The 92303-nt window shown below is 72.2% G+C and carries 75 protein-coding genes, 11 tRNA genes, 1 other RNA gene, 3 pseudogenes and 1 riboswitch (1 of these 91 running past the window's edge); of the genes and pseudogenes, 45 read left to right on the plus strand and 45 right to left on the minus strand.

Annotated features, from left to right (window positions below):
• From ACF07S_RS15510 to ACF07S_RS15535, 6 genes and pseudogenes are all read left to right on the plus strand, one after another.
• Positions 1 to 587: the 3' portion of a DUF2797 domain-containing protein gene (locus ACF07S_RS15510; protein ID WP_391974364.1), read on the plus strand. Its footprint begins 286 nt before the window's first position; only the last 587 of its 873 coding nucleotides appear in the window; the start codon falls outside the window, past its left edge; it ends in the stop codon at positions 585 to 587.
• Positions 588 to 725: 138 nt separating this feature from the next.
• Complete coding sequence (locus ACF07S_RS15515) at positions 726 to 1625, plus strand: amidohydrolase family protein (protein ID WP_391974365.1); 900 nt, start codon at positions 726 to 728, stop codon at positions 1623 to 1625.
• Positions 1626 to 1736: 111 nt separating this feature from the next.
• The gene (locus ACF07S_RS15520; protein WP_391962536.1) at positions 1737 to 2474 is read left to right on the plus strand and encodes a response regulator transcription factor; all 738 of its coding nucleotides are present in this window, start codon (positions 1737 to 1739) and stop codon (positions 2472 to 2474) included.
• A gap of 119 nt (positions 2475 to 2593) precedes the next feature.
• Positions 2594 to 2820, plus strand: a pseudogene (locus ACF07S_RS15525) (glycosyl transferase); the annotation flags it as partial.
• A gap of 130 nt (positions 2821 to 2950) precedes the next feature.
• Complete coding sequence (locus ACF07S_RS15530; RefSeq protein WP_391974366.1) at positions 2951 to 4528, plus strand: MFS transporter; 1578 nt, start codon at positions 2951 to 2953, stop codon at positions 4526 to 4528.
• Between the two features lie 93 nt (positions 4529 to 4621).
• Positions 4622 to 5395: a TetR/AcrR family transcriptional regulator gene (locus ACF07S_RS15535; RefSeq protein ID WP_391974367.1), complete on the plus strand. Its 774-nt coding sequence runs from the start codon at positions 4622 to 4624 to the stop codon at positions 5393 to 5395.
• Between the two features lie 40 nt (positions 5396 to 5435).
• Here the strand turns inward: ACF07S_RS15535 and ACF07S_RS15540 are convergent, their stop codons facing one another.
• The gene (locus ACF07S_RS15540; protein WP_391962533.1) at positions 5436 to 5906 is read right to left on the minus strand and encodes a PPOX class F420-dependent oxidoreductase; all 471 of its coding nucleotides are present in this window, start codon (positions 5904 to 5906) and stop codon (positions 5436 to 5438) included.
• Between the two features lie 9 nt (positions 5907 to 5915).
• A complete protein-coding gene (locus ACF07S_RS15545) occupies positions 5916 to 6281 on the minus strand; it encodes an STAS domain-containing protein (RefSeq protein ID WP_391962532.1) in 366 nt (121 codons plus the stop codon).
• A gap of 227 nt (positions 6282 to 6508) precedes the next feature.
• Between ACF07S_RS15545 and ACF07S_RS15550 the strand changes: the two genes are divergently transcribed.
• Complete coding sequence (locus ACF07S_RS15550; RefSeq protein ID WP_391974368.1) at positions 6509 to 7168, plus strand: GAF and ANTAR domain-containing protein; 660 nt, start codon at positions 6509 to 6511, stop codon at positions 7166 to 7168.
• A 42-nt stretch (positions 7169 to 7210) separates the two neighbouring features.
• Here ACF07S_RS15550 and ACF07S_RS15555 read toward each other — a convergent pair whose 3' ends face one another.
• From ACF07S_RS15555 to ACF07S_RS15565, 3 genes are all read right to left on the minus strand, one after another.
• Positions 7211 to 8032 (minus strand): YceI family protein, encoded by an 822-nt coding sequence (locus tag ACF07S_RS15555; protein ID WP_391974369.1) that lies wholly within the window; start codon positions 8030 to 8032, stop codon positions 7211 to 7213.
• 109 nt (positions 8033 to 8141) lie between these two features.
• On the minus strand, positions 8142 to 10649 hold the full coding sequence (locus ACF07S_RS15560) for an MFS transporter (protein WP_391974370.1): 2508 nt from the start codon (positions 10647 to 10649) through the stop codon (positions 8142 to 8144).
• Between the two features lie 13 nt (positions 10650 to 10662).
• On the minus strand, positions 10663 to 11154 hold the full coding sequence (locus tag ACF07S_RS15565; RefSeq protein WP_391962528.1) for a MarR family winged helix-turn-helix transcriptional regulator: 492 nt from the start codon (positions 11152 to 11154) through the stop codon (positions 10663 to 10665).
• Between the two features lie 187 nt (positions 11155 to 11341).
• Here ACF07S_RS15565 and ACF07S_RS15570 point away from each other — a divergent pair, with 187 nt between their 5' ends.
• Complete coding sequence (locus ACF07S_RS15570) at positions 11342 to 11536, plus strand: hypothetical protein (protein WP_391962527.1); 195 nt, start codon at positions 11342 to 11344, stop codon at positions 11534 to 11536.
• Between the two features lie 105 nt (positions 11537 to 11641).
• Here the strand turns inward: ACF07S_RS15570 and ACF07S_RS15575 are convergent, their stop codons facing one another.
• The 8 genes from ACF07S_RS15575 to ACF07S_RS15610 form a co-directional block, all read right to left on the minus strand.
• A complete protein-coding gene (locus ACF07S_RS15575) occupies positions 11642 to 12544 on the minus strand; it encodes an RNA polymerase sigma factor SigF (protein WP_391962526.1) in 903 nt (300 codons plus the stop codon).
• Between the two features lie 261 nt (positions 12545 to 12805).
• Complete coding sequence (locus ACF07S_RS15580) at positions 12806 to 13714, minus strand: RNA polymerase sigma factor SigF (RefSeq protein WP_391974371.1); 909 nt, start codon at positions 13712 to 13714, stop codon at positions 12806 to 12808.
• A gap of 165 nt (positions 13715 to 13879) precedes the next feature.
• A complete protein-coding gene (locus tag ACF07S_RS15585) occupies positions 13880 to 14173 on the minus strand; it encodes a Dabb family protein (protein WP_391974372.1) in 294 nt (97 codons plus the stop codon).
• The gene (locus ACF07S_RS15590; protein ID WP_391962523.1) at positions 14173 to 14349 is read right to left on the minus strand and encodes a hypothetical protein; all 177 of its coding nucleotides are present in this window, start codon (positions 14347 to 14349) and stop codon (positions 14173 to 14175) included. The genes ACF07S_RS15585 and ACF07S_RS15590 overlap by 1 nt, the downstream gene beginning before the upstream one ends.
• 364 nt (positions 14350 to 14713) lie before the next feature.
• Positions 14714 to 14798, minus strand: a tRNA-Ser gene (locus ACF07S_RS15595).
• A 45-nt stretch (positions 14799 to 14843) separates the two neighbouring features.
• A complete protein-coding gene (gene tadA, locus ACF07S_RS15600) occupies positions 14844 to 15275 on the minus strand; it encodes a tRNA adenosine(34) deaminase TadA (protein WP_391963038.1) in 432 nt (143 codons plus the stop codon).
• Between the two features lie 62 nt (positions 15276 to 15337).
• On the minus strand, positions 15338 to 15883 hold the full coding sequence (locus ACF07S_RS15605; protein WP_391963037.1) for a hypothetical protein: 546 nt from the start codon (positions 15881 to 15883) through the stop codon (positions 15338 to 15340).
• A 335-nt stretch (positions 15884 to 16218) separates the two neighbouring features.
• Positions 16219 to 16431 (minus strand): hypothetical protein, encoded by a 213-nt coding sequence (locus ACF07S_RS15610; protein ID WP_391963036.1) that lies wholly within the window; start codon positions 16429 to 16431, stop codon positions 16219 to 16221.
• Positions 16432 to 16570: 139 nt separating this feature from the next.
• Here ACF07S_RS15610 and upp point away from each other — a divergent pair, with 139 nt between their 5' ends.
• Positions 16571 to 17206: a uracil phosphoribosyltransferase gene (gene upp / locus ACF07S_RS15615; RefSeq protein WP_391962522.1), complete on the plus strand. Its 636-nt coding sequence runs from the start codon at positions 16571 to 16573 to the stop codon at positions 17204 to 17206.
• A 19-nt stretch (positions 17207 to 17225) separates the two neighbouring features.
• On the opposite strand, the gene ACF07S_RS15620 is transcribed toward upp, so the two are convergent.
• From ACF07S_RS15620 to ACF07S_RS15630, 3 genes are all read right to left on the minus strand, one after another.
• Positions 17226 to 17834 carry a LytR C-terminal domain-containing protein gene (locus tag ACF07S_RS15620; protein ID WP_391963035.1) on the minus strand — a complete coding sequence of 203 codons (609 nt, stop codon included), beginning with the start codon at positions 17832 to 17834 and terminating at the stop codon, positions 17226 to 17228.
• 135 nt (positions 17835 to 17969) lie between these two features.
• Positions 17970 to 18266 (minus strand): type II toxin-antitoxin system VapB family antitoxin, encoded by a 297-nt coding sequence (locus ACF07S_RS15625; protein WP_003986294.1) that lies wholly within the window; start codon positions 18264 to 18266, stop codon positions 17970 to 17972.
• Positions 18267 to 18673: 407 nt separating this feature from the next.
• Positions 18674 to 19396 (minus strand): siderophore-interacting protein, encoded by a 723-nt coding sequence (locus tag ACF07S_RS15630; protein ID WP_391974395.1) that lies wholly within the window; start codon positions 19394 to 19396, stop codon positions 18674 to 18676.
• Positions 19397 to 19476: 80 nt separating this feature from the next.
• Here ACF07S_RS15630 and ACF07S_RS15635 point away from each other — a divergent pair, with 80 nt between their 5' ends.
• From ACF07S_RS15635 to ACF07S_RS15665, 7 genes are all read left to right on the plus strand, one after another.
• Positions 19477 to 22647 (plus strand): GNAT family N-acetyltransferase, encoded by a 3171-nt coding sequence (locus ACF07S_RS15635; RefSeq protein WP_391974373.1) that lies wholly within the window; start codon positions 19477 to 19479, stop codon positions 22645 to 22647.
• Complete coding sequence (locus tag ACF07S_RS15640) at positions 22644 to 23123, plus strand: cupin domain-containing protein (protein WP_391962520.1); 480 nt, start codon at positions 22644 to 22646, stop codon at positions 23121 to 23123. Before ACF07S_RS15635 ends, ACF07S_RS15640 begins: the two co-directional genes overlap by 4 nt.
• Positions 23120 to 23890 carry an SDR family NAD(P)-dependent oxidoreductase gene (locus ACF07S_RS15645; RefSeq protein WP_391962519.1) on the plus strand — a complete coding sequence of 257 codons (771 nt, stop codon included), beginning with the start codon at positions 23120 to 23122 and terminating at the stop codon, positions 23888 to 23890. Before ACF07S_RS15640 ends, ACF07S_RS15645 begins: the two co-directional genes overlap by 4 nt.
• A 272-nt stretch (positions 23891 to 24162) precedes the next feature.
• The gene (locus ACF07S_RS15650; protein ID WP_391974396.1) at positions 24163 to 25950 is read left to right on the plus strand and encodes a copper resistance CopC/CopD family protein; all 1788 of its coding nucleotides are present in this window, start codon (positions 24163 to 24165) and stop codon (positions 25948 to 25950) included.
• Positions 25951 to 26006: 56 nt separating this feature from the next.
• Positions 26007 to 26342: an ArsR/SmtB family transcription factor gene (locus tag ACF07S_RS15655; RefSeq protein WP_391974374.1), complete on the plus strand. Its 336-nt coding sequence runs from the start codon at positions 26007 to 26009 to the stop codon at positions 26340 to 26342.
• A 2-nt stretch (positions 26343 to 26344) separates the two neighbouring features.
• A complete protein-coding gene (locus ACF07S_RS15660; RefSeq protein ID WP_391974375.1) occupies positions 26345 to 27070 on the plus strand; it encodes a cation transporter in 726 nt (241 codons plus the stop codon).
• 115 nt (positions 27071 to 27185) lie between these two features.
• Positions 27186 to 28469, plus strand: coding sequence for a serine hydrolase domain-containing protein (locus ACF07S_RS15665; RefSeq protein WP_391974376.1), 1284 nt, complete (start codon positions 27186 to 27188; stop codon positions 28467 to 28469).
• A 569-nt stretch (positions 28470 to 29038) separates the two neighbouring features.
• On the opposite strand, the gene ACF07S_RS15670 is transcribed toward ACF07S_RS15665, so the two are convergent.
• From ACF07S_RS15670 to ACF07S_RS15685, 4 genes and pseudogenes are all read right to left on the minus strand, one after another.
• Positions 29039 to 29575 (minus strand): hypothetical protein, encoded by a 537-nt coding sequence (locus ACF07S_RS15670; protein ID WP_391974377.1) that lies wholly within the window; start codon positions 29573 to 29575, stop codon positions 29039 to 29041.
• A gap of 14 nt (positions 29576 to 29589) precedes the next feature.
• A pseudogene (locus ACF07S_RS15675) lies at positions 29590 to 31413 on the minus strand (alpha/beta hydrolase).
• 9 nt (positions 31414 to 31422) lie between these two features.
• Positions 31423 to 31890, minus strand: a complete 468-nt coding sequence (locus tag ACF07S_RS15680) for a hypothetical protein (RefSeq protein WP_391974378.1) — start codon at positions 31888 to 31890, stop codon at positions 31423 to 31425.
• A gap of 563 nt (positions 31891 to 32453) precedes the next feature.
• Positions 32454 to 32541: transfer RNA gene (locus ACF07S_RS15685), tRNA-Ser, on the minus strand.
• A 72-nt stretch (positions 32542 to 32613) separates the two neighbouring features.
• On the opposite strand from ACF07S_RS15685, the gene ffs reads away from it, so the two are divergent.
• From ffs to ACF07S_RS15715, 6 genes are all read left to right on the plus strand, one after another.
• An RNA gene (gene ffs, locus ACF07S_RS15690) (signal recognition particle sRNA small type) lies at positions 32614 to 32712 on the plus strand.
• Between the two features lie 101 nt (positions 32713 to 32813).
• Complete coding sequence (locus tag ACF07S_RS15695; protein ID WP_391974379.1) at positions 32814 to 35090, plus strand: DNA polymerase III subunit gamma and tau; 2277 nt, start codon at positions 32814 to 32816, stop codon at positions 35088 to 35090.
• A gap of 238 nt (positions 35091 to 35328) precedes the next feature.
• The gene (gene purD, locus ACF07S_RS15700) at positions 35329 to 36591 is read left to right on the plus strand and encodes a phosphoribosylamine--glycine ligase (protein ID WP_391962512.1); all 1263 of its coding nucleotides are present in this window, start codon (positions 35329 to 35331) and stop codon (positions 36589 to 36591) included.
• Positions 36592 to 36898: 307 nt separating this feature from the next.
• Positions 36899 to 38851, plus strand: a complete 1953-nt coding sequence (locus tag ACF07S_RS15705; RefSeq protein WP_391974380.1) for a hypothetical protein — start codon at positions 36899 to 36901, stop codon at positions 38849 to 38851.
• Positions 38852 to 39112: 261 nt separating this feature from the next.
• Positions 39113 to 40630: a N,N-dimethylformamidase beta subunit family domain-containing protein gene (locus ACF07S_RS15710; RefSeq protein WP_391962510.1), complete on the plus strand. Its 1518-nt coding sequence runs from the start codon at positions 39113 to 39115 to the stop codon at positions 40628 to 40630.
• A gap of 138 nt (positions 40631 to 40768) precedes the next feature.
• On the plus strand, positions 40769 to 41668 hold the full coding sequence (locus ACF07S_RS15715; RefSeq protein WP_391962509.1) for a phosphoribosylaminoimidazolesuccinocarboxamide synthase: 900 nt from the start codon (positions 40769 to 40771) through the stop codon (positions 41666 to 41668).
• A 181-nt stretch (positions 41669 to 41849) separates the two neighbouring features.
• Here ACF07S_RS15715 and ACF07S_RS15720 read toward each other — a convergent pair.
• From ACF07S_RS15720 to ACF07S_RS15755, 8 genes are all read right to left on the minus strand, one after another.
• Positions 41850 to 41922 (minus strand) — tRNA-Gly (locus ACF07S_RS15720).
• Between the two features lie 23 nt (positions 41923 to 41945).
• Positions 41946 to 42566 (minus strand): response regulator, encoded by a 621-nt coding sequence (locus tag ACF07S_RS15725; RefSeq protein ID WP_391962508.1) that lies wholly within the window; start codon positions 42564 to 42566, stop codon positions 41946 to 41948.
• Positions 42563 to 43837 (minus strand): sensor histidine kinase, encoded by a 1275-nt coding sequence (locus tag ACF07S_RS15730; RefSeq protein ID WP_391974381.1) that lies wholly within the window; start codon positions 43835 to 43837, stop codon positions 42563 to 42565. The genes ACF07S_RS15725 and ACF07S_RS15730 overlap by 4 nt, the downstream gene beginning before the upstream one ends.
• A gap of 29 nt (positions 43838 to 43866) precedes the next feature.
• Positions 43867 to 44643 carry an ABC transporter permease gene (locus tag ACF07S_RS15735; RefSeq protein WP_391962506.1) on the minus strand — a complete coding sequence of 259 codons (777 nt, stop codon included), beginning with the start codon at positions 44641 to 44643 and terminating at the stop codon, positions 43867 to 43869.
• Positions 44640 to 45602 carry an ABC transporter ATP-binding protein gene (locus ACF07S_RS15740; protein ID WP_391962505.1) on the minus strand — a complete coding sequence of 321 codons (963 nt, stop codon included), beginning with the start codon at positions 45600 to 45602 and terminating at the stop codon, positions 44640 to 44642. The genes ACF07S_RS15735 and ACF07S_RS15740 overlap by 4 nt, the downstream gene beginning before the upstream one ends.
• A 127-nt stretch (positions 45603 to 45729) precedes the next feature.
• Positions 45730 to 45802: transfer RNA gene (locus ACF07S_RS15745), tRNA-Gly, on the minus strand.
• Between the two features lie 80 nt (positions 45803 to 45882).
• A tRNA-Gly gene (locus ACF07S_RS15750) sits at positions 45883 to 45954 on the minus strand.
• A 157-nt stretch (positions 45955 to 46111) separates the two neighbouring features.
• The gene (locus ACF07S_RS15755; RefSeq protein WP_391962504.1) at positions 46112 to 46429 is read right to left on the minus strand and encodes an Lsr2 family protein; all 318 of its coding nucleotides are present in this window, start codon (positions 46427 to 46429) and stop codon (positions 46112 to 46114) included.
• Positions 46430 to 46782: 353 nt separating this feature from the next.
• On the opposite strand from ACF07S_RS15755, the gene purS reads away from it, so the two are divergent.
• From purS to purM, 8 genes are all read left to right on the plus strand, one after another.
• A complete protein-coding gene (purS, locus tag ACF07S_RS15760; RefSeq protein ID WP_006133353.1) occupies positions 46783 to 47046 on the plus strand; it encodes a phosphoribosylformylglycinamidine synthase subunit PurS in 264 nt (87 codons plus the stop codon).
• On the plus strand, positions 47043 to 47723 hold the full coding sequence (gene purQ / locus ACF07S_RS15765; protein WP_391962503.1) for a phosphoribosylformylglycinamidine synthase subunit PurQ: 681 nt from the start codon (positions 47043 to 47045) through the stop codon (positions 47721 to 47723). The genes purS and purQ overlap by 4 nt, the downstream gene beginning before the upstream one ends.
• Entirely contained in the window at positions 47720 to 49978 is a 2259-nt protein-coding gene (gene purL, locus ACF07S_RS15770) for a phosphoribosylformylglycinamidine synthase subunit PurL (protein ID WP_391962502.1), read from the plus strand. The genes purQ and purL overlap by 4 nt, the downstream gene beginning before the upstream one ends.
• A gap of 117 nt (positions 49979 to 50095) precedes the next feature.
• A complete protein-coding gene (locus ACF07S_RS15775) occupies positions 50096 to 51337 on the plus strand; it encodes a hypothetical protein (protein WP_391974382.1) in 1242 nt (413 codons plus the stop codon).
• A gap of 9 nt (positions 51338 to 51346) precedes the next feature.
• Positions 51347 to 52144, plus strand: a complete 798-nt coding sequence (locus ACF07S_RS15780; protein WP_391962500.1) for a sterol carrier family protein — start codon at positions 51347 to 51349, stop codon at positions 52142 to 52144.
• Positions 52145 to 52193: 49 nt separating this feature from the next.
• The gene (locus ACF07S_RS15785) at positions 52194 to 52976 is read left to right on the plus strand and encodes an META domain-containing protein (protein ID WP_391962499.1); all 783 of its coding nucleotides are present in this window, start codon (positions 52194 to 52196) and stop codon (positions 52974 to 52976) included.
• Between the two features lie 62 nt (positions 52977 to 53038).
• Positions 53039 to 54565 carry an amidophosphoribosyltransferase gene (purF, locus tag ACF07S_RS15790; RefSeq protein ID WP_391962498.1) on the plus strand — a complete coding sequence of 509 codons (1527 nt, stop codon included), beginning with the start codon at positions 53039 to 53041 and terminating at the stop codon, positions 54563 to 54565.
• A gap of 33 nt (positions 54566 to 54598) precedes the next feature.
• Positions 54599 to 55666, plus strand: a complete 1068-nt coding sequence (purM, locus tag ACF07S_RS15795; RefSeq protein ID WP_391962497.1) for a phosphoribosylformylglycinamidine cyclo-ligase — start codon at positions 54599 to 54601, stop codon at positions 55664 to 55666.
• 138 nt (positions 55667 to 55804) lie between these two features.
• Here purM and ACF07S_RS15800 read toward each other — a convergent pair whose 3' ends face one another.
• Positions 55805 to 56053, minus strand: coding sequence for a DUF3073 domain-containing protein (locus tag ACF07S_RS15800; RefSeq protein ID WP_391962496.1), 249 nt, complete (start codon positions 56051 to 56053; stop codon positions 55805 to 55807).
• Between the two features lie 321 nt (positions 56054 to 56374).
• Positions 56375 to 57463, minus strand: coding sequence for a Leu/Phe/Val dehydrogenase (locus tag ACF07S_RS15805; RefSeq protein ID WP_391962495.1), 1089 nt, complete (start codon positions 57461 to 57463; stop codon positions 56375 to 56377).
• A gap of 220 nt (positions 57464 to 57683) precedes the next feature.
• Between ACF07S_RS15805 and ACF07S_RS15810 the strand changes: the two genes are divergently transcribed.
• Positions 57684 to 58526 (plus strand): hypothetical protein, encoded by an 843-nt coding sequence (locus tag ACF07S_RS15810; protein WP_391962494.1) that lies wholly within the window; start codon positions 57684 to 57686, stop codon positions 58524 to 58526.
• A 539-nt stretch (positions 58527 to 59065) separates the two neighbouring features.
• The gene (bldC, locus tag ACF07S_RS15815) at positions 59066 to 59272 is read left to right on the plus strand and encodes a developmental transcriptional regulator BldC (RefSeq protein WP_003949541.1); all 207 of its coding nucleotides are present in this window, start codon (positions 59066 to 59068) and stop codon (positions 59270 to 59272) included.
• Positions 59273 to 59707: 435 nt separating this feature from the next.
• Here the strand turns inward: bldC and ACF07S_RS15820 are convergent, their stop codons facing one another.
• The 4 genes from ACF07S_RS15820 to ACF07S_RS15835 all read right to left on the minus strand — a co-directional run bounded on the left by ACF07S_RS15820 (position 59708) and on the right by ACF07S_RS15835 (position 64817).
• Positions 59708 to 59896, minus strand: a complete 189-nt coding sequence (locus ACF07S_RS15820) for a DUF6274 family protein (protein ID WP_391974383.1) — start codon at positions 59894 to 59896, stop codon at positions 59708 to 59710.
• A 261-nt stretch (positions 59897 to 60157) separates the two neighbouring features.
• A tRNA-Asp gene (locus ACF07S_RS15825) sits at positions 60158 to 60232 on the minus strand.
• Between the two features lie 93 nt (positions 60233 to 60325).
• Complete coding sequence (hrpA, locus tag ACF07S_RS15830; protein ID WP_391962492.1) at positions 60326 to 64339, minus strand: ATP-dependent RNA helicase HrpA; 4014 nt, start codon at positions 64337 to 64339, stop codon at positions 60326 to 60328.
• Between the two features lie 127 nt (positions 64340 to 64466).
• Positions 64467 to 64817, minus strand: coding sequence for a MerR family transcriptional regulator (locus ACF07S_RS15835; protein WP_391974384.1), 351 nt, complete (start codon positions 64815 to 64817; stop codon positions 64467 to 64469).
• Between the two features lie 779 nt (positions 64818 to 65596).
• Here ACF07S_RS15835 and ACF07S_RS15840 point away from each other — a divergent pair.
• A complete protein-coding gene (locus tag ACF07S_RS15840; RefSeq protein WP_391967306.1) occupies positions 65597 to 65956 on the plus strand; it encodes a hypothetical protein in 360 nt (119 codons plus the stop codon).
• Positions 65957 to 66634: 678 nt separating this feature from the next.
• On the opposite strand, the gene ACF07S_RS15845 is transcribed toward ACF07S_RS15840, so the two are convergent.
• From ACF07S_RS15845 to ACF07S_RS15860, 4 genes are all read right to left on the minus strand, one after another.
• Positions 66635 to 66838 carry a cold-shock protein gene (locus ACF07S_RS15845; protein ID WP_030342329.1) on the minus strand — a complete coding sequence of 68 codons (204 nt, stop codon included), beginning with the start codon at positions 66836 to 66838 and terminating at the stop codon, positions 66635 to 66637.
• A 572-nt stretch (positions 66839 to 67410) separates the two neighbouring features.
• Positions 67411 to 67483, minus strand: a tRNA-Lys gene (locus ACF07S_RS15850).
• A gap of 164 nt (positions 67484 to 67647) precedes the next feature.
• Positions 67648 to 69735 carry a DEAD/DEAH box helicase gene (locus tag ACF07S_RS15855; RefSeq protein WP_391974385.1) on the minus strand — a complete coding sequence of 696 codons (2088 nt, stop codon included), beginning with the start codon at positions 69733 to 69735 and terminating at the stop codon, positions 67648 to 67650.
• A gap of 923 nt (positions 69736 to 70658) precedes the next feature.
• A complete protein-coding gene (locus ACF07S_RS15860; protein WP_184764460.1) occupies positions 70659 to 71009 on the minus strand; it encodes a metallopeptidase family protein in 351 nt (116 codons plus the stop codon).
• An 84-nt stretch (positions 71010 to 71093) separates the two neighbouring features.
• Between ACF07S_RS15860 and ACF07S_RS15865 the strand changes: the two genes are divergently transcribed.
• The 4 genes from ACF07S_RS15865 to ACF07S_RS15880 all read left to right on the plus strand — a co-directional run bounded on the left by ACF07S_RS15865 (position 71094) and on the right by ACF07S_RS15880 (position 73044).
• Positions 71094 to 72680 carry a metallophosphoesterase gene (locus ACF07S_RS15865; protein ID WP_391974386.1) on the plus strand — a complete coding sequence of 529 codons (1587 nt, stop codon included), beginning with the start codon at positions 71094 to 71096 and terminating at the stop codon, positions 72678 to 72680.
• Between the two features lie 80 nt (positions 72681 to 72760).
• A tRNA-Glu gene (locus ACF07S_RS15870) sits at positions 72761 to 72833 on the plus strand.
• Between the two features lie 37 nt (positions 72834 to 72870).
• Positions 72871 to 72945: transfer RNA gene (locus ACF07S_RS15875), tRNA-Asp, on the plus strand.
• 25 nt (positions 72946 to 72970) lie between these two features.
• Positions 72971 to 73044 (plus strand) — tRNA-Phe (locus ACF07S_RS15880).
• 47 nt (positions 73045 to 73091) lie between these two features.
• On the opposite strand, the gene ACF07S_RS15885 is transcribed toward ACF07S_RS15880, so the two are convergent.
• Complete coding sequence (locus ACF07S_RS15885; protein WP_391974387.1) at positions 73092 to 73382, minus strand: DUF3040 domain-containing protein; 291 nt, start codon at positions 73380 to 73382, stop codon at positions 73092 to 73094.
• A 470-nt stretch (positions 73383 to 73852) separates the two neighbouring features.
• Here ACF07S_RS15885 and ACF07S_RS15890 point away from each other — a divergent pair.
• The 4 genes and pseudogenes from ACF07S_RS15890 to ACF07S_RS15905 all read left to right on the plus strand — a co-directional run.
• A pseudogene (locus ACF07S_RS15890) lies at positions 73853 to 74029 on the plus strand (DNA-binding response regulator); the annotation flags it as partial.
• A 139-nt stretch (positions 74030 to 74168) separates the two neighbouring features.
• On the plus strand, positions 74169 to 75302 hold the full coding sequence (locus ACF07S_RS15895; protein WP_391967311.1) for a dihydrofolate reductase family protein: 1134 nt from the start codon (positions 74169 to 74171) through the stop codon (positions 75300 to 75302).
• Positions 75303 to 75365: 63 nt separating this feature from the next.
• A tRNA-Met gene (locus ACF07S_RS15900) sits at positions 75366 to 75439 on the plus strand.
• 337 nt (positions 75440 to 75776) lie between these two features.
• Positions 75777 to 75933, plus strand: a riboswitch (cyclic di-AMP (ydaO/yuaA leader).
• A 12-nt stretch (positions 75934 to 75945) separates the two neighbouring features.
• Positions 75946 to 76965, plus strand: a complete 1020-nt coding sequence (locus ACF07S_RS15905; RefSeq protein WP_391974388.1) for a M23 family metallopeptidase — start codon at positions 75946 to 75948, stop codon at positions 76963 to 76965.
• A gap of 122 nt (positions 76966 to 77087) precedes the next feature.
• On the opposite strand, the gene ACF07S_RS15910 is transcribed toward ACF07S_RS15905, so the two are convergent.
• The 4 genes from ACF07S_RS15910 to ACF07S_RS15925 form a co-directional block, all read right to left on the minus strand.
• The gene (locus ACF07S_RS15910; RefSeq protein ID WP_391974389.1) at positions 77088 to 78563 is read right to left on the minus strand and encodes a PrsW family glutamic-type intramembrane protease; all 1476 of its coding nucleotides are present in this window, start codon (positions 78561 to 78563) and stop codon (positions 77088 to 77090) included.
• Between the two features lie 29 nt (positions 78564 to 78592).
• Entirely contained in the window at positions 78593 to 79456 is an 864-nt protein-coding gene (gene trmB / locus ACF07S_RS15915) for a tRNA (guanosine(46)-N7)-methyltransferase TrmB (protein WP_391967314.1), read from the minus strand.
• A 45-nt stretch (positions 79457 to 79501) separates the two neighbouring features.
• A complete protein-coding gene (gene lhgO, locus ACF07S_RS15920) occupies positions 79502 to 80746 on the minus strand; it encodes an L-2-hydroxyglutarate oxidase (RefSeq protein ID WP_391967315.1) in 1245 nt (414 codons plus the stop codon).
• 69 nt (positions 80747 to 80815) lie between these two features.
• On the minus strand, positions 80816 to 82240 hold the full coding sequence (locus tag ACF07S_RS15925) for an MFS transporter (protein WP_391967316.1): 1425 nt from the start codon (positions 82238 to 82240) through the stop codon (positions 80816 to 80818).
• 724 nt (positions 82241 to 82964) lie between these two features.
• Here ACF07S_RS15925 and ACF07S_RS15930 point away from each other — a divergent pair.
• Positions 82965 to 85100, plus strand: coding sequence for an asparagine synthase-related protein (locus ACF07S_RS15930; RefSeq protein ID WP_391967317.1), 2136 nt, complete (start codon positions 82965 to 82967; stop codon positions 85098 to 85100).
• 503 nt (positions 85101 to 85603) lie between these two features.
• Here ACF07S_RS15930 and ACF07S_RS15935 read toward each other — a convergent pair.
• Positions 85604 to 86353, minus strand: coding sequence for a TetR/AcrR family transcriptional regulator (locus ACF07S_RS15935; RefSeq protein WP_391967318.1), 750 nt, complete (start codon positions 86351 to 86353; stop codon positions 85604 to 85606).
• A 378-nt stretch (positions 86354 to 86731) separates the two neighbouring features.
• Between ACF07S_RS15935 and ACF07S_RS15940 the strand changes: the two genes are divergently transcribed.
• Together ACF07S_RS15940 and ACF07S_RS15945 are read left to right on the plus strand one after the other, a co-directional pair.
• Positions 86732 to 88111 (plus strand): NAD(P)/FAD-dependent oxidoreductase, encoded by a 1380-nt coding sequence (locus tag ACF07S_RS15940; RefSeq protein ID WP_391967319.1) that lies wholly within the window; start codon positions 86732 to 86734, stop codon positions 88109 to 88111.
• 171 nt (positions 88112 to 88282) lie between these two features.
• Entirely contained in the window at positions 88283 to 89932 is a 1650-nt protein-coding gene (locus ACF07S_RS15945; protein WP_391974390.1) for a SpoIIE family protein phosphatase, read from the plus strand.
• Between the two features lie 27 nt (positions 89933 to 89959).
• Here the strand turns inward: ACF07S_RS15945 and ACF07S_RS15950 are convergent, their stop codons facing one another.
• On the minus strand, positions 89960 to 91234 hold the full coding sequence (locus ACF07S_RS15950) for an MFS transporter (RefSeq protein WP_391974397.1): 1275 nt from the start codon (positions 91232 to 91234) through the stop codon (positions 89960 to 89962).
• A gap of 138 nt (positions 91235 to 91372) precedes the next feature.
• On the opposite strand from ACF07S_RS15950, the gene ACF07S_RS15955 reads away from it, so the two are divergent.
• Positions 91373 to 91921 carry a MarR family winged helix-turn-helix transcriptional regulator gene (locus ACF07S_RS15955; RefSeq protein ID WP_391967321.1) on the plus strand — a complete coding sequence of 183 codons (549 nt, stop codon included), beginning with the start codon at positions 91373 to 91375 and terminating at the stop codon, positions 91919 to 91921.
• Positions 91922 to 92303 lie beyond the last annotated feature (382 nt).

Genomic DNA, 92303 nt, shown 5'->3' on the forward strand with positions numbered 1-92303 from the left:
TGTATCTGGCGTGGTTCGGGCCCGGGATGGCCAAGGTGGGGATCACCGCGGTGGAGCGGGGTCCGGCGCGGCTGCTGGAGCAGGGGGCGGTCTGCTTCAGCCCGCTGGGGACCGGGCCGCTGATGGCGGCGCGGCGCACCGAGGAGCTGCTGCGCGCCGCGCTCGGCGTGCCCGACCGCATCCCCTACGCCGACAAGCGCGCGGCACGGACGGCCCTGCCGGACGGGGAGGGGGAACGTGCGGCCGAGATCGCCGAGTTGCACGCGCGGGCGGTCGGCCTGGGCGGATGGCCGGAGTCGCTCGCCCGTGAGCCCTTCCGGCCGGTCGATCACGTCGGGGTGTTCGGGCTGAGGGGGGCGCCGGCCGCCGTGGGGGAGGTGAGCGAGCTGGTCGCCGGGGGCGCGGTGAGCGGGGAGCTGGTGGCCGCCGCCGGTCCGGATCTGCACCTGGTGACGGGGAAGGGGGCCGTGGTGCTGGACACCCGGTTGCTGGCCGGGTGGGAGCTGGTGCCGGCCGGGGGACGGGAGTGCGCGGTGCCGGTCAGGGCGCTCAAGGGGAGGGCGGGGGCGCAGGACGGGCTGTTCTGAGCCGGGGCGCTGTGGGCCGGGACACTCCGGACGAGGTCCCTCCGAGCCGGACCTTTCCGGGCCGGGTCCTCGCGGGTGAGGCCTTTCCGGGCCGGGCCGCTCTGGACCGGCGGTGCCGTCAAGGGCGATCGTGTCGGGATGAGCGCTCACACCGGCACCCGTGCCGAAGCCGACGACGTACGGCGCTTCTGGGAAGGGCTCGGGCTGCCCGGGCTCGTCGACGTGCACACGCACTTCATGCCGGAGCGGGTACTGCACAAGGTGTGGGCCTACTTCGACGCGCTCGGGCCGCTGACCGGCGGCGTCGAGTGGCCGATCACGTACCGGAAGGAGGAGGGCGAACGGACCGCGCTGCTACGGGGGTTCGGCGTGCGGGCCTTCACCGCCATGCTCTACCCGCACAAGCCGGGCATGGCGCGCTGGCTCAACGGCTGGGCGGCCGGTTTCGCCGGCCGCACCCCCGACTGCCTCCACACCGCGACGCTGTTCCCCGAACCCGGGGTCGTGGACTACGTCCGGGAGGCCGTGACGGCGGGCGCGAGGGTCTTCAAGGCGCATGTGCAGGTCGGCGCGTACGACCCGGCCGACGAGGCGCTCGACGCCGCCTGGGGCCTGCTCGCCGAGGCGGGTGTGCCGGTGGTGATCCACTGCGGGTCCGGGCCGGCGCCCGGCAAGCACACCGGACCCGGGCCGATCGCCCGGGTGCTGGGACGCCATCCCCGGCTGCGGCTGGTGGTGGCGCACCTCGGGATGCCCGAGTACGAGGACTTCCTGGACCTCGCCGAGCGGTACGGGGAGGTGCGGCTGGACACCACCATGGCGTTCACCGACTTCAGCGAGCGGCTGGCACCCTTCCCCCGGCGGGCCCTGCCCCGGCTGGCCGCCCTCGGCGACCGGATCCTGCTCGGCTCGGACTTCCCGAACATTCCCTACCCGTACGTCCATCAGCTGCACGCGCTGGAGCGGCTGGGGCTCGGGGAGGCGTGGCTGAGAGGCGTGTGCCACGACAACGCGGCGCGGCTCTTCCGTACCGGGTGAGGGGGGCGTCCCGGCGGCAAGGACGTCGGCCGGGAGGACCCCGTGTGGTTCTCAGCGAAAACACAGGTTGCCGAAAGGCGGTTCTCACCGGCTCCGGACATCGTGTGGAGCATGACCACGATCTCGCCCCGGGGGCGCACCGAACTGCTCAGGCCGGACGGGAGCCCCGTCCGCGTGCTTGTGGTGGACGACGAGCAGTCGATCACCGAACTGCTGTCCGTGGCCCTGCGGTACGAGGGCTGGCAGATCCGCAGCGCGGGGGACGGCCAGGGCGCCCTCCGGACCGCGCGCGAGTTCCGGCCCGACGCCGTCGTCCTGGACATGATGCTGCCGGACATGGACGGACTGGCCACCCTCGGGCGGCTGCGTCGCGAGCTGCCCGAGGTGCCCGTGCTGTTCCTGACCGCCAAGGACGCGGTCGAGGACCGTATCGCCGGGCTGACCGCCGGCGGGGACGACTACGTCACCAAGCCGTTCAGCCTGGAGGAGGTCGTCGCACGGCTGCGCGGGCTGATCCGGCGTTCCGGAGCGGCCGACCGCCGGTCCGGGTCGACGCTCGTCGTCGGCGACCTCACCCTCGACGAGGACAGCCGCGAGGTCACCCGGGGCGGGGACGACATCCACCTCACCGCGACCGAGTTCGAGCTGCTGCGCTTCCTCATGCGCAACCCGCGGCGCGTGCTCAGCAAGGTCCAGATACTCGACCGGGTCTGGTCGTACGACTTCGGCGGGCAGGCCAACGTCGTCGAGCTGTACATCTCGTACCTGCGGCGGAAGATCGACGCGGGCCGGGAGCCGATGATCCACACCCGGCGCGGCGCCGGGTACATGATCAAGCCCGCGGTCTGATCGCGGGTCCGGCGGGGGCGAGCGGGGGCGGTGGCCCCGGCGGAGGCGGCGGCTTCCCCGGCGGCGGGAACCGGCAGGGCGGACAGGGGCAGGCACCCCCCGGCGCGGGCGCCGGCGGCACCGGCGGCTTCAACGGCACCGACCCGTCCCCGACGCTCGCCCGATTCCAGCAGTACGTGGCGGAAGGGAGGATCCACTACTTCGCCGTCGGCGGTGGCAGGGGCGGCGGGGGCGGTGACTCCGGCACCTCCGCGCGGATCGCGGCCTGGGGGAGGAGAACTTCAAGCAGGTGACGGCCGGTTCGGCCACCTTCTACGACCTCACCCGGAAGACCGGCGACAGCTGACGGCCACGGGGCACGACGCCGAGGGCGGTGGCATGCGCGCCACCGCCCTCACCCGTGTCCGCCCCGCGCGTCCACCGGTGCCGTACAGCGCTGTTGTACACCGTATGGGAGCCGTTCTACGGTGTACAACATGACGACATCCCCTCAGGAGCAGGCACCCGACCGGCCTCCGGCCCGGGGTGCCGCGCAGTCCCAGGGCCACCCCCGGCGCTGGCTGATCCTCGGTGTCATCTGTCTGGCCCAGCTCACCGTGCTGCTGGACAACACCGTCCTGAACGTGGCGATCCCCTCGCTCACCCGTGCGATGGACGCCTCGACCGCCGACATCCAGTGGATGATCAACGCCTACTCCCTGGTGCAGTCGGGTCTGCTGCTCACCGCGGGCAACGCCGCCGACCGCTACGGCCGCAAGCGGATGCTGATCGTGGGCCTGGTCCTGTTCGGCGTGGGGTCGCTGGTGGCCGGCCTGGCCGAGTCACCCGGCCGGCTGATCGCGGCGCGGGCCGGGATGGGGGTCGGCGGCGCGCTGCTGCTGACCACGACCCTCGCCGTCGTGATGCAGATCTTCACGCACGAGGAGCAGCCCAGGGCGATCGGCATCTGGGCCGCCGTCAACTCGCTCGGGTTCGCGGCCGGCCCGCTGGTCGGCGGGTTCCTCCTGAACCACTACTGGTGGGGCGCCGTCTTCCTGGTCAACCTGCCGGTCGTGGCCCTCGCCGTGGCCGCCGTGGCGGCCTACGTCCCCGAGTCTGGGAACCGGCTGGGCGAGCGCCCCGACCTGGTCGGTGCCGTGCTCTCCACCATCGGCATGGCGTCCCTGGTCTACGCGATCATCTCCGGCCCCGGACACGGCTGGACATCGGCCCGGGTGGCGGCCTCGGCGGCCTCGGCCGTACTGGTCCTCGGCGCCTTCGCGTACTGGGAGAGGCGGATCCCCCATCCGATGCTCGACCTGGACTTCTTCCGCAACCGCCGGTTCACGGCCTCCGTCGGCGGTCTGGTGCTGATCACCTTCGGCATGGGCGGCGCGCTCTTCCTGCTCACCCAGTACCTGCAGTTCGTCCTCGGTTACGGCCCCCTGGAGGCCGGCCTGCGTACCGCGCCGATGGCCCTGACCGTCGTCGCCCTCAACTTCACGGGCGTGGCCGCGAAGTGGTCGGCGCGGATGGGCTCCCCCCGCTCCATCGGCCTCGGCATGGCGCTGATGGCGGCCGGACTGGTGTCGATCGCCACGCTCACCGAGCACGGCTACACCGGCACGCTGCTCGGCCTGGTCCTGATCGGGGCCGGCACGGCGGTCGGCAGCCCGGTGATGTCACACGCGATCATGAGCTCCATTCCCCGTGAGAGGGCCGGAGCCGGAGCCGGGATCAACGGCACCCTCAACGAGTTCGGCGCCGGGCTCGGGGTCGCCGTACTGGGCGCGGTGCTCAACGCGCGGTTCGCGGCGCTGGTCCCGGTGGTGGCGAGCTCGCTGCCTGCGGCGCTGGCCGCCGCGGGCTCGGAGCGCGAACGGGCGCGGATCACCGGCGCGTACTCTTCCGGGCTGGAGACGAGTCTGCTGGTCGGGGCGGTGGCCGTGCTGCTCGGCGGGCTGATCGCGGCGGCGTTGCTGCACCGGGCGGACCGGGCGGACCGGGCGGACCGCGGAGACCGGGCGGGCGGGGGAGACCGGGCGGACCGGGGAGAGAGCGGGGGCAGGACCTGACGGCCGGGGCATCCGGGGAGGAACGAGCGGTGGGCGCGCCCCGGACGGGGTGCCTAGCATGAAGCCGCGTCGGCGAGTCGAGGAAGGTGCGCCATGGTGAGGGCAGCCCAGCGGTCCGAGCGCGGGCCGCGGCCCAGTGTCTGGCTGGAGGGCAGGGCCCGCCGCGGCGGGCGCGGCGGCGGACAGCCCTCGGGACTGGACCGGGAGCGGATCACCGAGGTCACCGTACGGCTGCTGGACGCCGAGGGCCTGGACAGGTTCTCCATGCGCCGGCTCGCCGCCGACCTGAACGTGACGGCGATGTCCGTCTACTGGTACGTCGACACCAAGGACGACCTCCTCGAACTCGCCCTGGACGCGGCCTTCGGCGAGCTCGCGCTGCCCGATCCGGCCGCCGACCGTGACTGGCGCGACCAGCTGCGCGCACTCGCCGGGGAGTACCGCGCCCTGCTGGTGCGCCACCCCTGGCTGTCGCCGCTGGCCGGGAGGTTCCTCAACATCGGGCCCAACGCGCTGGCGTTCTCCGGAGTGATCCAGCGGGTCATCCACAAGACGGGCCTGCCCGCGCACGGGGTGACCGGTGCCATCTCCGCCGTCTTCCAGTTCGTGTACGGCTACGGCACGATCGAGGGCCACTTCCTGGCCCGCGTCGCCACCACGGGCATGACCCCCGACGAGTACCACCGGCACGCCATGAGCGAGGTGACGCGGTCACCGGACGCCGCCGACGTCATCGGGGAGTCGGCCAGGATCATGGAGGCCCGCGGCGGCGACACGGTCCGGGAGATGATGGAGCGGGACTTCGCCTTCGCCCTGGACCTGCTGGTGGCGGGCATCGAGGCGATGGTCGCCCGCAGCCGGGACTGAGGTGCAGGGGCCGGGCGGGGCCTGCTCCGCCCGGGCGGGACTACCGCCCCTCGGCCAGGCGCGCCGGGAAGCCGCCGGTCGCCACCGGGCCCCAGCGCTCCGGGGTGATCCGGATGATCGACTTGCCCTGCTCGACCATCGCCCGCCGGTACTCGTCCCAGTCGGGATGCTCCCCGGCGATGTTCCGGTAGTACTCCACCAGCGGCTCCACGGACTCGGGCGAGTCCACGACCTCGGCCGTGCCGTCGATCTGCACCCAGGGCCCGTTCCACTCGTCGCTGAGGACGATCAGGCTCACCCGGGAGTCCCTCTTGGCGTTGCGGGTCTTGGCGCGTTCGGGGTAGGTGGAGACGACGATCCGGCCCGAGTCGTCGACCCCGCAGGTCAGCGGCGAACCCTGGGGGCCGCCGCCGGCCCGCCGGGTCAGCAGGACCGCGCGGTGCCGGGGCCGTACGAAGTCCAGCAACTCGTCGAGGGAGACACGGGTGTTCGTCGCGATGTTCGGTGCCATGGCGCCAGCCTAGGCGGCCATCGCCTCCGGGAGGTTGTCGTAGACGGGCACGTCGCGGCGCAGTCCGGTCAGTTCCAGCACCCGGCTCGCCATGCTGTCCGGCCGGGCCACCACGTACACGCGGGTTCTGCGGTGCAGCCGCCGGCGTACGTCGTTGATGAGGCGGACGCCCTGGGAGTCCATGAACCGGGTCGGGGTCAGGTCGAGGATCACGATCCCGGGCCGCCGGCCCGGACGGGGGCGGGCCTTCGACATGATCAGCGGGAGCATCCCGTCCGCGTTGGAGAAGTCGATCTCCGTCGGGAACGGAAGCACTAGGCGCTCGGACAGGGCACGCGGGTTGGAGGGATTCGGCAGGAAGGACACGGCAGTCACCTGGCAGACGTTCGTCCGTAAACCGGTAAGGCCACTTCCTGACCCGTCCGTCCATTGCACCACGGCGGAGCTGATCGGCGAAAGCGGCTAAAATTCCGTACGTCCTGTGCTCGCAGTCGGGAATGTGCTGCGGAGCTCTCCCGCGCACGGCTGTTCGGTCGTGCACGCCGAAGAGGTTCGTGGTGGCTGCGTCCCGGTTTTCTGATTTGCCCCGTTTCCCTGCCGGTATGGATCTGGCGGAGGCGCTGACGGTGGCAGCTCGTCGACTGCATGAGACGTCCACCCCGGACAGCACCCTCGACACCGCGGTCCGTCTCGCGGTGGACCTGGTGCCGGGCGCGGACCACGCGGGCATCTGCGTGCTGGAGCGGGACGACCGGCGCCGGACGCTCGCCTGGACCGACGAGGTCGTGCGCACCGCCGAGGACGGCCGCGCCGCGGCCGGGCGCCGGCCGTACTGGCAGTGCCTGTGGACCGCGCCGGTGGCCGAGGTCGAGGACAGCGAGAACCACGAGGGCGGGGACGCTCTGGCCGGCCTGGGCCTGCGTTCCGTGCTGTCGCTGCGGCTGCGCGCCGACCGCCGCCGGCTGACCGTGCTCACCGCGTACGCCCGCAAGCCGCGGGCCTTCGACGAGACCGCGCTGCGGGTGGGGCGGCTGTTCACCGCGCACGTCGGCATCGCCCTCGAGTCCGCCACCGCGCGGGAGCAGCTCACCGAGGCCATGCGCACCCGGGACCTGATCGGCCAGGCCACCGGCATCCTCATGGAACGCCTGGACATCGACGCGGCCGGCGCCTTCGACAGCCTGGTACGGGCCTCACAGCGGGAGAACGTGAAACTGCGCGACCTCGCCCGCCGCGTCGTCGACGCCCACGACGCCCCCTGACGGGACCTCGGGCGGCGGGCGGCGACGCCCCCTGACGGGACCTCAGGCGGCGGGCAGCGACGCCCCCCGCACCGCCTGGATGTCCAGCTCCACCCGCAGCGTCGTCCCGATGGCCGCGACGCCGGCCCGGAGGACCTGGTTGTAGTGCATCGCGAAGTCCTCGCGCCGCAGTTCGGCCGTGGCGCGGAAGGCCGCCCGGGTGCCGCCCCAGGGGTCCGCCCCGGTGCCGAGGTGGGCCAGGTCCAGGTCGACCGGGCGGACGACGCCGCGCATGGCCAGCTCGCCGTGGACCGTCCAGCGGTCGGGACCCGCCGCGGTCAGACCGGTGGACCGGTAAGTGATCTCGGGGTACCGCTCGACGTCCAGGAAGTCCGCGGACCGCAGATGGGTGTCGCGCGTGCCGTTGCCGGTGTCGATGGACGCCGCCCGGATCACCGCCTCCACCCGGGACGTGGCGATGTCGTCCGGCGCGACCTCCACCGTGGCCGCGAAGTCGGTGAACCGGCCGCGCACGCTGGAGATGCCCAGGTGCCGGGCGACGGCTGCCACGCTCGAGTGCGCCGGGTCGACGGTCCACGGTCCGGGCGGCGGCGGCTCCGTACCGCCCGGCCGGGCCAGTGTCACCGTCCCGGCCTCGGCCCGCCCGCTCGCGGTGACGATCGCACCGGCGGCGGCGGGCGCGTACCCGACCGCGGTGACGACGACGGTGTACGCCCCCGGCGCCAGCTCGGTGGCGTCCCGGACGGCGCCCTCGTCGTCCGCCTCGGCGCGCAGCACCTGGGTACCGCTCGCGTCGGTCACCGTGACGACCGCGTGCGTCACGGCCCATCCGTCCCGGCTGCGGATCCTCGCGGTCAATGGCATCCCGTTCTTCTCCCTGCGTACACGTACGAAACGGTCGTGAAGGGGCCGGCCCGCGGCGGGGCGCGTCCGCGCTGCGGAACGCGCCCGCCCGCCACGGGCCGGGACCCGGTCACCCGCCCGGGTGGGCGAGCTCGATGTCGTGGTCGTCGGCGCCGGTGCCGGTGACCGTCAGGGCGGTGGCCACCGGCGGGTAGCCCGAGGCGATGACGGTGTACTCGCCGCCGTCCAGGTCGGTGAAGGCGTACGCGCCGTCCGCACCGGTCGTCGCCGTGCGGACGACGTTGCCCGCCGCGTCGACCAGGGTGACCCGGGCGTCGGCCAGCGGGCCGTGCGGGGCCCGGACCACGCCCCGCACCAGGGCGCCGGTCTCCAGCTCGACCGCGATCCGGGTCACGCCGGTGCCGCCCACCTCGACGGGCAGCGCGCGCGGCCGGTACCCGGCGGCGTTCACCGCCACGGTCACCGCGCCCGGCACCAGCTCGGTGAAGGAGAACTCGCCCTGCTCACCGGTGTTCCCGGTGGCCAGCAGGTCCCCGCGCACATCGGTGACGATCACCATCGCGTCCGCCACCGGCAGTCCGCTGCCGGCGGCGCGGACCAGTCCGGTCAGTCCGCCGGTACCGCTGAGCAGGATGTCGTGGGCGACCGGTTCGCCGTTCACCACGACCGTGGACGCCTGCGGCTGGTGGCCGTCGGCGGCGGCGATCAGGACGTACGACCCGGTGCCGGGGGCGTCCACCGCGTAGGAACCGTCGGGCTGTGCCACCGACCGGCCCAGCTGGCGCCCCGCGAGGGAGATCAGCGTGACGGCCGCCCGAGGCACGGGCGTGCTGTCGGCGCCCCGCACGTGACCGCGCACCGGGATGCCGCCGCCGGTGGACTCCCGCGGGCGGGCGACGGTGGCGACGGCGGACGGGAACGGCGTGGTCGCGCCCTCCGCGGCGGCCTCCGGGCCGGGGACGCGGCCGGCGGACGCGCCGGGCGCCTCCGCGGCGGCCTGGGCCGGGGCCCCGGTCCTTTCCTGCCCCGCCTGGGCCTGCGCGCCCGAGGTCCGCAGCGGGACCTCCTTGATGAACAGGGTCACCAGGAAGGCGAGCAGGGCGATCGGGGCGACGTAGAGGAAGATGTCGGCGATGCCGTGCCCGTAGGCGCTCTCCAGCCACTCGCGGATGCCGTGGGGCAGCAGGTCCATGTCGGGGATCGCGCCGCTGCCGGAGGCCTCGGCGGCCGCCGCCCGCTCCCGCGGGCTCAGCTGCCCGATGGTGTCGGAGGCGTAGTGGCTGATCCGGGTCGACATGACCGAACCGAGCACCGAGACGCCCACCGCACCGCCGAGGGACCGGAAGAACGTCACGACCGAGGAGGCCGCGCCCAGGTCGCCCGGGGTCACCTGGTTCTGCGTGCACAGGACCAGGTTCTGCATCATCATGCCGACGCCGAGGCCCATCAGCGCCATGAAGACCGCGAGGTGCCAGTACGGGGTGTCGTGGCGCATGGTGCCGAGCAGGCCGAGGCCCGCCGTCAGCAGCACGCCGCCGGCCAGCAGCCAGCCCTTCCACCGGCCGGTCCTGGTGATGATCAGGCCGGAGGCCGTGGACGACACGAACAGGCCGCCGATCATCGGGATGGTCATGACGCCGGACATGGTCGGGGACTCGCCCCGGGCCAGCTGGAAGTACTGGCTGAAGTAGACGGTGCCCGCGAACATCGCGATCCCGACGAACAGCGAGGCGAGCGAGGCCAGCGTGATGGTGCGGTTGCGGAACAGGCGCAGCGGGATGATCGGCTCGGCGGCCCTGTTCTCGACGAACAGGAAGACCAGCGTCAGCGCGAACGCGCCGCCGACCATGGCGCCGGTCTGCCAGGACATCCAGGCGTACTTGTCGTCGGCGAAGGTGACCCAGACGAGCAGCAGGCAGACGGCCGCGGTGACGAAGAAGGCACCGGCCCAGTCGACCTTGACCCGACGCCTGACCACCGGCAGGTGCAGCGTCTTCTGCAGCACGATCAGCGCGACGAGCGCGAAGGGCACACCGACGTAGAGGCACCAGCGCCAGCCGAGCCAGCTGGTGTCGGTGATGACACCGCCGAGCAGCGGACCGCCGACGGTCGCGACGGCGAAGGTCGCGCCCAGGTAGCCGGAGTAACGCCCGCGCTCCCGCGGGGAGATCATCGCGGCCATGATGATCTGCGCCAGCGCGGACAGGCCGCCGGCCCCCAGACCCTGGATGACGCGGGCGGTGATCAGCATCTCCGGGTTCTGCGCGAGGCCGGCGACGACCGAGCCGACGACGTAGACGATCAGGCCCACCTGGACCAGGGCCTTCTTGCTGACCAGGTCCGCGAGCTTGCCCCACAGGGGGGTGGAGGCGGTCATCGCCAGCAGCGAGGCGGTGACGACCCAGGTGTAGGCGCTCTGGCCGCCGCCGAGGTCGCCCACGATCTCGGGCAGGGCGTTGGTGACGATGGTGGAGGACAGGATGGCGGCGAACATGCCGAGCAGCAGCCCGGACAGGGCCTCCATGATCTGCCGGTGCGTCATCGGAGCGTGGCTTTCCGAGGCGCCTCCCCCGTGCTTGGCATGAGCCCGCACACCGGCTGGTGTGGTCGTTGCCATGGACTTCCTTCTCTTATGTGCTTGCGGGTGTACGGGTGGTCCGTCCGGGGCCGGGAGCCGCCGGCCGGGGCAGGGACCGGGAATCGCCGAAGCTGTCCCTGAGCCGCGCCATCAGCTCGGTGAGCCGGCCGACCTCCTCGTCGGACCAGTCGGACAGGCGCTCGGCGAGCAGCCGGGTGGTCCGCCGGAACAGCTCGTCGAGCCGGGTCCGGCCGGCCGGGGTCAGGCGCAGGATGCGGGAGCGCTTGTCGGCGGGGTCGGGGGAACGCTCGATCCAGCCGCACTCGGCCAGGTGGGCGACGTGGCGGCTGGTGACCGACAGGTCCACCGACAGCAGCTCGGCGAGCTTGCTCAGGCGCATGTCGCCGTGGCGGCCGAGCAGCGTCAGCACGGCGGCGGAGCCACTCGGGCAGTCGGCCGGCATGATCCGGTTCATCTCCCGCTTGACGGCGCCGAAGGCACTGAACTGTCGTACGAGTTCCTCGTACTGCACCGGCTCGGCCATGACACCTCCCTGTTTGTTGCTTAGAGCAACCATAAAATTGATGGTTGCTACAGGCAAGAAAAAAAGGGGACGTCATGGCTCAAAAAGTTGGCAAAGGCAAGTAATAGCACCGGTAAACGCGCAGGTGGCGACGGCTTTCCCTGCCCCGCTTGGGCCGCTCGTCGGGAGTTCGCTAGGGTCTCGGGACATGGCTAACACCCAGGGCCCCCAGGGCAACCACGACCCCGCCGGCAGCACCCAGATGTTCCGCGCGTTCGTCGACGAGGCCCCGCAGGGCCGGCCGGCCGCCGCGACCGGAGGCGGTCCGCGGATCGGTCTGATCGTCGGCATCGTCGTCGCCGTGGCGGTCGTCGCGGCGGTGGCCTGGCTCGCGCTGAAGTAGGCGACAAGGCGGCGGCCGCCGTCGCGCCCGTGCGGGGCGCCCCGGCGGCCACTGACCGATACCGAGTGCGGAGCGTCCGGCCGGCGCCCCGCTGTCCGGTCTGCCTCAGTCCGAGATGAGGCCGTCCCGCAGTTGTGCGAGCGTCCGCGTGAGCAGCCGCGAGACGTGCATCTGGGAGATGCCGACCTCCTCGCCGATCTGCGACTGGGTCATGTTGGCGAAGAAGCGCAGCATGATGATCCGCCGCTCACGGGGCGGCAGCTTGGCGAGCAGCGGCTTGAGCGACTCGCGGTACTCCACGCCCTCCAGCGCCGTGTCCTCGTAGCCGAGCCGGTCGGCGAGCGAGCCCTCGCCGCCGTCGTCCTCGGGGGCGGGGGAGTCCAGTGAGGACGCCGTGTAGGCGTTGCCGACGGCGAGCCCGTCGACCACGTCCTCCTCCGACACGCCCAGCACGGCGGCGAGTTCGGTGACCGTGGGCGAGCGGTCCAGCTTCTGGGAGAGCTCGTCGCCGGCCTTCGTGAGCGCCAGGCGCAGCTCCTGCAGCCGGCGCGGCACCCGCACCGACCACGAGGTGTCGCGGAAGAACCGCTTGATCTCGCCGACCACCGTCGGCATCGCGAACGTCGGGAACTCCACGCCCCGTTCGCAGTCGAAGCGGTCGATCGCCTTGATCAGCCCGATGGTGCCGACCTGGACGATGTCCTCCATCGGCTCGTTGCGCGAGCGGAACCGCGCCGCCGCGTACCGCACCAGCGGGAGGTTGAGCTCGATCAGGGTGTCCCGGACGTAGGCGCGCTCCGGGCTGTTCTCGTCGAGCGCGGCGAGCCGCAGGAACAGGGAACGGGACAAGGTGCGGGTGTCGAGGGCCCCCGTCTCCGGGAGGTCCGGAGCGGGTGCGGCCGGGAGGGCCGGGCCTTCGTCGATGGGGCCGAGTGTGTCGAGAGCATGGGGAGCTGTTTCGCTCTCCGCGAGCGTGAGCACCTTCGAGCTGCCCTGTTCTGCGGACATGCCACCCCCTTTGGGTCGCGGGACGGTCGCGGCGGACGCTCCCGTCCGGGGAACGCAGCCTTCACCTGAATACCGGCGCCGAGGCTCCGGCAAACGCGCTTCCCGCAGAATGTCACATGTCGGCAACGCGCTGTAGTGACATGTCGACATCCGGGATGCGAATCGGCCCTGGAAACAAAGGGTCTGACGGTGTTTCGGCCCAGAAACGCACAGAACGGCACTGGTGAGCGATTCGCTCGTTCCGCCTACGCCTCGTTCCGCCTACGCCTCGATCCTGTTCGCCGACCGCAGCCGCTGGAAACTGCGGGCCAGCAGACGGGACACGTGCATCTGCGAGACGCCGAGTTCCGCGCTGATCTGGGACTGGGTGAGATTGCTGTAGTAACGCAGCAGCAGGATGCGCTGCTCCCGCTCGGGCAGCTGGACGAGCAGGTGCCGGACCAGATCGCGGTGCTCGACGCCGTCCAGGGCGGGGTCCTCGTAGCCCAGCCGGTCCAGCAGCCCGGGCATGCCGTCGCCCTCCTGGGCGGCCTCCAGCGAGGTGGCGTGGTACGACCGTCCGGCCTCGATGCAGGAGAGCACCTCCTCCTCGCTGATGCGCAGCCGTTCGGCGATCTCGGCGGTCGACGGGGAGCGTCCGAAGGCGGTCGTCAGGTCCTCGGTCGCGCTGTTGACCTGCACCCACAGCTCGTGCAGCCGGCGCGGTACGTGGACGGTGCGGACGTTGTCACGGAAGTACCGCTTGATCTCGCCGACCACCGTCGGCATCGCGAACGTCGGGAACTGCACCCCCCGGTCGGGGTCGAAGCGGTCGATGGCGTTGATGAGCCCGATGGTGCCGACCTGGACGACGTCCTCCATCGGCTCGTTGCGGGAGCGGAAGCGGGCGGCGGCGTAGCGCACCAGCGGGAGGTTGGCCTCGATGAGCGCCGCGCGCACCCGGGTGTGCTCCGGCGTGCCCGGCTCCAGTTGCTTGAGCTGTCCGAAGAGCACCTGGGTCAGGGCACGGGTGTCGGCGCCGCGCCGCTTGGCCGGGGACTGGGGGGCGGCCGGGGATGGTGGAGTGGCCGGCGACGGGGGCGTGGCGGGGGGCTGGGGCGCGTCAGGGGCCTGGAGCGCGTCGGGGGACACCTCGTCCTGGGGTGGCGCAGTACTGGCCGACACGGTCAACGCCACCTCTTTTTGATCAACCCATCCGTCAAAAGCGGTCATAGCATCACAAGACTGACTCACTGTGTGCAAGCACCGCATATTCCGTGTTGAGGGACACGTGCGTGCGTACGGCACGGGAAAGCCCCCCGCCGTCACGGCAGGGGGCGTCCGGGAGGCAGGGCGTCAGAACTCGTAGTCGGCGATCACCCACGTGGCGAACTCCCGCCACAGTCCGACCCCCGCCTGGTGCTCCGGGTGCTCCACGTACCGGCGCAGCGCCTCGGTGTCCTCGAACGCCGAGTTGATGGCGAAGTCGTGGGCGATGGGACGGTCGCTGATGTTCCAGGCGCACTCCCAGAAGCGGATCTCCGGGATCTTGCCGCCGAGCGAGCGGAAGGCCTCCACGCCCTTCACGACCCTCGGGTCGTCGCGCTCGACGCCCTCGTTCAGCTTGAAGAGCACCAGGTGGCGGATCATCACTTTCCTCCGTTGGCGAGCCAGGTCATGAAGTCGCCGACGGCCTGCGCGGCGTCGGAGATGCCCTCGAACGCTATCTGGACGTAGTCGGCCGCCTTGGCCGGGTCCGTGATGATCACATAGAGGGTGAAGACCACAAGGACGTAGACGACGACCTTCTTCGCGTTCACCGCCATCGCGGCCCTCCCCCTGTCGCTGATGTGCGCTGGTGTCACATGCGTCGGCGGGCCCATGATCGCACGAAGGGTCCCGTCCGACGACGAAACCCTTCACCAGGGGCAACGGAGGGAGGCGAACCCCCGGTGACCGGCGCCGGACGCGTTTCGGACCCGCTTCCCGCCGGTTCACGGCCTTGCCGCCCGGGAGCCCCGCCACGGCGTGTTCCCGGCGCCCGCCCCGAGGGGCTGCGGCGGGACGGACGGCCGAGGTGGCCGGGGGGACGGCCGGGGAGGTCGTGAAGGCGGCCGGAAGGCGCCGTGAAGACGGCCGTGGGACATGACGAAGGGCCCGGCTCGATGAGCCGGACCCTTCGTCCACCAGCGGTAGCGGAGGGATTTGAACCCTCGGTGACTTGCGCCACACTCGCTTTCGAGGCGAGCTCCTTCGGCCGCTCGGACACGCTACCGAGGGAGACCTTACAGCACGGTGGGGCATGCTCCGAAATCGGTTTTCACCGGTGCCGGAAGAACTCGCTGAGCAGCCGGGAGCACTCCTCGGCGAGCACGCCCTCGATCACTTCGGGCCGGTGGTTGAGCCGCCGGTCGCGGACGAGGTCCCAGAGGGAGCCGACCGCGCCCGCCTTCTCGTCCCGGGCGCCGTAGACGATCCGGTCGACCCGGGACTGCTGGATCGCGCCCGCGCACATCGTGCACGGCTCCAGCGTGACGACCAGGGTGCAACCGGCCAGCCGCCACCGGCCGAGCCCGGTGGCGGCCCGCCGGACGGCGAGCACCTCGGCGTGTGCCGTGGGGTCGCCGCCGGCCTCGCGCTCGTTGTGGGCGGAGGCCAGCACGGTCGAGCCGTCCGGGGCGAGCACGACGGCGCCGACGGGGACGTCCCCGCCCCGGACGGCCCGTTCGGCCTCGTCCAGGGCGAGTCGCATCGCCGCCCGCCACCGGTCGCGTACCGGATCCGGATCCGGCGCGGGTGGGGTGGTGGGCACGGTCAGCGGACGGTCTCCAGGACCTCCGAGGCGCCGAGGGCCTCGGCGATCTCGTTGACGGCGTCCTCGGTCAGTGCACGCAACTCCTTCTCGCTCACGCCCAGGTCGTCCAGGACCTGCGCGTCGCCGACCGGTCCGTGCGGCACGGTGTCGGCGGAGCCGGAGGGGGCGGGGACGTCGTCGGCGTCCTCGTCGTCCGGTTCACCATCCTCCGTGCCGTCGAGGTCGAGGTCGAGGGCGTCCAGGTCGGGCCCGTCGGTTTCGGGTTCGCGGCCGAGCAGCTCGTCGGTGAGCAGGATCTCGCCGTAGCTGCTGCGGGCGGCTGCGGCGGCGTCGGAGACGTAGATCCGGGGATCCTCCTCGCCGTCCACGCGGACGACTCCGAACCACCCCTCCTCCTGCTCGATCAGCACGAGCACCGTGTCCTCGTCGGGAGAGGCTTCCCGGGCCAGGTCGGCCAGATCCGACAGGGTTTCCACATCGTCGAGCTCTGTGTCGCTCGCTTCCCACCCGTCTTCGGTGCGCGCGAGCAGTGCGGCGAAGTACACCGTGACTCTCCCACTGGTCATAGGTGTGCCGGTTGGGGGTCCCCCCGGCGGAGGTGTGCGGGCGGGGACCGGTGCTCCGAGCCCCACCCATTCGGAATCGTGGCAGAAACAAGGCCGTCAGGGGACGTCTTCGGCTCCCTGTGTCCGGCACTTTCGATCGCAGTTCGCCGAGTGGGCCCAGCGAGGACCCGCCGGCGGACTCGTTGCCGCCACGTGCGGATCGTACGCGGCTTCACCCGCCTTCTCCGCACGGCCACTTCACCAGACGCCCACAAGTTCCGCGATCTTCCCGGATCCGCGGTGCCGGCCGGCGCTCCGGCAGCCGGGGCCGGTCCCTACCAGCGGAAGGTGCGCATGCGCATGACGTAACGCAGCCGGGCGGCCTTCGCGCGGCGTGGCTGGACCCTGTCGCGCAGCTCCCGGGCCTCGGCGAGCTCGCGCAGGAACCGGGCGCGGCGCCGTCGTCGCTCGGCCTCCGTCTCGGCTTCCGCCCCGGCCGGGCCGGAGGTCCGCTGCGTCGACGGATCGTCTCGTTCCCGCTCAGGCAATTGATTCACCACCCCAGTCCGTCCCTCCCACCTTCCCCCGGACGGGCGGTTCGACGCCAGCGAAAGAGCGGCGGTGGCCCGGGAGGCCTGTCGCACACGGGGGCGCCGGGGCCCATCGGGCCCGGTTAATGTTGGGGACATGCGTCTCCACGTCGTCGACCACCCCCTGGTCGCCCACAAGCTCACCACGCTGCGCGACCAGCGCACCGACTCCGCGACCTTCCGCCGTCTCGCCGACGAGCTGGTCACCCTGCTCGCCTACGAGGCCACGCGCGACGTGCGCACCGAACAGGTCGACATCCGGACGCCGGTCGAGGCGACCACGGGCGTCAAGCTCTCCCACCCGCGTCCGCTGGTGGTGCCGATCCTGCGGGCCGGTCTCGGCATGCTGGACGGCATGGTCCGGCTGCTGCCGACCGCCGAGGTGGGCTTCCTCGGCATGATCCGCAACGAGGAGACGCTGCAGGCCTCGACGTACGCCACGCGGATGCCGGAGGACCTCTCCGGGCGTCAGGTGTACGTCCTGGACCCGATGCTCGCCACCGGCGGCACGCTGGTCGCGGCGATCCAGGAGCTGATCAAGCGCGGCGCGGACGATGTGACCGCCGTGGTGCTGCTGGCCGCGCCGGAGGGCGTGGAGATCATGGAGCGAGAGCTGGCCGGTACGCCGGTGACGGTCGTGACCGCGTCGGTCGACGAGCGCCTCAACGAGCACGGCTACATCGTGCCGGGCCTCGGTGACGCGGGGGACCGTATGTACGGGGCGGCCGAGTAGGCCCGCGGGCCCCGCGTCCTCAGCAGTTCTTCCTCGAGGCGGGCACCGGCTCGGGCGCGGCCAGTGCGGTCAGGGCCCGGTCGGCGTCCGCCTTCTCCGTCAGCCGCTGGAAGGCGTCGCCGATGACGAGATCGACCTCGGCGCCCTTGCGGGCGGGGTCGGTGAGGCGTTCGGCGTCGGCGAGCTGGGTGCCGAGCACCCGCAGCGAGGTGTCCAGGGCGGTGGCGGGCCCGAGCAGGACACCGGTGCCCTTGACCTTCTTGTCGTACTCCTTGGTCGCGTTGGCGACCTCGCCGATCGTGAATCCGCGCTTCTTCAGTTCGTCGGCGGTCTTCTGGGCGAGGCCGCCGCGGGTCGTGGCGTTGAGGACGTTGACCGTGATCGCCCGGGGCTCGGGGAGCGGTTTCGGAGCGGCCGCGGGGCTCGCGCCCGTGGCGCAGGCCGCCTTGATGCGGGCCGCCGGGGCGGAGTGGCCGCCGGTGAACACGTCGATGAGCTGCAGCGTGCCCCAGCCGCCCACACCGAGCACGGTGACGGAGGCGACGGTCAGGACCACGAGCCTGCCGCGCCGCCGGGGCCGGCGCATCCGCGGGTACCTGTCACCCGTGATCCGGTACTGGCCGCCCATGCCGGGAGGTGTGAGCATGCTCATGGGCGCAGCGTAGTGCGCCCGGGCGGCTGTGCCTACTAGATGATCATTCGACGGTGCACAGTCCAACCCGAAAGGGCCAAACCCGCCCGTGGCAGGGACGCCGGAGGGACGTCAGCCCAGTTCGAGGACGCGGGCGTGGAGCACCTGGCGCTGCTGGAGCGCCGCCCGCACCGCGCGGTGCAGTCCGTCCTCCAGGTACAGGTCGCCCTGCCACTTCACGACGTGCGCGAAGAGGTCGCCGTAGAAGGTCGAGTCCTCGGCGAGGAGGGTCTCGAGGTCGAGTTGCTGCTTGGTCGTCACGAGCTGATCGAGGCGGACCGGGCGCGGTGCGACGTCCGCCCACTGCCGGGTGCTCTCCCGGCCGTGGTCGGGGTACGGCCGGCCGTTTCCGATGCGCTTGAAGATCACACGGAAAGCCTACCGGCCAAGACGTTCCGGGCGCAGCCATGGCGACGCGGTGCGACGCTCGAAAAGGTGCCGGAAAACGGGGCGAAGCGGGAACGGGTGTCCGAGACGAACGATCGCGGGACCACGTCGCCGGCCACCGCTCCCGATGCGCCCGGCAGCGCCCCGCGGTCCCCGCGGAAGCCCTGGGGACCGCCTCCGGTCACACCTCCACCGGGCCCGCGCTCGACCTGGGCGTCCTGGTGGGGGACGGGCCGTGCCGCCCTCGAAGGCCTGCTCCGTCGGGATCCGCCGGTCCAGCGGCAGCCGGTCGGCGGCGGCGAGCGGGCCGCGGCCGAGCGGCGCGCCGGCGCCGGGGCCTGAGCGAGGTGAGCAGCGACGTCCGTGCCCCGGTGGGCGCGCCGCGCGGCTCAGCTCGCGCGCCAGTACCCCAGCGCGTGCGTCCGCTGCCTGGGGACCCCCAGCTCCTTGCGCACGAACGCCGAGAGCGCCCGGGTGGTCGCGGTGTCGCAGGCGATCCACACGTACGGGTTCCCGCCGGCCCGCAGCAGCTCGGGCAGATCGGCCCGCACCCGTTCGAGCAGCGCCGCCCCGCCCTCCCGCCGGGGCACCTCGCGCACCTCGTGCCGGCCCGGTTCGGCCCGGCAGGGCAGCCCGTCGAGGCTGCCCTCGAACCAGACGGTCGCGGGCGCCGGACCCAGCGCTCCGAGCAGGGAGTTGAGGGCCGGCAGGGAGGCCGGGTCGCCGATCGCGAAGACGTGCGAGGGGGCGGGGCTGGGCTCCTCGAAACCCGTGCCCTGCACCGTCGCCTCGATGGTGTCCCCGGGCTTCGCCGCCCTGGCCCAGTCGCTGGCACGCCCCTCGTGCAGTGCGAACTCGAGGCTGAAGGTGCCGTCCTCCGGGTCCGGGTCGACCAGGGTGTACGCCCGCTGGTGCGGCCTGCCGGCGTTGTCGAACCACAGCCGCACCCACATCGTCGGGTGGACGCCGGTCGTCGCCAGCATTCCGCCGTCGGTGAAGCGCACCCGGCGGTAGTCCGCGGTGACGTCCTCGGCCGCCGTCACGGTGAAGGAGAAGTCCCTCGCCCGCAGCAGCTTGAGGACCGCGCCCTCCCAACCCCGCCCCTGCCCCATCACGTCCTCACCCTTCGCGTACGATTTCGCCACGGCCAAGCTACTTAGGGCAGCCTAACCTAAAGTGAAACGAGGGCGCAGTGAACGGCGAGATCTTCCGGGACCCCTGGGGCATCCCGCATCTGCGCGCGGACGACGCGAACGCACTCGCGCGCGTCCAGGGCCGGGTCACCGCCCTCGACCGGGCCTGGCAGCTGGAGGTCGAACGGCACCGCGCCCAGGGCACCTCGGCCGCCTTCCTCGGCCCCGACGCCCTGCCCTGGGACCGCTTCGTCCGCCGCGCACGCCTGGCCGACACGGCACGCCGTTGTTTCGCGGCGCTGGAACGGCGGGACCCGGAGACGGCGCGGTGGGTACGGGCGTACGTGGACGGAGTCAACGAGGGGCTGGCGTCCGCCGGGGAGGCGGTCGCGCGGCAACCGTCCGCGGACCCCGCACCACGGTCGGGCGCACCCGCCGGCCATGCGGCCGGGCCGGCCGAGAACCGCCCGGCTGTCCCGGCCCACGGCCCCGCCGGTGCCGCGCCGCCCGCCCCTGGTGCCGCCGGCGCCGCGACCCGCGCCGACGGTCCCGGCGACCCAGCCGGTCCCACAGGTCCCACAAATCCCACAGGTCCCACAGGTCCCGCCGTTTCCGCCGGTTTCCCCGACCCGGCGGACAGCGACACCGGCGGCGCGGCCGCCCCGGCCGTCGACACCGCCCCCGAGTTCGTCCGGGCCGGCCTCGCTCCCGGTCGTTGGGAACCCTGGACCCCGCTCGCGGTGTGGCTCGCCACCCACATCCTCTTCGCTGGCTTCCCCGCCAAGCTCTGGCGCGAGCACGTCAGCACCCACCTCGGCGCGGACGCCGTCGCCCTGTTCGCCACCGACGGCCCCGGCACCGCGGGCAGCAACGGCTGGCTGGTCACCGGGGAACGCACCGTCACCGGGCACGCGATCATCGCCGGGGACCCGCACCGTTTCATCGAGGACCCCGGCGTCTACCAGCAGATCCGCCTCTCCTGCCCCGAGTTCGACGTCGTCGGCCTCGCCGTGCCCGGCGTCCCCGGCATCGCCCACTTCGGCCACACCGGCACGGTCGCCTGGGCCATCACCAACGCCATGGCCGACTATCAGGACCTCTACCGCGAGCGGCTGCGGCGCACCGGCGCGGGCGTGGAGGCGCTCGGCCCGGACGGGGTGTGGCGCCGGGCCGCCCGGCACACCGAGACGATCGAGGTGGCGGGCGAGGAGCCGGTCGAGGTCGAGGTCATCGAGACCGACCGGGGCCCCGTCGTCATCGGCGGTCCCGAGGGCCTCGACGACGGCGTGCCCGAGCCCGGCGAGCCCCCGGTCGCCATCGCCCTGCGCCACCCGCCCCGCGTCACCGGCGACCTCGGTTTCGGCGCCCTGCTGCCGCTGCTGCGCGCCCGCCGGGCCGCCGACGTCGACGCGGCCGTCGAACGGTGGGCCGAACCGGTCAACGTGGTCCTCGCCGCCGACACCGAGGGCGGCACCCTGCACCGGGTGGCCGGCCGGGTCCCGGTGCGCTCCACGGCCAACCGCACCCGCCTGGTGCCCGCGTGGGAGCCCGGTCACGAGTGGCGGGGCTGGCACGAGCCGCCGCGCGCCGGACTGACCGACGGGATCGCCGTGATGGCGAACCAGCGCGGCCCGGCCACCCCCCTCGGCGTCGAGTTCGCCCCGCCGCACCGCGCCGACCGCATCGCCGCGCTGCTCACCGTGCGGCACTCCTGGTCCGCCACCGACATGTCGGCCGTCCACACCGACACCCACCTCGCCTCCGCCGCCGCCCTGCTGGACCACCTCGCCGCGCTCGACGGCCTGAGCGCCCCGGCCGCCGCCCTGCGCGACCGCCTGCTGCGCTGGAACCGCCACATGGACGCGGACAGCGCCGACGCGGCGGCCTACGCGGCGGTGCGCGGCGCGGTCGTACGGCGGCTGGCCGCGCACCCGGCGTTCGCCGCGCTGCGCACGCCGCCCGCGTACCCGGCGGTGTTCCTGCCCTGGCTCGCCCTGGTCCCGCGCGTCGGCTTCGCCCTCGAACACCTCCTGCGCGCGCCGCGGCTGTACGGCGTCGACCGCCCGGCGGAGGTACGCGCCGCGCTGGAGGAGGTGGCCGCCCGGCCGCCCGCCGGCACCTGGGGCGACACCCACCGCCTGGCGCCCTGGCGTGCCCTGCCGCCCGCCACGCCGTACGACGAACCCGGCCTGTCCGGCGACCACGACTGCGTGCTGTGCACCTCCCCCGTGCCCGGCCTCACCGACCTCGCCGCGCGCGGCCCCGCCGCCCGCTACGTCTGGGACCTGGCCCGCCGCGAGGACAGCCGCTGGGTGGTGCCGCTGGGCACCTCGGGCGTCCCCGGCTCCCCCCACCACCGCGACCAGCAGCCCCTGTGGGCCGCGGGCGACCTCGCCCCGGTCGTCACCGACTGGGACCGGCTGCACAGGCAGGCCGACGCGCCCCGGCGTACCACCGCTGCACCCCGCCCGGCCCCCGAGCCCACCACCGGGACCGGCGGCGACCGCCCGGCCCCCGGTCCCACCCAACGCCCGGCCCCCGGGACCGACGGCGGACGCCCGGCTCCCGAGACCGGCGAACCGCCGAGGCGCGGTACCCGTGAACGACCGACGAGGAGAGCGATGTCCGACCCGTACGCCGCCCGCACGGCCGTTCACGAGCAGCACGTCGACGGCTTCGGCTCCGTACGCGTGCTGCCGCTGGACCCGACCGCCGACGCGCCCCTCCTGCACCACTGGGTGAGCGGGGAACGCGCCGCCTTCTGGGGCATGAACGGGCTCACCGAACCGCAGGTCGCCGAGATCTACGCCCACCTGGACACCCTCGACACCCACCACGCCTACCTCGTCCTCAAGGACGGCGAACCGGCCGCGCTGTTCCAGACCTACGAACCCGCGGCCGACCGCGTCGGCGAGTGCTATCCCGTCGAGCCCGGCGACATCGGCGTCCACCTGCTGCTCGCCCCGGCCGGGCCGGACGGGGCGCGTTCCGGCTGGACGAGGGGGCTGCTGGCCGCCCTCACCTCGTTCGTCCTGCTGGGCCTGGACCGCCGGCGGGTCGTGGTCGACCCGGACGTCGCCAACGAGAAGGCGATCGCCCGCTTCCTGCGGCAGGGCTTCACCGTGGGCCCCGCGGTCGACCTGCCGGAGGTCGACCTGCCCGACGTGTACCTCCCGCAAAAGAAAGCCCAACTCGCTTTCCTCACAAGGGATGTAGCCTTCGGCGGGTGACCCCTGACGAGATCGTTGCCCATTACGGACTGGAGCCGATCCCCCGCGAGGGCGGACGGTTCCGGCAGACCTGGGCGGGACCCGAACGGCCGGACGGCGCGCCCGAGGGCACCGCCATCGTCGTCCTGCTCACCGACGCCCCCGGCGACTACTCCGCCCTGCACCGTCTGCCCACCGACGAGATCTGGCACTTCTACCTCGGCGACCCGCTCGAGTTCCTCCTCCTCGCCCCGGACGGCACCTCCCGCACACCCGTGCTGGGTCCGGACATCCTCGGCGGCCAGCACGTCCAGCTCACCATCCCCGCCGGCACCTGGATGGCGGCGCGGGTGACGGCCGGCGGCTCCTGGACGCTCTTCGGCTGCACCATGGCGCCCGGCTTCACCTACGAGGGCTACGAACACGGCGACCCGGCGGAACTGGCCGCGCGTTACCCGGACCGGGCGGCGCTGATCGCGGAACTGGGCCGCCCGTGAGCGGGCAGGGTCTGCTCCGGGGGCAGGTCGCCCTCGTCACCGGCGCGGGCGGCGGCATCGGCCGGGGCATCGCGGAGCGGTTCGCCGAGGAGGGCGCGGCCGTCGCGCTGCACTGCCGCACGTCGGTGGAGTCCGCGCAGGGCACCGCCGACCGCATCCGCGCGGCGGGCGGTGAGGCCGTCGTCCTGCGCGCCGACCTCACCGACGAGGACGCCTGCCACCGCCTGGTGGCCGAGGCCGCCGAGTGGGGCGGGGGCCGGCTGACCGCGCTCGTCAACAACGCGGGCGTCCAGCCCGTCCGGGAACTCGCCGACATGACCGCGGCCGAGTGGCGCACGGTCGTGGACACCAACCTCACCGGCGTCTTCGCCTGCACCCAGGCGGCGGCGCGGCTCATGCGGGACGGGGGCGGCGGCTCCGTCACCCACATCGCCTCGGTCGAGGCGCACAGCCCCGCGCACGCCCACGCCCACTACTGCGCCTCCAAGGCGGCGGTGGTGATGCACGCCCGCTCGGCGGCCCTGGAGTACGGCCCGTGGGGCGTGCGCGTCAACACGGTCTCGCCCGGCCTGATCGACCGGGAGGGCCTGGCCGACGCCTGGCCGGAGGGCGTGCACCGCTGGCGGCAGGCGTCCGCCGTGGGCCGGCTCGGCCGCGCGGAGGACGTCGGCGACGCCTGCGTCTTCCTGGCCTCCCGGATGGCGTCCTGGGTGACGGGCCACGACCTGGTGGTGGACGGAGGGGTCTCGGCCCGGCCCACCTGGTGATCCCGGCGCCGGGGCCGGCCGGGTCCCCCCGACTTCCACCCGGCGGTGAGCACGCCCGGTCCGCCGTCCGTACGTAACCCGTAGCCGGACGGCCGGGAGGCGGGTACGACGTGGAGCGGCGGCACAGCGGGGCGGCGGGCGACCGCGGAGGCGGTCCCGGTCGTGGCCGGGTCCGGGAGCGCGGCGACGGCCGTGGACCCGGGCGTGATCGCGGCCGGGAGCGCGGTGACGGTCGGGAGCGCGGTCGCGGGAGGCGGCGGCTCCGGGGACTGCTGTCGCTGGGCGCCACCCTGGTGCTGCTCCTCCTCGGCGGCGCGGCCCCGGCGAGCGCCCACGCCGCCCTGCGCGGCACGGACCCCGAGGACAAGAGCGTCGTCGAGTCCGCGCCCCGGCACATCACCCTGACCTTCACGGAGTCCGTCGGCCTGCTCGAGGACTCCTTCCGTATCTACGGCCCCGACAACCGCCGGGTCCCCCTGGGCGGGCCGCAGCACGCGGACGGCGCCTCCGACACCGCCCGCACCGAACTGCCCGGCGGCCTCGCCGACGGCACCTACACGGTGGCCTGGCGGGTGGTCTCCGCCGACAGCCACCCGGTCTCCGGCGCCTTCACCTTCTCCGTCGGCGAACCCTCGCCCACTCCGCCCGCGGTGCCCGCGACCCCCGACGAGCACCCGGTCACCGCGAGCCTCTACGACACCGGCCGCTATCTGGCGTACATCGCCGCCGCGCTGCTGATCGGCACGGCGGCGTTCGCGGGGCTGTGCCGTCCACCGGACACCGCCCCGCTGCGGGCGGCGCTGCTCACCGGCTGGTGGACCCTGCTGACGGCCACGGTCGCCCTGCTCGTGCTGCGCGCCCCCTACGAGACCGGTACGGCGCCGGGCACCGCCCTCGACCCCTCCGCCGCAGCCCGCACCCTCACCGGCCGCCCCGGCCTCGCCCTGCTGGTCCGGCTGGTCCTGCTCCTGCCGGCGGCGGCGGTCCTGTCACGGTCGGCCCGGTACCGCGCACCGGACGGCCGTACGCCCCCGGCCCGTCTGGCGGCGGGCGCCGCCCTGGCCGTCGCCCTGGCCCTGACCTGGGCGGCGGCCGAACACGCCTCCGCCGGGATCCAGGTACCGGTGGCGATGGCCTCGTCCGTCCTCCACCTGCTGGCGACGGCGTGCTGGCTCGGCGGCCTGACGGCCCTGCTCCTCACCCTCTGCCGCGCGAAGACCCCGCCGCCGGTGGCCACGGTCACCCGCTTCTCCCGCCTGGCCCTCTGCTCGGTGACCGTCCTCGTCGTCACCGGCCTCTACCAGTCCTGGCGCGGCCTGGGCTCCTGGAGCGCGCTCACCGACTCGTCGTACGGCCGCGTCCTCACGGTGAAGCTCGCCGCGACGGTCCTCCTGCTGTCGGCGGCGGCCCTGTCACGCCGCTGGACGACCGCCCTGGCGACGGCCAGGACACCGGTGGAGGCGGAGGCGGAGGTCCGGACACGGGCCCTGGAACCGGCGGGAGCGCCCGGCCCGGCACCACAGCCGGACCCGTCCGGCCCCGGCACCCACTCGCCGGACCCGGACCTCCGTCGCCGGGCCCTGCGCCGGTCCGTCCTGGCCGAAGCGGCCGTGGCCGTCGTCGTCCTGCTGATCACCACGGTGCTGACCGGCACCCTCCCCGCCCGCGCGGAGTCCGAGGCGGCGAAGGCCCCCCGCCCGCAGGTGGCCGGGCTCCCCGGGGCGTCGGCGTTCACGATCCCCTACGACATCGGCACGCCCGGCGGCCGGGGGACGGTCCAGATCGCCATGGACCCGGGCCGGGTGGGCGAGAACGGCCTCCAGGCGGTGGTCTTCGGCCCCGACGGCGGACTGACCTTCGTGCCGGAACTCCGCCTCTCCTTCACCCTCGCCGCCAAGGACATCGGACCCATCGACGCGAAGATCACCGACCGCGGTGGCTACTGGGCCGCCAACGACCTCAACCTCCCCCTCGAGGGCACCTGGACGATGAAGCTGACGATCAGGGTCTCCGAACTGGACCAGGTGAGCGAGACCCGAGAGGTGCGCATCACCCGCTGACGTGAGCCTGTCCATTCAGATTTTCTTGAATTCACAATTTCCTGTACTGTCGTGGCATGCCGACCACTGTCCCGGACATCGAGGTGCTGGTCCGGTTCGGGCGCGCGCTCGCCGATCCGATCCGCTGCCGCATCCTGCTCGCGCTGCGGGAGGCTCCCGCCTACCCGGCCGATCTCGCCGACACCCTCGGCGTCTCGCGCACCCGGCTGTCGAACCACCTGGCGTGTCTGCGCGACTGCGGCCTCGTCGTCACCGTCCCCGACGGGCGCCGCACGCGCTACGAACTCGCCGACGCCCGCCTCGGTCACGCGCTCGACGACCTGCGCACCGCCGTGGTCGCCGTCGAGACCGGCCGGACCTGCCCGGACGCCGACGCGCAGGGGTGCTGCTGACCATGGCCGCGGAGATCTCCCCGGCGCCCGGCGGCGGTCCGGCCCGCCGGGACGTGCTGACCCGCCGGATACGGCTGCTGGTCGCCGCGACCATCACCTACAACGTCGTCGAGGCGACCGCAGCCCTCACCGCCGGCACCCTCGCCTCCTCCACCGCCCTGATCGGTTTCGGCCTGGACTCCGTGATCGAGGTGTCCTCGGCCGCCGCGGTCGCCTGGCAGTTCTCGGCGCGTGACGACGCCGTACGGCAGGCGCGCGAGAAGATCACGCTACGGATCATCGCCGTCTCCTTCCACACCCTGGCCGCCTACGTCGCCATCGACGCCGTACGGGCGCTGGCCGGGCCCGGTGACGCCGAAGGCTCCGTACCCGGCATCGTCCTCGCGGCGCTCTCCCTGGCCGTGATGCCGTTCCTGTCCGCCGCCCAGCGCCGTGCCGGACGCGAACTCGGCTCGGCGAGCGCGGTCGCCGACTCCCGGCAGACCCTGCTGTGCACGTACCTCTCCGCCGTCCTGCTGGCCGGGCTGGTCCTCAACGCCGCCCTGGGCTGGTCCTGGGCCGACCCGATCGCCGCCCTGGCCATCGCCGGCATCGCGGTGAAGGAGGGCCGCGACGCCTGGCGGGGCGAGGGCTGCTGCGCGGTTCCCGGCGCACCGGCCTCCCCGCCCGGTGCCGAGGCCGGTGCCGAGGGCTGCGGCTGCCGCCCCGGGGCCGACTGCTGCGCCTGAGTCAAGACCCCCGGTGTCGCCGGCCTCACGGGCCCGGGCCGGGAGGTATCCCCACCCCGGCTCCGGAGGCTGCCTCCATGGGCGTGGCCGCTCCGCCCCGGCAGAGTGGGAGCGCATGAAGGCAACAGTGAAGACCTCGCGGGCCCGGCTCGCCACCGCCGCCGTGCTCGCTGTCGCCGTCGCGTCCACGGCCCTCGCGCCGGGTGCCGCGGCAGCCTCCCACCCGGCCCCAGCGGCCCCCGAGGCCCACCCGGCCCCAGCGGCCTCCGCAGCCGGCCGGCTCACCTCACGGCAGCTCCAACGCGAGACGGCCCGCGTCCTTCGGGAGGGCGGGTTCGTCGGCATCACGGTGCGGGTGCGCGACGGCGCCCGCACGGTGCACGCCCGGGCGGGCGAGGCCGAGCTGCACACCGGCCGCCCCGTGCCGCCCGGGGCGGAGTTCAGGATCGGCAGCGTCACCAAGACGTTCGTGGCCACCGTGGTGCTGCAACTCGTCGCCGAGGGCCGCCTGTCCCTGGACGACACCGTCGAGCACTGGCTGCCGGGGGTGGTGAGCGGCAACGGCAACGACGGCAGCCGCGTCACCGTCAGGAACCTGCTGCAGCACACCAGCGGCATCCACGACTACGGCCCCGAGGAGGACACCGGGAACACCGCGGCCGACTTCGAGCGGACGAGATACGACCACGTGAGCCCCGAGCAGATGGTCGCCGGCGCGATGCGTCACCGGCCGGACTTCCCGCCCTCACCGGCCGACGACCCCGAGCCCGACTGGAACTACTCCAACCCGGGATACGTCCTCGCCGGCATGATCGTCGAGAAGGTGACCGGGCGGCCCTGGACCGAGGAGGTACGCGACCGCATCATCCGCCCGCTCGGCCTGACCGGCACCTACGCCCCGGGCGACGACCCGCACCTGAAGCCGCCGCACGCGCACACCTACCACCGGTTCCCCGGCTCGGCCGCCTGGACGGACACCACGGACAGGAACGTCTCCTGGGCGGACGCGGGCGCTTCCCTCGTCGGCACCGAACGCGACGTGGACCGCTTCTTCGCCGCCCTGCTCGGCGGGCGCCTGCTGCCCCCCGCCCAGCTCGAGGAGATGCGCGGGACCGTGCCCGTCGGCAAGGACCTCGCCGTGGGGTTTCCCGGCCTGCGGTACGGCCTGGGACTGATGCGGCAACCGCTGACCTGCGGCGACAGCACCTGGGGCCATGGCGGGGACCTGGAGGGGTTCACGGTGCGCACCGGCTTCACCGCGGACGGGCGCCGCTCGGTCGTCGTCGTCGCCAACGGCACCGGCAGCGACCACGAGCGGCTGCTCGCGGCCGAGCGTGCCGTCCGCGGACTCGTGGACCGCACCCTGTGCACCGGCCCGCAGGCACACGCGCCGCACTGAGCCGGACAGCGCCGAAGGGTCCCACCGCGAACGGCGGGACCCTTCGGCATCGTTGATCAGAGGTACCCCGACCCGCGGCGGAGCGGGGCCGGGAGCAGGCGGTGGACGGCGCTGAACGGCTTGAGCGCGGACGGGGCCGTGACGGAAGGGTCTGCGAGCGGTGCCGATCCATTCATTGGCCTGAGGTGCAGTCACCCGACGGACTCTCCGTACCGTAGGCAAAATCGGTGTCTGAAGGTGACCGCGCCAACCGCAAGAGAGCGCGGCGAGAGGAAGCTACCACCCGGTAATCGCGGCTGTGCAGGGACGGCCGCGACATCGGGTCGCACTCATGTCGACCTGGGAAGGCTTTCTCGCTTCTCGGAGTGGATGTCGGCACACACCCTTCGGCACGAGGCAGCGCTTCACCCTGGTTCTTGCCCGCGCGCTCCGTGACGCAAGACCGGCGTCGGACGCCTTCGAGCGTGCCCGGGAGAAGCCGAGTCCGACCAGGACGCCAACCTGCCCCACGCCGACCAGGTAACTGCCCTGGAGGGGAAGCCTCCGCGCTCAGCTTCCGGACCCCTGCGTCAGCTTGAGAGAGGTGCGGCGCTCGACCAGAACGTGGACTTCACGTTCGGCGCCGGCAACTCCTGCTTCGAGTAGTCGGGGCCGTTCGGCTTGCTCGTCGGCTGAGAAACCTCGGACTCCTCCACACACGGGGTGGTAACGCTCAGATGGGCTTGGCCGTTGGGCCCGATCAGGACTTCGAGCTGGAAGCCGTCCTGTGTCTTGAAGTGGGCCACGAGCCCGTTCGGACTCGTGGCGACGAGCTTGTAACCCTTGCTCTTCCAGTGGCGCTCCAGCACGCCGAGGAAGCTGCCACGCCGCTCGGCAGAGATGATCGTCATGACGGCACGATCACGGTCTACATAGCAGTCACCCGGCATGGAGTACCGATGTGTCCACTCAACGGGAGGCTTGATGGCCGCAAACGCCTCGTCCAGGATCCTGTCCGCCCTGTCGGCGGCCTCTTGCAGGTTCATCTTCGATTGGTTTTCCTTGCTTGAGGACGTGGAACCCGTCGTGCCACATCCGGCAAGAAGCAGTGCCAGTACTGCGGCCACTGCAACCCTTTCCCTCATCGTGGCGTCCCCCTTATGACGTATTCCGGGTACCCCGCGACAATGGCAGCGATGTTTTGCGCGGAGACCTTGTCCTTCCCTTCTTCCGGAGAGAAGTAATTGCTGTGGGCTTCGATGTCCAGCTTCGAATTCAAAATGTCGGGGAAGGACGGCTGGACAAGTTCCGGCCCGGGCAGGGTCTCGAATCTGTTGGCGCCGAACGCTTTGCTCGCCGGATCCTTGCCGAACCAGATGTCGTCGTCACCCTGGTCAGCGACCTCTCCTCCGAGGTACGCGCCAAGCGGCCCTCCCCCGAAGAATCCCATGGTTCCTGCCGCAGCTTCCTTCGACGAAGGGAGCTTGGTGACGATGTCGTTCTCCGCCGCGCCCACCCACACGTGATCCTTTCCCACACCCAGGTCCTCCGCCTTGTCGACGCCGACGCCGGGACTTCCGACGAGGATGATGTCGTCAGCGCCAGGAATACCTCCCGCCTCCTGCGTGGCGCCCCCCACCAGCCGAGAACCGTAGGAATGTCCGATGGCGGTGATGTGAGGATCGGAATTCTCGTTGGTTGCCGAAATTCCCCCCATGAAGCTGTTGTAAGCGGGGGCACCGCGCTCGGCGTCGTCCACAGTCATCACATCGATCGACTGAGGTGCATCGTAGCCGAGCCATACGATCGAAGATGAGGATGCATCGAACTTCTGGGCTTCCACAGCCGTATAGAAGGCGCGTTTCACCGTGCCATCGGCAAATTAGGAATCGAGTTTGGTGCCCAAGCCGGGCGCATAAGCCGAGACGTTCTTCGAGGTGTCAGGATTTCCGTAGGCGACGATCGCCCTCCCGTTCCCCTCGAGACCGACACCCAGGAGAAACATGGGTGGCTGACTTCCCGCGTTGAGCTTGTTCTGAATGCCTTTCAGTCCTTCGAGCTTTTCTTTGGACGCCTCGTCGTGCTGGCCCTCCAGCTGCGCGATGAGGAGGTGGATGTTCTCCCGGTTCGCCTCGTCCCGGACCGTCGACGGGATGCCGTCCAAGTTGCCGATGACCTCCGGGAAGGCCGTCTTGTACTCCTCGCGCTCCTCATCGCTGAGGTTGTCCCACCACTCTTTGCGGTCAGCCGGTGACTTGTCCAGCGGGATATGATCCTGGAGGTATCCACTGGCCGCTGATTTCACAGCATCGACATCGGATGCTACGTCCGCCCATGTCTTGGTGCCGACGTCCAGCCCCGGCGCTGCCTTGAGCTTGTTCAGCGCCTTGCCGTACCGATCGTCGATCTCCTGTGCTTCCCGTACGGCGTGGGCGATGCGGTCGGCGATGTCCACGGCTCTGGCATGGTGCGGGTTCGGGTTCTTGAACCGGGGATTGTTCGGCACCAGCCCCGGTGATTGAAAGCCTGTGTCGTTGCCGGTGATCAGGCCGTTGTTGCCCAGGACTGTGCCGCCGGGGATCGGCTCACCAGTGAGCTCGTTCTTACCGCCGGCGGGATACGTGATGGTGCCGTCCTCGTTGACGGTGTATGCGAGCGCTGCCGCATCGTCCAGTGCCTCAGTCAGACGCCGCTTAGGAGCGGTGATCTCGGACGAGAAGCCATCGAGAGCTCCAGTGATCAGGCCGCACTCGACCTGGGTGTAGTGGAAATTCTCCGACAGTTTCCGCAGCTGCTTGAGTGCCGCGTCCGCGGCCTCGCCCTCGTTGGCCTTCTGCATGGCCGTGGTGATCTGCTTGTCGATGCGGTCCATGGCCGCGTTGGCCATGCCGCTGACCGCGCGATACCCGTCCGCTGCCTCCGCGTACTCGGTCGGCTTGAGGGCCTTGAGCGTCAGGTGGTCCATGTCTGCGGGTCACCGCCCCTTGGCCTGGCCACCGGCGGGCGTGTCCTCGTAGTACTCGGTCCTCAGCTTGGCGATCTCGGCCTTGACGGCCTCGTCGGTCCGTAGCTGGTCGTTGCCCGCCTTCTCCAGTACGCCGGCAAGCCCGTCGCACACCTCGCTCATGTCCTTGACATAGCGCTTCCAGGAGTCATAGACGTCCTGCTGGGCCACCGCGGTCAGGCACCCGGATCCCTTCCCGAGCCCCGTCTGGCCCAACTCCGCCTTCACCCACGCCCTGCCAAGGCCCTCCCGTAACGACTTGACGCCTTCCCCCGCCTTGGTCCACGCCGCCCTGTCGGACCTCAGATTGAGGACGCCGCCGCCACTGCCACCGGAGCCGGTGCTGCCTTGGTCGGCGGGCAGTTGGTCGAGCTGCATCTGCGTGGTGTGCCGCTCGGCCGCTGCGACCTTGAGCTGCTCCCATTCCTCCCACGCCATGCGTGGTCCCTCCCCGTGTCCTGATCGTGCGTCGTCGAGTGGATGTGAACTTGTGACCGCAGCGCTGTGGTGGCCGAGACGTACCGTAACGCGCATGCATCACGTGCCCCTCCGTATTGGCCACCATGGCGTCTGAGCGTCTGTACTCAGACGGAACCCGGTCCTCGACCGGTCGGTGTGACGCTGTCCGATGTGCCCGGGGGCGAGCACGAGGGCGGCGTGGAACTCGTTGGTATATGGGGGAATCGACCGGTTGCGGTCGCGGAGTTCGGGAGTGCAGCCGCTGGTGCCCGACGCCTGCATACGACGGCGGAAACCGCGATCGCGGCTCCGAGCAGTCCGACGGCGCCGCATCTTCGCCGACGAGGAGCCGGGCGTCCTCGACCTGCTCCGGAACGGGGAACCGTGCGCGTCCTTCCAGGTGTGAAGGGCCTCACCCGGATCCGAGTGAGACCGAGCGGTGCCCGCGATCGACGGCAACGGCAACCAGAATTGCAACCACGCATGTCGAAGGGCCCCACCGCAAGCGGTGGGGCCCTTCGACATCGTGCCCGGTGAGGCACTGGCGGAGGATACGAGATTCGAACTCGTGAGGGGTTGCCCCCAACACGCTTTCCAAGCGTGCGCCCTAGGCCTCTAGGCGAATCCTCCGGTGGGAACATTACATGACCGAGAGGAGTGCTCGCGAACTCGTTCCCCGCCCGCGACATGGGGTAGCCTCTGCGTAGCCCCTCACGCGGCGCTATCTGACTGAACTCCCCCAGGGCCGGAAGGCAGCAAGGGTAGGTCGGCTCTGGCGGGTGCGTGGGGGGCGCTTGCGTTTCCCGGCGGGACGGCGCGGGTGTCATGCCCCGCCCGGCGTCCGCCCGGGCCCCTCCGGTGCGCGGGGCCGGTTGTCGGTGGGCGCCTATAACCTCGTATGCGTGTCGTCTCTCGCGCTGTACCGCCGCTATCGCCCGGAGTCGTTCGCCGAGGTCATCGGGCAGGAGCATGTCACCGACCCGTTGCAGCAGGCGCTGCGGAACAACCGGGTCAATCACGCGTACCTGTTCAGCGGTCCGCGCGGATGCGGCAAGACGACCAGCGCGCGCATCCTGGCGCGGTGCCTGAACTGTGAGAAGGGGCCCACGCCGACGCCGTGCGGGGAGTGCCAGTCCTGCCAGGACCTCGCGCGCAACGGACCCGGTTCGATCGACGTGATCGAGATCGACGCCGCTTCCCACGGTGGTGTGGACGACGCCCGTGACCTGCGCGAGAAGGCTTTCTTCGGGCCCGCCTCCAGCCGCTACAAGATCTACATCATCGACGAGGCCCACATGGTCTCCCCGCAGGGCTTCAACGCCCTGCTCAAGGTCGTCGAGGAGCCCCCGGAGCATCTGAAGTTCATCTTCGCGACCACCGAGCCCGAGAAGGTCATCGGGACGATCCGGTCGCGTACGCACCACTACCCGTTCCGGCTGGTGCCGCCCGGCACCCTGCGGGACTACCTCGGCCAGGTGTGCCAGAAGGAGGACATCCCCGTCGAGGACGGCGTGCTGCCGCTCGTGGTGCGGGCCGGCGCCGGGTCCGTGCGTGACTCGATGTCCGTCATGGACCAGCTGCTCGCCAGTGCCGGCGCGGACGGCGTGACGTACGCCATGGCCACCTCCCTGCTCGGGTACACGGACGGCTCGCTGCTCGACTCCGTCGTCGAGGCCTTCGCGACCGGTGACGGCGCCGCCGCCTTCGAGGTCGTCGACCGGGTGATCGAGGGCGGCAACGATCCGCGCAGGTTCGTCGCGGACCTGCTGGAGCGGCTGCGGGACCTGGTGATCCTCGCCGCCGTACCGGACGCCGCCGAGAAGGGGCTCATCGACGTCCCCGCCGACGTCATCGAGCGGATGCAGGCCCAGGCCGGCACCTTCGGGGCCGCGGAGCTCAGCCGCGCCGCCGACCTCGTCAACGAGGGGCTCACCGAGATGCGCGGTGCCACAGCGCCCCGCCTCCAGCTGGAGCTGATCTGCGCGCGCGTGCTGCTCCCCGCCGCCTACGGCGACGAGCGCTCGGTCATGGCCCGCCTGGACCGGATCGAGCGCGGCGTGCACTTCTCCGCGGGCGCCGGCGCCGCCGGTATGCCCGCCGTGGGGTACGTACCCGGGCCGGAGACCCACGGGGGAGCACCGGCAGGGCACGGTCAGGGGCTGGGCTCCGTGCCGCAGGGAGGCGGTGCCGCCGCCGCGCGGGCCGCGGTACGGCCCCCGGGTCCGGCAGCCGCCCCGGCACCCTCCACGCCCGCTTCCCCTCCCTCGCCCGCTCCTGCGCCTGCTCCCTCACCCGCTCCTGCTCCTGCTCAGCCGGCGGCGGCCGTCCCGGCCCCGCCCGAGGTTCCGGCCGCGCCCACCGCTCCCGGTGCCTGGCCCACCGCCGCCTCCGCCGGTGGTGGTGGCGGCCGCCGACCGGGCGGCTGGCCCACGGCCGCCCCGGCGGGTGGCGGACAGCCGCCGGCCGCGTCCGCACCTTCCGCGCCGGCCGTGCCCCAGGCTGCCCCGGCGCCTGCGCCGTCGGCTCCCACGCACGCGCCCCCGCCCCCGGGTGGCGCCGGTGGTCTCGACCCCCGCACGCTCTGGCCGAACATCCTGGAGTCGGTCAAGAACCGTCGCCGGTTCACCTGGATCCTGCTCAGCCAGAACGCCCAGGTGACCGGCTTCGACGGAGCCACCCTCCAGATCGGCTTCGTGAACGCGGGCGCGCGGGACAACTTCGTCAGCAGCGGCAGCGAGGACGTACTTCGGCAGGCGCTGGCCGAGCAGTTCAACGTGCAGTGGAAGATCGAGGCGGTCGTCGATCCCTCCGGTGGTGGTGCGACGGCATCCGCCCCGGCCGGACCGCCCGGCGGCCGCAACGGCGGCGGCGGTGGAGGCTACGGCGGTGGAGGCTACGGCGGTGGAGGTTATGGCGGTGGCGGTGGCCAGCGTCCTTCCGCGCCCCAGGCGCCGGCCGCGCCCGCTCCGTCCGCCCTCGCGCAGCCGGCGGGCGGCACTGCGGCGGCTCCCGCCCCGGCACCCCGCCCGTCCGCTCCCGAGCCGCCGCCACCCGTCTCCCCCGAGGACGACATCCCCGAGGACGACGACCCCGACCTGGACGAGTCCGCCCTCTCCGGGCAGGAACTGCTCGTCCGTGAGCTGGGCGCGACGGTCGTCGAGGAGTTCCAGAACGACTAGGCCGGGAAGCCTGCCGCCGGAGGCGGCGACCCGCGCCTTCGTCCCTCGCGCCTCCTCGCGCCTTCGTTCCTTCGCACCCCACCCCTACGGACCTCACACCCCTACGGACCCCACCCCATCGCCCCCGGCCCCCTCCGTGCCTCCCCCTCCGTATCCGGAGGAACGTACGAACGCTGCGGTCTCACTCCTTCGGAGGCCCGCACAAAGCGAAGCCGGCGTCTCCCGCTAGGCTGACCCCGTGAAGGTCCTCGTCATCGGCAGCGGCGCCCGCGAACACGCCCTGTGCCACTCCCTGTCCCTCGACCCCGATGTCTCCGCGCTGTACTGCGCCCCCGGCAACGCCGGCATCGCCGAGGTCGCCGAGCTGCACCTGGTCGACGCCCTCGACGGCGCGGCCGTGTCCGAGCTGGCCACGCGGCTCGGCGCGGACCTCGTCGTGGTCGGCCCGGAGGCGCCCCTCGTGGCCGGTGTCGCCGACGCCGTGCGCGACGCGGGCATCCCGGTCTTCGGCCCCTCCAAGGAGGCCGCACGGCTCGAGGGCTCCAAGGCCTTCGCCAAGGACGTCATGGCGGGGGCCGGGGTGCCCACCGCCCGCAGTTACGTCTGCACGACGTCCGAGGAGGTCGACGCGGCGCTCAGCGCGTTCGGCGCACCGTATGTCGTCAAGGACGACGGACTCGCCGCCGGCAAGGGCGTCGTCGTCACCGGCGACATCGAGGCGGCCCGGGCGCACGCCGGCGCCTGTGAGCGCGTGGTCATCGAGGAGTTCCTCGACGGGCCCGAGGTCTCCCTCTTCGCGATCACCGACGGCGAGACGGTCGTGCCGCTCCAGCCCGCCCAGGACTTCAAGCGCGCGCTGGACGGCGACGAGGGCCCGAACACCGGCGGCATGGGGGCGTACTCCCCGCTGCCCTGGGCCGACCCCAAACTGGTCGACGAGGTCATGGAGACCGTGCTCCAGCCGACCGTGGACGAGATGCGGCGCCGCGGCACGCCGTTCTCCGGCCTGCTCTACGCCGGTCTCGCGATCACCTCGCGCGGTGTCCGCGTGATCGAGTTCAACGCACGCTTCGGCGACCCCGAGACCCAGGTGGTCCTGGCGCGGCTGAAGACCCCGCTGGCCGGCGTGCTGATGGCCGCCGCCACCGGCAACCTCGCCCACCTGGAGCCGATGCGCTGGAGCGACGAGGCCGCGGTCACCGTGGTCGTCGCCTCGCACAACTACCCCGGCACCCCGCGCACCGGAGACCCGATCACCGGCCTGGACGAGGTCGCCGACCGGGACGCCCCGCACGCGTACGTCCTGCACGCCGGGACGAAGCGCGACGGCGACGTGATCGTCAGCGCGGGCGGACGCGTGCTGTCCGTCACGGCGACCGGCAAGGACCTCACCGAGGCCCGCGAGCGCGCCTACCGCGCGGTCACCCGCATCGGCCTCGACGGCTCCCGGCACCGGACCGACATCGCGGCGAAGGCGGCGACGGAAGCGCGGGACGCGTAGCCGGCCGGAGCACCGGCCCCTCCGGCGCCCGGCCCCTCCGGCGCCGATGAACCCCGCAGGCCCCGGATCCGTCTCAGGATCCGGGGCCTGACCCTTGCCGTACGTCATCCACCTTTCCCCAAAGCCATTCCATCGAGTGAGCGATGCGCTATCCGGCTGACGAGGGCCGGAGCCCCAACTAGGGTGCCGCGCAAGCGTTCCGGCACTTGGCCCATCGGCATTGCGATGTCGGCGGCGGGTGCCACAGTGGGGGAGTGAGCAACGCCAGGACAGCGTCGGGACCGCCGTGAGGGGGTGAGGTCGGGCCATGAGCGGAAGCGGAATGGGAGTGGAGTCGGGCGCGCAGGCCGCGCGGTCGCGCGCGCTGGCCGTGCTGCGGATCCGCGGCCGGGCACTGGCCGTCGCGCTGCTGCCGGCCGCCGGCGCCGTGATCCTGCTCGTCGGCGGCTCCACCGGCCATCTGCCGGGCGCCGGCTGGGACCTGGCCCGGAGCCTTCTCACCCCGGTCGCGGCGCTCGTGCTGCTCGTCGCCGCCGGTGTCTCCCTGCTCGTCGCCCGGGCCAGGCCCGCGATGAGCCCGACGGTGCCGATCGCCGAGGAAGCGGCGCCCGACCTGTACCGGATGGTGCGCGACCTCGCCGAGCGGCTCGACGTTCCCGCCCCTTCCGCGATAGCGCTCACACCCGACTGCGACAGCTGGCTGGAGGACCGCACCCACCCGGCCCACGGCCGCCCCCCGCCCCCCGAGGAGCACGACGACATAGCGGGCGCGGGACAGCCCCCGCGCGTCGGGGCCGCCGCGCCCGTGCTGGTGATCGGCTCCCCGTTCCTGTGGTGGATGCGGGTGGGCGAGCTGCGCGCGGTGCTCGCCCCGGTCGTCGCCGGTACGGGACCGTCGGCGCACCCGGACATAGCCGCCGCCCGGCGTTTCGTGCGGGGCCTGGACGCCGCGGTGGCCGTGACCTCGGCGCCCCGACGCGGGCCGCTGTCCAGGGGGGTGTTCGCGGGCGTCGGCTGGGTCGCCCGTCTGCTGCTGCGCGGGTGCCGGGGGCACGCCGCCGAGATGGAGCGCGGGGTCGCCGCGGCGGCGGCCGAGCGTGCACAGGCTGTGGATTACGGGGTGCGGATCGTCGCCCAGGAGCAGGTGGGCCTGGCGTACGCGGGCTGGGACCGGCTGCTCACCCGGGTGGCGCTGCCCGCCTGGCGGATGGGCCGCTGGCCCTCGCGGCTCAATGCCGGAGTGGTGGCGGCGCTCACCGAGCTGTCCCGCAGGGACCGGCTGGCGGAGGGCTTCGCCTCCCGCCTCGGCGAGCGTCCCGCCTGTGACCTGCTCGAGGAGCCCGGTGCGATGGACGAGGCCACCTCCCTCCTCGCCGCCCGCCTCTTCCACGGCGGCCCCGCGGAGACCGGCCCCGACTGGTCGCCGGTGCACTGGGACGACTACCCGGAGGAGGTCGTCGACCGCAAGTGGCGCACCGACGCCGCCCGCCTCCACCGCGTCCTGGACGCTCTGCAGGAGCCCCCCACCGCCGGTGAGCCCCCGGCCCCCGACGCCCCGACCCTCACCCGCGTCCTCGCTCACCTGACCACCCGACGGGCCCCCGCGCGAACACCGCAGCCAACGGCGCTCGCGGAGGCACCGGCGCCCAGGGAGACACCGGCACTCGTGAAGCCGGCGGCGGCCCACGCCGAACCACCGGCACCCGCGGCACCGGTCCCGCCCACGAAGCCCACCTCACTCACCCCGTCGGCCCCGCCCGCAGCGGCCTCCGCACTCCCCGCGGCCGCCGTGCCCCCCGTGGCTCCCGCGTCCCCGGTGCCTCCCGCCCCGGACGACGAGGACCTGACGGGCACCACCGCCCGCAGTGCCGCCCTGGCCGGCCGCCTGAGTGCCGAGCTGGCCCGCGAGGAGGCGGCGGCCGCCGCCTCCCCCCACCCGGAAGGCGCCGGCACTCCCGGCCCGGCCGTCCCCGGGGACGACCACGCGCTCCCCCTCTTCCCTCTCCAGCCCCCGCGCACCGCCCGTGAGCTGCTCGCCGACCACATCACCGCGATGGTCTGCTGCGCGGCGATGGACACCGCGGGAGCCGTCCCCGGGCTCGACTGGCTCGACGGCCCGACCCTCCTCCTCGGCGGTGCCCGAGTCACCGACCTGTCCCCCCAGGTCCTGATCCTGGTCGAGGACGGCGATGCCGCGGCCCTCCGCCTGTGGCTGACCCGGCAGGGCATACGCCCCGAGAAGCCGGTACGGCTCGTCTGAGCCGACGCCCCTCACCCTCACCCTCACCCGCTCGGAGCTCCCCCTTCCGCTTTCGGTCAATTCCAGACGAACGGTGACGGACCGCGTGCGTTATGTGATGTGCTTGGACCGTTCGCGCTCGCTGGCACAAGCGCGCGACATACGACAAGCACATAACTGGCGGTCGGCATCACCCGTCAGGCGACTGCCGAACAGCACCACGCACCGCACCGCAACGGGGGGCAGACGGGGCAGACGGGGGCGAGAGGGAGGGGAGCGGTCATGGGTTCGGAGCAGATCCGCCGCTGGGAGTCGGGAGCGCTGGCGCACGCCGTGAACGATCCTTTCGGGCAGGGCCCCCTGCCGTGGCTGCGCGGCAGCGAGACCTACTTCGGGGAGACCGGCCAGGTCGTCCCGTGGTACGTGGACCCGGATCCGTACGCGCGCCCGGGACGGGCCGCCGCCGGCCCGTCGAAACCCGGCGGCCCCGCGATCCCGGCGCCCCGCACGTCGGGCGGACCCCGCGCCGTCGACGACGTGCGCCGCCAGATCAAGGGTTTCACCTCCACCGGCGGTGTCGCGCCCGGCGAGGCCATCGACTTCCACGTCACCGTCGACCCGCCCCAGGAGTTCGGCGTCGACGTCTACCGCATCGGCCACTACGGCGGCCACGGCGCCACCCACATCACCTCCAGCCCCCGCCTCTCCGGCCTCGTCCAGCCCCCGCCGCTCACCGCCGACCGCACCGTCTCCTGCCACCACTGGTGGCTGTCCTGGCGGCTGCCGATCCCCTCGTACTGGAGTGTCGGCGCGTACGTCGCCGTCCTCACCACGGCCGACGGCCACCGCTCGCACATCCCGTTCACCGTCCGCGACGTCCGTCCGGCGGACCTCCTCCTCGTCCTGCCCGACGTCACCTGGCAGGCGTACAACCTCTACCCGGAGGACGGCCGCACCGGCGCGAGCCTCTACCACGCCTGGGACGAGGAGGGCAGGCTGCTCGGCGAGGCCGACGCCGCCACGACCGTCTCCTTCGACCGCCCGTACGCGGGCGCCGGCCTCCCGCTGCACGTCGGCCACGCCTACGACGTCATCCGCTGGGCCGAGCGCTACGGCTACGACCTCGCCTACGCGGACGCGCGCGACCTGCACGCCGGTCGCGTCGACCCCGCCCGCTACCGGGGCCTGATCTTCCCCGGCCACGACGAGTACTGGTCGCGGCCCATGCGCGCCGCCGTGGAAGACGCCCGCGAGCACGGCACGTCCCTGGTCTTCCTCTCCGCCAACACCCTGTACTGGCAGGTCGAGCTCGCCCCTTCCCCGTCCGGCCCCGACCGCCTGCTGACCTGCCGCAAACGCCGCGGCCCGGGCAGACCCGTGCTGTGGCGGGAGATCGACCGCGCGGAGCAGCAGCTGCTGGGCATCCAGTACGCCGGCAACGTGCCGGAGCCGCACCCGCTGATCGTCCGCAACGCCGGCCACTGGATGTGGGAGGCGACCGGCGCCCACGAGGGGGACGGCATAGCGGGCATGGTCGCGGGCGAGGCCGACCGCTACTACCCGCGCACCCCGCTGCCCCGGCACGAGGAGCGCGTCCTGCTCGCGCACTCCCCCTACACCGACCGCTCCGGCGCCCGGCGCCACCAGGAGACGTCCCTGTACCGGGCGCCCTCCGGGGCGTGGGTCTTCGCGTCGGGCACCTTCGCCTGGTCACCGGCGCTGGACCGCCCGGGCCACACCGACCCGCGGATCCAGCGCGCCACCGCCAACCTCCTGGACCGCATCTGCAAGCGCGACTGACCCCGTACCCGCACACGCGATCCACCCCGGCGGCCCACCCGTACCACCCGAGCGGCCCATCCGTACCCACCCCCGCCCCGGACCGTTCGCCCCGTACGGGAGAATCGAGTCAGTTGGACAGAACCACGGGGAGGAACCGTGTCCGGATTCGTCGAAAAGCCCGAGCCAGTCCAGGTTCCGGGTCTGGTGCATCTGCACACCGGGAAGGTGCGCGAGCTGTACCGGAACGAGGCGGGGGACCTCGTGATGGTCGCCAGCGACCGCATCTCCGCCTACGACTGGGTGCTGCCGACCGAGATCCCCGACAAGGGCCGCGTCCTCACCCGGCTCTCCCTGTGGTGGTTCGACCAGCTCGCCGATCTGCTGCCGCACCACGTCCTGAGCACCGAACTCCCGGCCGGCGCCCCCGCCGGCTGGGCGGGCCGCACCCTCGTCTGCAAGTCCCTGAACATGGTTCCGGTGGAGTGCGTGGCCCGCGGCTACCTCACCGGTTCCGGGCTGGCCGAGTACGACGAGTCCCGCACGGTCTGCGGCCTCGCCCTCCCGGAGGGCCTGGTGGACGGCTCGGAACTGCCCGCCCCGATCTTCACGCCGGCCACCAAGGCCGCCGTCGGCGAACACGACGAGAACGTCTCCTACGAGGAGGTCGCCCGCCAGGTCGGCGCGGAGACCGCGGCCCAGCTGCGCCAGGCGACCCTCGCCGCCTACTCCCGGGCCCGGGACGTCGCCCGCGACCGGGGCATCATCCTCGCCGACACCAAGTTCGAGTTCGGTTTCGACGGCGAGACCCTGGTCATCGCGGACGAGGTGCTCACCCCGGACTCCTCCCGGTTCTGGCCGGCGGAGCAGTGGGAGCCGGGCCGGCCGCAGCCGTCGTACGACAAGCAGTTCGTGCGGGACTGGCTGACCTCGGCCGAGTCGGGCTGGGACCGCAGGAGCGAGCAGCCCCCGCCGCCGCTGCCGCAGCGGGTGGTGGACGCGACCCGGGCCAAGTACGTCGAGGCGTACGAGCGTCTGACCGGCACCACCTGGAGCTGAACGGCGACCACCGGGCCCGGGCCGCGGCTCCGGGCCCGGGTCGCGGCTCCGGGCCCGGGCCGCGGCTCCGGGCCCGGCCGCCGCGCGGCCACCGCCCCCGGCCGCGGCCCCCGGGCCCGACCGCACGACATGCCGGGCCCACGACAAAGGCCCCGGTCGATGACCGGGGCCCTGATCCCTGAGCGGACGACGAGGCTCGAACTCGCGACCTCAACCTTGGCAAGGTTGCGCTCTACCAACTGAGCTACGTCCGCGTTGCGCCGTGGCGCGAGGCCAACTATACCCAACCTCGCTCGCGCGCGAGGCGCACCGCCGTATGACGGTTCTCCGCCCCGAGCTTCGAGACGGCCGAGGAGAGGTAGTTCCGCACGGTCCCCTGGGTCAGTGCCGCCCGTTCCGCGATCTCCGCCACGGGCGCCCCGTCCGCCGCGAGCTCCAGCACCTCGGCCTCGCGCGCGGTCAGCGGGGAGTCACCGGCGGCGATCGCGTCGGCCGCCAACTCGGGATCCACGTAACGGTTTCCCGCGTGCACCGTGCGGATGATCTCCGCGAGGTGCTGGGCGCTGACCGTCTTGGGGACGAACCCGCGCGCACCTGCCGCGAGCGCCCGCTTCAGATGCCCGGGCCGCCCGTGACTGGTCACGATCAGCACCCGGCAGCCGGGCAGCTCGGCCCGCAGGGTTGTGGCGACCTTCACACCGTCCGCGCCGGGCATCTGCAGATCCAGTACGGCGACGTCGGGGGCGTGCGCCCGTGCCATCGCCAGCGCCTCCGGCCCGGAGGCCGCCTCGGCGACGACCGTCAGATCGTCCTCGAGCGAGAGCAGCGCGGCGAGCGCGCCCCTGATCAGATGCTCGTCGTCGGCCAGCAGCAGCCGAACGGGCCCGGGTGTCGTCATGGGGTGGCCTCGCTCACGGGTCGCGGGGTGTGGACGGCGGCGAACGCCGCGGGGGGAGCCTCGCCGGAATGCGCGGGCAGCGGCACCTCGACGGTCAGCAGGAAGACCCCGTCGCCGGCGGGGCCGGCCCGCAGCGTGCCCCCGATCTCCGCCAGCCGCTCGCGCAGCCCGACGAGTCCCGAGCCCCGGCCCGGACCGCCGGTGCCCGGGGCCCCGTCGTTCTCCACCGTCAGCACCACGCGCCCCTCCCCCACCCGCAGCGCCATGGTGCAGTGCCGTGCGTCGCCGTGCCGCAGGACGTTCGTGGCGGCCTCCCGCACCACCCAGCCGAGCGCGGACTGCACCGGTGCGGGGAGCCCGGCCGAGGGGCCGGTGACGGTGCAGTCGATGCCGGCGGCGGTCAGCACGCCCTGGGCGCCCGCGAGTTCACCGGAGAGGTCGGCCTCGCGGTAGCCGCGCACCACCTCCCGCACCTCCCGCTGTGCCTCGTGCGCGAGGCGCTGCACCTCGATCATCTCGGTCACGGCCTCCGGCCGCTCCCGCTGGGCGAGCTGGACGGCCAGCTCGCTCTTCAGCGCGATCACGGCGAGGTTGCGCCCCATGACGTCGTGCAGGTCGCGTCCGAACCTGAGACGTTCCTCCGCGACGGCGAGCCGGGCGCGGGTCTCGCGGGCCTCGTCCAGTTCGTAGACGGCGTTGAGCAGCCAGGCGGAGAAGAGGGAGGTGGAGGCGAAGAACCCGCCGCAGGCCAGCACGACCAGGGTGATGACCGCGGTGACGAGCCCGGGCAGACCGAGGAGGAGGGACACGGCTCCCGTGCCCAGCGCGAAGCCCGCCACGGTGGTGAACATCTGCCGTCGGCCGCGGACTCCCAGGGCGACCACGCCGCTGCCGAAGGCCGTCACGATCGTGAGGAGCGCACCGGCCGCGCCGTCGGCCTCCTTGCCGGCCGGCCCGAACTCGGTGACGGCGAGCGCGACGACGGCCACCACCGCGGTGCAGGCACTGAACGTCCACAGGGTCCGGACGGGCTGCTCGCGCTGCCCGCGCAGCCAGTCCAGGGCGTGCGAGGCGGTCACGGCGAAGAACACGCTGTGCGCCGCCCCCAGGAACAGCAGCAGCGCGGTCAGCCGCGGCCCCACCTGCCCGATCACCGGCCCGCAGACCGTCATCATCTCGATCAGCGCGAGCAGGTGGAACGACCCCCGCGTGTACGTCTCGAACTTGGCCGGAGTGCTCTTGCGCCCCCACCAGCCGTCCTGCCCGCTCATCGTCCCGTCTCCCCCTGCTCCCACGTGGGTCAGTGCCTCGGCTCCCAGCGGAACCACCGCCGTACAGCAAACACCGCCACCAGGATCCAGGCCACCGCCGTCGCCACGGCGCCCAGTGCCTCGAATGCCGACAGGTCACCGGTCCAGCCGCCGCGCACCAGGGTGACGACCGGGGTCAGCGGCAGCAGTTCGCAGACGGAGGCCAGCCGGTCGGGGAGCAGCTCCAGGGGGACGAACATGCCGGAGCCGAGCATCGAGACGATCATCAGGGGCATCGGGGTGACCTGCGCGCTCTCCCCGGTGCGGGTGAAACTCGCGGTGACCGCCGCGAGCGCGGCGCACAGCACGAGTCCCGACAGCAGACCGAGGACGGCCAGATGCGGCGCGGACGGCGCGGACAGGTCGAGGAGCACGGAGCAGCCCGCCGCCAGCAGCAGGCACTGCGCCAGTCCGGTGAGGACGGACGGCAGCGCGGATCCGCCGAGGATCTCGCCGTCCCGCAGCTCGCCCGTGCGCAGCCGCTTGAGCACGAGCTCCTCGCGCCGGACGACGAAGACGCCCACCAGGGCCGAGTACACGGCGAAGAGCAGGGAGAACCCGACGGCGGCGGGCAGGACGACGGTGCCGGGGGTCAGTCCGGCCCCGGCGAGGTCCATCTGCTCGGTCGCCGAGCGCACACTGAGCGGCAGTACCAGCGGCACGAAGACCGCGGCGACGAGGGTGCCCCTGCTCCGCCCCAGCAGCGTCAGTTCGGCACGGGCGAGCGCGGTCATCCGGCTCGTCGGTGTGGTCACGCCGGTGCTCATGCCGCGTACTCCTTCGTGGTGGTGGTCGCGCCCGACGCTTCCTTGGCGATGCCGAGGAACGCCTCCTCGAGGGACGCCGACCGCACGTCCAGCCGGCGCAGTTCCACCTGGGCGTGCTGCGCCCACACCAGCAGTCCGGTGGCGGCCCGTTGCAGGTCCCGGGTCCGCAGCCGGACCGTGCGCCCGTCCACCTCGTGGGCGCTCACGCCCAGTTCACCGAGCGGCGGCAGATCGCCCACGAAGTAGCCCCGGGGCAGTTCGAAGGTGATGCGGGACGGTTCGGTGGCGGTCACCTCGGCCGGGGTGCCGGTGACGGCGATGCGGCCCTCGTGCATGATCGCGAGCCGGTCGGCGAGGTTCTCGGCCTCCTCCAGGTAGTGCGTGGTGAGGAGCACGGTCGTCCCGGCGTCGCGCAGCGCGCCCACCAACTCCCAGGTGTCCCGGCGTCCTTCGGCGTCGAGGCCGGTGGTGGGTTCGTCGAGGAAGAGGACCTCGGGATCGCCGAGCAGGGCGAGCGCCAGGTCCAGGCGGCGGCGCTGGCCCCCGGACAGCTGCTTCACGCGGACGCCGGTCCTGGTCTCCAGCCCGACCAGCGCGAGTACCTCCCGCTCCGGCCGGGCCCCGCTGACGCACCCCGCCCACATCCGCGCGGTCTCGGCGACGGTGAGCTCGGAGGGGAAGCCCCCTTCCTGGAGCATCACGCCGGTGCGGGGCCGTACGGCGGCGCGGTCGGTGTACGGGTCGTGTCCGAGGACCCGGACCCGTCCGCCGGCCGGGGCGGCGAGCCCTTCCAGCAGTTCGACGGTGGAGGTCTTGCCGGCGCCGTTGGTGCCCAGCAGGGCGAAGATCTCGCCGCGCCGCACGGAGAAGTCGATTCCGCGCACCGCCTCGAACCCGCCCCCGTAGACACGTCGCAGGCCGGTGACCTCAATCACGTGTTCGTGTTCGTTCGCTTCCATGTCTCGAGCATCCCGGCGGCCGGGGGCCCGGGGCAGTGCGCGCTGTCATTGGCGAACATGACAAATGTCAGAGGGGGTCCGGGCCCACGACAAAGGCCCCGGTCGATGACCGGGGCCTTGATCCCTGAGCGGACGACGAGGCTCGAACTCGCGACCTCAACCTTGGCAAGGTTGCGCTCTACCAACTGAGCTACGTCCGCATTGCCTCCGACCGGCTCTCACCGGTCGGCGCGGGCACCAGCCTACCCGATCCACATCAGTGGTCGGTACGGCGGTGCGGAGCGGGTGACAGGAATTGCACACTGCGCCTTCCCCCTGGAAGGGGGATGTTCTACTACTGAACTACACCCGCGTGTACTCCGTGAGCCGGGCCTTTCGGCCTCGCCCCTCGGCGTGCTCCAGACTCTAGCTGATCAGCGGGGGTGTTGCGCAAGTCGGTTGCCGCGAGGGGCGGGTGACCGGCCGTCGGCACGGTCACCCGGCCGGCCCGGCGGCGTCACCCGGCCGGCTCACCGTGCGGCGGCGAACGCCTCGTAGACCTTCTTGGGGATCCGTCCGCGCGCGGGGACGTCCATCCGGTTCGCCTGCGCCCAGGCGCGCACGGCCGCCGGGTCGGGGGCGACCTCGGTCTGCCGGTACGTCCTGCCGGAGCGGGCCCGCTTGCGGCCGGCGTCCACGTAGGGCGCCAGAGCCTTGCGCAGCTGCTGGGCGTTGACTTCGTTGAGGTCGATCTCGTACGACTTGCCGTCCAGTCCGAAGGCGATCGTTTCCGCCGCTTCCGAGCCGTCGATGTCGTCAAAGAGAGTGACCACGACCTTCTGCGCCACGAATACCGGTCCCTTCGTGCGGCACCTCTCGTCCGGACGTCCTTGATGACGTGCCGGTACGTCGCCGAGATGTCGGCTGTCCGCCTGTAATCGGGCAAAGTATCTACTAAAGCCAATTCATTTGTACAGTGCCTGGCAATGCATTGTGGGGCTCGACTGAATCTGGCCGTGCGGCCGGGGCGCAATAGAGATGTGCGAGCAAACATGGATCTTTCCCGGATCTTTTCCCGGAGGTCTCCCCGCGATGCCGAATCGTGATCGGGCTCACGTAGATTCCTACAACTCTACCCGCGTAGAAATTTTGTGCGGGTAGTCTGAAGGAACCTGCTCAGCACCACACACCGGGAGTGCCAGTGGCACGCGTCGTAGTCGACGTCATGCTCAAGCCGGAGATCCTCGACCCCCAGGGCCAGGCGGTGCAGCGCGCACTGCCGCGACTGGGTTTCGAGGGGATCTCGGACGTCCGTCAGGGAAAGCGATTCGAACTGGAAGTTGACGGGCCGGTCGACGAGGCCGCGCTCGCCCGTATCCACGATCTTGCGGAATCCTTCCTCGCCAACACCGTGATCGAGGACTTCACCGTGCGGGTCGAGGAAGTCGCGGAGGCCGCGAAGTGACCGCTCGTATTGGCGTCGTCACTTTCCCCGGCAGCCTGGACGACCGGGACACCCGGCGCGCGATCCGCGTCGCCGGTGCCGAGCCCGTCGCCCTCTGGCACAAGGACAAGGACCTCAAGCAGGTCGACGCCGTGGTGCTCTGCGGTGGTTTCTCGTACGGCGACTATCTGCGCGCCGGCGCCATCGCGCGCTTCTCACCGGTGATGGACACGCTCATCGACCAGGCCAGGTCCGGTCTGCCGGTGCTCGGCATCTGCAACGGCTTCCAGATCCTCACCGAGGCGCACCTGCTCCCCGGCGGGATGCTGGGCAACGACCACCTGCACTTCATCTGCCGCGACCAGAAGCTGCGGGTGGAGAACGCGGGCACCGCCTGGACCACCGACTACACGGCCGGCCAGGAGATCCACATCCCGCTGAAGAACATGGACGGCCGCTACGTCGCCGACCGGCGGACGCTGGACGAGCTGGAGGCCGAGGGCCGCGTCGCCTTCCGCTACCTGGACGTCAACCCGAACGGCTCGCTCAACGACATCGCCGGCATCACCAACGCCGCGGGGAACGTCGTCGGCCTGATGCCGCACCCCGAGCACGCCGTCGAGCCGCTGATCGGCACCGGCCGCACCGACGGCCTCCCGTTCTTCACCTCGATCCTCAAGAAGCTGGTCAACGCATGAGCCGGACGCCTCTGGACACGGTCGAGCACGCGGCCGCGACCCCCGACGTCGAGCTGCCCTGGGCCGAGCTGGGCCTGAAGAAGGACGAGTACGAGCGCGTGGTCGAGATCCTCGGCCGCCGCCCCACCGGGGCCGAGCTCGCCATGTACTCGGTGATGTGGTCCGAGCACTGCTCGTACAAGTCCTCCAAGGTCCACCTCCGCCAGTTCGGCGAGAAGGCCCCCGAGTCCGACGCGATGCTCGTCGGCATCGGCGAGAACGCCGGCGTCGTCGACGTCGGCCAGGGCTACGCGGTCACCTTCAAGGTCGAGTCGCACAACCACCCGTCGTACGTCGAGCCCTACCAGGGCGCGGCCACCGGTGTCGGCGGCATCGTCCGCGACATCATCGCGATGGGCGCCCGCCCGGTCGCCGTCGTGGACCCCCTGCGCTTCGGCGCCGCGGACCACCCCGACACCAAGCGCGTGCTGCCCGGCGTCGTCGCCGGCATCGGCGGCTACGGCAACTGCCTGGGCCTGCCCAACATCGGCGGCGAGGTCGTCTTCGACGCCTGCTACCAGGGCAACCCGCTGGTCAACGCCGGTGCCATCGGCGTCATGCGGCACGAGGACATCCACCTCGCCAAGGCCTCCGGCGCCGGCAACAAGGTCATCCTGTACGGGGCCCGGACCGGCGGCGACGGCATCGGCGGCGCCTCCATCCTGGCCTCCGAGACCTTCGACGACGCCAAGCCGTCCAAGCGCCCGGCCGTCCAGGTCGGCGACCCCTTCCAGGAGAAGCTGCTCATCGAGTGCACCCTGGAGGCGTTCGCCGAGAAGCTGGTCGTCGGCATCCAGGACCTGGGGGCCGCGGGCCTGTCCTGCGCGACCAGCGAACTGGCCTCCAACGGCTCCGGCGGCATGCGGGTCACCCTCGACGACGTCCCCCTGCGCGACTCGACGCTCTCCCCCGAGGAGATCCTGATGAGCGAGTCGCAGGAACGCATGTGCGCGGTCGTCGAGCCCGGCAAGGTCGACCGCTTCCTCGAGATCTGCGACAAGTGGGACGTCATCGCCACCGTGATCGGCGAGGTCACCGACGGCGACCGCCTGGAGATCTTCTGGCACGGCGGCAAGATCGTCGACGTCGACCCGCGCACCGTCGCCCACGACGGCCCGGTCTACGAGCGCCCGTACGCCCGCCCGTCCTGGCAGGACGCGCTCCAGGCGGACGACGCGAACAAGCTGCCCCGCCCGGAGACCTCCGAGGAGCTGAAGGACCAGGTCCTGAGGCTGGTCGGGTCGCCCAACCAGGCGTCCAAGCGGTGGATCACCCAGCAGTACGACCACTTCGTGCAGGGCAACACGGTCCTCGCCCAGCCCGAGGACTCCGGCATGATCCGCATCGACGAGGCATCCGGCCTCGGCGTCGCGATCGCCACCGACGGCAACGGCCGCTACGCCAAGCTCGACCCCTACGCGGGCGCGCAGCTGGCACTCGCCGAGGCCTACCGCAACGTGGCGACGACCGGTGCCAAGCCGCTCGCCGTCTCCGACTGCCTGAACTTCGGCTCGCCGGAGGACCCGGCGGTGATGTGGCAGTTCGCGGAGGCCGTGCGCGGTCTCGCCGACGGCTGCCTGCAGCTCGGCACCCCGGTGACCGGCGGCAACGTCTCGCTCTACAACCAGACCGGCGAGGCCGCCATCCACCCGACCCCGGTGGTCGCGGTCCTCGGCGTCATCGACGACGTGGCCCGGCGCACGCCGGTCGCCTTCCAGGAGGACGGCCAGCTGCTCTACCTCCTCGGCGACACCGGTGAGGAGTTCGGCGGCTCGGCCTGGTCCCAGGTGATCCACGACCACCTGGGCGGTCTGCCCCCGAAGGTCGACCTGGAGCGGGAACGTCTGCTGGCCGAGATCCTGATCTCCGCCTCCCGCGACGGCATGATCGACTCCGCGCACGACCTGTCGGACGGCGGTCTGATTCAGGCGGTCGTCGAGTCGGCGCTCCTCGGGGAGAAGGGCGCGCGTCTGGTCGTCCCGGACGGGCTCGACGCCTTCACCTTCCTGTTCTCCGAGTCGGCCGGGCGCGCGATCGTCGCCGTGCCGCGCTCGGAGGAGGTCCGCTTCAACGACATGTGCGGCGCCCGCGGCCTCCCGGCCACCCGCGTCGGCGTCGTGGACGGCGACACGGTGGAGCTCCAGGGCGAGTTCACCCTCACCCTGGCCGAGCTGCGCGAGGCCCACGAGGCGACGATCCCGGCGCTGCTGGCCTGACCGGCACGGGAGTACGACACGGCGGAGGCCCGCACTGTGTGTGCGGGCCTCCGCCCTGCGGCACGGGTGGCCTGCTGCTGATTCCGACGGGCTGTCGGAGGGGACCCGGGGGGAGCGGTGGAAATACCGAGCGGGGTGCGCAAGTCCGTGAACGTGCTGCTGTGCCTGGCAGCCGTCGTGGCCATCGGCTGGTGCGGGCGGGAGATCTGGCAGATCGTCGACGCCCGCCGGCAGGTCGACGAGGCCTGCGGGGGACTCGTACCGGCCGGACGGGTGCTGTCCCTGTCCCCGGCGGACGGCACCCTCACCCACCGGACCTCCGAGGAAGGCACGATCGACCTCGACGACGGACTGCCGCAGGACTGCGAGGTCTTCAGCACCGAGGCGGGCGAGGCATACGGCACGAACAGCGGGGAGCGCTGGTTCTTCACCGGTGCGGTGGGCGTCCTGCCGGCGGACGAACCCCGGGTCGCCGACCACCCGGTGGAAGTCCTCCTCGATCCCCACGGCGGTCCGACCCACCCGTACCAACCGCTCGGCGGCGGCATCACGGGCATCGTCACGGACTCCGGGGTCGTCGTCGAGCTGCCGTGCGCCGGGGGCGAGGCGGACGGGCGGTCCGTCACCGCCCTGTGGGCGCGGGCCGAACTGATGGTCACCAAGCCGCCCTTCACGGAGAACGGCCAGCTCACCGGCCACGACCGGGACGTCCTCGCCGAGACTGCCGTGACCACCGCCAACAACCTCGCGGGCCGGCTGGGCTGCGCCGACCGGCTGCCCGACCCGCCGGAGGACATCCCCGCGCTGCCCGAGGGGCCCGTCCCGGCCTCCCGCGCCGAGGGTACCTGTGCCTGGTACCGCGAGGCCGGCTTCGCCCGGAGCGGCCGGTTCCCGGACCAGGTCCTCGAGAGCCGCACGGACGACCGGCTCCGGGACGAGCGGTGCGTCCTCGTGCTCGGGGCCGAGCGCGCGGCCGGTCTCCACCACGCCGAGGTGGAGGACCACTCCTACCTCGCCCGGCCGACGACGCCGGGGCAGTGGTTCGTCTCCCTTCACACCTACTCCGGCGAGAGGGCGAGGAACGTCCTGCTCACCAGTACCCGCAGTGACGAGGCGCCGGAACCCGCCGAGCCCGGCAAGGCGGGCCGCAGCAGCGAGGACCCGGTCTGGTGGGCGTCCTCCGTATGCGCCGGACAGCCGCAGGTCCACACCATGACCCTCGCCTACGGCTACGACACGGTGATCTCGTCCGAGATCGAGAAGGCCTTCCGCGCCTACGTCACCGACGTCACCGAGCGCCGTGACTGCACGGATGTCGTCCTCCCGAAGTCCTCCGCCTTCCCCTTCCGACCCGCATAGGCTCGCCCCATGCCCCCGGCCAAGAAGCGCACCCGCTCCTACGACCCCGCCAGGACCCGCGCCGCCGTCCTGGCCCAGTTCGGGAACGTGCGGTCGGCCGTGCGGACCCTCGCCCCCGAGCAGCTCGCGCTGCCGACCCGGCTCGGCGACTGGACCGTGCGGGAACTGGTGGCGCACATCGGGATGGCGCTGACCGCCGCGGACCGGCTGCTGGAGGAGCCCGTGCCCGCGCGGCAGGACGGGAGGCTGCTCGACTGGCCGTCCGCCATCGCCGCCGACGCGGACGCCATCGCCGGCACCGCCCGCCGGCTCGCCGCGGACCACCCCGACCTCGACGCCCACCTCGCCGACGCCGAGCGGCGCTTCACCGCCCGGCTCGACGCCCACCCCGGCGGCCGGCTGCTCCCCACCAGCGCGGGCGCCCTGCCGCTGGCCGACTACGTCGTCACCCGCACCGTCGAACTCGTCGTCCACACCGACGACCTCAACGCCGCCGTACCCGGCCTCGACGTCCCGTACGACCGCCAGGCGCTGGCCGCCTGCACCCGGCTGCTGGCCGACGCGCTCGCCGCGCGGGCCCCCGGCGGCTCGACCGAGGTGCGGATCCCGCCGTACGCCGTCGTCCAGTGCGTCGAGGGGCCGCGGCACACCCGCGGCACCCCGCCCAACGTCGTCGAGACCGACCCGCTGACCTGGATCCGCCTGGCCACCGGGCGCGTGTCCTGGCAGGACGCCGTCGCCGACGCCAAGGTCAGCGCCGGCGGCGGGCGGGCGGACCTCGGCCCGTACCTGCCGCTGCTGCGGTGAATCCGGTGCCGAAGGGGAACCGTCCGCTTCCCGCTTCCGTCGAATCGGCATGTACAGGCAGAAGCAGCAGCAGCGCATGACCCTGATGGCAGTCGCCGTGCTCGTCCCGCTCGCGGCGGCCTGTGGCAGCGAACGGGCGGGCACGGGCAGCGGCACCGCCGACGTGGACCAACCGGTCACCGGCATCCGCTGGAGCATCGACAGCGTCACCGTCGACGGCACCACTCACCGGGCCCCCGGCAGCGCACACGTCACCCTCGACGACAACGGCCGGGCCGAGGGCAGCTACGGATGCAACACCTTCAGCGCCAAGGCAGCCGTGGACGGCGACCGGATCAGGCTCAGCGACGCCACGTCCACCGAGATGGCCTGCGACGACCAGCCCATGGACTTCGAACGCGCCCTCTCCCGCACCCTCGCCGGCAGCGCCCTGAAGGCCGACGTGAACGACGACCGCCTCACCCTCACCACCGACACCGGCGACACCGTCCGCCTCAGCGAGGCGAAGGACGCCCCGCTGGCCGGCACCAAGTGGACCGTCACCACCCCCGCCACCGACAGCCGCGCCCACCTCACCTTCGACGAGAAGAAGGGAACCGTCTCCGGCAGCCTCGGCTGCAACCAGGTGAACGCCGAGGCCACCGTGCGCGACGGGCATATCACCCTGGGCGTGCCCTCCACGACCCGAATGATGTGCGAAGACTCACTCATGGACAGCGAGAAGGCCCTGACGAAACTCTTCGGCACCACGCTCGCCTACTCCGTCGATCACCGTACGCTCACGCTGACCAGCCAAAACGGGACCGAGGTCCGGGCCGTCGCCGGGGGCTGATCCACGATGGCGGCCGCATCCCGCATTCGGACCAGTGGTCGATCTCGCCTACACTCGGTGGCGTGCCACGTGGTGACGGACGACTCAACCACGACCTGCTCCCCGGAGAGAAGGGCCCCCAGGACGCCTGCGGCGTCTTCGGTGTCTGGGCTCCGGGCGAAGAGGTCGCCAAGCTCACGTACTTCGGGCTCTACGCCCTCCAGCATCGGGGCCAGGAATCCGCGGGAATCGCGGTCAGCAATGGCTCCCAGATCCTCGTCTTCAAGGACATGGGCCTGGTTTCCCAGGTCTTCGACGAGACCTCGCTCGGTTCGCTCCAGGGTCACATCGCGGTCGGACACGCCCGTTACTCGACCACCGGTGCCTCCGTGTGGGAGAACGCCCAGCCGACGTTCCGCGCGACCGCGCACGGATCCATCGCGCTCGGCCACAACGGCAACCTGGTCAACACGGCGCAGCTCGCCGAGCTGGTCGCCGAACTCCCCAAGGAGAACGGCCGCTCCCCGAAGGTCGCGGCCACCAACGACACCGACCTGATCACCGCCCTGCTGGCCGGCCAGCGCGCCGTCGACGGCGAACCGGTGACGGTCGAGCAGGCCGCGCACGTGGTCCTGCCGAAGGTCAGGGGCGCGTTCAGCCTCGTCTTCATGGACGAGAACACCCTGTACGCGGCCCGTGACCCGCAGGGCATCCGCCCGCTGGTCCTCGGCCGCCTGGAGCGCGGCTGGGTCGTCGCCTCCGAGTCCGCCGCCCTCGACATCTGCGGGGCCAGCTACGTCCGTGAGATCGAGCCGGGCGAGTTCGTCGCCATCGACGAGAACGGACTGCGCACCTCCCGGTTCGCGGAAGCGAAGCCCAAGGGCTGTGTCTTCGAGTACGTGTACCTGGCCCGCCCGGACACCGACATCGCCGGCCGGAACGTGTACCTCTCGCGCGTCGAGATGGGCCGCCGCCTGGCCAAGGAGGCCCCGGCCGAGGCCGACCTGGTCATAGCGACCCCGGAATCCGGGACCCCCGCCGCCATCGGCTACGCGGAGGCGTCCGGCATCCCCTTCGGCGCCGGCCTGGTCAAGAACGCGTACGTCGGACGTACGTTCATCCAGCCCTCGCAGACCATCCGGCAGCTCGGCATCCGCCTGAAGCTGAATCCGCTGAAGGAAGTCATCAAGGGCAAGCGCCTGGTCGTGGTCGACGACTCGATCGTCCGCGGCAACACCCAGCGCGCCCTGGTCCGCATGCTCCGCGAGGCGGGCGCCGCCGAGGTCCACATCCGGATCTCCTCGCCGCCCGTGAAGTGGCCCTGCTTCTTCGGCATCGACTTCGCCACCCGCGCCGAGCTGATCGCCAACGGCATGAGCATCGACGAGATCGGCACCTCGCTGGGCGCCGACTCCCTGTCGTACATCTCGCTCGACGGCATGATCGAGGCGACCACCATCGCCAAGCCGAACCTGTGCCGCGCCTGCTTCGACGGCGAGTACCCGATGGAGCTGCCCGACCCCGAGCTCCTCGGCAAGCAGCTGCTGGAGACCGAGCTGGCCGCCGGCACCGCCGCCCCGGCCGCGGTCGACGCGATCCGCCGCCCGTAAGCCCTGACGGACGACACGAAGGCTCTCACAGTCATGTCCCAGAACACTGGTGCCAGCTACGCAGCGGCGGGCGTCGACATCGAGGCGGGCGACCGCGCCGTCGAGCTGATGAAGGAGTGGGTGAAGAAGACGCGCCGCCCCGAGGTCCTCGGCGGCCTCGGCGGCTTCGCCGGCCTCTTCGACGCCTCCGCCCTGAAGAAGTACGACCGTCCGCTGCTCGCCTCCGCCACGGACGGCGTCGGCACCAAGGTCGACATCGCCCGGCAGCTGGGCGTGTACGACTCCATCGGCCACGACCTGGTCGCCATGGTCATGGACGACATCGTGGTGTGCGGCGCCGAGCCGCTGTTCATGACCGACTACATCTGCGTCGGCAAGGTCCACCCCGAGCGGGTCGCCGCCATCGTCAAGGGCATCGCCGAGGGCTGTGTGCTGGCCGGATGCGCCCTGGTCGGCGGCGAGACGGCCGAACACCCGGGTCTGCTGGGCCCGGACGACTTCGACGTCGCCGGCGCCGGTACGGGCGTCGTGGAGGCCGACCACGTGCTCGGCGCGGAGCGCGTCCGCACGGGTGACGCGGTGATCGCCATGGCCTCCTCCGGCCTGCACTCCAACGGCTACTCCCTCGTCCGGCACGTGCTGCTGGAGCGCGCGGGGCTCGCCCTGGAGAGCCGGATCGAGGAACTGGGCCGCACCCTCGGCGAGGAACTGCTGGAGCCCACCAAGATCTACTCGCTGGACTGCCTGGCCCTGATCCGCACCGCCGAGGTGCACGCGTTCAGCCACGTCACCGGCGGCGGCCTCGCGGCCAACCTGGCCCGGGTGATCCCCGACGGCCTGCACGCGACCGTGGACCGCTCCACCTGGACCCCCGCCCCGGTCTTCGGCCTGGTCGGCCAGGCCGGTTCGGTCGAGCGACTGGAGCTGGAGAAGACCCTCAACATGGGGGTCGGCATGATCGCGGTCGTGCCCCAGGAGTCCGTCGAGGTGGCGCTGGCGACGCTGGCCGACCGCGGTGTCGACGCCTGGGTGGCCGGCGAGATCACCGACCGCGGCGAGCACGCCGCGGGCGCTGCCCTCGTCGGTGACTACGCGAGCTGAGCACCCGGAAGCCGCCCGTCCGGTCACCGGGCGGGCGGCACGGGAAGGCAGACCGACCCGGCCGGTGGTGATGGCGCGGGCAGCACTGAACCCGGTGGGTGACCGGGGTCACCGACCGGGTTCGTGTTCAGCGCAAGGTCAAGCGCCGCGACGCTGTTGCGAGGACGGGCCGTCCTCGTCCTCGTCGTCGTCCTCATAGAGGTCGGCGTACCGTGCGTACAGGTCGTCGTCTTGCTCATCGTCCTCGAAACGGTCACCGTTTGGTGACTGGTTCGACGGCGATGCGCCCAGCTCCTCGGCCAGGCGTGAGAGATCAGTCCCACCGCTGTTGTACTTCAGCTGGCGGGCGACCTTCGTCTGCTTGGCCTTGGCCCGGCCGCGCCCCATGGCTCGACCCCCTCAACGACGGGGCTCGACGGCCCCAGAGTCTTGACACGCGTTCATGGTCCAGAACGGGCTCTCCGCGGAGAGACCGGTCCGTAGGGCTTCCACGGTACCTGAGCCCGCGCCCATACGGTACGTCGCCCGCATGACGTGCCCGCGCCCAGGACCTTCGAGGCGCCCCGTCCTCGCTGGTCAACGACGAGTTTAACCACTTACGGACGGTCGACCCGCCGGGAGAAGTGAGAGTTCTCTCCAAGGGCCCGCCGACGGGTACCGATCACATGTGCGAGGGCGCCCCCGGCGGACCGCCCTCGCGCAGGCACCTCAGCGCGCCGAACGCGCCTCGGCCATCCGCTGCTCGGCGATCCGGTCGGCCGCCGCGGCCGGCGGAATCCCGTCCTGCTTCGCACGTGCGAATATGGCGAGCGTGGTGTCGAAGATCCTGGACGCCTTCGCCTTGCACCGGTCGAAGTCGAAGCCGTGCAGCTCGTCGGCGACCTGGATGACCCCGCCGGCGTTCACCACGTAGTCCGGCGCGTAGAGGATCCCGCGGTCGGCGAGGTCCTTCTCCACGCCCGGGTGGGCGAGCTGGTTGTTGGCGGCGCCGCAGACCACCCCGGCGGTCAGCACCGGCACGCTGTCGTCGTTCAGCGCCCCGCCGAGCGCGCACGGGGCGTACACGTCCAGGCCCTCGGTGCGGATCAGCGCCTCGGTGTCGGCGGCCGCCGACACGCCCTCGGGGTGCCGGTCGAGGATCCGGCGCACCGCGTCCTCGCGCACATCGGTGATCACGACCTCGGCGCCCTCGGCGCGCAGGTGCTCCACCAGGTGGTGCCCGACCTTGCCGACGCCCGCGATGCCGACCTTGCGGTCGCGCAGCGAGGGGTCGCCCCACAGGTGCTGGGCGGAGGCCCGCATGCCCTGGTAGACGCCGAAGGCGGTGAGGACGGAGGAGTCGCCGGCGCCACCGTTCTCGGGGGAGCGGCCGGTGGTCCAGCGGCACTCGCGGGCCACGACGTCCATGTCGGCGACGTAGGTGCCGACATCGCAGGCGGTGACGTAGCGGCCGCCGAGCGAGGCGACGAACCGGCCGTAGGCCAGCAGCAGCTCCTCGCTCTTGATCTGCTCCGGGTCACCGATGATCACGGCCTTGCCGCCGCCGTGGTCGAGACCGGCCATGGCGTTCTTGTAGGACATCCCGCGCGCCAGGTTCAGCGCGTCGGCGACGGCCTCCGCCTCGGTGGCGTACGGGTAGAAGCGCGTGCCGCCGAGGGCGGGGCCCAGTGCGGTGGAGTGGAGGGCGATGACGGCCTTGAGGCCGCTGGCGCGGTCCTGACAGAGCACGACTTGTTCGTGACCCCCCTGGTCCGAGTGGAACAGGGTGTGCAGGACGCCGTCAGATACGTCGGTCACTGTGGTGACTCCTGAGTAAGTAGCGGCGGGGTGAAACAGCCTCCCGTACGGGTGGCGGGGACTGTGGCACGAGATTAGAGCCTCCTGCGCCCACCGGCGGCACCGTGTCCCAGATCACCTCCGTCCGGAGTACCGCGTGCAACGATGTGCAGGGGTTCTCCACCCGTCCGTGCGGGGATCCGGCAGGTTTTCGCGACGGTCACCGGGGGAGGGAGCAGGCGTGCCCAAGGTGTCCTCGGTGACCGTCCCCTACGCAACCTACTTGCGCGTGTACGAACCGCTGGCCGCCTTTCCGGAACCGGAACGCGGCCACTGGGCCCGTTACGCCCGCCGCCCCGACCGCCCCTCGTACCAGGAGGAACTGCGTCGCGCGCTGGCCGACCTGGCGCCCACCCCGCCGGTGCCGGTGCCGGTGCACGAGAGCGACGACGCGTTCGTGCTGGAGGCCGACGGCGTGGTCTGCGTCTGCCCCTGGCGCACCCGGCTGCGCGGCTGGCAGGCCCTGGGCGAGCTGGCCGAGGAGTTCCCCCTGCCGGTCCTGGACGCCCTCCTGCCCCCGGTCGTACGGCACCAGGCCACCCAGGACTACGAACGCTGGCTCGCCGGCAACCCCGAGGCCCGGCCCTGGATCCGCACCGCCACCTGGCAGGTGCCCATCAACTGGTTCGTGCTGTTCGCGGACGACGAGCGGGAGTACGCCGAGGGCTCCGCGGACGGGGCCCCCGTGCTGCGCTACCGGACCCCCATGGTCCAGGCCCGGCGACGGGTGGCGCGCGGGCTGCGGGCACTGCGGGACGCCGTGGAGGAGAGCCTGCTGATCGACGGCCTCGTCGACGTCGGACGCTGGCTGGAGGAGTTCCACCCGCGCTCGGTGGTCGAGCTGGACTACGGCGGACTGGTGCACGCCCTGCCGGCCGGCGCGCTGGAAGGGGACCACTCGGCGGCGGACGTGGCCGAAGGGATCGCGGCGCTGCGCCGCGGCGACGAGGAGGGCGCCGGGGCGGCCTACGGGCGTCTCGTGGCGCGCTGGCGGCCGGTGCGCGACCTGCGCTCGGCGAACTGACGTTTGACCAGACGCCCTTCTTGGGGTTTTGTCGTCGGTCCGAGGAGTCTGAGGTTCCGTCAGCACGGGCCCGACGGCGGACGTGGATGCCGATCCGGGCGAACGCCCCAAGGGTGTCAAGCGTGACGGACCGCACGTACGGGGCCCTTGCGCCCCTTGCCCCTCCTCATGCCAAAATAGGACAAGGAGTCCGGGGAGGACTCCTCCGTCCTGCTGTGCTCGACTATGGGCGGAATCTCCACATTGCGTGCTTTGGGGGGTCTGGCGCCTCCTGAACGCGGCTGTGACTGATCGTCACAGCCGCGTGACTGTCCGCTATGGCACGGTCCATCGGCTTCCGCGGCTGATGAACACCTGGGAGGGCAATTCCATCGGTTTGGCCGACGAGGCTGGACAGATGGTGTAGTTGTAGTGCCGAGGACAAGCCGTTCGTCCTATAACCGACTCGACTCGCGTCCGCCATTTCGGGCAACGCGGGTCAAGGTGCAGAATTTAGAGGAATGAACCGAGAAGGTTCGGTTCTCCCGAGGAGGCCGCTCATGACCGCTCGCACCCCTGATGCCGAGCCGCTGCTGACCCCGGCTGAGGTCGCCACCATGTTCCGCGTCGACCCCAAGACGGTCACGCGCTGGGCGAAGGCAGGCAAGCTCACGTCGATCCGCACGCTCGGCGGGCACCGCCGCTACCGCGAAGCCGAGGTCCGCGCACTGCTCGCGGGCATTCCGCAGCAGCGCAGCGAGGCCTGAACAACTGAATGAACCGGGCATAACCGGCTGGTCCCCCACTGGTCGAAACGCCCGGAACCCTGGCTCCACACGACGCGGGGACTGCCCCAACAGGCCCCATGCCCAAGCCGATCAAAGCGTTGCAGGCAGCTGAACAAGGGTGCGTCGTCGATCGCGCTGGACTCCGCCGGGTCCAGCGCGATCTTTTTTGTGTGCCGGTGGGGGTCCGGCCGCTCCCGGGCGGGCCCGGAGAAGGGATCCGTGCGCGGGCTTGTCGGACTCCGGGGGCGGGTGGGGGATCACCTGTGCGCCGGCCGGCGCGTACCTCTCCGAGTGGTGCAATTGCACATATTAAATTGACCTGTTGTAGGCGAGGTGTAAGTACCGCACTTCGGGAAACTCATGCGGTGACACCCGTCACACCCCGTTTCCCTTGTTGACTCCGTGGCAGATGCGCTAAAGGGAACGGGTGTTGGGGTCCGGCTGTTCACCGGCCGGCTCCGTGCCGCGGGGCGGGGAGTCCATGGCCGGCCGCGGCAGGCGGTGGCGGATCGGGCAGCGGCGCGTCAGATGCCGGTACGACGACGCGGCCGACAGGCGCGCGCGGAGCAGCGCCCGCGTCTCGTGTCCAGCCGATGCCGTCATGCGCCACCCCCAGGGGGCCCACACCCGAAGTGGGCCTGCCTCTTGGAGTACCGAGGCGGCGCGGGCCCGTCAAGGCGGCAGGGAGGCTTACAGAGGCTCGAAGACGTACGGAAGGGCTCCGGAGGCGCGCGGAGCGGCCCGGGAAGCGGGGAGAGGCTCGGCTGTGACGAGGAGCCTGGGACGCAGGGAGGGGCCTGGGTGCGACGAGGAGCCGGGACACGCAGAAGAGCCCGGGTCCGAAGACCCGGGCTCTTCCGGTTGCGGTCCTGACGGGATTTGAACCCGCGGCCTCCACCTTGACAGGGTGGCGAGCACTCCAAACTGCTCCACAGGACCAGGTTTCGCAGTGCGATCAGTGCGTTGCGCTGCGAGAAGAACTCTACAGGAGGAAAACCCTCCTGGTCGAACTCACCCTGTGTAGGAGCGGCGTCACGGCACCGCCGCGTCGATCGCCTTCACGATCCGCTTGTCCGACACCGGGTACGCCGTGCCGAGGGCGTGCGCGAAGTAGCTGACCCGCAGCTCCTCGATCATCCAGCGGATGTCGCGGACCTGCTGCGGCACGGGCCGGCCCTGCGGCATCTGCTCCAGCAGCCACGCGTACTCGTCCCGCATCTCGTGGACCTTCGCCATACGCGTGGTGTCCCGCTGCACGTTCGTCGGCATCTGCTGCAGGCGCCGGTCCGCGGCCACCAGATAGCGCATCAGGTCCGGCAGTCGCCGCAGCCCCGCCTCCGTCACGAAACCAGGCCGTACGAGCCCGTCCAGCTGTGCCCGGACGTCTTGCAGGTTCGGCAGCAGGGCGGGGCTCCGTACGGCCTTCAGGCGCCGCTCACAGGCCTGCCAGGCGGCCAGTACCTGCTGCACCTGGCCCACCGCCCGGACCGTCGTGTCGACGATGTCCGCACGGACCTTGTCGTACAGCTTGCGGTACGACTCCTCGTCCCACACCGGCCCCCCGGAGTCCGCGATCAGCTTGTCCGCCGCGGCCGTCGCGCAGTCGTCGAACAGCGCCTGGACGGAGCCGTGCGGATTCGCGGACAGCGCCAGCTTCTGGGTGTTCGTCAGCTTCTCGGAAGCGAACTTCGCCGGATTGACCGGGATGCCCAGCAGGATCAGCCGGCGCGTGCCCTTCCACATGGCCTCCGCCTGCTCGGCCTCCGTGTCGAACAGCCGGACCGACACCGCCTCGCCGTCGTCCACCAGCGCCGGATACGCCTTCACCGGCTGACCGGCACGCCGGGTCTCGAACACCCGGGTGAGCGAGCCGATCGTCCACTCCGTCAGCCCCTTGCGCTCCAGGGACTCCCCGCCCTCACGCTGTGCCGTGGCGGCGGCCGCCTGCGACAGGGCCTGGCGGGCCTTCGGCCGCAGCCTGAGCTTCAGCGCCTGGAGGTCCTTGTCCTCGGCGAGCTTGCGACGCCGCTCGTCGACGATCCGGAACGTGATCTTCAAGTGGTCCGGGACCCGCGACCAGTCGAAGTCCTCCGCCTCGAACGGCACCCCGACCATCCGCTTCAGCTCGCGGGCCATCGTCACGGTCAGCGGCTCCTGCGACGACTGTGTCCGATCGCGCTCCTCCGGGGACACCGCCCGCTCCAGGAACGCCTTCGCGAAGTTCGGCGCCGGCACGTAGTTGCGGCGGATCGGCTTGGGCAGCGAGCGGATCAGCTCCGTGACGACCTCCTCGCGCAGGCCCGGGATCTGCCAGTCGAACCCCTCGTCCGTCACCTGGTTCAGCACCTGGAGCGGGACGTGGACCGTCACACCGTCGGCGTCCGCACCCGGCTCGAACTGGTACGTCACCCGGAACTTCAGCGGGCCCTGCCGCCACGTGTCCGGATAATCGGCCTTGGTGACCGCCTCCGCCGACTCCCGGATGAGCATCTCGCGCCCGAAGTCGAGGAAGTCGGGCTGCTCGTGCCGCTTGCGTTTCCACCACGAGTCGAAGTGCGCCCCCGACACCACGTGTTCGGGGATCCGCTGGTCGTAGAAGTCGAACAGGGTCTCGTCGTCGACCAGGATGTCCCGGCGCCGCGCCCGGTGCTCCAGCTCTTCGACCTCGGTCAGCAGCCGCCGGTTGTCCGCGTAGAACTTGTGATGCGTCCGCCAGTCGCCCTCGACCAACGCGTTCCGGATGAACAGCTCCCGGGAGACCTCCGGGTCGATCCGGCCGTAGTTCACCTTGCGCTGCGCCACGATCGGCACGCCGTACAGCGTCACCTTCTCGTACGCCATCACGGCCGCCTGGTCCTTCTCCCAGTGCGGCTCGCTGTACGTGCGCTTCAGCAGATGGGCGGCGAGCGGCTCCACCCACTCGGGCTCGATCCTGGCGTTGACCCGCGCCCACAGCCGCGACGTCTCCACCAGCTCGGCCGACATCACGAACCGCGGCGGCTTCTTGAACAGCGCCGAGCCGGGGAAGATCGCGAACTTGGCGTTGCGCGCGCCCAGGTACTCGTTGCGGCCGCCGTCCTTGCGGCCCGCGGCGCCGGAGTCCTTGGACTCCTTCACGTCCTTCATGCCGATGTGCGAGAGCAGACCCGCCAGCAGCGACACATGGATGTGGTCCGCCGGGGCGTCCTCCTCGTTCAGCCGGATGCCCATCTGCTTGGCGACCGTCCGCAGCTGGGTGTAGATGTCCTGCCACTCGCGGATCCGCAGGAAGTTCAGGTACTCCTGCTTGCACATCCGCCGGAACGACGACGAACCGCGCTCCTTCTGCTGCTCACGGACGTACCGCCACAGATTGAGGTAGGCCAGGAAGTCGCTGGACTCGTCCCGGAACCGCGCGTGCTGCTGATCGGCCTGCGTCTGCTTGTCAGCCGGCCGCTCCCGCGGGTCCTGGATCGACAGCGCCGCGGCGATGACCATGACCTCACGGGCACAGCCGTTGCGGTCCGCCTCCAGCACCATGCGCGCCAGCCGCGGGTCCACCGGCAGTTGCGCCAGCTTGCGGCCCGTCTGGGTCAGCCGCTTGCGGGGGTCCTTCTGGGCCGCGTCGAGCGCGCCCAGTTCCTGCAGCAGCTGGACGCCGTCGCGGATGTTGCGGTGGTCCGGCGGGTCGATGAACGGGAACTTCTCGATCTCGCCCAGGCCGGCCGCCGTCATCTGCAGGATGACCGAGGCGAGGTTCGTCCGCAGGATCTCCGCGTCCGTGAACTCCGGCCGGGACAGGAAGTCGTCCTCGCTGTACAGACGGATGCAGATGCCGTCCGACGTACGGCCGCAACGCCCCTTGCGCTGATTGGCACTGGCCTGCGAGATCGGCTCGATCGGCAGCCGCTGCACCTTCGTGCGATGGCTGTAGCGCGAGATGCGGGCGAACCCGGGATCGATCACGTACTTGATGCCCGGCACGGTCAGGGACGTCTCGGCCACGTTGGTCGCCAGCACGATCCGGCGGCCGGTGTGCTGCTGGAACACCCGGTGCTGCTCGGCGTGCGACAGCCGGGCGTAGAGCGGCAGCACCTCGGTCGAGCGGTACCGCTTCTTGGTGAGCGCGTCCGCCGTGTCCCGGATCTCCCGCTCGCCGGAGAGGAACACCAGGATGTCGCCCGGCCCCTCCGCCATCAGCTCCTCGACGGCATCCGTGATCGCGGTGATCTGGTCGCGGTCGGTGTCGTCCGAGTCCTCCTCCAGCAGCGGACGGTAACGGACCTCCACCGGATACGTGCGCCCGCTGACCTCGATGATCGGGGCGTCACCGAAATGCCGGGAGAAACGCTCCGGGTCGATGGTCGCCGACGTGATGACGACCTTGAGGTCCGGGCGCTTCGGCAGCAGCTGCGCGAGATAGCCGAGCAGGAAGTCGATGTTGAGCGACCGCTCGTGCGCCTCGTCGATGATGATCGTGTCGTAGGCGCGCAGCTCACGGTCCGTCTGGATCTCCGCGAGCAGGATGCCGTCGGTCATCAGCTTGACGAACGTGGCCTGCGGGTCCACCTGGTCGGTGAACCGGACCTTCCAGCCCACGGCCTCGCCCAGCGGCGTCCTCAGCTCCTCCGCCACCCGCTCCGCGACCGTGCGGGCGGCGATGCGGCGAGGCTGCGTGTGCCCGATCAGGCCCCGGACGCCCCGCCCCAGCTCCAGGCAGATCTTCGGGATCTGCGTGGTCTTGCCCGAGCCGGTCTCGCCCGCGACGATCACGACCTGATGGTCACGGATCGCCTCCGCGATCACGTCCTTGCGCTGACTGACCGGAAGCTGCTCCGGGTAGCCGACCTCCGGCACCCGGCCGCGCCGCCCGGTCATCCGCTCCTCGGCCTTGACGACCTCCGCCTCGATCTCGGCGAGAACGGAGGCACGGGCCTCCGGCTTACGTATCGTGCGTGCCCCCTCGAGCCTCCGGCCGAAACGGTGCGCGTCGCGCAATGACAAGTCGGCCAGACGGGCGGCGAGGGCACCGAAGGCGGCGGGGGCGGGGGAAGGATGCGTGGACATACGGACTCCAGGATCTCATCCCGGCGAAATTCCTGGCGAACGGTTTTGCCCCGGCGGTCCGGCCGCCCGCCGGACCCCATCCGTGTGCGCGTGAGAGGGCCCGTCGGCACCGGCGGGCCGGCTCACCTCAGGTCCCGGCCGACGGGTCGGCCGACGGGGCGGCCGGTCCGCCGGCGCGGCGGTGCTCGGCGTTGATGCGCTGGGCCTCCTCGAGCTGGTCCTCGAGGATGATGATCCGGCACGCGGCCTCGATCGGGGTGCCCTGGTCGACGAGTTCACGCGCGCGTGCCGCGATGCGCAGCTGGTAGCGGGAGTAGCGGCGGTGTCCGCCCTCGGAGCGCAGTGGTGTGATCAGTCGTGCGTCGCCGATGGCGCGCAGGAAGCCGGGAGTGGTGCCGAGCAACTCGGCGGCCCGGCCCATGGTGTAGGCGGGGTAGTCGTCGTCGTCGAGACGGCCCAGCGACTGGTCTGCTGTCATCTCACCTCTCTGTGGAACGCGTGGAGGGGCCCTGGTGCCGTACGGCACCAGGGCCCCGAAGGAACTGCAACACCATCTGCCGACCCTAGTACTGCGTCGGCCTTCTGTTTCCGCAACGCCGTCCGATACGCCGACGGGGGTGCGGGGATCGCGGATGCGTGACCGGAGACCACCTGCCTATCGATGTCCTGCGGTACCCGGGCCCATGTTCACCGCCCGGGCGATCCTGATGGCGCTCGACTCCTCCGTTCTTCCCTCTGTCACTCAATCGAACGGGTACTGCTGGTACTGCGTACTGCTGGTACTGCGTACCGCTACCGCGACGACGCGCGGTCCTGCTGCGGCGGCCCCTCATCACTGCGGGCCACCCGGTCCGGTCGTCAGCCTCGTCACCGTCCTGCAACACCTGGCTTCGAGACTCCACCACCGAACCGTGATGCGGGTACTGCTGCCCGGCAGTTCGTGTCTGCCGGGCCTCACTCGATCTCGGCTACGAGAGAAACAATAATCATGCGATCGCCGAATGTCTACTTCGGCGAGCACAGATTTTGGCGTGTCGGGTGGTGAGGTATCCCCTCTGACCCGGTGGGACGGGCTCGGCACCGGTCCCGTTGGCCACGGTTGGCCACGGTCCCGCTCCGGAAGGGGGTCGCGCGTGCCGCGCATGCGCACCGGATCCGGAGTGCGGCACGGGGAGCGGGGTGCGTCCGCCCTGCTCGCGGTGGCGCCGTGCCACCGCACGAGCCGTCCGGGCGGGCCGGTGCATAGAATCCGATCCCATGCCGAAGCCTGACGAGCTGATCGTTGACATCGCCGCCCTTGTGGAGTCCGGGCAGAGCAACCAGATGTCCTTGACCGTGGTCACCGGTGGTGCCGTCATCACCGGTCGCCTGGCTCCCGAAGCCGTGTGGAGGCGGAGGGTGTCGGAGGTGCTGACGGATTCCACGCGCCTGGGCGACTTCTCCGCCGTCTTCGCCACCCCAACGAAGAGGGAGGGACCGCCCACGCACCTGCACTTCCACGTCGCCCGGATCCTGCAGGGCACGGTGGGGATCCCCGAGACGGGCGGGATGTACCGCGTCGCGATCGAGGACGTCAGCGCCTGGACCGTGGGCGACTTCAGCTACTCCGACCACTGACCCGGCGACCCGCCGCCGTGCCGGGAGCGGCACGGCACACAGTGAGGGCCCGACCGGCGCGCGCCGGTCGGGCCCTCACCGCTCTGTTCGGCTCATGCCTGTCCCGCCGGCCGGACGGGGGAGCGTCGGTCATCACGCGGGCCCGCCGCACCCGCCGGTGGCCGGCTCGGGCACGACGCCCCTCATCGGTGCCGGCGCGCCGCTTCGCCGGCCGCTTCGTCGGCCAGGGCGGGGGCCGGGCCGTCCGTAGGGCGTCGTGCCCTCCACGCTTCGGTGCCCGTGGTCAGCGGCGGCGGAAGCGCCCGCTGCCGTCGGCGACGTCACGCAGGCGGATCCGGTCGGCCGGTCGGCCGGTCGACGGCGTCGGCTCGTCGGTTCGCGAAGCAGCGGTCGTTCGTGGACGGTTCACGGGGAAGCGCGCTCGATGCGGCGCGCACCCAGGAATTACCTCAGCGATATACGGCACGGCAATCGCGGGACGGGCCGGTGGAGCGTAAACCGAATGGTGTGACCGACGTGAATCCGCACGAGCGAAGACCCTGAAATGGGTGACGTCGCGTGAATGCGGTATTCAGGGCGTCGGCTGTCGTCCGCAGGTGAACCCACTGCGGAAAACGCGAGCAGCTGGGGCCCGCACCCCGAGGGATGCGAGCCCCAGCTGCACAAGGCGCGTCGGCGTCAGGCGGGAACGATGTTCTCGGCCGTCGGGCCCTTCTGGCCCTGCGCGATGTCGAAGGACACCTTCTGGCCTTCGAGCAGCTCGCGGAAGCCCTGGGCGGCGATGTTCGAGTAGTGGGCGAACACGTCCGGGCCGCCACCGTCCTGCTCGATGAAGCCGAAGCCCTTTTCTGCGTTGAACCACTTCACGGTACCGGTAGCCATGTCTGTCTCCTTTGGGGGCAGTGCATCGGCGATCCGCACTGCGCGGACGCCGTGTCGCCGCGATGATCACCCCGTCCGGAAAAGACCGGAAAAGTTTCGGGAACCACAACTGCAACTGAGATCAACAGTAGCACGCCATTGCGGAATGCGTGTGGTGAAGAATCCCACGCAGGCTTATTGCGGAAGGAAAACTGTCCGCGTGTTCCGTTGAAATCTCATCTCGCGGGAACAGCTATTGGATTCACCGAGGGAAACGTTCCGCGTGACCGGGCGCATCGCCGGCCCGGTGCGCCCGGAGGTCCGGCGCTGCGCGGGCCGGAGACGACGCTGCGCCCGCCGAGCGGATCGGCGACCCCCTGGCCGCTCCCGGCCGGCGCATGCGGCCGGCATCCTCGAGGCCCACCTCGTGACTTCACCCCCGAGACGGTCACGGAAGCGTCCCGCCGCGTCCCTGCCACGACGGGCCCGCCGTCCGTCACCCGACGGCGCCCCAACGCGCCGGCGCCCGGCCGACCGAAGTCGACCGGGCGCTGCGCAGCAGGTCAGAGATGGTTTCCCTCCCCGCCACCGGGTAGGCCCTGTGGGACTCGAACCCACAACCAATGGATTAAAAGTCCACTGCTCTGCCAATTGAGCTAAGGGCCCCTGGCGATGTTGCCTCCCCGAGCATAGCCGGACGTGGCCGAGTCTCCGATCGGGTATCGCGGAGGCGGGCGCCTCCGTGTCCCCCGGGAGTGCGGAAGGGCCCGCGCGACGGGTGTCGTACGGGCCCTTCCGGTCAGCTGGGTGAGGCCGTGTCAGCCGTCGTGTCAGCCGTTGCGCTTCCAGCGCGGCTTGTCCTCGCGGCGGCCGAAGGAGCCGGCACCGCGGTGGTCCTCACGACGGCCGTTCGGGCGGTCGTGGCCGCCGGTGCGGAAGCCCGGGCGGTCGCCCTGGCGGTCGCGGTTGAAGGGACGGTCGCTGCCCCGGTGTCCGCCGCGCTCGTCCCGGCGGACACCGCCGCGGTCCCGGTCGCGGTCGCGGTTGAAGCCACCACGGTCGCCGTCACGGCGCTCGAAGGGACGGCCGCCGCGGTCGCCACGGTCGTCGCGGTTGAAGCCGCCCCGGTCGTCACGGCGCTCGAAGGGACGGCCGCCGCGGTCGCCGCGGTCGTCCCGGCGGAAGGTGCCGCGGTCGCCACGGTCCCCGCGGTCACCACGGTCGTCGCGGCGGAAGCCGCCGCGGTCCCCGCGGTCGTCGCGGTTGAAGCCGCCCCGGTCGTCACGGCGCTCGAAGGGACGGCCGCCGCGGTCGCCGCGGTCGTCCCGGCGGAAGCCGCCGCGGTCCCCGCGGTCGTCCCGCCGCTCACGTCGCTCGTACGGCGCCGGCGCCTCCGAGCGCTCCACGCGCTCGGTCCGCTCGACGTCCCGCGCGGTCGGCTGCTCCGGCAGCGTCACCTCGGCCTCGGCCGAGGTGACGGCGGCCGTCTCGGCCACCACCGTCTCCGGCTCCTCGCCACGCTCACGCGCGACCCGGGCCAGCAGCCGGTCGGCCTCCTCACGCAGCTCCGCCGCGCGGCGCTGCGCCCGCTCCAGCTCCTTGGTGAGCTGGGCCACTTCACGCTCGGCCTGCTGCGCCGCGTTGCCCGCCGACTCGGCCTGCACCTCGGTCATCGACCGGGCACCGGTGATCTCGGCGACCTCGGGGTCGAAGGCCGCGCCGCCCTGGATGATGTGCCGCGTGGCGTCGACGCCCGCGTCCTCCATCAGCCGGAAGATCTGACGCCGCTGGTGCGGCAGGGACAGCGACACGACCGTACCCGTGCGCCCGGCGCGCGCCGTGCGGCCCGCGCGGTGCAGGTAGTCCTTGTGGTCGCCGGCCGGGTCCACGTTGAGGACGAGGTCGATGCCGTCGACGTGGATGCCGCGGGCCGCGACGTCCGTGGCCACCAGGACGTTCACGTACCCGTCCTTGAAGTCCGCCAGCGTCCGGGTCCGCGCGCCCTGGGTCATGCCGCCGTGCAGCGCGTCGGCCTTCGCGCCGGCGTCCCGCAGCTGCTCGGCGACCCGGTCGGCGCCCAGCTGGGTGCGGACGAAGATGATGGTGCGGCCCTTGCGGGAGGCGATGGCCGCGGTGACCGGCGCCTTGTCCTTGGGCTTCACGACGAGGATGTGGTGCGACATGGTCGTCACCGCGCCCTGCGCCGCGTCGACCTCGTGCGTCGCCGGGTCGGTGAGGTACCGGTCGACGAGGGTCTTGATCTCGTTCTCCATGGTCGCGGAGAACAGCATCCGCTGACCGCCCGCCGGGACCTGGTCCAGCAGCTCGGTCACCTCGGGCAGGAAGCCCAGGTCCGACATCTGGTCCGCCTCGTCGAGGACGGTGATCTGCACGTTCTCCAGCGAGCAGGCGCCGCGGTTGATGATGTCCCGCAGCCGGCCCGGGGTGGCGACGAGGACGTCGACGCCGCGCTCCAGGGCGTAGATCTGGTTGCTCATCGACGTGCCGCCGCAGACGACCTTCATCTTCAGGCCGAGGACGTCACCGTACGGCTGGAGCGCGTCGGCGACCTGCATGGCCAGTTCGCGCGTCGGCGTCAGGATGACGGCGCGCGGCTTGTGCTTCTCGGTCCGTCCGCCGGCCAGCGTGGCCAGGGTCGGCAGACCGAAGGAGAGGGTCTTGCCGGAGCCGGTGCGGCCACGGCCGAGGATGTCCTTGCGGGCCAGGGCGTCCGGGATGGTCGCGACCTGGATCGGGAAGGGGGTGGTCACGCCGTTCTGCGCGAGCTTGCGCACGACACCCTCGGGAAGACCGAGGTCGGCGAAGGTGATCTCGGGGGTCACCTCGGTGGTGACGTCGATGTCGGTGGCCTCGGTGTTCTCGGGCACGACGACGTGATCAGTACTGGCGATGGGCATACGAATGCGAAACCTTCCGGAGTCTCTTCGGCACGCGCCCGTCAACTCCGTGATTCGCGATTCGCAATACGACCGCCTCGATGCGGTCCACCACGGCTGGGGAGAGAGTACGCGCCACACGGCGCGCTCTGCAGTGGCGCCGGGCATATAGGATCAAACGATCTGCCACCATACGCACCTCCACCCCCCGAAAGCAAACCGGGTCGATACCTCCGGAACAACCCGCAGGTCAACGGGGTGAACCAGGAGAGAGACCGACCGGTCCGGTGGACGGACACACAGGTCGACGAGGGGAGGAACGCTAGATCGGCGCCCCCGCTTCCGGTGCCGGCTCGCGCTGCGCCAACTGGGTCTCGGGCGGCTGGTGGGCCGACGAGGACGGCTCAGCCTGTGTCGGCTCCGGCGAGGCCGGCGGCTCCGGGGGCGTCGGCGAAGGCTCCGGTTCCACCGTCCGTGTCGGCTCCGGCGGAACGGGCCGGTCGTCGGGGGTCGGCCGGGTGGGACCGTCCGGCCCCCCGTCGGCCGGCGCGGGCCGGCTCGCCCCCGCGGACGGTGAAGCCTTGGCCGGCGACGACTCCCGGGGGCCGTCCTTCGTCCTCTTGCCCCCACGCCGTTCGTCCCTGCCGCCGCCGTCCCCGCGCTCACCGTCGGCCGCCGCGGCGCCGTGCCCGCCCCCGCCGCCCGACACCGCCGTACCACCGTCCGGTGCCTCACCGCCCGAGCGCCCCGCGGAATGCGACGGCGCGGCGCTCCTGCCCGCACCGTCCTCACTCACGCTCACACAGCCGGCGGCGGCTGCCACGGCCACGACGGCGGCAGCCAGGCGAACGGGTACGAACAAGCGGCGCACGAAGCCACCTCCGATGGGAGTACAGGGTCAACCACCCCAACTCCCGCCACCCGCAAGAAGACACGCGTACGGCCTACCCGTAACCGAGCGCGTGCAGCCGGGCGTCGTCGATCCCGAAGTGGTGCGCGATCTCGTGCACCACCGTGATCTCCGTTTCGGCGACGACGTCCTCCCGGGACTCGCACATCCGCAGCGTCGGACCCCGGAAGATGGTGATCCGGTCCGGCAGCACCCCGGCGTACCACTCACCCCGTTCGGTCAACGGCGTCCCCTCGTACACCCCGAGCAGCTCCGGATCGTCCGCCGGCGGCTCGTCCTCGACGAACACCGCGACGTTGTCCATCAGTCGCGTCAACTCCGGCGGGATCCGGTCCAGCGCCTCGGCGACCAGCTCCTCGAACATCTCGCGCGTCATCTCCAGCACAGAGCCATTGTCGGCTACGAGCCGTCCGTACGAGATGCGCGGGACCCTCGCATATCCAGCCGCCGCGACGGGCATACGGGACCAATGGCCCGCGTCCCCTCCGCAATCGAGAACGCCCTGCACCGCATCCGAGGGGTCCCGCGGGCCCGCTCCCGCCGCTCCCGCTCCCGCCGGCCCGCCCCGGCGGCCGACGCGCTCACCCCGCAGCCGCGCCCCTGGACCCGCGCCGCCGGCCTGGTCGCCGTGGTCGTCCTCGGCGCCTGGCTCGGCCTGCTCGTCGTCGGCAACGTGCGCGTTCCCGTCGGGCCCATGGACACCACCATGACCCTGCGTCCCTCCGTCACCGGCGGCACGAAGATCAACATTTCGCCCCTGGGCGCCCTCCAACTCGACAGTCACATCGCCCCCGTGCGCCTCGACGTCAATGTCGACCAGCTCGACCCCGAACGCTCCCAGGCCCTCGTCGACCACCCCGAGCGCCTCTCCGGCCTCCAGGACGAGGTCGCGCACGACATCACCCGGGGCACGGCCGACCTCGCCGTGCGCTCCTGCATCGCCGTCGTCACCGGCGCCACCGCCCTCGGCCTCGCGGTCTACCGCCGCCCCCGCCGCGCCCTCGCCGCCGGCGGCCTCGCCCTCACCCTCCTGGCCGCGTCCGGCGGCAGCGCCTACGCCACCTGGAACGCCGACTCGGTCCTGGAACCGAGGTTCTCCGGCCTGCTCTCCTCCGCCCCCTCCCTCGTCGGCGACGCGCGCAACATCGTCACCGAGTTCGACGTCTACCAGAAGGAGTTGGCGCGCCTGGTCACCAACGTGACCAAGCTCTACGACGCCACCTCCACCCTCCCCGCCTACCGGCCCGACCCGACCACCATCCGCGTCCTGCACGTCTCGGACATCCACCTCAACCCGGCCAGCTGGAAGATCATCGCCTCGCTGGTGGAGCAGTACCGGATCGATGTGATCGTCGACTCCGGCGACACCATGGACCACGGCTCCGCCGCCGAGAACGGCTTCCTGGACCCCATCGAGGACCTGGGCGCCCCCTACGTCTGGGTCCGCGGCAACCACGACTCCCTGGTCACCCAGCGCTACCTCGAGGACATGGAGAACGTCCACGTCCTCGACGAGGGCAGGGCCAGGACCGTCGCCGGCCTGCGCTTCGCCGGCATCGGCGATCCGCAGTTCACCCCCGACCGCTCCAAGACGGCGGGGGCCGAGCAGTCCCAGGAGCTGGCGGGCGCCCGCCTCGCCTCGGCCCTGCGCGACCAGCGGTCGGCCGGTACCCCGGTGGACGTGGCCATCGCCCACGAACCGTCCGCGGCCCGCGAGGTCGACGGCACCGTGCCCCTGGTCCTGGCCGGTCACATCCACCACGAGGAGACGGAGGTCATGCGGTACGGCACCCGGCTCCGGGTCGAGGGCTCCACCGGGGGCAGTGGCCTGCGCGCCATCGAGGGCAAGTACCCCGACCCGATCGAGACGTCGATCCTCTACTTCGACCGGGACACCCGCCACCTCCAGGCCTGGGACTCCATCGAACTGGGCGGCCTCGGCCTGACGACGGCGGAGGTCAGCCGCCACCTCCCCGAGGAGAACCAGCCGGGCGCGACCCCGTCCCCGGCCTCCCCGGCCCCGTCCACCGCCTCGCCCTCGACGACCTCCCCGTAAACCGTTTTGGCGAACCCTCCCTCCATCCCATATGCTTCTCACGTCCCCGACGCGCTGAGAAGCGCCCAGGCGGGCCGATAGCCCTCATCGTCTAGCGGCCTAGGACGCCGCCCTTTCAAGGCGGTAGCACGGGTTCGAATCCCGTTGGGGGCACGCACCACCCTGTGCGACACTGTCGTACGACGCGCTTGGTCCTGTGGAGCAGTTTGGAGTGCTCGCCACCCTGTCAAGGTGGAGGCCGCGGGTTCAAATCCCGTCAGGACCGCTGGTGTTTCACGTGAAACACCTGCGGCTGGGTAGCTCAGTTGGTACGAGCGATCGCCTGAAAAGCGATAGGTCGCCGGTTCGACCCCGGCCCCAGCCACAACAAAGGCCCCGATCTTCGGATCGGGGCCTTGTTGTGTGCCGGGGTCAGTCAGGCGGGTGGTGGTGGGGGCCGCCGGTGCGAGGGTGATCGGGGTCGAGCAGCTGGACGGCGATACCGGCGAGGACCAGACCCGCCGCGATGAGGAGCCCGTCGGCGACGATCATGCCCGCGATCAGCATGGCCACCCCGGCGGCCAGCAGCCACCAGACGCTCGTGCGCCGGTACTCGCGGGGGCGGGCCGGCCGTCCGGCGGACAGCGCGCGGGTGAAACGGGGGTCCTCGTGCTCGAGTCGGGCCGCGAGGTCGACCAGGCGCTCGTCGTCGGACTGGGGCACGGCTCCTCCTTCCCAGGGGTGGCCGCCTTGTGACACCGTCGGCGGCCGTCGCTCCGGACACCGCCGGGCGTCGGTTCCGTGACGCCGGGCCGGACGAGCGCGAACCGCCGGCCTACCGCGAACTCGGGCCTGTACAGGGGAGTTTGCCCGTGCGCCGACGTCGCCACCCGTCCGGTACGGTGCCTCCGGCGTCACCCGCCGCCACCGGTGCGGGCCATCGGCCGCGGGCCCCGTCCCGCGCCGGGCCCGGTGCGTACGCGGGGCACCGCGGCGGTGGGGAACCCGGCCGGGAAACGGGGGCTGTCACCGATGGCGCGGGGCCCGCTCAGCACGCAGGCCGAGTGGTGCACGACGAGGCCGGCCAGTCCCTCACCGCCGTACTGCTCCAGCTCGAGCGCTCCGCCGGCCACGTGCCGCCCGGGCCGAGCGGGGAACTGCGCCGGGTGCGGGAGGCCACCCGGGCCGGCCCGGAGGAGATCCTCGAGCTCGTCGCCGGGGGACACGCCTCGCAGCAGATCGCGCACCTCCTCGTGATCAGTCCCGGGACGGTGGAGCGGCGCCGCACCAGTCCGCCGGCCACCCCCGGTCCGAAGGACCGGCTGGAGCTCACCCGGTACGCCATCCGCGTGCGTCCGATCGAGCCCTGACCCGCGCACCGGCCCGCGGTGCACCGGGGCGCGGGCGAGGACGTGCCCCCGCCGGGTCTGTTGTCAGACTGGACCCGGGCCGCACCGGCCCGCCCGCCCCGGTCCCCGCCCGCTGCCGTTCCTCACCCGGAGTACGCCGATGCCCCACCCGTACGTCCTGCTGTCCGCCGCCGTCTCCCTGGACGGCTACCTGGACGACACCGGCCCCGAGCGGCTGCTGCTGTCCGGCCCGGCCGACTTCGACCGGGTCGACGAGGTGCGGGCATCCGCGGACGCCATCCTGGTCGGCGCCGGCACCATCCGCGCCGACAATCCCCGGCTGCTGGTCAACTCGCCCGGACGGCGCGCCGCCCGGGTCGCCGGGGGCCGGCCCGCCTTTCCGCTCAAGGTCACCGTCAGCGGCTCCGGTGACCTGGACCCGGCGGCGCGGTTCTGGCACACCGGCGGCGAGAAGCTGCTCTACACCACCGACCAGGGCGCCGAGCGGGCCCGCGCCCACGGTCTCGCCGCCGACGTCGTCCCGCTCGGGCCGGAGATCGACTGGCGGCGGCTCCTGGAGCACCTGCACGGCGTGCGCGGCGTCCGGCGGCTGATGGTCGAGGGCGGCGGCCGGATCCACACCCAGCTGCTCACCCAGGGCCTCGCGGACGAACTCCAGCTGGTCCTCGCCCCGCTGTTCGTCGGCGCCCCGGACGCACCCCGCCTGTTCGGCCCCGGTGCGTACCAGGCCGGCCGGCTGCGGCTGGTCGAGACCCGCCCGGTCGGCGACGTCGTCCTGACGCGTTACGAGCCCACCGCCCCCGGCGCCGGCCCGCTGCCCTCCGCCGCCGACCACCACTGGCTCGCCCTCGCCTGCGACCTGGCCGACCGGTGCCCGCCCTCACGGACGGCGTTCAGCGTGGGCGCGGTCGTGGTGGCGGCGGACGGTACGGAGCTGGCGCGCGGCCACTCCCGGGAGGGCGCCGACCCGGTGGTGCACGCGGAGGAGGCCGCGCTCGCCAAGATCGGTCCCGCGGATCCCCGGCTCGCGACCGCGACCGTGTACTCCAGTTTGGAGCCCTGCGCGCGCCGCGCGTCCCGGCCCGCGCCCTGTGCCCGGCTGATCCTGGAGGCGGGGGTACGGCGGGTGGTCACGGCCTGGCGCGAGCCGGACACCTTCGTGGCGGGCGCCGACGGCAGCCGGGAGCTGACGGAGGGGGGCGCCACCGTCGTGGTCCTGCCGGAGCACGAGGAGCGGGCCAAGGCACCGAACGCCCATCTGACCGGCCGGTGAGACCGGAGCCGGGTAATGGGTGTGCGGCATGTCCCGTGCATGGCGTACAGTGGTGTTCAACGACGCGGGGTGGAGCAGCTCGGTAGCTCGCTGGGCTCATAACCCAGAGGTCGCAGGTTCAAATCCTGTCCCCGCTACTGAAGGCCGAGGGCCGGAATCCGAAAGGGTTCCGGCCCTCGGCGTTTTCGGTTCGCTTCTCCCGGTCGGCTTGTTCCGGTCCGCTGTCGCGGTTCCCCCGGTCTCGCCATCACCCAGCGTGAGTGATTCATCCCACAACGCATAACAACTGACACACCGTCAGAGCTGATGAGGCGTGGGAAGTGCGGTCAACTCGCCCGTTTTTGGCAGTCGGTGGCCGTTAAGTCCCCAGGGGATTCGTTAAAGATCAAGAGGAACGGCTTGGAATACGGCCCTCGCGTCTATTAACGTTCGATAACGCAGCGCGGTCGTCCCAGCCGTCACAGACGTCGGCTCCGCGCGCACGCGCCGAATCCCGCAAGGGAACCGGGGAACCATCCCATGGGGTGAATCGCGTGGATACCGCCGTGGAAGCACGGCTCGTATACGCGCGTAGGAGACCTTCCTGCTCCGAACCCGTCAGCTAACCCGGTAGGCGGAGAAGGAAGGAAAGGAGTACGCCCACGTGGCGTCCAATCGGCCTGCCCCCGAGGCCCCGTTCCAGCTGAGCGAGACCTTCGTCTACGGCAGTGTCCACACCGACGAGGGACCCTTCGAGCCGTGGAACCCCACGGCGGAGTCCGTCCGACCGGTCCGGGGCCGGCACCGCGTCAGCAAGCAGCGCGGCGGAGGACTCGCCCGCAGCTCCACCGTCCTGGGCGTCGGCGTCATAGCGGCCGTCGGGGCGGGCGGCATGGCCAGCGCGCAGGCCGGCAAGCCGCCGGTCTCGATCTCCCTGCCCGACCTGCCCAACGTGGGCTCCCTCATCTCCGACGAGGAGACGCCCGAGGGGACGGCCACCCCGCTCAGCACCATCGGCATGACCACGGCCGACAGCGAGCAGGGCGCCGCCGACGCCGGCGAGGCGCTGCGCGCCCGGATCATGGCCCAGGTCGAGCAGCAGCAGGACCAGGCCGAGAGCAAGGCGGAGGCGGAGGCCGTCGCCGCGGCCGAGAAGGCGGCCGCCGAGGCCGCCGCCAAGGCGGAGAAGGAGGCCAAGGCCAAGGCCGCCGCCGCCAAGGAGAAGGCGGAGGAGGAGGCCCGGGAGAAGGCCGAGGCCGAGCGTCTCGCCAAGCTGGCCAAGCAGTACGCGCTGCCGACCTCCTCGTACACCCTCAGCTCCACCTTCGGCCAGGCCGGCGCCTACTGGTCCTCCGGCTACCACACCGGCCTCGACTTCGCCGCCCCCACGGGCACGCTGATCAAGGCCGTGCACACCGGCACGATCACCTCCGCCGGCTGGGACGGCTCCTACGGCTACAAGACCGTGCTCACCCTCGACGACGGCACCGAGGTCTGGTACGCCCACCAGTCGTCCATCAGCGTCAGCGTCGGCCAGAAGGTCAACACCGGCGATGTGATCGGCCGGGTCGGCTCCACCGGCAACTCCACCGGCGCCCACCTCCACCTGGAGGTCCACCCCGGCGGCTCCACCTCCGGCATCGACCCGCTGGCGTGGCTGCGCGGCAAGGGCCTCACCCCCTGAGCCCCGCCGCCCGCTGAGGCGCTCGCCCCGCATCCCGGCAGTCCCGACGACGACACTCCGGCGTCAGGGCTGCCGGTCAGGCGTGTGGGGGCGGGACAGGACCGGGAAGGAACCCGGACCCCTCAGGACGACCGGTGGACGTTCGGTTCGTGCGCGCCGTACGGAAACCCGTACGGCAGGTGGCCGTGCGGCGGATGACCGCCTGTCGGGTGCCCAGGCGCCGGATGGTCATGTGTCGGGTGCCCAGGTGCCGGACGGTCATGTGTCGGGTGCCCGTGTGTCGGGTGCCCGTGTGGGAAACGGCCGTGTGCCGGGTGCCCCTGCATCGGATGCCCGTACGCCCCGGGCACCGGCCACGGCGCGGCGGCGACCGGAACCCGAGGCGCGGTGACGCGGGCGGCGTGGTCAAGGGCCGGACGGGCCGCGCCCCGCCGGTGCCACAGCTCCAGCAGCAGTTCCCGTTCCCGCGTGACGAAGTCCGCCCCCGCCCGCCCCAGCCGCCCCCGGTGCCGCAGGAACGCCAGCGAGGTCGCGTACGCCTCGTACCGTGCCATCGACCGCGCCGCCGCCCTGCCGCCGTACCGGCGCGCGTAACGGCGGGCGATGCGCCGGGCCCGCATGGAGCCCAGTACGAACGGCTCCGCGGGAGTGAGCCAGCCGGCGGCCGCGTACGCGGGCAGCTCCGTGCGGACGGCTCGCAGCTCACGCTGCCGCGTCCACACCACCAGCCAGGTCAGCAGGCCGAACGTCGGCACCATGAACGCCGCGTACACCGCGAAGAAGCCGTACGGGCCGAGGGCCGAGGACCCGTTCCACAGCGCGTGCATGCCCATCGCGAGGAGCAGCCCGCCGAGCGGGAGCAGCACGCGCCGCAGCCGCTGCCGTTCCGTGGCGAGCGCGGCGACGCCGAAGCCGATCCCGGTGAGCACGGTGAACAGGGGGTGGGCGAACGGCGACATGACGATGCGGACGAAGAACGTCGCCGCGGTGACCGAGGCGACGCCGGTGTCGCCGGTGAGCCGGTCGGTGCCGAAGGCGGTGCCCAGGTAGAGGATGTTCTCGGTGAACGCGAAGCCGGTGGCGGTGACCCCGGCTATCACCACGCCGTCGAGGATCCCGGTGAAGTCGCGTCTGCGGAAGAGGAAGACCAGGAGGACGGCCGCGGCCTTCGCGGACTCCTCCACGACCGGTGCTATGACCGTCGCGCCGAGGGTGTCCGCGCCGGCCGGGTCGGCGGTCGCCGTCGCTATCCACCGCGTGGCGAAGCTGTTCGCGACGATCGCCATCAGCGCCGCCGCACACGCCCCCCAGGCGAAGGAGAACAGCAGGTTCCGCCAGGGCCCCGGTTCCACCCGGTCCAGCCAGCGGAAGGCGGCCACGAGCAGCGGGACCGGGAGGACGGCGAGGCCCAGCCCGACCAGGAACCCCTGGGTGCCGGTCTGCTCCCGGACCAGGGCGAGGATCACCAGCCCGGACAACGCGAGCAGCGTGGTCAGCGCCCCGTAACGCACCCAGGGCCGCTGCCACCAGTGCGCGTGCCGCAGCGTGCCGCCGGAGGCCGCGCCGGGATGGGTCGGGTGCGGAGGGCTGGAGGCCAAGGAATCGACCCTAACGGGGGAGAGGAGGTCTACGTGCTGTCTCTTGCCAGGTCTTCGGCTCGGCGCCCGTCCCGGTCGTCGTGCGGTACGCGGCGGAAGAGCAGGTCGTTCACGACATGCCCCTTCTCCAGTCCCTGTCCCTCGAAACGGGTGAGCGGCCGGAACGCGGGGCGCGGCGCGAACCCCCCGTCCGCCCGCGTGTTCTCGAAGGCGGGGTGCGCGGTGAGCACCTCGAGCATCTGCTCCGCGTACGGCTCCCAGTCGGTGGCGCAGTGCAGGACCGCCCCCGGCCGGAGCCGGGTCGCGGCGAGGGTGAGGAAGTCCGGCTGGATCAGCCGGCGCTTGTGGTGCCGCTTCTTGGGCCAGGGGTCGGGGAAGTAGACGCGCAGCCCGTCGAGGGAGTCGGGGGCGAGCATCTCGCGCAGCAGGATGATCGCGTCGCCGTTGCCGACCCGTACGTTGCTCAGACCGAGCCGGTCGGCCAGGTTGAGCAGATTGCCCTGGCCGGGGGTGTGGACGTCCACGGCGAGGATGTCGGTGGCCGGGTCGGCGGCGGCCATCGCCGCGGTGGCCTCGCCCATGCCGAAGCCGATCTCCAGGACGACGGGGTGGTCGTTGCCGAAGAACTCGGCGAGGTCGAGCCGCCGGCTGCCGTCGATGTCGAAGCCCCACTGGGACCACAGCCGCTGCAGGGCGTCCGCCTGGCCGGCGGTGACGCGGCTGCGGCGCGGCTGGAAGCTGCGGATCCGCCGCTCGAAGTGCGATCCGGCCGGGTCGGCCTTCGGGCCGTCCGGGAACCGTGGCTCTCCCTTGTCCCGGGAACGGCGGATCGACGCACCGGGCGTGTGCGCCGGGTGCGGGGCTTCGGGGGTGGTGCTCACGGAGTCAGACACAGTGCTGTCGATTTTACGGGGGCCGAGCGGGCGGTCATCGCGTCCTCACCGTCCCGCCGCCGCCAGCCCCGCCAGCGCGCGGCGGGCGACCTCCCGCCCGATCGGCAGGGACGCCGTGGCGGCGGGTGAGGGCGCGTTCAGCACGTGCACCGCGCGGGGGGTCTGCTGGATCAGGAAGTCGTCGGCCAGCGTGCCGTTCCGCAGTACGGCCTGCGCCCGCACCCCGGCCGCGGCCGGCACCAGGTCCTCGTCCCGCACGGCGGGCAGGAGCCGGCGCACCGCCCGGGCGAAGGCGGCTCCGGACAGCGAGCGGTGCAGCTCGCCGCCGCCGTACCGCCAGTGGCGGCGGGCCAGCCGCCAGGAGCCGGGCCAGGCCAGGGTCGCCCCCAGTTCGCGGGGACGCACCGTGTACCGGTCGTAGCCCTCGCGGGCCAGGGCGGGCACGGCGTTGGGGCCGACGTGGACGCCGCCGTCGATGCCCCGGGTGAGGTGGACGCCGAGGAAGGGGAACGCCGGGTCGGGCACCGGGTAGACCAGGCCGCGCACCAGCTCCGGCCGGGCCAGCTCGTAGTACTCGCCGCGGAAGGGAACGATGCGGGCGCCGGGCTCGTCGCCGGTGCGGCGGGCGATCTCGTCGCAGTACAGACCGGCGCAGTTCACCATGATCCGGCCCCGGACGATGTCGCCGGCGGCCGTTCGGACGGCGACTCCGCGGTCGGGACGGCGGTCGACGCGTACGACCCGCGCCCCGTAGCGGATCTCCGCGCCGGACGCCTGGGCGAGGCGGCGGGCGACCGCGGCGAAATCGCAGATGCCGGTGGTGCCGACGTGGATGGCCGCCAGGCCGGCGGCCTGCGGCTCGTACTCCGCTATCTGCGCGGCGCCCAGTTCGCGGACCGCTATGCCGTTCTCCCGGCCGCGCTGGACCAGGGCGTGCAGACGGGGGAGCTCCGCGCGGGCGGTGGCGACGATCAGCTTGCCCGTCACGGCGTGCGGGACGTCGTACTCCGCGCAGAACTTGACCATCTCCGCGGCGCCCCGCACCGCGTACCGGGCCTTCAGCGAGCCGGGACGGTAGTAGATGCCGCTGTGGATGACGCCGCTGTTGCGGCCCGTCTGGTGGCGGGCGGGCCCGGCCTCCTTCTCCAGCACCGTGACCCGCGTGCCCGGCGCCGCGCGGCTGATCGCGTACGCCGTCGACAGGCCGACGATCCCGCCGCCGATCACCAGCACGTCGCAGTCGTACGCCTGCCCCGTCACCCGCACCACCTCCCGGTTCCGATAGTGCACTGCGCCACTGACAACGCCTTCAAACCCGGGAGGCGGCCCCTGGGCCCCGTGCCGGTGGAGCCGGGCCGGTCAGGCGATGGTCATCAGCAGCGGGCGGGCGCGTTCGCGCAGTTCGACCACGCGGGGTTCGTCGCCGTAGGGCTCCAGCCGGTGCAGCAGGTCCCTGACGTACTCGGTGGTGCGGGCGGACGAGATGCGGCCCGCCACCTCCACCGCGCGCACACCCTGCTCACAGGCCGCGTCCAGGTTGCCCGACTCCAGTTCGGCGACCGCCGAGACCACGAGCCGCAGGCCGTGCGAGCGCACGAACTCCTCCGTCGGCCTGGACAGCGCCTGCTCGGTGAAGCGGCGGACCTGGCGGGGCGCCTTCAGGTCGCGGTAGCACTCCGCGGCGTCGGCGGCGAACCGGTCGTAGGAGTAGAAGCCGAGCCAGGACGGGTCGCTGTCGCCCGGCCGGGAGCGCTCCAGCCAGCTCTCCGCCGACCTCAGCGCGGCGCCGGCCGCCTGGGCGTCTCCGGCGCGCGCGTGCGCGCGCGCCTCGACCAGGCGGAAGAAGCTCAGGGTGCGGGCGGTGGCCAGGCCCCGGTTGCGTTCCAGCGCGGCCTGGGCGAGGTCCACGCCCTCGTCGCCGAAGCCGCGGTAGGTCGCCTGGAGGGACATGGAGGCCAGGACGTACCCTCCGAGGGGGACGTCGGCCGCCGCCCGGGCCAGCCGCAGCGCCTGGATGTAGTAGCGCTGGGCGGCCTCCTGCTGGCCGGTGTCGAAGGCCATCCAGCCGGCGAGGCGGGTGAGTTCGGCCGCGGCGCCGAAGAGCGAGCGGCCCACGTCGTCGGAGTAGGAGCCGAGCAGCAGCGGCGCCGCCTCCACCCTGAGGCACTCGGGGACCATCGACGAGCGCCAGTCACCGCCGCCGTACTTGGAATCCCAGCGCCGGGCGTCCTCGGCGGCCTCCCGCAGCTTCCGCACGTCGCTGTGGCCGACTTTGTGCGGTGCGCCGGAGCCGTCGGCGGGGTTCACCTCGCGCGCGACCGAGCTGTCGGCCGGGGTTATCAGCCAGCGTGAGGCGGGTGTGGCGTACGCGCTCACCGCGAACGATCCGGCGAGCGACTGCCAGATGCCGCCGGAGCCGGCTCTGCGGCCGGCGAGGTCCAGCCGGTACAGCTCCGTGGCGGACTTCACCGCCTGTGCGACGTCCCGGGGAAAGGCGAGGCCCACCTCCGGCGCGGGGTCCGCGTCCGCCAGGCCGATCTCGTGGAGCGGCACGGGACGGCCCAGCTTCTGGCCGATGGCGGCGGCGATCAGGTGCGGAGCCGCGCCTTGCGGCACCATTCCCTTCGCCACCCAGCGCGCCACCGACGTCTTGTCGTAGCGAAGTGTCAGTCCTCGCTGGGCGCCAAGGTCGTTGACGCGTCGCGCGAGGCCCGCGTTGGAGATTCCCGCGAGGGCGAGAACGGCGCCGAGTTTTTCGTTCGGCCCGCGTTGCTCCCTGGACATGCGCCACCCCTCGACACAGACGGCTGCCGCGCTGGCATAACCGTGCGGCATTCGTAAACCCAGCGTAGTTCGCCGCATCCCAAGCGTTAAGGGGCATTCTTCCGGATGGCGGGAATGTGGTCCGTACTGAAGTGCGGGTCCGATACGCGCAGTTGCGGCGTGCTCCCGGTGTGTGGCAGTGCGCCCGTACGTGCGCTCTTCTCCGGCCACGGCGGGAGCGGTTCCATGGTCGGTGCGTGGGTCGGCCCGCTGTACTGGATCCAGTGGGCTGGGGGACACCGCCGCCTTCATCCCCGCGGGCGGCGGAACGGTCCGGGAGGCGCACTCCGTCTCCCGGACCACGCGACCGTTCAGCGGTGCGCAGAGCCTGTACGGAGCGTGTTCGAGGTGGGCCCCACCGCTCCGAATTGGCCGAAAAACGATGCCTTCCGTTCCCTGGGTAACCCCTATTCGCCCTGGCAGTTGACGGCGCGTTGAGGGTTCCGGGGGCGCGCTGCGGGGGCGCATTCGCGTCGAAGCGGTGTCGAAACGGTGTGGCCGGCCGCACCGCGCCGCCACGTGATCCCCGTGCCGCGGGCGCCCGTTCGGGGCCCGGTGGGGTATCCGCCGGGGCGCGTTCGACGGAGCACATACGGCTCGGGCACCCCTCCTGAGCGCCTCCTTCATGGCAGCATGGGACCGGTTCGTACGGTGCACTGGTTGCCCACAGTCCGTGGAGGCGGCGATGCGGTGGTTGGTGGGATGGAGCAGCACCGCCGCGGGAGCCGTGGGGTTCGGCCCCACCGGATCCGCCGGTGCCACCGGGTTCGACGGCGAGACCGTGCAGCCCGTGGGATCCCAGCTGCTGTGGGGCGACCCCGATCCGCTGTGGGCGGTCGGCGACTGGCGCCCCGACGAGGTGCGGGTGGTCGAGGCCGACGAACAGACCCGGATCGCCGTCCTCGGCACCTGCGGCGCCTCCGACGAACAGCTGCGTGTCGCGCTGTTCGCCGCGCGCGGGGGCGCGCTCCGGCATCTGACCGCCTGGCCGGGGAGCTACACCGCGGTCGTCCAGGTCGGCAGGAGGGTCACCGTCTGCGGTGACCTCGCGGGCGTCCGGCCGGTGTTCCACACCCCCTGGGCGGGCGGCACGGCGTACGCGACCGCAGCGCTGCCGCTCGCCGACCTCATCGAGGCCAACCTCGACTTCGGGCACCTCGCCGCGCTGCTCGCCGCGCCCGACGTACCGGCCGCGCTGCACGACTCCACGCCGTACGACGGCGTGAAGCGCGTTCCGCCGGGGCACGCGCTGATCCTGCGCGCGGGTGCGCGGGAGATCGCCGGGTACGAACCCGTCGCCTCGCTGGCCGTCGCCGCGCCGCCGGCCGACCCCGACCGCGCGGTGGACGCGGTGCGGGACGCGCTGGTGGAGGCCGTGCGGACGCGGCTGGCCGCGCCCCGGCACGTTCCCGGCGCCGACATCGACCCCGGGCCGGTGCCCGGGATGGGGCCCGCCGAACGGCGCGCGGCGCGCGGGACGCCGGTGCCGGGGATCGGGGCCGACCTGTCCGGCGGGCCGGCGTCCGGGACGCTGGCGTTGCTGGCCGCGGGGCTGCCCGGGAGACCGGGAACCGTGCTGGGGCACGGCACGGGGGCGGGGGAGCGGCTGCTGGCCGTCACCTTCAACGACCTCGCGGCGGGGGGATCCGCGGGCGGGCGGGACGACGACGAACTGGAGCGGGCGGGGCTGCTGGCGGCGAATCCGCGGTTGCACCACGTGGTGGTGGCCGGGGGCGAGGAGACGCTCCCCTACGCCGAGCTGGACGTGCCGCTGACGGACGAGCCGGGGCCCTCGCTGGTGTCGGCCGCCCGGCACCGGGCGCGGCTGGCGGCGGGCAGCGCGGACCATTTCACGGGGTACGGGGCGAAGCAGGTGCTGGACGCGCATCCGGCGCGGCTGGCCGATCTGCTGATGGACCGCAAGCGGCGGCATCTGGTGCGGCCGGTTGCCGCGCTGGCGAGGGCGGACGGGTCGGTGATGGTGTCGGCGCGGGTGTACGCGGCGGCTCGCCGGCTGGCGCGTACGCCGTACCGGGTGGGGCTGGAGGGTCTCGCGGAGCGGCTGCTGCACCGGCGGCTGGACGATGGCGGGTCCGCGGGCGCGGCGGACGCGTCGGTGGCCGCGTTGGCGGCGTTGACGTGGGGCAGGCCCGGGCCCGCGGCGCGCTGGCTGACCGGGGAGGCGCTGGCTGAAGTATCGGTTCGCCTGCAGGCGTCGACGCGTCGGTCGGACGTGGGGCCGGGGCAGCGGCCGGGTGACTTCCGGGCGCGGGCGGCGTTGGCCCGGTACGCGGCGGATCTGCGGGTGCTGGAGCAGGCGGCCGAGGTCCGGTTCCAGCGGTTGCACGCGCCGTTCCTGGACAACCAGGTCGTGCGGGCGTGCCGTGCGCTGCCGGAGGCGCTGCGGGTGCAACCGGGGGCGCGGGCGTCGATTCTGCGGTCGGTGCTGGAGGGGGCGGGGGTGCGGGAGCTGCCGGCGGGGTGGGGGGCGCCGGGCGTGACCACCTCCGCGGTCGCGGCGCGGGCGGGGCTGCGGGTGGCGACGGGCTCGCTGATGGAGCTGTTCGACACGCCGTTGCTGGCGGAGGCGGGGCTGGTCGAGGCGCGGGTGGTGCGGAAGGCGTTGCGGGGGGCGGCGGAGGGTGAGGCGCTGCCGCTGGACGGGCTGGCGGATCTGGTCGCGCTGGAGGTGTGGCTGCGGCGGCTGCTGACGCGGCGGGGGACGTGCTGGACGGGAACGCCGGCTCGGCAGCGGGCGGTGCCGGGCGGGATCGCTCCGCAGCGGGGGGCGTTGGGGGCCGGTGCCGGGGGTGCGCGGTGATGCCTGCGGCGCCTGTGCGGCTTCGGCGGGGAGTGCGGTAGCGCCTGCGGAGGGTGGGTGGGCCGGGTCCGCAGACGGCTCGCACAGCCGCTCACCGCGGCGGCCGACTGCGGCCGGCCACACGCCGCCGTCCGATGCGGGCAGCCGCCATGTCCGCTGCCGTCCGCTGCGGGTATCGGCCGCCCTCCACTGAGGGCAGCCGCCGCATCCCGTCGCGGCCACGCGCCGCCCACCGCGCGCAGTCGTTCCTCCCCTCGGTGCCCCCGATGCCCGAACAACCCGGGAGGGGTCCCAGGGGCGACGGGCGCCCCTGCTCGAGCGAAGCGGAGAGCTTGAGGAGGGTGGGCCGGGGTCCCCTGCTCGAGCGAAGCCGCGAGCTCGGCGGCGGTACCCCGTGAGCGTCGGGCTGCGTGATCAGCCCCCGGGCCGCAGCGGCACCGGGGCGTCATGGACACCCCGGTCACCGCAGACCCGCCCCCGCCCCTCCTCCACGACCCGGATGCCTACGCCGGCCGTGAGCGCAAACCCTCCAGCAGGATGTCCAGCAGCCGCGCCGAAGCCGCCGCCTGCTGCGCCGCGTCCGGCAGGGACGGAGCGGCCGTGGCTATCACCAGAAGCACGTCCGACACGGACACGTCCGGCCGGAGTTCCCCCGCCGCGCGAGCCCGGTCCACCAACTGCCCCACGACGTCGAGGAGCTGTGCCGCGCCGGCGTCGTCCCCCGGTGCGACGGTCACCGGCCCGTCGCTCACCAGCCGCAGCTCACCGGTCGGCTGCGTCCGCTGCTGCGGCAGACGCGTGTGGTCGGACAGGCCGTGCTCCTCCGCCACGCCCACCCGCAGCACCTGCGGCGGCAGCAGCCGGCCGGCGCCCGAGGCGACCGAGGTGCGCAGGAAGCGGGACAGCGCCGCCCACGGCTCGTCCTCCTGGCCGAGCGCCGCACGTGCCTGGTCGGTCAGCCGGGAGGTCTCCTCCTCGGCGATCCGCCGCACCAGGACGTCCTTGCTCGGGAAGCGCCGGTACACCGTGCCCACACCGACCCGCGCCCGGCGTGCCACGTCCTCCATCGGCGCGCCGTAACCCAGCTCGCCGAACACCTCGCGCGCGGCCCGCAGGACGTGCTCCAGATTGCGCTGGGCGTCCACGCGCAGCGGTGTCGTGCGTGTGCCGTCCGCGCGTTCGCTGCCCGCCGGGGCGCTCATCGTGGCGCCGGCCCTGGCAGCGGAAGACCAATGAGAATCCTGAACATGCATATGTTTTCCCCCGGTAATGACGTCTCCCCCCGGAGACTTCTCCCCGTCACAGATGGCCGGGGCGTGCGGAACCGGTCCGGCTTGCCGGCTCCGCCCGTCGCGGACCCGACGAGCGCATCCCCCTGCACCCCGTCGACACACGAACATAGTTGAGAGGGGGTCAATTCAGAAGAGGCACGTTCCGCACGGAGCGCCCCTCGATCGGACCACGGGTCGCATTTGTCCTGAAAATGCGTGCGGGTGGGGGTGGGTTCGCCTCGGGTGACCTGCGCGTACATGGGCAGGGTCGGTGAATCGGCCAACCCGGTGCACTCGGGTCGTCCGGTCACACAATTCGTCGGGGCTGTGGACAAACGCAAGCGACGGGTGCGTCATGGGATGGTGAAGGAACGTGCGCGCATTCTCGTTGTCGGCGGTGGCTACGTCGGGATGTACACGGCCCTGCGTCTGCAGCGGAAGCTGAAACGGGAACTCGGGCGGGGCGAGGCCGAGATCACGGTCGTCTCCCCGGACCCGTACATGACGTACCAGCCCTTCCTGCCCGAGGCGGCGGCCGGTGCCATCTCCCCCCGTCACGTGGTGGTACCGCTGCGGCGTGTCCTCGACCGGTGTCACGTCGTCACCGGCGAGGCGACCGCCATCGACCACGCCGAGCGGACGGCCACCGTCACCACGCTCGCCACGGGTGAGGAGGGCACCGGCGGCAGGCAGCTCGCGTACGACGAGCTGGTGCTCGCGCCCGGTTCGGTGTCCCGCACGCTGCCGGTCCCGGGCCTCGCCGACCACGGCATCGGCTTCAAGACCGTCGAGGAGGCCATCGGCCTGCGCAACCACGTCCTCGAACAGATGGACATCGCCTCCTCCACACGCGACCCCGCCGTCCGGGACGCCGCTCTCACCTTCGTTTTCGTCGGCGGCGGCTACGCGGGCGTCGAAGCGCTCGGCGAGCTGGAGGACATGGCCCGTTACGCCGCGCGGTACTACCACAACGTCCGGCCCCAGGACATGAAGTGGATCCTCGTCGAGGCCTCCGACCGCATCCTGCCCGAGGTCGGCGAGGAGATGGGCCGTTACACGGTCACCGAACTGCGCCGGCGCAACATCGACGTACGCCTCGAAACCCGCCTGGAGAGCTGTGCGGACCGGGTCGCCGTGCTCAGCGACGGCTCACGCTTCCCCACCCGCACGGTCGTGTGGACGGCGGGCGTCAAGCCGCATCCCGTCCTCGCCGCCACCGATCTGCCGCTGAACGGGCGGGGGCGGCTGAAGTGCACCGCCGAGCTGGCGGTCGAGGGAGCCGCGCACGCGTGGGCCGCGGGCGACGCCGCCGCCGTCCCCGACGTCACCGCGCGGGAGCCGGGGCGGGAGTGCGCTCCCAACGCGCAGCACGCGCTGCGTCAGGCGAGGGTGCTCGGGGACAACATCGCGCACGCGCTGCGGGGCGAGCCGCTGGAGACGTACGCCCACAAGTACGCCGGCTCCGTCGCCTCCCTGGGTCTGCACAAGGGCGTGGCGCAGGTGTACGGACGCAGGCTCAAGGGCTATCCCGCCTGGCTCATGCACCGCGCCTATCACCTCAGCCGGGTGCCGACCTTCAACCGCAAGGCGCGGGTGGCCGCCGAGTGGGCGCTCGCCGGGCTCTTCAAACGGGAGGTCGTCTCCCTGGGCTCGCTCGAACATCCCCGAGCGGAGTTCGAACTGGCGGCCGGTGGAAAGCCTCCTCAGGGCCCCCCGCGCAACCCGAAGGGGTCGTCCTGACCGGACTCAGGAACTTCACCGGACGGGGTGGCGTCTGACGGATGTCGGCCCGGTCGGCACCCTGCCAGACTGGTCCACCACCGCGGGCGGGTCCGCCCGCCGCGGTGCGGCCCCCGGGCCTCCGGCCGGTCCCGGTTGCCGGCCGCCGACAACTACACGAGGCAAGGATTCGTGAACTTCACGCGCTGGAGCGCCCGGCTCCCCGGAACGCAGCGCCGCGCCGCAGCGCGGAACGAGCACACGGTCCCCCCGGACCGGCGGGGAGAGGGCTCCGTGCCCGCGGCCCGCGCCGAACGACTCACCGGTGGCGAGCGGACCGTGCCCGCCGTCGACGAGCTCGGAGTGCGCGAGGTCCTGGACCGCGTCCCCTCCCTCGCCGCCCTGGTCCACGGCCCCGACCACCGCATCGCCTACGTCAACGACGCCTACACGGCGGCCTTCGGCGCCCGTCCGATCGGCGCCCCCGCGCGCGGCGGCCTCCCCGAGCTCGGGCAGCTCGGCCTGCTGCCCCTCCTCGACCAGGTCCTGCGCAGCGGCAAGTCCCGCACGGTGAAGTCCCGCAGGGCACCCGACGCGCGTTACTACACGTTCACCTGCACCCCGGTCGGCGAGGGCGACGGCCGCGGGGTGCTGGTCTTCGCCACCGACGTCACCGACCACGCCGAGGCGGCCGAACGCCTGCGCGCCAGCGAACGCCGCCAGCGCGAGACCGCCGTCACCCTGCAGCGCTCCCTGCTGCCGCAGGAGCTGGAGCAGCCCGACGACCTGCGCATCGCCGCCACCTACCACCCCGGCGGCACCGAGGCGGCCGTCGGCGGCGACTGGTACGACGTGATCACCCTGGGCGGCGGCCGCACCGCCCTGGTCATCGGCGACGTCATGGGCAGGGGCGTGCGCGCCGCCGCGGTCATGGGGCAGCTCCGCACGGCCGTGCGCGCCTACGCCCGGCTCGACCTCCCGCCGCACGAGGTCCTCCAGCTCCTCGACGGCCTGGCCATGGAGATCGACGCCAACCAGATCGCCACCTGCACGTACGCCATCCACGACCCCAACGAGGGCCGTCTGGTGTACGCGTCCGCCGGCCATCTGCCCATCCTGGTCCGCGACGAGAACGGCACCGTCCGGCGCGCCGACGAACCCACCGGCCCCCCGCTCGGCACCGGCGGCTGGATGCACGCCTCCGGCGCGGTCCCCCTCGGCCCCGGCTCCACCGCCGTCCTCTACACGGACGGTCTGGTCGAGCGCAGGAACCAGGATCTGGACGAGGGCATCGCCGCCCTGGGGCGCGCCCTGGCCGGAGCCACCGGCAACCCCCAGGTCGTCTGCGACCGCCTGGTCCGTTCGGCCGGCGTGACCCCGGACCACGACGACGACGTCGCCGTCCTGGTCCTCCAGCACCCGGCCCGCGAAGGAGCGCAGAGCGAGCTCTTCCGCAACGCCGCGCTGGAACTGCTCGGCGGCGTCGAAGCGGCGCCACGCGCGCGTGCCTTCGCCTCGGGTGTGCTGACCAGCTGGCGCTTCCCCGCCGAGCTGCACGACCTGGGCGTCCTGGCCGCCAGCGAACTGGTCGCCAACTCCCTCCAGCACGGCACACCCCCCATGCGGCTGCGGCTGCGCCGCACCGACCGCCGCCTGATCGTCGAGGTCACCGACGGGGACGACCACCTGCCGAGGCGCCGCCGCGCGGAGCCCGGCGACGAGTCCGGCCGGGGCATCGCCATCGTCGCGACGATCGCCTCCAGCTGGGGCAGCAGGCGGACCCCCGACGGCGGCAAGGCCGTCTGGTGCGAGTTCGTCCTGCCGAAGGCCACCGGCTCCTAGACCACCCCGTACGGCTCGGCGGACACGTCAGACGTGGGCCGGGACCTGCCCCGCCGGCGCGCTGCCCTGCGCCACCACCCTGCTCCTCGCCGCCGACGGGTGGTTCTGCGCCTCGGTGAGTTGCCGCCCCAGCCGCACCGCCAGCACCGTGATCCCCAGCGAGAACAGCAGGAAGATCACGATGTACGGCGCGTGCAGCGAGGCTCCGAGCGGCCCGCCCACCGCCGGACCCACGGCCAGCGCGAGCTGCTTCACCAGGGCGAACGCCGAGTTGTACTGACCGGCCATCCCGGCCGGCGCGAGGTCGGCGACCAGCGGTGCGAGCGTCGGCGACAGCATCGCCTCCCCCAGCCCGAACAACGCGTACGTCGAGACGAACGCGGCGGTCGCCATCGCCTGGCTTCCGCCACCGAGCCCCGCGTACCCGGCCACGGCCCACGCCACGGCCCAGATGAGACCGACGGACGCGATCACCCGGGACCGTTTGCGCCGCTCGACGAACCGCAGCACCGCGAACTGCGCCACCACGATCACCAGGGTGTTCGCCGCCAGTGCCGTCCCCAGCGCCGACGTCGAGATCCCGGCGGCCTCGACGCCGTACGCGCTCAGCCCCGACTCGAACTGTCCGTAGCAGGCGAAGAACAGTACGAAGCCCAGCACGCACAGCTGCACCATGGCCCGGTTGCCCAGCAACTGCTTCCAGCCCGCCCCGGCCGACTGCGCCGGGGTGTCCGTGATGCGCGGCGAGTGCGGCATCCGCACCGTCGCCATCACCACGACCAGCAGCAGGAACATCGCGGCTTCGAGCGAGAAGAGAAGGGTGAAGGAGCCGGCCCTCGTCGGGTCCACGAGATGACCGCCGATGAGACCGCCGACGCCGAGCCCGAGGTTCTGCAGGAAGAACTGCGTGGCGAACGCCCGCGACCGGGTCTCCGTGGCCGAGCAGTCCACGATCATCGTCGCGAGCGCGGGCTGCATCACCGCCTGCCCGGCGCCGAGCACCGCCGCCGACAGCAGTACGGCCGCCGCCGCGCTCGACAGCCCCAGTCCGAGCGCGCCGACGGCGGCCGTGACCAGGGCGACGAGCAGCACCGGCAGCGGACCCCGCCGGACGATCGCCCGCCCGGCGAACGGCAGCACGACCAGCGCGGCCACAGCGAAGACGGCGAGTACGAGGCCCGCCGTCATGGCTCCCAGCCCTCGCACCTGCGCCACGTAGACGTACAGATACGGGACCGTGAAGCCCAGCCCGAAAGCGCTGAGTGCGTTGCCCACGTGGATCCGGCGCATCGCTGCGCCCATCACCCTGGTCACGTTCACCTCTCTCAGTAGGTAGGAGTGGGGGAAGTCAGGAGTGAACACTTAGAAGCTAAAGTTCGATGCTAAAGAGTACACAGAGAAGGTCTTCAGAGCAAAGAAGAGCCGTGCCATACTGCGGCCATGGGCGACACCTCCGGCCCCGGCGAGCCGACACTCGAAGAGCAGATCGCCGCGTACCAGCGCGAGTTCCAGGACCTCGACCCCCAGGTCGAGAAGATCGTCAACGCGCTGTCCCGCCTGAACCGCCGCATGAACGTCGCCTATGGACGCCAGACCTCCGAACTCGGCATCACCAACGCCGACTGGGAGGTCCTCAAGGCCCTGGTCCTCTCGGGCGCCCCGTACCGCATGGGTCCCGGCGACCTCGCCAAGCGCCTGGGCCTGACCCCGGCCGCCATGACCCACCGGATCGATCGCATGCTCGCCGAAGGTCTGGTCACCCGGGAGCGGGACGAGAACAACCGGGTCCGCGTGATCGTCGAGCTGACCCCGGCCGGCCGCGAGAAGTGGCTGGAGGCCATGCGGATGGCCTCCGTCTTCGAGGCGGACCTCCTCCAGGACCTCGACCCGGACGAGCGGACCACCCTCGGTGAGGTCCTCACCCGTCTCCTGCGCCGCGTGGAACACGCACAGCCGGACGCCGGCGGGCGCCTCAGTGACCTGGACTGAAAAGATCTTGACGAGGGGTGCTTGACAGCTCCCTCAGCGGTCCGTAGGGTTCTTCGGGTTGCCACGGAGTCGTAACGGATCCGGGCAGCGACTTCCGCCGCGGATGCGGCACTCAAAACCTCAGCACTACCTCCCAGCGGGAATGATTTCGGCGTGCCCGAATTCATTTCGAACCCATGAATCGAACCCTCGATTTGGGGAACACGGAGAGAGTCCGCTAAGGTTTGAGACGTCGGAACGGCCGAAGGGCCGGGAAGGCAAACCCCGCCGACCGGGGGTCAGACCGAGAAAAGGATCTGATAGAGTCGGAGACACCGAAGGGAAGCCCGGAGGAAAGCCCGAGAGGGTGAGTACAAAGGAAGCGTCCGTTCCTTGAGAACTC

This window comes from Streptomyces sp. NPDC016640, assembly GCF_043076215.1.
Taxonomy (GTDB): Bacteria; Actinomycetota; Actinomycetes; order Streptomycetales; family Streptomycetaceae; genus Streptomyces.

Coding starts and splice junctions, on each gene's coding strand:
- ACF07S_RS15710 (WP_391962510.1), top strand. CDS start 39,113: ATGGGTTCGGAGCAGATCCGCCGCTGGGAGTCGGGAGCGCTGGCGCAC.
- ACF07S_RS15535 (WP_391974367.1), top strand. CDS start 4,622: ATGGTGAGGGCAGCCCAGCGGTCCGAGCGCGGGCCGCGGCCCAGTGTC.
- ACF07S_RS15925 (WP_391967316.1), bottom strand. CDS start 82,240: ATGTCCAGGGAGCAACGCGGGCCGAACGAAAAACTCGGCGCCGTTCTC.
- ACF07S_RS15665 (WP_391974376.1), top strand. CDS start 27,186: ATGAAGGCAACAGTGAAGACCTCGCGGGCCCGGCTCGCCACCGCCGCC.
- ACF07S_RS15565 (WP_391962528.1), bottom strand. CDS start 11,154: ATGGCCGAGCCGGTGCAGTACGAGGAACTCGTACGACAGTTCAGTGCC.
- ACF07S_RS15935 (WP_391967318.1), bottom strand. CDS start 86,353: ATGCATGTTCAGGATTCTCATTGGTCTTCCGCTGCCAGGGCCGGCGCC.
- hrpA (WP_391962492.1), bottom strand. CDS start 64,339: ATGTCCACGCATCCTTCCCCCGCCCCCGCCGCCTTCGGTGCCCTCGCC.
- ACF07S_RS15780 (WP_391962500.1), top strand. CDS start 51,347: ATGCCCCCGGCCAAGAAGCGCACCCGCTCCTACGACCCCGCCAGGACC.
- ACF07S_RS15955 (WP_391967321.1), top strand. CDS start 91,373: ATGGGCGACACCTCCGGCCCCGGCGAGCCGACACTCGAAGAGCAGATC.
- tadA (WP_391963038.1), bottom strand. CDS start 15,275: ATGCGACTCGCCCTGGACGAGGCCGAACGGGCCGTCCGGGGCGGGGAC.
- ACF07S_RS15620 (WP_391963035.1), bottom strand. CDS start 17,834: ATGGGCGGCCAGTACCGGATCACGGGTGACAGGTACCCGCGGATGCGC.
- ACF07S_RS15940 (WP_391967319.1), top strand. CDS start 86,732: ATGGTGAAGGAACGTGCGCGCATTCTCGTTGTCGGCGGTGGCTACGTC.
- ACF07S_RS15705 (WP_391974380.1), top strand. CDS start 36,899: ATGAGCGGAAGCGGAATGGGAGTGGAGTCGGGCGCGCAGGCCGCGCGG.
- ACF07S_RS15895 (WP_391967311.1), top strand. CDS start 74,169: ATGCCCCACCCGTACGTCCTGCTGTCCGCCGCCGTCTCCCTGGACGGC.
- bldC (WP_003949541.1), top strand. CDS start 59,066: ATGACCGCTCGCACCCCTGATGCCGAGCCGCTGCTGACCCCGGCTGAG.
- purL (WP_391962502.1), top strand. CDS start 47,720: ATGAGCCGGACGCCTCTGGACACGGTCGAGCACGCGGCCGCGACCCCC.
- ACF07S_RS15930 (WP_391967317.1), top strand. CDS start 82,965: ATGCGGTGGTTGGTGGGATGGAGCAGCACCGCCGCGGGAGCCGTGGGG.
- ACF07S_RS15555 (WP_391974369.1), bottom strand. CDS start 8,032: ATGCCATTGACCGCGAGGATCCGCAGCCGGGACGGATGGGCCGTGACG.
- purM (WP_391962497.1), top strand. CDS start 54,599: ATGTCCCAGAACACTGGTGCCAGCTACGCAGCGGCGGGCGTCGACATC.
- ACF07S_RS15865 (WP_391974386.1), top strand. CDS start 71,094: ATGGCCCGCGTCCCCTCCGCAATCGAGAACGCCCTGCACCGCATCCGA.
- ACF07S_RS15800 (WP_391962496.1), bottom strand. CDS start 56,053: ATGGGGCGCGGCCGGGCCAAGGCCAAGCAGACGAAGGTCGCCCGCCAG.
- ACF07S_RS15585 (WP_391974372.1), bottom strand. CDS start 14,173: ATGATCCGCCACCTGGTGCTCTTCAAGCTGAACGAGGGCGTCGAGCGC.
- ACF07S_RS15840 (WP_391967306.1), top strand. CDS start 65,597: ATGCCGAAGCCTGACGAGCTGATCGTTGACATCGCCGCCCTTGTGGAG.
- ACF07S_RS15655 (WP_391974374.1), top strand. CDS start 26,007: ATGCCGACCACTGTCCCGGACATCGAGGTGCTGGTCCGGTTCGGGCGC.
- ACF07S_RS15540 (WP_391962533.1), bottom strand. CDS start 5,906: ATGGCACCGAACATCGCGACGAACACCCGTGTCTCCCTCGACGAGTTG.
- ACF07S_RS15950 (WP_391974397.1), bottom strand. CDS start 91,234: ATGGGCGCAGCGATGCGCCGGATCCACGTGGGCAACGCACTCAGCGCT.
- ACF07S_RS15570 (WP_391962527.1), top strand. CDS start 11,342: ATGGCTAACACCCAGGGCCCCCAGGGCAACCACGACCCCGCCGGCAGC.
- ACF07S_RS15520 (WP_391962536.1), top strand. CDS start 1,737: ATGACCACGATCTCGCCCCGGGGGCGCACCGAACTGCTCAGGCCGGAC.
- upp (WP_391962522.1), top strand. CDS start 16,571: ATGCGTCTCCACGTCGTCGACCACCCCCTGGTCGCCCACAAGCTCACC.
- ACF07S_RS15835 (WP_391974384.1), bottom strand. CDS start 64,817: ATGACAGCAGACCAGTCGCTGGGCCGTCTCGACGACGACGACTACCCC.
- ACF07S_RS15630 (WP_391974395.1), bottom strand. CDS start 19,396: ATGGGGCAGGGGCGGGGTTGGGAGGGCGCGGTCCTCAAGCTGCTGCGG.
- ACF07S_RS15515 (WP_391974365.1), top strand. CDS start 726: ATGAGCGCTCACACCGGCACCCGTGCCGAAGCCGACGACGTACGGCGC.
- ACF07S_RS15530 (WP_391974366.1), top strand. CDS start 2,951: ATGACGACATCCCCTCAGGAGCAGGCACCCGACCGGCCTCCGGCCCGG.
- ACF07S_RS15590 (WP_391962523.1), bottom strand. CDS start 14,349: ATGGCGGTGAACGCGAAGAAGGTCGTCGTCTACGTCCTTGTGGTCTTC.
- ACF07S_RS15845 (WP_030342329.1), bottom strand. CDS start 66,838: ATGGCTACCGGTACCGTGAAGTGGTTCAACGCAGAAAAGGGCTTCGGC.
- ACF07S_RS15740 (WP_391962505.1), bottom strand. CDS start 45,602: ATGGAAGCGAACGAACACGAACACGTGATTGAGGTCACCGGCCTGCGA.
- ACF07S_RS15855 (WP_391974385.1), bottom strand. CDS start 69,735: ATGCCCATCGCCAGTACTGATCACGTCGTCGTGCCCGAGAACACCGAG.
- ACF07S_RS15730 (WP_391974381.1), bottom strand. CDS start 43,837: ATGAGCGGGCAGGACGGCTGGTGGGGGCGCAAGAGCACTCCGGCCAAG.
- ACF07S_RS15680 (WP_391974378.1), bottom strand. CDS start 31,890: ATGGCGTGGGAGGAATGGGAGCAGCTCAAGGTCGCAGCGGCCGAGCGG.
- ACF07S_RS15560 (WP_391974370.1), bottom strand. CDS start 10,649: ATGGCAACGACCACACCAGCCGGTGTGCGGGCTCATGCCAAGCACGGG.
- ACF07S_RS15660 (WP_391974375.1), top strand. CDS start 26,345: ATGGCCGCGGAGATCTCCCCGGCGCCCGGCGGCGGTCCGGCCCGCCGG.
- ACF07S_RS15820 (WP_391974383.1), bottom strand. CDS start 59,896: ATGACGGCATCGGCTGGACACGAGACGCGGGCGCTGCTCCGCGCGCGC.
- ACF07S_RS15735 (WP_391962506.1), bottom strand. CDS start 44,643: ATGAGCACCGGCGTGACCACACCGACGAGCCGGATGACCGCGCTCGCC.
- ACF07S_RS15575 (WP_391962526.1), bottom strand. CDS start 12,544: ATGTCCGCAGAACAGGGCAGCTCGAAGGTGCTCACGCTCGCGGAGAGC.
- ACF07S_RS15550 (WP_391974368.1), top strand. CDS start 6,509: ATGGATCTGGCGGAGGCGCTGACGGTGGCAGCTCGTCGACTGCATGAG.
- ACF07S_RS15725 (WP_391962508.1), bottom strand. CDS start 42,566: ATGACGACACCCGGGCCCGTTCGGCTGCTGCTGGCCGACGACGAGCAT.
- ACF07S_RS15785 (WP_391962499.1), top strand. CDS start 52,194: ATGTACAGGCAGAAGCAGCAGCAGCGCATGACCCTGATGGCAGTCGCC.